This is a genomic window from Mycobacterium sp. DL440 (assembly GCF_011745145.1).
Taxonomy (GTDB): domain Bacteria; phylum Actinomycetota; class Actinomycetes; order Mycobacteriales; family Mycobacteriaceae; genus Mycobacterium.
In genome coordinates, this window is the sequence record NZ_CP050191.1 from 3558494 (window position 1) to 3673836 (window position 115343).

Here is a 115343-nt window from a genome sequence, read left to right on the forward strand (position 1 = left end):
GGGTCACTGCTGTTGGAGGACGTCGGGGTCCCGCTGCCCGCACTGGCCGAACTGGTCAGCGGGGTGGCCGACATCGCCGCGCATCGGCGACTGCTGATCTCGGTGATCGCCCACGCCGGTGACGGCAACACCCACCCGCTGATCGTGTTCGACCCGTCGGACGCCGACGAGGCGCAGCGGGCCCAGCTGGCGTTCGGCGAGATCATGGATCTCGCCGTCGGCCTGGGCGGCACCATCACCGGCGAGCACGGCGTGGGACGGCTCAAGCAGCCGTGGCTCGCCGGTCAGATCGGCCCGGACGCCATGGAACTCAACCGACGGATCAAGAATGCGCTGGACCCGCAGAACATCCTCAATCCCGGCGCAGCGATCTGAGCTCGTCTCAGGCGACGCCGAGCAGAGCCAGTAGCTCGTTGGTGCGCCACCAGATCAGCGCGGCGAACAATACGGCGAACGCCACCGAGACACCGATCTGGATGGCAGTTCGACGCGCACGCGGGGCATACACGTAGGCCGCGGCGATCCCCGCTCCGGTGATCAGTCCGCCGATGTGGCCCTGCCAGCTGATCGCCCCGGTCCCGAGTGCGGGCCCGGCGAAGGTGAAGACCAGGTTGATGATGACGACGGCTGCGATCGAGCGGACGTCGAGGTTGAGCTTGCGGGCCACCACGAAGATCGCGCCGAACAGGCCGAAGATCGCACCCGAGGCTCCGGCGGTCGCGCTGTTCAGCGGGGACAGCAGGTACACCAGCACCGAACCGCCGAGCCCGCTGAGCGCGTACAGCGCGCCGAACCGTAACCGGCCCAACCACTGCTCCAGCGGCGGCCCCACCACATACAGCGCCCACATGTTGAACAGCAGATGCATGGCGCCGTAGTGCAGGAACATCGAGGTCACCAGCCGGTAGTACTGGTCGTGCACGGCGATGCCCGGTGGCCACAGCGTGAGTTCGGTCTTGAGTCCCCCAACCGCCAACTCGAGCACGAACATCACCACGTTGACCGCGATCAGCGAGTAGGTCAGGATCGGCGGCCCGGTGCGGGCCACCCCGCCGAACTGCGTGCGTGTTGCCTGCACCGACTTGGCACCCTCGTTGACGCAATCCACACACTGATGGCCCACGGCCGCTGAGCGCATGCACTCCGGACACACGGGGCGCTGGCAGCGGGCGCATCGCACATAGGTGGGGCGGTCCGGATGCCGGTAACACGTCGGCGTCTGGGCAGGTAGCTGCGGCGCGTCAGGGGTGCTCATCACGCCCGAGCCTAATGCGGGCCAGCGCAATCCCGAGAACGGCCCGACGGGCCCACCATTGACATCAATGCTGTCAGTGTCGTACCAATAAGACATGGCATCGACTTTGTCTCACAGCCCGGCTCGGTTCCAGCCCGCCGACGCCGACACCTGGCCCAACCCTTGGCCCATGTATGCCGCGCTGCGCGACCACGATCCGGTGCACCACGTGGTGCCCGAAGGGGCTCCGGAGCACGACTACTACGTGCTTTCCCGGCACGCCGACATCTGGGCGGCCGCCCGTGACCACGGCACCTTTTCCTCCGCACAGGGCCTGACGGTCACCTACGGCGAGCTGGACATGATCGGGCTCGCCGACAACCCGCCGTTTGTCATGCAAGACCCACCGGTGCACACCGAGTTCCGCAAGCTGGTCTCGCGCGGGTTCACCCCGCGCCAGGTGGAAGCGGTGGAGCCGAAGGTGCGGGAGTTCGTCATCGAGCGCCTCGAGGGGTTGCGCTCGAATGGCGGCGGGGACATCGCCGCCGAGTTGTTCAAGCCGCTGCCCTCGATGGTCGTCGCGCACTACCTCGGGGTACCCGAGTCGGACCGCGACCAGTTCGACGGCTGGACCGACGCCATCGTCGCGGCCAACAGTTCGGCAGGCGGCATCACCGCGGCGATGGGTACCGCCGGCGCCGCGGTGGCCTCGATGATGGGCTACTTCTCCGAGCTCATCGAGCGGCGTCGTCGCGAGCCCGGGGACGACACGATCTCGCACCTGGTCGCGGCGGGCCAAGAAGAAGGAGCGGCGGACGTCGTTGATCTGCTGTCGATCCTCGCGTTCACATTCACCATGGTCACCGGCGGCAACGACACCACGACCGGAATGCTCGGCGGCACAGTGCAACTCCTACAGCAGCGGCCGGATCAGCGCCGGCTCCTGATCGACGATCCCGAGCTGATCCCGGAGGCAATCGACGAGTTCCTGCGGCTCACCTCCCCGGTGCAGGGCCTGGCCCGCACCACCACCCGCGACGTCATCATCGGCGACACCACCATCCCGGCCGGGCGCAAGACGCTGCTGCTGTACGGCTCGGGCAACCGCGACGAGCGTGAATTCGGCGACAGCGCAGCAGAACTCGATGTCCGACGTGCGCCGCGCAACATCCTGACCTTCAGCCACGGCGCACACTTCTGCCTCGGCGCGGCCGCCGCCCGGATGCAGTCCCGGGTGGCACTGACCGAATTACTCTCGCACTACCCCGATTTCGAGGTCGATCTGGACGCGGTGACGTGGGCAGGCGGCAGCTACGTGCGGCGGCCGGTGTCGGTGCCGTTCCGAGCCGGGGCCTGATGCCCCGCGACTGGTTGTCGGCCCGGCGGTCCGAAGTGGCCGCCGACCACATCCTCGACGCCGCCGACGTGCTGTTTACCCAGCAGAACGCGGCGACCGTCGGCATGCACGAGATCGCGGCGGCCGCAGGCTGTTCCCGCGCCACGCTGTACCGCTACTTCGAGAATCGCGATGCGCTCTACACCGCCTATGTGCACCGCGAGGCACGGCGGTTGTACGAAGAGGTCAGCGAGCAGGTGGCCGCGGTCACCGATCCGGCGCAACGTCTGATCGAGGGCGTGCTCACCGCGCTGAACGCGGTGCGCGACAGCCCGGCACTGTCCTCGTGGTTCGCCGCCGCGCAGCGGCCGATCGGTGGCGAGATGGCCGAACACTCCGAGGTGATCCGCGCGCTGGTGGAGGGCTTCGTACGTTCGCTCGCCAGCGCCGGCGGAGCCGGCAATTCAGCCGGAGCAGGCGCAGCCGACGACGAGGTGGGCCGGCGAGCCCGCTGGTTGGTGCGGGTCATGGTGTCGCTGCTGGTCTTCCCGGGCGGCGACGAGGCCGACGAGCGCACGATGCTGGCCGAGTTCGTCGCTCCGTTGGTCATCCCGGGACAAGTACCCGCCGAGTAGCCGATTGCCGCGCGGGACAGGCTCACCTGCCCCATACTTTCGAATATGGCCAGTCACCCGACGCCATTTTCGCCGGTACCGGCGGTCACCAGCATCGCCGAGGTGGTCTCGGCCATCGACACGATCACCGACTGGGCCGTGGAAAACTCAAGCCGGCTGGGCTATTTCGCCGCCCTGTACAAGCGGATCACCATCGCGGTCGGCACCGCCGTCGAGGACGGGGCATTCGAGGACGGGCCTCGGATGGACCGGCTGGACGCGGCGTTCGCGTCCCGGTACTTCGATGCACTGAACGGCTACTTCCACCCCGGCAGGTACCCGAAACCCACCCGGTCGTGGCGCGCCACCTTCGAGTGGGCCGACAAACCCGCGCCGATCATCGTGCAGCACATGCTCGCCGGGGTCACGGCCCACATCGTGCTCGACCTCGGCATCGCGGTACAGGGGCTCGTCGGCGCGGGCCGACTGCCCTCGCTGCACAAGGATTTCGATACCATCAACGCGGTCCTGGCGAGCCAGATAGCCGGGGTGGTCAACGACATCAACGAACTGTCACCGGCGCTGACCGACATCTATGCCGTGCTGCAGCAGCATCAGATCTTCGTCCTGAACGAGGCCATCCGATCGCTGCGTGACAGCGCATGGCGGTTCGCCACCGTGCTGGCGCTGGAACCTGGATTTGCGCGGGCACCGACGATCTGGGCACGAGACCTACAGGTGAGCCGGCAGGCGCAGGCGGTGTTCGATCCACCCAGCTTGGTCGGCGCCTTCGACCTGGCCATCAAGGAGATCGCGGCACGCGAGAGCCGCGATGTGGCCCGCAACGTCCAGGTGCTCGACGAGATCGCCGGGACGCCGGCCCCGATCCAGACGGCGTTGTGAGCCGGGTGGTCAGGCCACCCAGTAAGCCTGCGCCTTGATGGATTTGCGCGGGATCCCATACTCCTCACGGAAGACGCGCGCCACCGCCCGAGTGGTGCGGTTGTTGCAGGCGACCCAGCCGAAGTGGTCAGAGGCGTCGAACGCCGACGCGCTGACGGTCTCCAGCAGATCCTCTTCCACCCGGTCCACCCAGATGATCTCCGCGCCACCGGTGACCGGCAGTTCGCGGTCGTCGTCGTACCCGGCCTCCAGGAATACCCAGGCCGGGGTGTCCCCGATCGCCTCCAGCAGTGAGTTGATGGCCGGAAGCGACGCGGTGTCGCCGACGATGACGTATCCGGCCGGCATAGGTTCGGGCAGCGTGAAGTTGCTGCCGAGGACCGTCACGTCCAGAACGTCTCCGGGCTGGGCCGAGCGTGCCCAGCGAGTGGCGATGCCGTCGTGCATCGCGAAATCGATGTCGACGGTTCCGGCCTGCGGATCAGGGTTGACCAGCGTGTAGCCACGTTGATGAGCCTTGCCCGCGTCAGGGAACCACGCCCGCACCCACATCGTCGGGTGCACCCGCTGTTCGGCAAGCAACCGCTCGGCGCTGAAGTGCAGCCTGAGGTAGTTCGGTGTGAGCTCGGTACGGCCCGACACCGTCAGTTCGTAGTCGCCGCCACGCCAGAGTTTGACCAGGGCTCCTTCCAGCCCGCGCGACGCCTTCTGCTCACCCATGCGCACCTCTCCGTGATCCATGTTAGGTAAGCATACCCTAACTAGAAGGTCAGGAGCGGACGCGCGTGAACCGATGCAGCAGCCAGGCCGCCGGAACGGTGAACACCATCGTGAGCACAAACAGGTTGAACATCGACCCCGTGTAGACCGGATCCCGCATCACCTCGACCATGACCAGCTCCATGATCATCAGGTGGATCAGGAAGATCTCGTAGGAGATCTCACCGAGAAAGACCATCGGCCGCGAAGCGAGAAATCGGTTGTACCAACCGCGGTCGCCGAGCGCGGGCGGCGCCACCAGCAAGGCCGCGATCACCGCGTAGAAGAACGTCTTGACCAACGCCTCGCTCAACTTGGCGGGCGACGTGGTCGGCTCCCCCGCGAGCGGCGTCGACGCGATGAAGTAACAGACCACGGCCAACGGCACACACACCATGGCGTAGCCGCGAACCTTGATTTGCGCCAGCACCGTCAGGGCCATCCCTGCCACGAACCAGGCCATGTACGTGGGTAGCCACAACCGGGCGCCGTCGGGCAGGTTCGTCGAATCGTGCACGATCGTCAGCCACACGGGCGACACCGCGGCCAGCACCGCCAGGCCGAAGAACAGCAGCCCCGGCCGCCAGCGCCGGCGGCACAACACCACCAGCAGCAGATAGGCCACCAGCGGCAACGCAACGTAGAACGCCGCCTCCACCGCCAAGCTCCACATCTGGGTCAGCCCCTGATGCAGATAGGCGAACAGATAGTTGTCGGTGTAGATCTGGGACAGCGTCAGATTGCGGAACAGACCCATCCAGGTGTGACCGGGGTTCGGCCCGGCGGTGCGAAAGTGGTAGAGCAGATAGGCGATCAGCACCGTGACCACATAGGCCGGCATGATCCGTCGGACCCGGTGCCAGGCATAGCGGCGGACGGACGGCACGTCGCCACCCGTGGCCGCGGCCTTTACCCACGGACGGAACAACAGAAAACCGCTGAGCACGAAGAAGATCGGCACACCGATCTCGGCGCGCGAATACACCAGCCCGAGATAGCCCTGCCCGTACTTGCCGGTCGTGTAGGCCGCGTGTGTCAGCACCACCAGAATGGCGGCCACCGCGCGGATCCCGGTCAGTGACGCCACGCGTCGGGACCCAGAACCCCCGGGGGCCACCGCGTCTACCGACTCGAGGCCACCCTGATCCGACGGATCCGTCACGCTGCGGGAAACCGTCACTTGGTCTTCCGGTGCGGCTTCCCCGAGCGGTCGCGGTGATCAGAACGGTCTTTGTACTCACGGCGCGGCCCACGGTCGGCGCGTTCAACACGCTCCGGCTGCAGATTGATCAGCATCCCCGAGATCCGGGTGTTCTCCAGCGCTTTGAGCGTCTTGCCGGGCAACTTCTCGGGCAGCTCAACCAGCGAGTAGTCCCCGCGGATGGTGATGTGACCGAACTCGTTGCGGTGCAGACCACCCTCGTTGGCAATAGCGCCCACGATGTGGCCGGGACCCACCTTGTGCCGCTTGCCGACCGAGATCCGATACGTCGCCAGGCCTTCGGGTCGCGGACGCTCCTTGCGCGGGGGCCGATCGTCCCGGTCGCGATCCCGCTCCCGGCGCTTCTCCGGCGGCGGCTCGGTCATCAGGAACTCTTCGCCATTGCGCGATTGCAACGCGAGCGCCGCGGCGATATCGACCATCGGCACGTCGTTCTCGCGCTCGAAGTCCTCGATGATCCGGCGGAACAACTCCAGCCCGTCGCCGTTGAGCGAGTCCGTGATCGAGTCACGGAACTTTGCCACCCGCTGCGCGTTGACATCCTCGACGCTGGGCAGCTCGGCCTCGACGACCTTCGACCGGGTGTGCTTCTCGATCGACTTGAGCAGATGGCGTTCACGTGGGGTGACGAACAGCAGGGCATGCCCGGACCGACCGGCCCGGCCGGTGCGGCCGATGCGGTGCACATACGACTCGGTGTCGTTCGGGATGTCGTAGTTGACGACATGCGAGATGCGCTCGACGTCCAGACCGCGAGCGGCCACGTCGGTGGCGACCAGGATGTCGATCGTGCCGTCCTTCAGCGCGGCGATCGTGCGCTCACGCTGAGCCTGGTTGATGTCGCCGTTGATGGCCGCGGCCGCGAAACCGCGGGCCTTGAGCCGCTCGGCGACCTCCTCGGTGGCCTGCTTGGTACGGACGAACACGATCATCGCGTCGCCCTCCTCGACCTCGAGCACCCGCGTCAGCGCGTCCAGCTTGCGCGCACCGGCCACCTGGATGAACCGCTGCGTGATGTTCTCGGCGGTCGCGGTCTTGGCCTTGACCGTGACCTCGACCGGATTGTGCAGATATTTGGTGGTGATCTTGCGGATGGCCGGCGGCATGGTGGCCGAGAACAGCGCCACCTGCTTGTACTCCGGGGTATCGGCGAGGATCCGCTCGACCTCTTCGGCGAAGCCCATGGTGAGCATCTCGTCGGCCTCGTCGAGCACCAGGTAGTCCAGTTTCGACAGATCCAGGGTGCCGCGCTCGAGGTGATCGATCACCCGGCCCGGAGTGCCCACCACCACCTGCGCACCGCGCCGAAGCCCGGACAGCTGCACGGTGTAGGACGCTCCGCCGTAGATGGGCAACACATTGACCGCGGGCAGGTGCGCGCCATACCGGCCGAATGCCTCCGCGACCTGCAAGGCCAGCTCACGTGTCGGGGCCAGCACCAGCGCCTGGGTGGCCCTGCTTGAGGTGTCGATCTTGGACAGGATCGGGATGGCGAAGGCCGCGGTCTTGCCGGTGCCGGTCTGGGCCAGCCCGACGACATCGGAGCCGGCGAGCATGGCCGGAATGGTCGCGGCCTGGATCGCCGAAGGCGACTCGTAGCCGACATCAGTCACTGCCTTCAACACCGCAGGGTCAATCTGCAGGTCGGCAAACGTTGGGGCGGTATCCCCCGAATCCGGGTCTGGCGAGGTCATCGGTTCAGAAGTCTAGTGCCAATCGAACGAAATCCCGGCCGCGCGCCTGCACAACCCCGCAGCGGGGTCACGGTAGGTTGCCCAACTGTGAAACGGGTCGCAGTGTTCGCGACGGCCGCAAAGACGATCACCGTGGCCGTCTCTGCTTCCGTGTTCACGCTCGCGGGATGCGGATCGGGCGATTCCACGGTCTCAAAAACCCCCGAGGCCAGCGCCAATGCGGCGCCGGCCCCGGCATCGAAACCTGCTACCAAGGCCGCCCCGACGTCGGCAGCACCGGCGGCCGACCCGTGCGCGGTGAACCTGGCCGCCCCCGAGATCGCCAAGGCCGTCTCCGAATTGCCCCGCGACCCCCGCAGCAATCAGGCCTGGAGCTCCGAACCGCTGGCGGGCAACTACAACGAGTGCGCGCAACTGTCGGCGGTGATCGTGCGGGCCAACACCAACTCCGAACACCCCAACACCCGAGCTGTGCTGTTCCACCTCGGCAAGTTCATCCCCACAGGCGTGCCCGACACCTACGGCTTCAACGCCATCGACAAGACGGCCAGCACCGGTGACACCGTGGCGCTGCAGTACTCCGGCGGACTCCACGGACTGGCCAGCACGGTGAAGTTCCGCTGGAACGGCGGCGGCGTGGAGTTGATGGGCAACACGTAGCCTTCCCGGCCTCCGGCACCATGTCGGTGCCCTCCCATACAGTGACAGCGTGTTCGTCACCGGCGAAGGCGCTGCCGCGCCGACGGTCATCTACAGCGCGTCGGACCTGGCCGCGGCCGCCCGCTGTGAATATGCCCTGCTGCGCTCGTTCGACGCACGGCTGGGCCGGGGCCCGGCGGTGTCCTCCGATGACGAATTGCTCGCCCGCACAGCAGAACTCGGCGACGAGCACGAACAGCGCCACCTCGATGAACTGCGCGCCGACGCAGCACCGTCGGAGGTGACGGTGATCGACCGGCCCGCCTACACGGTGGCCGGCCTGACATCGGCGGCCGCAGCCACCCTGGACGCGGCGCAGCGTCGGGACCCGGTGATCTACCAGGCGGCGATGTTCGACGGGCGCTTCGCCGGATTCGCCGACTTCCTGATCTGGGACGGCGCCCGGTACCGCCTGCGGGATACCAAACTGTCCCGGTCGGTGAAGGTCGAGGCGCTGCTCCAGCTGGCCGCCTACGCCGACGTGCTGGCCCGCGCCGGAGTCCCGGTGGCCGACGAGGTCGATCTGGTCCTCGGCGACGGCGCGGTGTCCAGCTACCGCATCGACGAGCTCCTGGCGGTGTACCGGCCGCGGCGCCGCGCGCTGCAGGCACTGCTCGACGGGCATCTCGCCGCCGCCGGCGCGGTGTCCTGGTCCGACGAAAGTGTGCGGGCGTGCTTCGGCTGCCCGGAATGCGAGCACCAGATCCGCACCACCGATGACCTCTTCCTGGTGGCCGGAATGCGGGCGAACCAGCGCGCCCGCCTCATCGACGCCGGCATCACCACCACCCATCAGCTGGCCGTCCACACCGGCGCCGTACCCGGACTGGCCCAGCGCATGGTGACAGCGCTGACCGGTCAGGCCCGCTTGCAGGTGGCGCCGCGGGTGGAAGCCAAGCCGCCGTATGAAGTCGTGGATCAGCAACCGCTGATGCTGCTGCCGGATCCAGACAAGGGCGACCTGTTCTTCGACTACGAGGGTGACCCGTTGTGGACCGTCAACGGTCACGACTGGGGCCTGGAATACCTGTGGGGCGTCCTCGGTGCGGAGGGCAATTTCCAGCCGTTCTGGGCACATGACCGGGCCAGCGAACGTCAGGTGCTCATCGATTTCCTGGACCTGGTTCGCAAGCGCCGCAAGCGTTTTCCCAAGATGCACATCTACCACTACGCACCCTATGAGCGCAGCACCCTGCTGCGGCTGGCCGGCCGCTACGGGGTCGGCGAGAACGATGTGGACGACCTGCTGCGCAACGGCATCCTCGTCGACCTCCTTCCGTTGGTACGCAAGAGCATTCGCGTCGGCACCGAGAACTACAGCATCAAGTCGCTGGAGCCGTTGTACATGGGGACCGAACTGCGCGACGGTGAAGTCACCAAGGCCACCGATTCGATCACCGAGTACGCGCGGTACTGCGCCCTGCGCGAGGCCGATCAGCACGACGAGGCGGCCACCGTGCTCAAGGAGATCGAGGAGTACAACCGCTACGACTGCCGTTCCACACACCGGCTGCGGGACTGGCTGATCACCCGGGCGTTCGAAGCCGGCGTCCCACCGCGCGGTCCCCAACCCGTACGCGACGGCGCACCGATCGAGAAGGCCGACGCCACCGACCGCAAGCTGCTCAAATTCGCCGGCGACGGAGTCCAACCACGAACCGCCGAGCAGCAGGCAGTGGCGCTCGTCGCCGCGGCCCGCGGTTTCCACAAGCGTGAGGACAAGCCGTTCTGGTGGGGCCATTTCGACCGGCTCAACAATCCGGTCGACGAATGGGCGGACAGCACAGGCGTTTTCGTTGCCGAACAGGCGCAGGTCGTCACCGACTGGCACACCCCGCCACGCGCCCGTAAACCGCAACGGCAGGTCCTGCTGACCGGCGCCATCGACGCCGGAGAACTGAGTACCGAGGTGTACGCGTTGTACACCCCGCCGGCACCGGCAGGCCTGTCCGACGACCCGGACCGGCGCGGCTTCGGCAGCGCGACCGTCGTCGGCTGTGACAACCCGGAGGCACCCACCGAGGTGCTGATCACCGAACGCCAACCCAAGGACAGCGACACCTTCGCCCAGGTGCCGTTCGCACTGACCCCCGGGCCGCCGGTCAATACCCGGCCGCTGCAGGCGTCGATCGACAGCACCGCCACCACCGTCGCCACCGGTCTGCCGAACCTGCCCGCCGACGCGGTGACCGACATCCTGCTGCGCCGCCCGCCACGCACCGTCAGCGGCCGGGCACTGCCCCGCAGCGGCGACACCGCGGCCGACATCACCGCGGCGCTGTTGGATCTGGACTGCTCCTATATCGCGGTGCATGGACCGCCCGGCACCGGCAAGACCCACACGTCGGCACAGATCATCGCCCGGCTGGTCAACCAACACCATTGGCGCATCGGGATCGTCGCGCAGTCACATGCGGTGATCGAGCATCTGTTGGAGCAGGTGCTCGACGCCGGGGTGGACGCGGCGCAGGTGGCCAAGAAACGCAAGGGCGCCGACCCCCGGTGGACTGAGATAGCCGAAAACCACTACGCCGCGTTCATCGCCGACCATCCCGGCTGCGTGATCGGCGGTACCGCATGGGATTTCGCCAACGAGACGCGGGTGCCGCGGCAGTGCCTCGATCTGCTGGTGGTCGAGGAAGCCGGCCAGTTCAACCTCGCCAACACCATCGCGGTGGCCCCGGCCGCGCGCAATCTGCTGCTACTGGGCGACCCGCAGCAACTCCCCCAGGTCTGTCAGGGCACCCACCCGGCACCGGTCGACGATTCTGCACTGGGCTGGCTGGTCGAGGGAGCGCACACACTGCCGGCCGAACGCGGCTACTTCCTGGAGAACTCGTTCCGGATGCATCCGGCGGTGTGCGGGCCGGTGTCGCGACTGTCCTACGACGGCCGGCTGCGCTCACACGAAAAGGTCAGCGCGGCACGCAAACTCGACGGTGTCGCACCCGGCGTACGCGTGCTCGAGGTGCCGCATCTGGGCAACTCGACCGACAGTCCGGAAGAGGCCGACGCGATCGTCACGGCCATCACCGGCGTGCTGGGCACCACCTGGACCGACGAGCACGGCAGCACGCCACTGGGGCAGGACCACATCCTGGTGGTCACCCCCTACAACGCCCAGGTGACAACAATGCGTCGGGCACTCGACGCAGCGGGTCTGACCGACGTGCAGGTCGGCACCGTGGACAAGTTCCAGGGCAGGCAGGCGCCCGTGGTGTTCGTGTCGATGACAGCGTCCTCGGCCGCCGACGTGCCCCGCGGAATCGGATTCCTGTTGAACCGCAACCGCCTCAACGTGGCGATCAGCCGGGCCAAGTACGTCGCCTTTATCGTGCGCTCACCACAGCTCACCGACTATCTGCCCGGCCAGCCGGACAGCCTCATCGCACTCGGCGCGTTCCTCGCCCTGACCGATCACGACGATCTGAGCCTGTGATACACCCAACCGGTGACTGAAACGCTTACCGAAACGCTTGCCGGGATCGTCGGTTCGGGGTATGTCACCACTGATCCCGACGTGCTGGACAGCCGCTGCGTCGACCACACCGGGCGTTACCGCGGAGCGGCCGCGGCTCTGGTCCGGCCCGGCACGGCCGATGAAGTGGCCTCAGTGCTGCGCGCCTGTCGCGCCGCGGGAGCATGTGTCACGGTGCAGGGCGGCCGGACCTCACTGGTGGCCGGGACGGTGCCGGAGAACGACGACATCCTGCTGTCCACCGAGCGACTCACCGAGATCGACGCAGTCGACACCGTCGAGCGACGGGTCAGCGTCGGCGCCGGGACACCGCTGGCCGCAGTGCAGCGAGCCGCTGCAGCAGCCGGACTCGTGTTCGGCGTGGACCTGGCCGCACGTGAATCGGCGACGGTCGGCGGGATGGCCTCCACCAATGCCGGCGGTCTGCGCACCGTCCGCTACGGCAACATGGGCGAGCAGGTGCTGGGCCTGGACATCGCGCTGCCCGACGGGTCGGTGATCCAACGGCACAGCCGGGTGCGCCGCGACAACACCGGATACGACCTGGCCGCACTGTTCGTCGGCGCCGAAGGCACCCTCGGGGTGATCACCGCGCTGGACCTGCGCCTGCACCCCACCCCCACCCACCGCGTCACCGCGATCTGCGGATTCGCCGACCTGGGCACACTGGTCGACGCCGGCCGCATCTTCCGCGATCTCGACGGCATCGCCGCCCTGGAACTGATCGACTCCCGGGCCAGCGAGCTGACCGGCGAGCACCTGGGGGTGGGCGCCCCGGTCGAGGGCGCCTGGCAGTTGCTGATCGAACTGGCCGGGGACAGCGACCAGACCGAACGCCTGGCCGACGCACTGGAGGGCGCCGACATCTGCGGTGAACCCGCCGTCGGCGTCGACGCCGGAGCCCAGCAGCGGTTGTGGCAGGTCCGCGAGTCGGTGGCCGAAGTGCTCGGATTGTTCGGCCCGCCACTGAAATTCGACGTATCCCTACCGTTGTCGGCGATCGGCGGCTTCGCCGACGCAGCCGCCGAATTGATCGCCGGCCATGCGCCGGAAGCCATCCCGGTGCTGTTCGGCCACATCGGTGAGGGCAACCTGCACCTGAACGTGCTGCGCTGCTCCACCGACGTCGAGCCGGCGCTGTACGCCGCGATGATGCCGCTGATCGCCGACTGCGGCGGCAACGTCAGCTCCGAACACGGCGTGGGTTCACGCAAGCGCGACTACGTGGCGATGTCCCGCACGGAGGCCGACATCGCCGCCATGCGCACCGTCAAGTCCGCATTCGATCCGGGCGGCTACCTCAATCGCGCTGTGCTGTTCACCGGTCGCGCTCGGCCATGAACTCGGCGTAGATGTTCTCCCACTTCTCGGGGTCCTCGGCCAGTGGCAGCGACCGGAACGAATCGGTCACCGCTTCGTCGCCGTCACCCGCGGCACGGTCATGATGGCTCACGGTGAACTCGACATAGTCATCGTCATCGTCGTCGCGGGGGTCGAGGTACGGCTCCTGGCTCGGCGCGATCGTGGGCTCGGCACCGAAACCGAGCAGGAACAACGCCGCCACCACACCGAACAGCGCGATGAACGCCGGCAGGAGCATCGACTGCGACATCGCTGCGGCGAACGGCGCGTGCAGGAACTCCGGCAACTCGGCGACTGCACCCTCACCACGGGGCGCGGCACTTGCCGGCCCCGGCAGTTCCGCGCCGATCCGCTGCGTCGTGTACGCCGCGATCCCGGCACTCCCGAGCACCGACCCGACCTGGCGCGTGGCGTTGTACACACCGGACCCCGCCCCCGCCAGATCCTGGGGCAGGTTGCGCGTCGCGGTGGCGGCCAACGGGGACCAGATGAACGCCATCCCGATGCCCATCACCAACTGCGGCAGCAGCAACCGCCAGATCGGCGTCGTCGGGGTCATCTCCAACGCCAGCCAGGTCAGCCCGATCGCCATCGCCGAGAAACCGAAACCGATCACCGGTGTGGGATGCGTCCGGTCGACGATGCGGCCCACGACCGGCGCCAACACACCGCTGGCGATCGCGGTCGGTGCGGTCAACAGCGCCGAACGGATCGGCGACAACCCGCACACGGTCTGGGCGTAGAACATCAACGGCAGGATCATCGCGGTCACCGCGAACCCGATCGTCGCGACGCCGACATTGGCGAGGCTGAAGTCGCGATCTTTGAAGATCCGTAACGGGATCAGCGGCTCGCTGGTGTTGACTGCCTGCCAGCACACGAACGCCACCATCGCCGCGATACCGACCGCTCCGGTGGCCCACACCCACGGTGCCCAGTCCCGCGACTGCCCCTCCTGCAGCGCGAACACGATCAGGAACATGCCGACCCCGGACAACACCACGCCCAGGACGTCGAACCGGTGGGGTTGGGTGGGCAGCACCGGCACCAGCCAGACCGCCAGGCCGAGGCCGACAATTCCGATCGGCACGTTGACGAAGAAGATCCACTGCCAGCCCAGTCCCCCGACCAGCAGGCCGCCGGCCAGCGGACCGACCAGGGTGGCCACCCCGGCGGTCGCACCCCACACGCTCATCGCCACCCCGCGCCGCCCGGGCGGGAAGATACGGGTGATCGTCGACAGGGTCTGCGGGGTCAGCAGGGCCGCGCCGATGCCCTGCACCACGCGGGCGGCGATCAGCATCTGGATGCTGCCGGCCAGGCCGCACCACAGCGAGGCCGCGGTGAACACGGCCAGGCCGGCCAGGTAGAGGTTCTTGGGCCCGTACACATCGCCCAACCGCCCCGCGACGAGTAGCGGCACGGCGTAGGCCAGCAGGTAGGCGCTGGTCACCCAGATCACGCCGTCGTAATCGGCGCCGAGCTCTTCCATGATGGTCGGATTGGCGACGGCGACGATCGTCGCGTCGACCAGGATCATGAAGAAGCCGACCATCATGGCCCACAGCGCGTTCCACGGGTTGTCCGCACGCGCGGGCGCCCTGCCCTGCGGGCTCGGGGTTCGGGCGTTCAGCGCTGGAGACATGGCGATTGCGGTGGGTTGGGCCTCGGGTCCGGCTTAGTTGGGTTGTTGGCGGGCCCAGCCGACGCTACCCGGGAGCGCCTCAGGCGGGCTCGACAACCGCCTCGGAAACGACGAGCGTGTCGCCCGGGTATTCGCTCGGCTCGTCATCGTCGTTACGCCGACCGACCAGCAGCAGAGCCGCCAAGGCGATCGCCATGCCGGCCGTCATCACCCACGACAACGCCAGCGCACCGTTGCCCAGGGCCCCGATCGCGGGTGCCACCGCGGCACCGAGGCCGAACTGCGCCGCGCCCAGCAACGCGGCCGCCGTTCCGGCAGCGTCGGGGTGGCGCGACAGTGCGAGCGCCGGGGCGTTGGGAAGCACCAGACCCATCCCGGCCAGGATCGCCAGCACGGGAACCACGAACGCGGACAGCCCGCCCACGTGCGCGACGGTCAGCACGACGAACGCCACCCCGGCAAGGGTCGACCAGCTCAGCGCCGCCACCGTGATGGCCTGCGGCGAGAACCGGCGCAGCAGCACGACATTGAACTGGGTGGAGCCGATCAACGCGATCGCGCCCGCGGCGAACACCAGCGCGAATGCCTGCTGGTCGAGACCGTAGTCGCCCTGCAGGACGAACGGCGCCGCCGAAATGTAGGCGAACAGCCCGGACATGCCCAGCGCGGCGACCAGGACGAGGATCACGAATCGAGCGTCACGCAGCAGCTCGAGGTAGGTGCCGAGCATGCCGCTCACCGCGAGCGGGCGCCGGTGGGCGACCGGCAGCGTTTCGGGCAGGGCGAGCGCGGCCATCACCAACAGGCCCCCGGCCAACACCACCAGCGCGACGAAGACCCAGTGCCAGGACCCGTGCAACAGCACCGCCGCCCCCAACGACGGCGCCAGCACCGGGGCAACCCCGAGCACCAGCATCAACCGCGACATCACCGTGGCCGCCACCGTGCCGCTGAACAGGTCACCGACCACGGCGATGGCCACTACCGAGGCCGCCGCCGCACCCATGCCCTGCAGACCGCGCGCCACCCCGAGGGTCACGATGTCGGGCGCCAGTGCGCACAGCACCGAGGCCACGATGTGCAGCACGATGCCCGCCATCAACGGGCGCCTGCGTCCCAGCGAATCCGACAACGGGCCGACGATCAGCTGCCCCAGGGCCAGACCGGCCAGGGTCCCGGTGAGTGTCAACTGCGACACCGAGGAGGAGACCGAGAGTTCCTCGGCGATCCGAGGCAGCGCCGGCAGATACATGTCGATGGTCAGTGGACCCAACGCGACGAGGGCACCCAAGACGAGAATCATCCGGATGCGGCTCGGCGCGGCCGGCAATGTCGTCTGGTCCACGTCGGGCGATGATGCCATGAAGGTGAACAGCCCCGCATCTCAGTTTTTTGTTCCCGTGACGGCTGTCACCCTCGGGCACCGGCAACGGGTGGCCGTTCGTTCTCCCCGCATCAGGTCAGGCGTTAGCCTGGCAGTCAACGATGGGTTCACACCTGGGAGGCCCCGAAGTGCGTGCGCGGTCCAAAGCCCAACTGCCGGCGAAGGTCGAAGAGACCGAAGATCCCAGCACGGCTGCGAAGGTGCTCTCGGCCATCATCGAGCGCAGCTCCCGCGTCCAGGCTCCCGCCGTCACGGCGTATGTGGATCGGATGCGCAGCCACCAACCCGACGCCACCCCGGCGGAGATCGTCACCCGACTGGAGAAGCACTACCTGGCCGCGGTGATGGCCAGCGGTGCCGCCGTCGGTTCGGCCGCCGCGTTCCCGGGCATCGGAACGCTGGCCGCACTGTCGGCCGTGGCCGGCGAGACGGTGGTGTTCCTGGAGGCCACATCAGTGTTCGTGCTCGCGGTCGCCGAGGTGTACGGCATCCCCGCCGACCATCGCGAACGGCGCCGTGCACTGGTACTTTCGGTCCTTGTCGGCGAGGACAGCAAGCACGCCATCGCCGATCTGCTGGGCACCGGGCGGACCAGCGGTGCGTGGCTGTCCGACGGCGCAGCAACGCTGCCCTTGCCCGCGGTCTCACAGCTCAACTCCCGGCTGGTCAGGTACTTCGTCAAGCGGTATACGCTCAAGCGCGGCGCGATGGCTTTCGGCAAAATGCTGCCGGTGGGCATCGGCGCTGTCATCGGCGGTGTCGGCAACCGGCTGATGGGTAAGAAAATCGTTGCCAACGCCCGCCAGGCGTTCGGCGCGCCCCCGCCGCGGTGGCCCGCAACGTTGCATGCGCTGCCGTCCGCTAACCCCTAGGCCCATGGTGACCTCAGGTGGTGTTGAAAGGCGATAGCCTTTATGCGGCGGTCCAGTGGGTGGACCGGCTACAGAAGAACACAAGCGGCAAGCCTCCTTGTGACGGCGAGCCGGACACAAGAATCGAGGCGAGTGTCTGCCGTGAGCAGTTCACCTTCACCATTCGGGCAGAACGAGTGGTTGGTCGAGGAGATGTATCGCAAGTTCCGCGAGGATCCCTCTTCGGTGGATCCGAGTTGGCACGAATTTCTGGTCGACTACTCCCCTGAGCCCACCACCGACAACACCGTCGCCAACGGTCAGACGACCGCGCCGGCAGCGCCTGCGGCCGCGCCGCCAGCAACGCCCGCCGCGCCTGCGGCGCCTGCCGCTGCCGCTCCGGCAGCGGCGCCCGCCAAGGCGGCGCCCGCCAAACCGACGAAGTCGGGCCCCACTCCCGCCGAGGGCGACGAGTCGCAGGTGCTGCGCGGCGCCGCGGCAGCCGTCGTCAAGAACATGAACGCCTCGCTGGAGGTGCCGACTGCCACGAGCGTGCGGGCCATCCCGGCCAGGGCGATGATCGACAACCGCGTCGTCATCAACAACCACCTCAAGCGCACCCGCGGCGGCAAGATCAGCTTCACCCACCTGCTCGGCTACGCGATCGTGCAGGCGGTCAAGAAGTTCCCGAACATGAACCGGCATTTCGCCGAGGTCAACGGCAAGCCCAACGCGGTCACGCCGGCCCACACCAACCTGGGTCTGGCCATCGACCTGCCCGGCAAGGACGGCAGCCGTTCACTGGTCGTGGCCGCCATCAAGCGTTGCGAAACAATGCATTTCGGCCAGTTCATCGCTGCCTACGAGGACATCGTGCGGCGGGCCCGCGACGGCAAGCTGACCGCCGAGGACTTCGCCGGGGTCACGATCTCGCTGACCAACCCGGGCACCATCGGCACCGTGCACTCGGTGCCGCGGCTCATGCAGGGCCAGGGCGCCATCATCGGCGCCGGCGCAATGGAATTCCCGGCCGAGTTCCAGGGCGCCAGTGAGGAACGCATCGCCGAACTGGGCATCGGCAAGCTGATCACCCTGACCTCGACCTACGACCACCGGATCATCCAGGGTGCGGAGTCCGGCGACTTCCTGCGCACCATCCACACCCTGCTGCTCGACGACGAGTTCTTCGACGAGATCTTCCGCGAACTCGGCATCCCGTATGAGCCGGTGCGCTGGCGCGTCGACAACCCGGATTCCATCGAGCACAAGAACGCTCGCGTCATCGAGCTGATCGCGGCCTACCGCAACCGTGGCCACCTGATGGCCGACATCGACCCGTTGCGGCTGGACAACACCCGTTTCCGCAGCCACCCCGATCTCGACGTCAACACCCACGGGCTGACCCTGTGGGACCTGGACCGAGAGTTCAAGGTCGACGGGTTCTCCGGCAAGCAGTACAAGAAGCTGCGCGACGTCCTGTCGGTGCTGCGCGATGCCTACTGCCGTCACATCGGTGTCGAGTACACCCACATCCTCGAACCCGAGCAGCAGCGCTGGATCCAGGAACGCGTCGAGGTCAAGCACGACAAGCCGACCGTCGCGGAGCAGAAGTACATCCTGAGCAAGCTCAACGCCGCTGAGGCGTTCGAGACGTTCCTGCAGACCAAATACGTTGGGCAGAAGCGTTTCTCACTGGAAGGCGCGGAGACGGTCATCCCGATGATGGACGCCGTGATCGACCAGTGTGCCGAGCACGCGCTCAACGAGGTGGTCATCGGCATGCCGCACCGCGGCCGGCTCAACGTGCTGGCCAACATCGTCGGCAAGCCTTACAGCCAGATCTTCACCGAGTTCGAGGGCAACCTCAACCCGAGCCAAGCCCACGGCTCCGGCGATGTGAAGTACCACCTCGGCGCATCCGGCAACTACATCCAGATGTTCGGCGAGAACGACATTCAGGTGTCGCTGACCGCCAACCCCTCGCATCTGGAAGCCGTCGACCCGGTGCTCGAAGGCCTGGTCCGGGCGAAGCAGGATCTGCTGGACCCCGGCAGGGATGCCGACGGCTCCGGCGAGTACCCCGTGGTCCCGCTGATGCTGCACGGCGATGCGGCGTTCGCCGGACAGGGCGTCGTCGCCGAAACCCTGAACCTGGCACTGCTCAACGGTTACCGCACCGGCGGCACGATCCACATCGTGGTCAACAACCAGATCGGGTTCACCACGGCGCCAACGGATTCGCGTTCCAGCGAGTACTGCACCGACGTCGCCAAGATGATCGGCGCACCCATCTTCCACGTCAACGGCGACGACCCGGAGGCCTGCGCCTGGGTGGCGCGGCTGGCAGTGGACTTCCGCCAGGCGTTCAAGAAGGACGTCATCATCGACATGCTGTGCTACCGCCGCCGCGGACACAACGAGGGCGACGATCCGTCGATGACCCAGCCGTACATGTACGACGTCATCGACACCAAGCGCGGCTCCCGCAAGGCCTACACCGAATCTCTGATCGGCCGCGGCGACATCTCCATGAAAGAGGCCGAGGACGCCCTGCGCGACTACCAGGGCCAGCTGGAGCGGGTGTTCAACGAGGTCCGCGAGTTGGAGAAGCACGCGGCCGAGCCCAGCGAATCGGTCGAGGCCGACCAGCAGATCCCGCAGCGCCTCGCGACTGCGGTGGACAAGTCGCTGCTCGCCCGCATCGGCGACGCGCATCTGGCCCTCCCGGAGGGATTCACGGTGCATCCGCGCGTCAAGCCGGTGCTGGAGAAGCGCCGTGAGATGGCCTACGAGGGCAAGGTCGACTGGGCATTCGCCGAGTTGCTCGCGCTCGGTTCGCTGATCGCCGACGGCAAGCTGGTCCGGCTGTCGGGCCAGGACACCCAGCGCGGTACCTTCACCCAGCGGCATTCGGTGATCGTCGACCGCAAGACCGGCGAGGAGTTCACCCCGCTGCAGCTGCTGGCCACCAGCACCGACGGCACGCCGACCGGTGGCAAGTTCCTGGTCTACAACTCGGCGCTGTCCGAATACGCCGCTGTCGGCTTCGAGTACGGCTACTCGGTGGGCAATCCCGACGCAATGGTGTTGTGGGAGGCGCAGTTCGGCGACTTCGTCAACGGCGCACAGTCGATCATCGACGAGTTCATCTCCTCCGGCGAGGCCAAGTGGGGCCAGCTTTCCGACGTCGTGCTGCTGCTGCCGCACGGCCATGAAGGACAGGGTCCCGACCACACGTCGGGCCGCATCGAGCGCTTCCTGCAGCTGTGGGCCGAGGGTTCGATGACCATCGCGGTGCCGTCGACCCCGGCGAACTACTTCCACCTCTTGCGCCGGCACGGCATGGACGGCATCCAGCGTCCGCTGATCGTCTTCACCCCGAAGTCGATGCTGCGCAACAAGGCCGCGGTCAGCGATGTCCGCGACTTCACCGAGAACAAGTTCCGCTCAGTACTGGAAGAGCCGGCCTACACCGACGGTGAAGGCGACCGCGAGAAGGTCCGTCGCATCGTGCTCTGCAGCGGCAAGATCTACTACGACCTTGCCGCACGCAAGGCCAAGGACAACCGCGACGACGTGGCGATCGTGCGGCTCGAGCAGCTCGCCCCGCTGCCGCGGCGCCGGCTGGCCGAGACGCTGGACCGCTACCCGAATGTCACCGAGAAGTTCTGGGTGCAGGAGGAGCCGGCCAACCAGGGCGCCTGGCCGTCACTCGGCCTGACCCTGCCCGAGGTGCTGCCGGACTACTTCACCCCGATCAAGCGGATCTCGCGCCGGGCGATGTCGGCTCCGTCTTCGGGGTCGTCGAAGGTGCATGCTGTCGAACAGCAGGAGATCATCGACGAGGCATTCGGGTAACCCGCTCGGTCTGATCACCGAAATCAACGAAATGGTCGCTGCCGCACGACGGTAGCGACCATTTCGTTGTTCTGGGGCTCCGGGCGCGCGCATTCCAATCACCGCGCGTACAACCCTGGGCCGCACCAGGGTCGGCGGCTACTCATCTAGGGTGACTATCGAAGCTGACCCGTTCGTCGATGAGGCGCCGGCGCCCACTGCTCCCAACACGGTGCGCACCGCGGTCCTGGCCAGCGTGCTCGGGACGACGATCGAGTGGTACGACTTCTTCCTGTACGCCACGGCCGCCAGCCTGGTGTTCAACCACACCTTCTTCCCGGACCAGAGTTCCTTCGTCGGCACGATGCTGGCATTCGCCACGTTCGCGGTCGGGTTCGTCGTCCGGCCCATCGGCGGCTTCGTGTTCGGCCACATCGGCGACCGGATCGGTCGCAAACGCACGCTGGCCTTCACCATGCTGTTGATGGGCGCGGCCACCGCACTGATGGGAGTCCTGCCCACCGCGGCACAGATCGGCGTGCTCGCCCCGATCCTGCTGCTGGTGCTGCGCGTGGTGCAGGGATTCGCCCTCGGCGGCGAGTGGGCCGGCGCGGTGCTGTTGGCCGTAGAGCACAGCCCCCGGCATCGCCGCGGGCTGTTCGGCAGCATCCCGCAGGTCGGGCTGGCGCTGGGCCTGGCCCTGGGCACCGGGGTGTTCGTGTTGCTGCAGCTGTGGTTGACGCCCGAGGAGTTCCAGACCTACGGGTGGCGGATCGCATTCCTGTTCAGCGTCGTGCTGGTGATCTTCGGTGTCGTGGTGCGGTTCCGAGTGGCCGAGACGCCGGCGTTCGAGAAGTTGCGCGACGACGACAATCGCTCGGCGGTCCCGCTGAAGGAGATCTTCCGGCCCCGGCGCTGCGGTCGACCGTGCTGGGCCTGCTGTCGCGCTGGGGTGAGGGCGCCGCGTTCAACACCTGGGACGTGTTCACCATCGCGTACGCCACCACCACGCTGCATCTGGGCAAGGTGCCGGTGCTGATCGTGGTGACCGCGGCGGCGCTGCTGATGGCCGTGCTGCTGCCGGTGTCGGGCCTACTCGCCGACCGGTTCAGCCCGAAGGCGGTCTATGCGTCGGGTATCGCGGCCTACGCAGTCGTGGTCTTTCCCGCGTTCGCATTGTTCGGCACCGGCAGCATCACGGCGTACGCGGTGGGAATGTTGTTGGCGTTCGGCGTCATTCACGCCTGGTTCTATGGTGCACAGGGCACGCTGTACGCCTCCCTGTTCCCGACCCGCACCCGCTACACGGGGTTGTCGACGGTGTATCAGCTCTCCGGCGTCTACTCCTCGGGGCTGACCCCGCTGATCCTCACGGCGTTGATCGCCGCGGGCGGCGGTACACCCTGGCTGGCGTGCGGGTACCTGGTGGCCACCGCGGTGGTCAGCGTCATCGCCACGCTGCTGCTGCGTCCCGAGTACTAAGAGGCCCGTCAGCGGAGCTCAGCAGGTTAATACCGACGGGCCTGCCTCGGTGATGGCCACGGTGTTCTCGGTGTGAGCGGTGCGGGCGCCGTCGGCCGATCGGATGGTCCAGCCGTCGCGGTCGTAGACGATGCGGCTGGTGCCCGCGGCGAGCCACGGCTCGAGCGCCAGCGTCATCCCCGCCCGCAACTTCATGCCGCGGCCGGGATTGCCCCGGTTGGGCACATGCGGGTCCTCGTGCATGGTCCGGCCCAGTCCGTGCCCACCGAATTCGAGGTTGACCGGATAGCCGTAGTCGGCCGCGACGGCGCCGATGGCGGCGGAGATGTCGCCGAGCCGGTTACCCGGTCGCGCCGCGGCGGTTCCGGCGGCCAACGCCTCCTCAGTGGCCCGGACCAGGCGCATGTCGGCGGACGCGGGGGTCCCGACGATCACGGTGCGAGCCGCATCGGCGACCCAGCCGTCGATCGACACGGCGAAGTCCAGGCTCAGCACATCCCCGTCGCGCAGCCGATAGTCGTGTGGAAGACCGTGCAGCACAGCGTCGTTGACCGACAGGCAGATGACGTTGCGGAACGGTCCCCTACCGAACGACGGGTCATAGTCCCAGTAGCAGGACTCTGCCCCGCGGTGTTCGACCATGCCCCGGGCGTGTTGTTCGAGGTCGAGCAGGTTGACGCCGACGTCCGCGAGCCCGCTCAGCTCGCTGAGCACCTGGGCCACGAACCGCCCGGTGACCCGCATTTTCTCGATCTCGTCGGCGGTCTTCAGTTCGATCACGTTACGTTCTCCTAGCGCGGTATTTAAATACCAACCCTAGCGGTATACAAATACCGGCGCTACCGTGGTGTGGTGGTCCGCACCCCGCTGAGTCCCGAGCAAGTTGCCGCAGGCCGCCGACTCGGCGCCGCGTTGCGCGCCGCGCGCGGCGCCCGCACCCTCGAAGATGTTGCCCGGCCCGCAGGCATCTCTCCCGAGACCCTGCGCAAGATCGAGACCGGCCGTCTGCCCTCCCCGGCGTTCGGCACCATCATCGGACTGAGCGACGCCCTCGGAGTCCCGCTGGAGACGCTGGCCGAGGTATGGCGGCCGCTGGCCGCGGCGGCGTCGTAGCCAACCTGCTCCCAGCCGAACTGGCTACCGTGGGAGAAATGGACTCCCCGGATTACGGATTCGACGGCGATTACAACAAAGTGTCCGCGCCTGCCCAGGCCACGATCGCCGGTGGTGCAGTCACCGCCCTGCTGATCGCCACGGTCGTCAACACCGCCCGCGGCCGACGTGGAATCGCCGTTCTCACAGGCGCTTCCGCTGCCCTGCTGGCGACAACCGTTTCATCGTTCATCCACACCACCCGGCGCGGCAAGTTCGCGGTGTGGCGCGACATCCTCGATGGCCTGGCCCTGCGCGGCGATGAGACGCTGCTCGATCTCGGCTGCGGCCGCGGCGCGGTGCTACATGCCGCGGCCAAACGACTGCCACGCGGACGCGCCCTCGGTGTCGATCTGTGGCGCGCCGATCAGACCGGCAACTCGCCGGAGCAGACGCTGGCCAACGCCGCGGCCGAGGGCGTCGCCGACCGGGTCGAGGTGCACACCGGCGACATGACGGCCCTGCCCTTCGACGATGCCAGCGTCGACGTGATCGTCAGCAGCCTGGCCATCCACAACATCCCCGATCGCGCAGGGCGATCCCGTGCACTCGATGAGGCCGCCAGGGTGCTGCGCCCGGGCGGCCGGTTGGCCATCGCCGATATCTGGGAAACCCGGCGCCACACCGAACGGTTGCGCACCAACGGATGGCAACATGTGCAGCGACGGAATCTCGGCTGGCGGATGTGGTGGGGCGGGCCCTACGTCGGAACCCACCTGGTGACTGCCACCAAGCCAGCCGGCACAGACGGGACCGCGGGTACCGGGTAATCTCGACACAACTCGAACGACACAAGGGAGTGTTCTATGGAAGGCTTCGCCGGAAAGGTCGCCGTCGTGACCGGCGCCGGATCAGGCATCGGACAGGCGTTGGCCATCGAACTCGGTCGTTCCGGGGCCAAACTGGCGATCAGCGACGTCGATACCGAGGGCCTCGCAGTCACTGAGGAGCGCCTCAAGGCGATCGGCGCCGAGGTGAAGACCGACCGGATCGACGTCACCGAGCGCGAGGCCTTCCTGCTCTACGCCGACGCCGTCAAGGAGCACTTCGGCAAGGTCAACCAGATCTACAACAACGCCGGCATCGCGTTCACCGGCGATGTCGAGATCAGCCAGTTCAAGGACATCGAGCGGGTGATGGACGTGGACTTCTGGGGCGTCGTCAACGGCACCAAGGCCTTCCTGCCGCACCTGATCGAATCCGGCGACGGTCACGTGGTCAACGTCTCGAGCCTGTTCGGCATCTTCTCGGTCCCGGGCCAGGCCGCCTACAACTCGGCCAAGTTCGCGGTGCGCGGCTTCACCGAGGCGCTCCGTCAGGAGATGTCCGTGGCCAAGCACCCGGTCAAGGTGACGTGCGTGCATCCGGGCGGCATCAAGACCGCCATCGCGCGCAACTCCACCGCCGCCGAGGGACTGGACCAGAAGGCACTTGCCGAGACCTTCGACCGGCAGCTGGCCAACACCACCCCACAGCGCGCGGCCAAGATCATCCTCGAAGCCGTGCGCAAGGACAAGGCACGGGTGCTGGTCGGGGCCGACGCCAAGATCCTCGACGTCATCGTGCGGATCACCGGGTCGGGTTACCAGAAACTGTTCTCGTCCGCGATGGGCCGGATGCTCCCGCGCTGACGCCGGCCGGCCGAGGGCTAGTGGCCGAGCGGGTTGGCCTGAAGGAACGCATCGGCCACCGCACCGGGATCCTTGCCCTCGGCCACCTGCCTGCGCATATCGGCCAGTGACCCGGTGTCGAGGACACCGGCTATCTCGTTGAGCGCCAGGATCTGGCGTTCGTTGAGCGTGTTGCGGCGATACAGCGGCACCACATTCTCGCCACGGATCAGAGACGTCTTGTCGGCCAGCGCGGTCAGGTCCGACGGGATGGCCGGATCGGCCGTCGTCGACCAGGCCGCATTGATCTTGCCCGCGCGCAGGGCCTCGAACAGACCCTGTTCGTCGGGGAATCTGCCGGGATCAGGCAGGCTGCAGGAACCCACCGCTTTGGGCACCTTGGCACCGACCACCGCACCTGTCCGGGCCTGCGCGCAGTTGCGGCGCAGCGCGCTCAGGTCACTCCCGCCCCACGCCGTGGTGGTGGCCTCGGTGACCACCAGCGCGGGCTTGTCCTGGGCCGACATGGTGTAGTCACCTGCCGCGACGCCTTCGGGCAGCGCCGACACCAGGTCCCGGTAGACCTGCTCATCCGCGCGCGCCGTCGCGTTCGGGTTCAGCTCGGTCAGGAAGCGGCCGGTGAACCCCGGCTGCACCGTCACCGATCCGGAATCCAGCACGCTGGGGACACCGTCGGTCTCGGTGACCGCGGCAGGCGTGCCGTAGTAGCGCAGCGCCGCCGCATACAGATGGCCGAGCAGCGCCGACTCGGGCGCCGGCCCCGCCCCGACCGCGAGGGCGGCCGGGGTAGAACGGCCACCGCAACCGGCTGCCACCAGCGCGAACAGCACCACCAGCGCCAACGCCAGAGTGCGGCGCATTCGTGAACTCAGGACTCTGTGTGGTCAACCGCCGCCGCGACAGCGGCCGCAACCGCAGGGCCGACCCGCGGATCCAGCGCGCTGGGCACGATGTGGTCGACCGCCAGATCGTCGCCGACGACCGAGAAGATCGCCTCGGCAGCCGCCACCTTCATCTTCTCGGTGATGCGGCGGGCACCGGCGTCGAGCGCTCCGCGGAACACCCCGGGGAAGGCCAGCACGTTGTTGATCTGGTTCGGGAAGTCGCTGCGCCCGGTCGCCACGACCGCCGCGTACTTGCGGGCGGCGTCCGGGTGAATCTCCGGGTCCGGGTTGGACAGCGCGAAGACGATGGAGTTGGTGGCCATCGTCGCGATGAGCTCCTCGGGCACGACGCCGGCCGACACCCCGAGAAAGACATCGGCGCCCTCGAGCGCCTCGGCCACCCCACCGGTGAGCTTGCGCGGGTTGGTACGCCCGGCCAGCTCCGCCTTGAAGGTGTTGAGGTTGTCGCGGCCGGAGTGCACGATGCCCTGCGAATCGAGCACGACGACATCGTCGATGCCCTTGTTCAGCAGGATGTTGGCACAGGCCACACCCGCGGCGCCGGCACCCGAGATGACCACGCGCAGCGCATGGATGTCACGGTCGAGCGCCTTGGTGGCGCCCAGCAGCGCGGCCAGCACCACGATCGCCGTGCCGTGCTGGTCGTCGTGCATCACCGGGCAGTCCAGCGCCTCGATCACCCGGCGCTCGATCTCGAAGCAGCGCGGGGCAGAGATGTCCTCCAGGTTCACCGCGCCGAACGTCGGCCGCAGCCGGATCAGGGTTTCGACGATCTCGTCGGGATCCTTGGTGGCGAGCACGATCGGGATCGAGTTCAGCCCGCCGAAAGACTTGAACAGCGCGCTCTTGCCCTCCATCACCGGCAGCGACGCCGCGGGGCCGATATCGCCGAGACCCAGCACCGCGGTACCGTCGCTGACCACCGCGACCAGGCGGTTGGCCCAGGTGTACTTGGCGGCCAGCGTGTGATCGGTGGCGATGGCCCGGCTGACCTGGGCGACGCCAGGGGTGTAGGCAATCGACAGCGCACGCTGGGTGTCCAGCGGCTCCTTCAACTCGACCGAGAGCTTTCCGCCTTCATGGTGATCGAAGATCTCGGCGTCTTCGATGACAACTTGCGGGGTGCGCTCCGCTGAAGGGCGCTCTGGCGAGGAGGCGACTGTACTTTCCGACACGGCGCAAGGGTACTTCAATGCCAAATCTCACATGGCCGGGTTCCCCGCTGGTGAGCGTTACTTAACAGTAACTGCGCGTAGCATTCGGTGTGCTGAACAGGTTGCTGCACACCGCGCAGGAAGGTCGCAGATCATGCCCTCATTCCGCGCCTTGCCACCGGCCCTGCGCTCGACCGCAAGGCCCCGGCCCGCCGACCCCGACGCCAAGACTATCCACGTTCCGGTCGCCCGGGCGATGGTCGATTGCGGTATCTACTGCGGCGGTGACCGATTACCCGGCAAGTACACCCACGCCGCAGCACTGAACAAGGTCCGCGAATTGCAGGAGACGGGCCAGAAGGCGTTCGTCTGGATCGGGCTGCACGAACCCGACCAATTCCAGATGCAGTCGGTGGCAGACGTTTTCGGATTGCACGAGCTGGCCGTCGAGGACGCGGTGCACGCCCACCAGCGCCCCAAGCTCGAGCGCTACGACACGACCTTGTTCCTGGTGCTCAAGACAATCAACTATGTCGAGCACGAGTCGGTGGCGCTGGCCCGCGAGATCGTCGAGACCGGCGAGATCATGATCTTCGTCGGGCCGGACTTCGTCGTCACCGTCCGTCACGGCGAACACGGCGGACTGGCCGGTGTGCGGAAGCGGCTCGAATCCTCGCCTGCCATCCTCAAACTCGGACCGTTCGCGGTCATGCACGCGATCGCCGACCACGTGGTGGACAGCTACCTCGACGTGACCGATCTGATGGAGACCGACATCGACGCCATGGAGGAGGACATCTTCTCCCCCGGCACGCACACCAACATCGAATGTATCTACCTGCTCAAGCGGGAGGTCGTCGAAATGCGCCGGGCGGTGGCGCCGTTGACCCTCGCGCTGGCGCGGTTGCTGACCGACCACAACGACCTGATCTCGGTCGAGGTACGCAGGTACATGCGCGACGTGCACGACCACAATGTGCAGGCCTCCGATCGCGTCACGAGCTACGACGAGATGCTCAGCTCGTTGGTGCAGGCCGCACTCGGCAAGGTCGCCATGCAGCAGAACGTCGACATGCGCAAGATCTCGGCGTGGGTGGCCATCGCCGCCGTGCCGACCGCGATGGCCGGCATCTACGGGATGAACTTCGAGCACATGCCCGAATTACAATGGACCTGGGGCTATCCCGCCGTCTTACTGGCGATGGCCACCATCTGCTTCGTGCTGTATCGCACGTTCCGCCACAACGATTGGCTCTAGCTGGGGCTTGCGGCCCGCCGGGCCGGATCCAGCACGTCCACCCCGTCGGCCTGCCACGCCTCCCGCATCGCGTCCGCACCTTTGAGCCGGACCCAGGCCGCCTCGGTGGCGGTGATCGGCGTGGCCGTGAACATGGTCACGGCGGACAATGGATCGGGCAGGGCCACCTCGCCGATATCGCCGGCGCCCAACAGGAATGCGCTGAACGGTCCGGACTCGAACAACGGTGTCTCCAGATCGACGAGCGCGTCGGCTTCCAGGACCAGCCCCTCCACCGCGGGCGCGGCGGCAAGGACGGCCAGTGATCGAGCCAGCCCGCCCGGCGTCGGCCCCCGTAGCGACAGCACCACCTCGGCCCGGGGACCGTGGATCGGATCGGAGACCAGCTCGGTCGGATCGAACATCGGGTGACGCGAACAACCCAGCGTCACATAGTGATACAGATCCTGCCCGCTACCACCGGCGCGCAGGTCCGGGCCGAACCGCAGGACGTCGATGCGCTCGGTACCCAGGAAGGTGACGCTGGCGCTGACAGGTTCTGCGGTAATGCCTGCCGCACCGAAGTATTCACCCACCCGGGCGCGAACGGCAGCCAGGACGTCGATCACTCTGCTGTCGGTTCTGCGGCCGCCTCGGCCGACTCGGGTTCCTGGGCTTCCTCGGGTTCCTGGGCCTCCTCGGGTTCCGCGGCTGGCTCGACGCGGGTCAGATTCAGCCCGGTCTCAGCATCGAAGATCGCCAACTTCGAGGTGTCGAAAGCCAATTGGATCTGCTGACCGCCCGCCACCGTGGACTCGGCGGACACCCGGGCCACGAACTCATTGGCACCGGCGCCCGAATCGGCAGCCAACTCGGCGAGCTGCGCCGCCTCGGCGCCGGCACCCTCGATGGCGAAGTGAACGTACTTGTCGGCACCCAGCGACTCCACGATGTCAGCGCGCACCGGGAAGCTCAGTGCCCGGATCCGCGCGTACCCGTCGAGCAGCGAGGCGTCTTCGAGGTGCTCGGGACGGATCCCGACGATGATGTTGTCCGGCTTGGGCTGACGCTCCAACAGGTCATGCACCTGTTGGGTAAGGGTGACGTCGCCGAACGGCAGCCGCACCCCGACGTCGGTGAAGGTGGCCGAGAAGAAATTCATCGCCGGTGATCCGATGAAGCCGGCGACGAACAGGTTCGCCGGGTTGTTGTACAGCTCGTCGGGCGTGCCGATCTGCTGGATCTCCCCGGCCAGCAACACCACAACCCGATCGCCCAGGGTCATCGCCTCGGTCTGATCGTGGGTGACGTAGACCGTGGTGGTGCCCAGTCGGCTCTGCAGCCGTGAGATCTCGGCGCGCATCTGCACGCGCAGTTTGGCGTCCAGGTTGCTCAGCGGCTCATCCATCAGGAATGCCTTGGGGCGGCGCACGATTGCCCGGCCCATCGCCACCCGCTGACGCTGCCCGCCCGACAACTGTGCCGGCTTGCGGTCGAGTAATTCGGTCAGGTCGAGGATCTTGGCAGTCTCTGCGACCTTGGCCTCGATCTCGTCCTTCTTGAGCTTGGCCAGGGTCAGCGGAAAGGCGATGTTCTGTCGCACGGTCATGTGCGGGTAGAGCGCATAGGACTGGAACACCATGGCGATGTCGCGGTCCTTGGGCGCCTTCTCGTTGACCCGCTCACCGCCGATATGCAGCTCGCCCGACGAGATATCCTCAAGCCCGGCAATCATGTTCAGGGTGGTCGACTTACCGCACCCTGACGGCCCCACCAGGATGATGAACTCACCGTCGGCGATGGTCATCGAGAACTCTTTGACGGCCTCTCTCGTGCCGCCCGCACCGTCGGGGTAACTCTTGGTGACCCGGTCCAACACAATTTCGGCCATCCAATTACCCCTTTACCGCACCGGATGTCAGGCCAGCGACGATGCGCCGCTGGAAGATGAGAACAAAGATAATGATCGGGATGGTGATGACCATCGCGCCGGCCGCGATCGACCCGGTCGGCTCCTCGAACTGGGAACTGCCGGTGAAGTTCGCGATCGCCACCGGCGCGGTGATCGCCCGCTCGGTCGCGGTCAACGACAGCGCCAACAGCAGGTCGTTCCACGCGAAGATGAACACCAGGATGGCTGCTGTAACGATGCCCGGGGCCGCCAACGGTGCGATCACCCTGCGGAAGGCCTGCGCCGGGGTGGCCCCATCCATCTTCGCGGCCTTCTCCAGATCCCATGGGATCTCCCGGAAGAACGCCGAGAGCGTGTAAATCGCCAGCGGCAGCGCGAAGGTGATGTAAGGAATGATCAGCCCGGGCCAGGTGTCGAACAGGCCGATACTGCGCCACAGATTGAAAATCGGTGTCACCAACGAGATCTGCGGGAACATCGCGATCAGCAGGGCCACGCCCACCAACAACTTCTTGCCGGGGAAGTCCAGCCGTGCCACCGCATAGGCGGCCATGCCGCCGATGGCCACGGCGATCACCGTGGTGATCAACCCGATACCGATCGAGTTGATCAACGCCGAGCTGAAGATGTTCCCGGTGAAGATGCCCTTGTAGTTCTCGAAGGTGATCTGCGACGGAATCAGCTTGCCGTCCTTCACACTCGACGTCGGCTTCAACGAAAGCGACAGGATCCACAACACCGGCACCAGCGCGTAGAGCACCACCAAGATGTTCACGACCGTCCAACCGGTCGCGCGTCGCGCACCCACTCGCTCAGTCATCGACCCTCCGCCTCTGCACCGGGCGCCGACGCACCGAACAACTTGATGAAGACGAACGCGATGATCGCCACCGACAAGAAGATCAACACACTGATGGCAGAACCCAACCCGAGATTGAACGCCTTGAACAGGTTGTCATACCCCAGGATCGACACCGACCCGGTGCTGTTGGCTCCCCCGGTCAACACGTAGATGTTGTCGAAGATGCGGAACGCATCCAAGGTGCGGAACAGGAGTGCGACCAGGATGGCCGGTTTGATCAGCGGCAGAATTACTTTCACCAGCCGCGTCCACGCTCCGGCCCCGTCGACCTCGGCGGCGTTGAGCAGATCCTGCGGTACCAGCGCCAGACCGGCCAGCAGCAGCAGCGCCATGAACGGCGTGGTCTTCCACACTTCGGCCAGCACGATAATGGCCAGCGAGGGCAACTGTTCGGTCAGCGGAGCGCTGCCGTCGGGCAGCAGGTTGGCCAGGTATCCGGTGCCCGGGGTCCAGGCGTAGTACCAGCTGTAGGAGGCCGCCACCGTGACGATCCCGTAGGGAGTCAGCACCGCGGTGCGGACCACGCCCTTTCCGAAGATGGTGCGGTGCATGACCAGTGCCAGCGCCATGCCGAGCACGAACTCGATCGTCACCGAGACAACGGTGATCGCCAGTGTCACCGCGAACGCCGTCCACCAGTACCGGTCGGTGAGGATGGTCTCGTAGTTGGCGAACCCGACAAAGGCGGTGTCGTCGGGGGCAGCCAGGTTGTAGCGCTGCAGGCTCAGCCACACCGCGTAGCCGATTGGGTACGCGGTCACCGCGATCATCAGGATCACCGCGGGCGCGATCAGGGCGAAGGCCAGTTTGCGCTCGGAGCTCCGGTTGTCAGTCGTGGTGGCGCTCACGGGATCAGCCCCTTGCCGTCGATGGCCTTCTGCACCTGTTCGGTCAGCTCATCGGCGGTGTGCTCCGGGTCGATGTCGGTGATCGGGGCCAGAGTGGCCGAAATGCGGGTGGACACAGACTGATACACCGGGGTCGCGGGGCGTACCGCGGCATTGGTCAGCTGCTCTCGGATGATCGCGTGCTGCGGATACTTGGCCTGGAATGCCGGGTCGTCGTACAGCGACTCACGTACCGCGGGCAGGCCGCCCTCGACCGAGGTGTAACGCTGGTTCTCGACGTTGCGCAGGCAGCGGATCGCCTCGAACGCCTCGGCCTTGTGCTGGGTCGTCTTGGCTACCGCGAGGTTCAGCCCGCCGATGGTCACCTTCGCCGGCTCGCCCTCGGAGACCCCCGGGTAGTTCGCGAAGCCGAACACATCCTTGCTGGCCTCGTAGGCCGACTCGAACTGCTCGTCGGTCGGCGAGAAGGTGCCCAGATCGTTGATGGCATCGGCGAGATCGGCTCGATCGTCGAGCGGTAGGAAGTTCACCCCGCCCTTGACGGCATTCTCCAGCAGCGATGGCAGCACGAACGGCCAGTTGACCTCGAGCGCGGCCTTACCCTGCTCGAGCGCAAGCCGGGCGGTGGCCTCATCGGTCTGGGTCACCGACGGATCGGCGCCGGGCGCGGTGGCGACCGACTTGATGATCTGCAGCGCCTTGACGGTGGCCGCGCGATGCTCCGGGGTGTCGGTCAGCGTGACGGTCTTGCCGTCCTCGGAGAGCACCTGACCGCCCGCACTGGTCAGCAGGGTGTTGAACCACACCACCAGGCCCTCGTACTGCTTGGCCTGCACCGCAATCCAACTGGGTTTGCCCGCCGCGTGCAGGCGGGTCGCCTCGGCGACGATGCCGTCCCAGGTGGACGGTGGCTCATCCATCAAATCAGCGCGATACCACAATAATTGGGTATTGGTGGTGATCGGAGATGCGTACAACTTGCCTTGCCACCGGGCCGTCTCCAACGGTCCGGGCAGGGTGTTGGATTCTGCGTCCGACTCGGCTTCGCCGGCCGGGTCCTCGGACAGCGGCACGGCCCAGCCGGCCTCGGCGAACTCGGCGGTCCAGACCACGTCGAGCGCCATGACGTCGAGCGTCTTGTCGTTGCCGGTCAGCCGCCGGGCCAGCTGCAACCGTTGGTCGTCAGCGCCTTTCGGCAAACTCACCTGCTTGATGGTGAACCGGTCGCCGAGTTCGGCATTGCAGCGTTTGGCGACGGCGGTGAAAGTCGCCATCTCGTTGGCCGGGGTGTAGTAGTTGATGACGATCCCGTCGTCGCCCTTACCACAAGCCGACACCACCGAAGCCGTCGTCAACGCGGCCACTGCCGCAGCACATAGCCGCCGAGCACGCACCGCTTTGTCTCCCGTCCGAGTCATCTCTCGCCGCCGGAGCGGCCCCCACGACGCCGGAGCGGCTCCCGCGCGCAAACCGTAGAGCCCTGCGGAGCGGATGTCCAACAGTTTGGGCGCGCCGCGTCACAATCGTGACCTGCGGACATTTGCCACCGCGATGGGTGCGGGCCAGCGCGTCGAGTCAGATCGTCAAGCGCGCCAGCAGATTTCGACCCTGCTCGGCACCCTGCGGGTCGCACAGGACGTCGTAGCGGCCGGCGACCAGCTGCATCGTCGAACTGAAATCTCTTGTGCCCCGAGCCATCGCATACGGGATCGCCGAGGTGATCAAGCCGAAGAAGACACCCGCGATCAGGCCGGTGAGCAGCGCACTCCACGGGTTGGGGCTGAAGAAACCGAGGATCAACCCGATGAAGAGGCCGAGCCAGGCGCCGGACAGCACACCACCACCGAGCACCTTGGGCCAGCTCAGCCGGCCGGTGACCCGCTCGACCTGCATGAGATCCACCCCGACGATCGTCACCTGCTGCACCGGAAATTGTTGGTCGGACAGGTAGTCGACCGCACGCTGGGCCTCCGCGTACGTCGGGTAGGACCCGATCGGCCAGCCTTTGGGCGGTGTCGGCAACGCACCACGCGCAGTAGGCGCGGCGCCCGGTGTCTGACCGGACTGAAATGGGCTCGTCATCGAACTTCACTCTCCTCCGCACCGCCTGCCCGGCGGCGGCTCTCGTTACAGCAACGCCCTCACACCGGAATTGGTGCCGGCGTCACGCCCCCGTGGCGTCATTTTGCGTGCGCTAGGTTGATCAGCATGACAAACGCGGACGGCAACGCGGGCGAAACGCCGCCATCCGACCCCGGTTCCCAGCCGGCCGAACCGTTGTCCAGCGGCTACGAAGCACCTTCGATCGAGCACTCCCAGGATCGGCCGGATACCGGCGAGGCGCAACCGTCATACGGCGCACCCTATCCGCCGGCGATCGACTACCCCGCCGACATTCCGTACGACTATCCGCCGCCGCAAGGTCTGCCGCCGGCGTTCCCGGGTGCCTCCAGCTATCCCCCGCCGCCGCCCGGATACCCGCCGCCACCGGGTTACGGCATGTCCGGGTACCCGGGATATCCCGGTGGTTACGGGATGCCACCGTCGAACCCCACCAACAGCTTGGCGATCGGATCGCTCGTCGCCTCGATCCTGTCGCTGCCGCTGTTCGCCATGTGCGCGATCGGAATGCTTTCCGCGTTCATCGGCATCGGCCTCGGGATCGGCGCGCTCAACCAGATCAAGCGGAACCCACAGCCGGGTCACGGCCTCGCTGTCGCCGGCATCATCGTCGGCGCGGTCGGGGTCATCCTCAACGGACTGGTGATTCTGTTCTTCCTGATCGGCGTGTTCTCCACGTAAGCGACCGCACCGAATTGCCGTGCGGCACCACACGACCCGAGTCAGCTCGGCGGGCGGAACCGTTCGGCCTGCCGCGTCATTCCCGCCGCGCGGCCCTTGCCCGCGATCACCAGTGCCATCTTGCGGCTGGCCTCGTCGATCATCTCGTCCCCCAGCATCACCGCTCCCCTGGACCCACCGGCGTGCGAGGTGTGCCACTCGTAGGCGTCCAGGATCAACTCTGCGTGATCGTAATCGGCTTGGCGCGGGCTGAAGATCTCGTTGCCCGCCTCGATCTGGTCGGGATGCAGCACCCATTTGCCGTCGTAGCCCAGTGCGGCCGAGCGTCCGGCCACCCGGCGGAACCCGTCCACATCGCGCACCTTGACGTACGGCCCGTCGATCGCGTTGATGCCGCGACTGCGCGCGGCGATCAGGATGCGCATCAGTACGTGGTGATGGGCGTCGCCGATGTCATACCCGTCGGGCTGCCCGCCGACCTCCAGGGTGCGCATGTTGAGGCTGGCCGCCATGTCCCCGGGCCCGAGCACCAGCGCCTGCACCCGTGGTCCGGCTGCGATCGCGTCGACATTGGTCAGTCCCTGCGCGTTCTCGATCTGTGCCTCGATGCCGATCCGACCGGGTTCCAGGCCGTGGGTGCTCTCCAGTTGCGACAACAGCAGATCGAGTGCCTGGACATGTGCCACCTCGGTCACCTTGGGCAACACGATGAGGTCGATGGACGCCCCGGCTGAAGCCACAGTGGACACCACCTCGATCACGTCGGCGTAGGTCCACGGTGTGGTCCAGTCATTGACCCGCACCCCACGCAGCTGCCCTGCCCAGCCGTCGTCGGCCAACGCCGCCGCGACCTGTGTGCGGGCCGATGCCTTGGCCTCGGGGGCAACCGCGTCCTCAAGGTCGAGGAACACCTCGTCAGCAGGCAGACTTCTGGCCTTCTCGATCATCTTCGGGCTGCTACCCGGAACCGAGAGGCACGTTCTGCGGGGTCGATACGTGTTCTCCACGACCACAGTCTCTACCCTTTGACTCATGGCGGCGGTGAACAGGGTCTACGCGGCGCGGCTTGCAGGGATGGTGGTGCTGGGCCCCGACGGGGAGTCCATCGGCCGTGTCCGCGATGTGGTGATCAGCATCAGCATCGTCCGCCAGCAACCGCGAGTTCTCGGCCTGGTGGTCGAATTGCTCACCCGACGAAGGATTTTCGTTCCGATCCTGCGGGTCACCGCGATCGAGCCCGGCTCGGTGACGCTGGCCACCGGCAGCGTGTCGCTGCGCCGCTTCGCCCAACGACCCGGCGAGGTGCTGGTTCTGGGCCAGGTGCTGGAAACCCGGGTGCGTGTCGACGATCCCGATCTGGAGCAGCTCGCCGGAATCGACGTCGTGGTAGTCGATCTGGGTATCGAGCAGACCCGGACCCGCGACTGGGTGGTGACCCGGGTGGCGGTGCGCCCTCAACGACGCCTGGGGCGGCGCACCAACATCCACGTCGTGGAGTGGCAGAACGTGCACGGACTCACCCCGTCCGGTCTGGCGATGCCCGACCAGGGCGTGGCCTCGCTACTCGAGCAGTTCGAGGGACAACGACCGATCGAGGTGGCCGAGGCCCTGCGCGAGCTGCCGGTCAAGCGGCGCTACGAGTTGTACCGGGCGTTCGACGACGAGCGACTGGCCGACGTGTTGCAGGAGCTGCCCGAGGACGAGCAGGCCGCGGTGCTGCGCCAGCTGAACACCGAGCGCGCTGCCGACGTCCTGGAGGCAATGGACCCCGACGACGCCGCCGACGTGCTGGGGTCGATGACGCCGGCCGACGCCGAGACCTTGCTGCGCAAGATGGACCCCGAGGATTCCGAGGATGTGCGACGGCTCCTGGCCCACTCGCCGGACACCGCGGGCGGGCTGATGACCAGTGAGCCGGTGGTACTGGCGCCGGATACCACCGTCGCGGAGGCGCTGGCACGGATCCGCGACCCCGACCTCACCCCGGCGCTGGCGTCGATGGTCTTCGTCACGCGGCCCCCCAGCGCCACCCCGACCGGGCAGTACCTGGGTTGCGTCCACCTGCAGCGGTTGCTGCGCGAACCGCCCGCGGCACTGGTCAGCGGCATCGCCGACACCGATCTGCCAAGCCTGAGCCCGGCCGACTCCCTGGCCTCGGTGACCCGCTATTTCGCCGCGTACAACCTGGTGTGCGGCCCGGTGGTCGATGAGGAGAACCACCTGCTGGGCGCGGTGTCGGTCGACGACGTGCTCGACCACATGCTGCCCGACGACTGGCGTGAACGCGACGAGCCCGAGCTCCCGGCGGCGAGCTCATGAGCGAATCGACGGCGCGCCAGCGGCTGGACACTCCCCGCGGCACGCGCGGTTTCGGGCTGCACGTCGACGTGGAGGCAGTCGGCCGGGTCGGAGAGACGGTCGCCCGGTTCCTGGGCACCGGCCGGTATCTGGCGATCCAGACGATCATCGTGCTGGTTTGGATCGCCCTCAACATCGGCGTCTTTGCATTCCAGTGGGATCCGTACCCGTTCATCCTGCTCAACCTGGCCTTTTCCACCCAGGCCGCGTATGCCGCCCCCCTGATCCTGCTGGCCCAGAACCGGCAGGAGAACCGGGACCGGGTCTCGCTCGAGGAGGACCGGCGCCGGGCGGAGCAGACCAAGGCCGATACCGAGTACCTGGCCCGCGAGCTGGCATCGCTGCGGCTGGCGGTGGGCGAGGTCGTCACCCGCGATTACCTGCGCCGCGAGTTGGAAGAACTGCGTGACCTGCTCACCGAACTCACCTTGCCGGCCGATACCGACCGGGCGAACGCGAGCAAAGCCGACGGGGCTGAGCGCCGGTACAAACGCGGTGGTTGATCTCGCTGTCAACCATTGTCGTAACAACGGAAACCGCGACTATGTATGGTGACTTGGTTCACAACATGGTATTTGGCCAAAGCTGACCGAAGGACGGGTAAGTGCGCGTAGGGGGAGGAGCGGTGATCGCAACCGCTCGGCGCCGTATGAGCCAGCTCGTGCGCTCGCCCGCGCTCGGCGTGGCCGTCCTGGCTCCCATCGTGCTGGTCGCCGGTGCCGGGTCTTCCGCCTCGGGCGTCGACGTGTCCAACACCGCGATCACGCCGCTGGCAGCCGTGGAACCCCAGATCGACCGCTCGGGACCGGCAGTGGTCGCCGCGGCCAGGCCCCCGACGAACTTCCGGATCAAGTCGATGAACACCATCTCGGCTCCCCCGCCGGCTTTTGTCGTCAATAGCCCTGGCGCCCTTGGCATTCCGGGAACGTCGCTGAAGGCGTACCGCAATGCCGAACGGATGATGGCCGCTGCCTACCCCGGCTGCGGTATCAGCTGGAATCTGCTGGCCGGTATCGGACGGATCGAGTCGGGGCACGCCAACGGCGGCGCCACCGACGCCCGCGGCACCGCGGTGCGCCCGATCTACGGCCCTGCTCTCGACGGCACCCTGCCGGGCAACGAGGTCATCATCCAGAGCGCCCAGGCCGGACGGGTCTCCTATGTCCGGGCCATGGGCCCGATGCAGTTCCTGCCCGGAACCTGGGCCAGGTACGCCTCCGATGGTGATGGCGACGGCAAGGCCGATGTGCAGAACGTGTTCGATTCAGCGCTCGCGGCCGCCCGCTACCTGTGTAGTGGCGGGCTCAACCTGCGGGACCAGTCCCAGGTCATGACGGCCATCCTCCGGTACAACAACTCCGTGGCCTACGCCCAAAACGTGCTGGGCTGGGCCGCGGCATACGCCACGGGTGTGGTGCCGGTAGACCTGCCTGAGATCACCGGGTCCATTCCCCCGATCGGCGATTCCCATCTGGACCATGCCGAAGGCCTCGGCCCCGGCCTGCCGGCTGATGCCACCGGGCTGCCCGCGGGCGATCCACTGGCCCTGATCCCGCTGCTCAACCGCAACGAGACCGGCACCCAGAACGTCCCCGGCTTCGCGCCGGGCCAGGTGCTCGGCCCGCTGCCGGGTCCGGCGCAGGCCATCCCGTCGGAGACGCCGGCCGCCCCGCCGCCGTGGGTCCCGCCGTGGGAGCAACCGCGCCAGCCTGCGTGCGTGGTGTTCTGCCTGGGTGAGCAGAGCCCCCCGCCGGCTCCGGCTCCGCCGCTGGGACCGCCCCCTGCCCCTGGACCTGGACCTGGACCTGGACCTGGACCGCAGCAGGCTCCGCCGCCGGGACCCGTGCCCGCCGCCCCGGTTGGCCCGCCGATCGAGGCCGCGCCTGCGGCTCCGGCGCTTGGGCCGATGCCCGGCCCCGCCCCGGGACCAGCCCCAGGTCCGGCCTGACGCTGGCCTGAATCCAGCTCGCGGCGCCTTCGCCGTAGACTCGGCGGTGATGTCCGAATCTGCCACTGAGCTGCAATCCGCGGTTCGCGCCGCGCTGGCCAAGGTGATCGACCCCGAATTGCGGCGGCCGATCACCGAACTCGGCATGGTCAAGAACATCTCGATCGAGGCCGACCACGGCGTACATGTCGAGATCTACCTGACCACCGCGGCCTGCCCGAAGAAGACCGAGATCGCCGACCTCGTCACGGCCGCGGCCACCGACGTGCCCGGCACGGGCGCCGTCAAGGTGAGCCTGGATGTGATGAGCGACGAGCAGCGCGCCGAACTGCGCAAGCTGCTGCGTGGCGATTCCCGTGAACCGGTGATCCCGTTCGCCCAACCCAACTCGCTCACCCGGGTCTACGCCGTGGCCTCCGGCAAGGGCGGCGTGGGCAAATCCAGTGTGACCGTCAACCTGGCTGCCGCGATGGCCGCCCGCGGCCTGTCCGTCGGCCTGTTGGACGCCGATATCTACGGCCATTCGGTGCCGCGCATGATGGGCACCAGCGACCGGCCCACACAGGTCGACTCAATGATCCTGCCGCCCATCGCCCACGACGTGAAGGTCATCTCGATCGCCATGTTCACGCAGGGCAACACGCCTGTCGTGTGGCGCGGGCCGATGCTGCACCGTGCGTTGCAACAGTTCCTGGCCGACGTGTACTGGGGCGATCTGGACGTGCTGCTGCTCGACCTGCCACCAGGCACCGGCGATATCGCCATCTCGGTGGCCCAGTTGATCCCAGGTGCCGAAATCCTGGTGGTGACCACTCCGCAGATGGCTGCCGCCGAGGTGGCCGAGCGTGCCGGCGCGATCGCCCTGCAGACCCGTCAGCGCATCGCGGGTGTGGTGGAGAACATGTCCGGCCTGCAGATGCCCGACGGCTCGGTCATGCAGCTGTTCGGTGAGGGCGGGGGCCGTCAGGTCGCCGACTCGCTGACCCGCTCGGTTGGCGCCGAGGTGCCGCTGCTGGGCCAGGTCCCGTTGGACCCGGCCCTGGTGGCGGCCGGTGACACCGGCGTACCGCTGGTGTTGTCGGCGCCCGAATCAGCGGCAGGCGCCGAGCTGCGCAAGATCGCCGAGGGATTGTCGGCCCGCAAGCGCGGCCTGGCCGGGATGTCGCTGGGGCTGGATACGGCGCGGCGCTAGGACCCTAGGTGGCGTCAGGGTCGAACGTCGGGCCGGCCGACTTGTCTGCCGGCGTGGCCTCGATCTCGCTGGCGGGCTTGTCGCCCGGCACGGAGGGCTGCTGATTCTTGCGGTCGTCGAAGGCGCCGGTCAAAAACGAATCGTCGCCGTCGAGCAGATGCTTGGTGATCGCTGCCCGCGGGGTCATGCCGCGGAGCTTCTGCAGCTCGGCGAGAGGTTGCCGGAGATCGTCGAATTCCGGGCCCAGGTCCTCACGCAACTGGCTGGTGGCACCGCTGACGTAATCGCGTGCCTGCTTCAGGGCGCCGGAGGTCCACCGGATGGCACCGGGCAGGCGCTCCGGCCCCAGGATCACCAAACCGGCGATCACCAGGACCAGCATCTCCCCCCACCCGATGTTCGCGAACATCGCTACTGCGCTTTTTGATCGTCGCCGATCGGCGTGACCATGAACGTCATCGGCCGACCATCGCGGAGCACCTCGATCGGCGATTCCTGCCCGATCTTGAGCTGACGCACCGCGACGACCATCTCATCGGCGTCGGCGACCTTGCGGTCCCCGACCTTGACCACCACGTCGTTCTCCAGGATGCCGGCCTTGTCGGCGGGGCCTCCGGCGTTGACGTTGCGGACCTGCGCGCCCGAGGCCACACTGTTGCTCACTGTCACGGCGCTGAGCAGCAAAGTCGGATGCGCGACCTTGCCCTCCTTGATCAAGGCTTCCACCGTCGCCTTGACCTCGTTCACCGGGATTGCGAAGCCGAGCCCACTGGCGCTGTCCGACAAGGACTTTCCGGCCGTATTGATGCCGATCACCTCAGCGGACATGTTGATCAGCGGGCCACCGGAGTTGCCGTGGTTGATCGAGGCATCGGTCTGTACCCCGTCGATCACGGTGTCGGTGTCAGAGCCCTCGCCCGAGAGCGGAACCGGCCTGTGCAACGCGCTGATGATGCCGTGGGTGACGGTACTGCGCAGGCCGAGTGGGGCACCGGCGGCGATGACTTCCTCGCCGACGCGCAACTTCTCGGAGTCGCCCAACCGCGCCACCACGAGGTTGTCGACGTTGTCGACCTTGAGCACGGCCAGATCGGTCTTGGGGTCGCGGCCGACCAGGTTGGCCGGCACTTCCTTGCCGTCGTTGAACACCACGGTGATCTGGTAGTCGGCGGGCTTGCTGGCGGCATCGGAAATCACGTGGTTGTTGGTGACGACGTAGCCCTTGCCGTCGACCACGACGCCGGAGCCCTGCGAGCCCTCGGTCTTGCTCTTGGCCTCGATGGTGACAACCGAATCCTCGACCGCCGAGGCGACTGTGGCGAACCGGCCTGCGTCCGGGGATGGCAGGCCGCCCGTCTCGAGCGTCACCTTCGAGGTGGTGAAGGCCTGCACGGTGCCTGCGGTCTTCTGTCCGACCCAGCCGCCGATCGCGCCGACCACGAGCGTGATGAGGAGCAACACGACGAGCGCGATCCACGACACCCGGCCACCGAACAGCACCTCGCGGGCGCCCAGCTTGCCGATCGGGGCCGGTACGACCACCGGCGCGGCCGGCGCCTGTGCGGGTGTGCCCAGTGCCGGGATGGCGCCCGGGTTGCGCCAGGGATCGTCGATGTCGTCGTCACCTGCGGTCCGCTCGGCCTCCAGTGCGCCGGCATCGGTGGGATGACGCTGCAGTGAGTCACCGTTGTCGGTGGGACGGCTGAACGCCTCGGCCAGCACGGGATCCGGCGGTAGGTCCTTGGGGGCGTACTCGCCCTGGTCCTCGTACTTCTCCGCACCGAGGAACGAGCCGTCGACACCGGCGGGCCGGCCGAACGTGCGCTGCGACAACTGGTCAACGGGTGGCCGCTCGACAGGGCGCGGTTCCAGACGGCCGCTCTCGTCGGACTGGTCCTGATTGGTCACCGGTGTATCACTCTCTATCGGAGCGCCTGCCCCAGCCAGATAGGCCGGCGCCGGTCACTGATCGCCTTGTGGTCCAGCCTACCGGCGCTTACGCCGACTCCGCGTCGGGTCATCAGCAAATTGAGGCTGTTCACCGACGTCAGCCGAGGGCTGCGGACTGTGGTGCGGTATCTGCGACAACAGTCCCAACAGGGAATTCGGAATGGCTATCGGGCAGGAGTCCCGCAATGCGGCCCGGGCCTGACCCTGGGCATCGACCTCGGCGGCGCAGTCCGGGCAAAGGGACAGGTGGTGCGCGGCGCGCAGGTGCGCGCTCATTCGCAGCTCGCCGTCGACGAAGGCCGCGATGGCCTCGGTCGACAGGTGCTCGGTCGAGCCGAACTGCCGAGGTGCGCCGACCGGCGCATCACTCTGCGAGGCGAACTGGGCAGGCAACCAGGAGAATGCCCGACGGAACACATGTCCCGGGTCGACCATCGCCCAGCTCCTCTCGCCACGACTAAACGTCCTGACCCGAATGTAGCGCGACCTGACGCGCTGAACACCAACCACCGCTAGGCGGATTTGGCGGTTTCCGGCGAGTGCTTCGCCAGGTACTCGCGCAAGGCTTGCCGACCCCGGTGAATGCGGCTGCGCACGGTGCCGAGCTTCACGCCCAGCGTGGCGCCGATTTCTTCGTAGGACAGACCCTCGATGTCGCACAGGACCACCGCGGCGCGGAACTCCGGCGCCAGCGAATCCAGGGCGGCCTGGAGATCGGCCCCCAACCGCGAGTCGTGGTAGATCTGCTCGGGGTTCGGGTCGTCGGCGGGCACCCGGTCGTAATCCTCGGGCAGCGCTTCCATGCGGATGCGGCCGCGGCGACGGACCATGTCCAGGAACAAGTTGGTGGTGATGCGGTGCAACCACCCCTCGAAGGTTCCCGGCTGGTAGTTCTGCACGGAGCGGAACACCCGGATGAAGGTTTCCTGGGTCAGGTCCTCAGCATCGTGCTGGTTGCCCGAAAGGCGGTAGGCCAGCCGATACACCCGGTCCGCGTGTTGGCGCACCAGCTCGTCCCACGACGGCATGGCGGCCTGGTCGCCGGTGGCGTCGAAAACGGCGGTGCCGGTCAGCTCATCGGACGGCTCTACCCATTCGCCGGCGGTGAATTGCTCCAGATGGGCCATGGTCACCGGGGCGGCCTGGGCGGCGGGGTTCGAGGTAACAGCGTTCGCGCTCGTCGGATCCTCCTGATCACAGTTTTCACTCAACTCAACACGACTGATGACTTCGCTATTCCGATTGCTGTCCTGGTTGTGCTGGGCAGTGCGCCAGCGGGCGCCGTGTTCCATGCGGCTACCGTTCCTGATCCCGGTGTGGCAGGCATATGAGCAATCTGAACTTTCCCTGAGAAAGCCGACGATACGTCCGGTTACCTGCGCGCACCAGCGAATTTCCGCGGGTGATACCCACCACCCCCGGGCGTGTCGCGACGACGCCCCCGGCCTCTGGCCTACGCTGCGGGCATGGTCAGCTCCAACCCCGGTCGCGCCGAGGCGATCGTCACGCATGCCGAACGATCGATCTCCGAAGACGAGATCGTCGCGGCTGCGCGTGAGCGGGCCGAAGAACTCGGCGCGGGCGCGGTGACCCCTGCGGTAGGAGCATTGCTGAGCGTGCTCGCGCGGCTCACCGGGGGCAAGGCGGTGGTCGAGGTCGGCACCGGCGCCGGCGTCAGCGGGCTGTGGTTGTTGTCCGGCATGAGCGACGACGGTGTGCTGACCACGATCGACGTCGAACCCGAGCATCAGCGCATCGCCAAGCAGGGGTTCGGTGAGGCCGGAGTCGGCCCGGGGCGCACGCGGCTGATCAGCGGACGCGCCCAGGAGGTGCTGACCCGCCTGGCCGACGGGTCTTACGACCTGGTGTTCATCGACGCCGAACCCATCGACCAGCCGCAATTCGTGGCCGAAGGGGTGCGTCTCCTGCGTTCAGGCGGCGCGATCGTGCTGCACCGGGCCGCGCTGGGCGGCCGGGCCGGCGACGCCTCGGCGAACGATGCCGAGGTGAGCGCCGTGCGTGAAGCCGCGCGGCTGATCGCCGAGGACGAGCGGCTCACTCCGGTGTTGATCCCGTTGGGCGACGGCCTGCTGGCCGCCGCTCGCGACTGACTTTCCTCTGCCGAGCAGACACAAACCTGCCCAATTTCGCGTGAAAAAGGGCAGGTTTGTGTCTGCTCGCGGTCATTTCGCGATCTTTACGGATTCCTGATGGGCCACCCCCCTTGACGGAGCACTGAACGCGCGTTTAGCGTACTAAACATGCGTTCAGTCGATGATCGAACCGCAATGGCCCGGATCCGCGACGCCGCGATCGAGCAGTACGGGCAGGACGGATTCAGCGTGGGGCTTCGGACGATCGCCGAGGCCGCGGGCGTCAGCGCCGCATTGGTGATCCACCACTTCGGCTCCAAGGAAGGGCTCCGCAAGGCGTGCGATGCCCATGTGGCCGAGGTGGTGCGCGAGGCCAAGTCCGAGTCACTGCAGAACGGTGACCCCGCAAGCTGGATGGCCCAGATGTCCGAGATCGAATCCTATGCGCCGCTGATGGCTTACCTGGTCCGCAGCATGCAATCCGGCAGCGATCTGGCGAAGACGTTCTGGCGGACCATGGTCGACAACGCCGAACAGTACCTCGAGGAGGGCGTGCGGACCGGGGTGCTCAAACCCAGCCGCGACCCGAAAGCACGGGCGCGGTTCATGGCGATATGCAGTGGTGGCGGGTTTCTGCTGTACCTGCAGATGCACGACGACCCAACGGATCTGCGCCGGGTGCTGCGCGATTACGGCGAGGACATGATGCTGCCTGCCCTCGAGCTCTACACCGAGGGCCTGATGAACGACTCCACCATGTACGACGCGTTCCTGCGCCAGCGCGCACAAGGCATCCCGTCCAGTTCCACGTCCGACGCCAAGGAGCCAGCGTGAAGAACTCCGTCGAAATCCGCGGACTGTCAAAATCTTTCGGCCGCACCAAGGCGTTGGATGGCCTGAATCTGACCGTGTCCCCCGGCGACGTCGCGGGCTTCCTGGGGCCCAACGGAGCTGGTAAGTCCACCACCATCCGGGTGCTGCTGGGCCTGCTGCGCGCCGACGGGGGCACCGTGCGCCTCCTGGGCGGGGACCCGTGGCGCGACGCGGTCGCCCTGCACCGCCGCATCGCCTACGTCCCCGGCGATGTGACATTGTGGCCCAACCTGACCGGCATGCAGGCCATCGACTTCCTGTGCCGGCTGCGCGGCAACGGCGTCGACACCCGGCGACGTGACGAACTGATCGAACGGTTCGAACTCGACCCGCACAAAAAGGCCCGCACCTACTCCAAGGGCAACCGGCAGAAGGTCGCCATCGTCGCGGCGTTCAGCTGCCATTCCGAGCTCTACATTCTCGATGAACCCACCTCGGGCCTGGACCCGTTGATGGAACGCGCTTTTCAACAGTGTGTGGGCGAGGTGGCCGGCAGCGGAGCCGCAGTCCTGTTGTCCAGCCACATTCTGGCCGAGGTCGAAAAGCTCTGCGACAAAGTGACGATCATCCGGTCCGGACGCACGGTGCGTTCCGGCACCCTGGCCGAGTTGCGGCACCTGATGCGCACCAAGGTCACCGCACGCACCCGCTCGGACGGTCGGGCACTGCAGAACACCCCGTACGTACACGACTTCGCGAGCAACGACGGCACGGTGAGCTTCTCGGTGGACCGGGCCGACCTGGAGTTCACCTTGGAGCATCTGACCGACCTCGGCATCGACGATCTGACCGTCACACCGGCTTCTCTGGAGGACATGTTCCTGCGCGAGTACCAGGGGGCGACCCGGTGAACTCCACGATCGCCCTGGCCCGTCCCGCTGGTCCGGCCCGCACGACCGCGTCACCGTTGACCGGCATCGGCACCCTGCTGCGACTGGCGCTGCGCCGCGACCGGCTGCGGCTGAGCGTGTGGGTCGCCACGATCACCTTGATGATGGTGTACGCCCCCAACGCAATTCGCCTGGCGTACCCCGGCGAGGAACAACGCCTGGCCCGGGTCAATCTGCTCAAGACACCCGCCGGGATGATGCTTGGCGGCCCGATGTTCGGCGTCAACGAGACCGACCTCGGCGTGATGATGGCCAACGAACTGACCCTCACGCTGACCATCGCCACCTCGATCCTGGCCATTCTCACCGTGATTCGTCATACCCGCGCCGAGGAGGAGAACGGCAGCGCCGAGCTGGTGCTGTCCTCGGTGGTGGGCCGCTACGCACGGACCGCCGCAGCTCTGGCCCTGGTCGGCGGAGTCAACGCAGTGCTGGCGATCACGATGACACTGGCGATGGCCTCCACCGGCTTCACGATCGTCGACACCGCCGCCATGTCTCTGGGCATCACCGGGGTCGCGATGGTGTTCGGCGCGGTCGCCGCCGTCACCGCCCAACTCTGGCGTCAGTCCCGCACCGCGTCGGGCGCGGCGATGGCGACGCTGGCGGTCGCCGCGCTGGTCCGTGGGGCCGGTGACGTCATCGACAACTCCGGCAGCACCCTGAGCTGGTTCTCCCCCATCGCCTGGGCACAGCAGATGCGTCCGTTCGTCGATCTGCGCTGGTGGCCGTTCGGGTTGTTGGTCATTGTGGCGCTCGGATTGATGGCAGCGGCCGCCGTTCTGGAGAGCCGTCGCCAGTACGACGCAGGCACCATCGCATCCACGGGCGAGAAACCCGACGCCCCAGTCATCACCGGCCCGCTGCGGCTGCACCTGACGCTGCAGCGCGGCCAGACGATCGGCTGGGCGGTGGGACTGTTCGTGGCCGGGCTGGTGTTCGGCTCGATGACGAAAGCGCTGTTGGACGCGGCCAAGACCAACGAGTTGATCGCCAGGTTGCTGTCCACAACGGGTAATGACGGCATCTACACCACGATGACCCAGTTCCTCGCCGCGGCAGCCAGCGCGTACGTCGCATCGGTGGTGCTGCGGGTGTACACCGACGAGCAGAACGGGCTGGGCGAGCCGGTGCTGGCCGGTGCGGTGTCACGCTGGCGCTGGCTGCTCGGCGCGGTCGGCTGCGCGCTTACCGGGGCCGCGGCACTGATGTTCTGCGCCGGGCTCGGCAACGGCCTCGGTGCCGGGCTGACGCTCGGCGAGCCGGGTACGGTCATCCGCCTCACCCTGGCCGCACTGGCATATCTACCCGCACTGGCGGTGGTGGCCTCGATCGCGGCCCTTGCCGTGGCGCTGCGTTCGCCGTGGATCGCCTGGCTGGCAGTCACATTCGTGATCACCGCGTTGTACCTCGGGGCGCTGCTACGGCTCCCGCGCTGGCTGATCGAACTGTCCCCGGTGGGACAGACCACCGTGCCGAGCCAATTCCCCGCCACCGCACTGATGGTGATGCTCGTCGTCGCAACGGTTCTGGCGGCCGTCGCGGGCTGGATCTATCGCAACCGCGACGCGGTGTGAACCGAACAGGAGGCAGCTGATGAAACTCGCATTTCAGACCATCGCTTCGGGCGTGCTCGGCCTGGCGTTCTTCGCAGCCACGCTGTTCTGGCCGGCCGGCACGTTCCACTATTGGCAGGCCTGGGTTTTCATCGCCGTGTTCATGGCCACCACCATGATCCCGAGCATCTATCTCGCGGTCAGAGACCCCGCCGCCCTGCAACGACGCCTCCACGGTGGGCCGACCGCGGAAACGCGGATCGTGCAGAAGATCATCATCTGGGCGGTGGTGTTCGCGGCGTTCGGCTCGTTCGTTCTTAGCGCCCTCGACCACCGGTTCGGCTGGTCGAGCGTGCCGATTGCGGTGGTCGTGCTCGGCAACATCCTGGTGGCGGTCGGGCTCGTTCTCGCGCAAACGGTGGTCTTCCAGAACAGCTTCGCCGGCGCCAGCATCCGAGTGGAGGACGAACAACCACTCGTCTCGACAGGTCTGTACGGTCTGGTCCGTCACCCGATGTACTTCGGCGCGGTGCTGATGATGTTCGGCACTCCACTGGCGCTGGGTTCCTACTGGGCCCTGCTCGTATCCATCGCCTCGGTACCGATTTTCGGAGTCCGGATCGCCGACGAGGAGAAGATGCTGCGCACCGAACTCGACGGCTACGACGAGTACACCCGGAAGGTCCGCTACCGGCTGCTGCCCTACGTCTGGTGAGCCACGACCCGGGCGGCGGCTTCGACGGCGGCCGCCCGTCGTGAGGCCAGGACGACCGCGTCATCGGTGATCACGTCGGGATGCGGTAGGTGCGCCCAGGCCAGCCCGATGCCGAACAACAGCACGATCAGTTCGGCCGGGTCCCAGCCCGGGTCGACGTGGCCGCCGGCCTGCGCCGCCTCGATGGCCGCCACCGCCTGGGCCTGCGGAGGCGGGCCCTCGGTCCAGGGTTCGTCGAGAGTGAATCCCTCCAGTTGGGCCCAGCGGATCATGCGCAGATGCTCGGGCCGGCGATAGGCCAGGTCGTAGATGTCGCCGACGAATTCGGGGACGGCGTCCGGCCGGAGCGTGACCGATCGGAAGAACTCGGCCCCGTCGGCCGCGGACACCTCACGAAACAGGGTTTCCTTGTCCCCGAAGTGCGCGTAGAGCCGCTCCTTGCTGGCGTGTGCCGCCCGGGCGATCCGGTCGATCCGGGCCCCGGCCAGACCGTACTGGGCGAATTCGGCGCGCGCCGCCGCGAGAATCTCCCCGCGCAGTTCCGTCGTGCTTCTCACAGGTGAAGCATAACCAGACGAACTAGTTCGTTCGGTACGATGGTGGTCAACAGGTCCGAACATGTCGGGGACTCCGACCAGCCGGCGCCAGCCCAGCCCCCGCACGTACCCCAGAGGAGTCACGGCATGTCCGTCACGAAGATCGACGAGATCATGAATCCGCCCAGCCACGTCCACGCCCTGCGCCGCGCGGTGGAGACCGTCGCCGACGGGATCGATCCGCTCGTCAATCTCTACCGGCCCTACGTCGACGGTCTGGAGAATCTGCCCCGCGACGGACGATTTCTCCTGGTGGGCAATCACACCCAGTTCGGCACCGAGACCGTGTTGATCCCGTATGTGGTGCGCCGCGAGATCGGCATGCGGGTACGGCCCCTGACCGACCGCCGATTCGGTGACATGCCCGGGCCGATCTCCGCTGTGATGGCTGCCTGCGGGGCCGTCGTCGGATCACCCGAGGGCGCAACCGAACTGATGGAGCACGACGAGCCCGTCATGGTCTTTCCCGGCGGTGGCCGCGAGATCGGAAAGTTCAAGGGCGAGCAATACCAACTGCGATGGGAGGGCCGAGCGGGATTCGCCCGCGTCGCCATCGAACACGGCTACCCCATCGTGCCGGCCGCACTCGTCGGCGGCGACGACGTATACGTGGGCGTGACCACCCGTGACCACTGGCTGGGCCGGCTCAGTCAGACGGTCGGCGAGAAGCTCACCGGTCAGCGGGACATGGCCATCCCGCTGATCCGCGGTATCGGGCCCACCCTCATCCCGCGTCGGCAGCGCATGTACCTGCGCTTCGCCGAGCCGATCAGGACCACGAAACCGGCGCGGGCCTCGGACCCGAAATGGGTCGACACCGTCAAGCAACGTACCCAGGAATCGCTCGAACAGAGCCTCGACGAACTGCTGGCTGTCCGCCACGAGGACCCCTACCGCGAACTGAGCCCGCTGGCCTGGCGCAAGGCGGCCCAGAGCGGATAACGGCGAACTGCCGGGTACCCGGCCGAGTTCGCCGCATACTGCAGTAATGGAACTGTTGACCGGCTTCGGCCTGGCCACCGCGGCGGGGCTCAATGCCTACATCCCGTTGCTGGCTCTGGGCCTGCTGTCGCGCTTCACCCATCTGGTGTCATTGCCGGCGGGGTGGTCGTGGCTGGAGAACGGCTGGGTGATGGCGATCGTCGCGGTATTGCTGGTCGTCGAAGTGGTCGCCGACAAGATCCCTGCACTCGACTCCGTCAACGACACCATCCAGACCTTCGTCCGGCCCACCGCAGGCGGCATCGTCTTCGGGTCGGGCACCGCCTCGGCGACAGCCGCCGTCGCCGACCCGGGCGCATTCGCTCAGTCCGGCCAATGGATTCCGGTGGCGATCGGCGCGGTCACCGCACTCGTGGTGTCGCTGACCAAGTCAACGGTGCGTCCAGCCGCCAACGTCGCCACCGCCGGGGTCGCCGCCCCAGTGCTGTCCACTGTCGAGGACGTCACCAGCGTCGGCCTGGTCTTCGTGGCGATCCTGCTGCCGATACTGGTGCTCGTTGCACTACTGGCCCTGATCTGGGGCGCCTTCCGGCTCTGGCGGTGGCGCAGGCGACGGAGTGAGGCCAAGGTCGGCGTCAACGCACGCGGCAATGCCACGCGCCGACCCGCCGCGGTAGACCCCTGGGAGTGAACAGGGCCTGACGACGAGACCCGTCAGATCCACACACCCTTGCCGACGGCAACCACGCCGCCCGTACTGATCGCGAACCGCTCACGGTCCTTGTCGAGGTCCACGCCCACCATCTCGCCCGGGCCCACCACCACGTTCTTGTCCAGGATCGCGTGGCGCACCACGGCGCCGCGGCCGATCCGCACACCCGGCATCAGCACACTGCCCTCCACGATGGCGCCGTCATCGATCGCCACATTGGAGGACAACACCGAATTGCGTACGGACGCCGCGGAAACGATGCTTCCGGCGCCGACGACCGACTCTTGCGCCGAACCGCCGTTGACGAACTTGGCCGGAGCCAGCATCTCCATCTCCCCTCGGATCGGCCAGCGCTTGTTGTAGAGGTTGAACACCGGGTGCACCGACACCAGGTCCATGTGTGCGTCGTAGAAAGCGTCCAGGGTTCCGACGTCGCGCCAATAGCCGTGGTCGCGTTCGGTGGCCCCGGGTACCTCGTTGTTGTTGAAGTCGTAGACCGCCGCCATCCCGTCGGACACCAGTCGCGGAATGATGTCGCCGCCCATGTCGTGGTCGGAGTGGTCGTCGTCGGCATCCGCACGGATCGCGTCGATGAGCACCTTGGTGGTGAAGATGTAGTTGCCCATCGACACGAAGGTCTGCTCGGGATCGTCGGGCGTGCCCGGCGGGTCTGCGGGCTTCTCGACGAAATCCCTGATGCGCCCGGAGTCGTCGGCGTCGATGCAGCCGAACGCGGTGGCCTCCGCACGTGGCACCCGGATTCCGGCCACAGTGGCCCCGGCTCCGCTGTCGATGTGGAACCGCAGCATCTGCTCGGGATCCATGCGGTACACGTGGTCGGCACCGAAGATGATGATGTAGTCGGGATCTTCGTCGTAGATCAGGTTGAGCGACTGGTAGATCGCGTCCGCTGATCCGGTGTACCAACGCGGCCCGAGCCGCTGCTGGGCCGGCACCGGGGTGATGTACTCACCGGCCAGGCCCGACAGGCGCCAGTTCTGGCTGATGTGACGGTCCAGTGAATGCGACTTGTATTGCGTCAGAACGCAGATCCGTAGGTAGCGGGCGTTGACGAGGTTGGACAGCACGAAGTCGATCAGCCGATAGGCACCGCCGAAGGGAACTGCCGGCTTGGCGCGATCGACGGTCAACGGATACAGCCGTTTGCCCTCTCCCCCGGCCAGAACGATGCCCAGCACATGTGGCAACTCCCTCATGCGTCCAAACCTATCCGCCAACCAGCACCGCGGCCAGCCAATGGCAACAGAAGTCTGCGGCGCGTAGCTAGACCCGCCGAGACCAACTACCGTCTCGGATATGCGGGTGGCCATGATGACTCGGGAATATCCACCCGAGGTGTACGGCGGTGCCGGTGTGCATGTGACCGAACTCGTCGCACAGTTGCGTCAGCTTTGCGACGTCGACGTGCATTGCATGGGCGCCCCGCGGGACGGGGCGTTCGTCGCGCAGCCCGATCCCGCGCTGCGCGGTACCAACCCGGCCCTGTCGACGCTGTCCGCGGACCTCAACATGGTCAACTCGGCCGCGGCAGCCACGGTAGTGCACTCGCACACCTGGTATGCCGGGATGGCCGGGCACCTGACCGGGCTGCTCTACGGCATCCCCCACGTGCTGACCGCGCATTCCCTGGAGCCGCTGCGGCCGTGGAAGGCCGAGCAACTCGGCGGGGGCTATCGGGTGTCCTCATGGGTGGAGCGCACCGCGATCGAGGCCGCCGACGCGGTGATCGCCGTGAGTTCCGGCATGCGCGACGACGTGCTACGCACATATCGGGCACTCGACCCAAGCCGGGTCCACGTGGTGCGCAACGGAATCGACACCGACGTCTGGTACCCGACTCCGCCGGCCGACGCCGACTCTGTGCTCGCCGAACTCGGGGTCGACCTGAGTCGCCCGATCGTGGCGTTCGTCGGGCGCATCACCCGCCAGAAGGGCGTGGCCCACCTGGTGGCCGCGGCCCACCGGTTCAGCCCGGACGTGCAGCTGGTGTTGTGTGCCGGCGCCCCCGATACCCCCGAGATCGCCGCCGAGGTGTCCTCAGCGGTGGCCGAGCTGGCCCGGGCCCGCACCGGCGTGTTCTGGGTGCGCGAGATGCTGCCGATCAATAAGATCCGCGAAATACTCTCTGCTGCAACAGTTTTTGTATGTCCATCGGTGTACGAGCCGTTGGGCATCGTGAACCTGGAAGCGATGGCGTGTTCGACACCGGTGGTCGCTTCAGACGTCGGCGGTATCCCCGAGGTTGTCTCCGACCGCCAGACCGGGCTGCTCGTGCACTACGACGCCGGTGACCCGCGCTTCTTCGAGATGCGTCTGGCCGATGCGGTCAACTCACTCGTGGCCGAGCCGGAAACCGCCCGAAAGTACGGGGAGGCCGGACGTCAACGGTGCATCGCCGAATTCTCCTGGGCGCACATCGCTGAACAGACCCTGGAGATATACCGCAAGGTGTCCGCCTGAGCGGACACCTTGCGAGTCGATCAGCTGGTGACGGCCTTGAGCTCGTCGCCCAGCGCAGCGGCCTCGTCGGGAGTCAGTTCGACAACGAGGCGCCCACCGCCTTCCAGCGGTACTCGCATAACGATTCCTCGCCCCTCTTTGGTTGCTTCCAGTGGACCGTCACCAGTCCGGGGCTTCATCGCCGCCATCGAGTGCTCCCTCCAACAGTGCCGACCCGTTTCAGCGGGCCAGGTTGGGGCCGAAGCCGCCCACTCGTAGACGGCACCCGGCGTTGAACTGCTACTGAACTAGCCCTATTCTTCCTTATCCGCGGCGGCGGTTGTGCAAAGACCCGTCGGATACCGACCGAAGGCATGTTTTACCGGTCACACTTACTGCGCCGGGACCCAGCAGGCCGCGACATGGTCGTCGACCATCCCGGTGGCCTGCATCAACGCATATGCCGTGGTGGGGCCCACGAATTTGAAGCCTCGCCGCTTGAGTTCCTTGGCCATCGCGGTCGATTCCGGGGTCACCGCAGGCACTTGGGCCAGGTCAGCGGGTCGCGGCCGGGCCGGCGGGGCGAATGACCACAACAGCTCGCTCAAGTCGACGTCGAGCTCGGTGACGGCCCTGGCGTTGGCGATCGTTGCGACGATCTTGGCCCGGTTGCGCACGATGCCCGCGTCGGCCATCAACCGCTCGACGTCGTCGTCGGTGTACTTCGCGACCCTGGCCGCGTCGAACCCGTCGAACGCGGCCCGAAAATTCTCTCGCTTTCGCAGAATCGTCAGCCAGCTCAACCCGCTCTGGAAGGCCTCCAGGCTGATCCGCTCGAACAGCGCACCAGAATCCCGCAGCGGGTGGCCCCACTCGGTGTCGTGATAGTCGCGGTAGAGGGTGTCACCCGCGGCTGCGCTACTGGCTGAGACTGCCCAGCCGCAGCGGATGCGGCCATCGTCGGCGGTGCCGACAATCCGGTCATCGTCGGCGGTGCCGACAATCCCGCCATCGTCGGTCATGGCTCCTCCGAGGTGCGGACTTCGCCTGCGGTGGCCGACACTTCCTCATCGGCACCGTCGTCGAAGTCGTCGGGCACACCGTACGCAGCGCGCACCGCTGCCAGCTCCCCGCGCACCGCGTCGAGTTCGCGGCCCAGCCGATCCAGCACCCAGTCCACCTCACTGGTCTTGTATCCGCGGACGACCTGGGCGAACTTGAGCGCATCGACATCGGCACCGGTGACGCCCGAGGCCGGCAGGACAGTGGCGGTGGTGCCGCGAGGAAGCGGCGGCAACGTCTCACCGCGGCCGAAGATGACGCTGCCCAGCCCGAACAGCACCGTGGCCACCAGAACCAGCACCACTAGGTACAGCAGTATCAGTGTCACGCCCTCGATACTGCCTCACGCATGCGACACCTGGCGCAGTCGCACGTCGCCCTCCAGCGCCGAAACGGCATTCCGGCAGGCCTGTGCTCGAACTTTTCCTGCTGGAATGCCGTTTCGGCCGGAAAATCAGCGCGGGCGCAAGGTCACCATCGGCGGGCGGTCGGCCAGCGAGACCGACGACACCCGGGGGGTGAAGTCGTCACCGTCGGCGAAGAACTGCGTCAACCCGACGCCCGAATCGGCGATCCCGCAGCGCGACAACAGGGTCGCGATGACCTGTCGGCTCATCGAGGCCAGCTCGGTCAGCGGCCGGTTGCGGTGCGCCCGGACCCCCAGGTTCACCTGCGCGATGGCGTCCAGGCCAAGGCGGTCATAGGTGTCGACCAGCAGCCCGATCTCCACACCGTAGCCGGGGGCGAACGGCACCGAAGTCAGCAGTTCGCGGGTGCCCGCGTACTCACCACCCAGCGGCTGGAGCACGCAATTGAGCTCGGGGCGCAGCGAAGCCAGCAGCGGGCGCGCCACCAACTCGGTGACCCGGCCGCCACCGTTGGCGTCCTCGGCGCCACTGACCTTGAGCGGCCGCCGGTAGAAACCCTTGACCAGGTGCACGCCGTCGGCCGTGAGCAACGGCCCGAGCAACTTGGGCACGAACATCGGATCGGGGTCGATGAGGTCGGAGTCGACGAAGACGATGATGTCGCCGGTGGCGGCGGCCAGCGACCGCCACAGCACCTCTCCCTTGCCCGGTTGCGGTGCGATCTCGGGCAGCGCCACTTCACGGCTGACGACCCGGGCTCCGGCAGCGACCGCGCGGATTTCGGTGTCGTCGGTGGAGCCCGAATCGAGCACGATCAGCTCGTCGACCAGCCCGCCGAGCAGCGGGGTGATGGTCCCGACCACGGAGGCGACGGTTTCTTCCTCGTTGAGGGCAGGCAACACCACCGAGACGGTGCGGCCGGCCTTGGCGGCCTCAAGCTCGGCGATGGTCCAGCTCGGCCGGTTCCAGCTGTGGTCGGTCAGCCAGCGGTGGCCAACGACGCCTTCGACGAATGACAGATCAGGCAGAGCGGTCATGCCAGTCCCCTCACTGTTCGTGCGGGTGCCCGCACTCCCTGGATCGACGCGACCATCTCCAGCACGCGCCGTGTGGGTCCGACCTCGTGTACCCGGAACATGGCAGCTCCATCCGCGGCGGCCAGTGCCGTCGCGGCCAGGGTGCCCTCCAGGCGTTCGGTCAGATCCACACCCAGAGTCTCCCCGACAAAATCCTTGTTGCTCAGCGCCATCAGCACAGGCCATCCGGTCTTAACAAGATCTTTTACGTGACGCAACAAACTAAGACCGTGATGAGTGTTTTTACCGAAATCATGGGTCGGGTCGATCAAGATCCGGTCGCGCGGCACACCGGTTGCTACAGCTCGCTCGGCCGCGGCGGTCACCTCGGCGATGGCGTCGTCGACGACGCCGCGTTCGGTGATCCCGTAGTTCACCCGGAACGGCCGGGTACGCGGCACCGCGCCGCCGGTGTGCGAGCAGACCAGCCCGGCGCCGAACTCGGCGGCCACCTCCGGCAGACCCGGGTCGGCACCCGCCCAGGTGTCGTTGATCAAATCGGCCCCGGCCGCACAGGCTTGCTTGGCCACCGCCGCGCGCCAGGTGTCAACGCTGATCAACTGGTCGGGGTAGGTGCCGCGCAGCCATTCGATGAAGGGCACGACGCGGGCGATCTCCTCTTGCGAATCGACCGGCCCGCCTGGACCTGCTTTGACCCCGCCCACGTCAATGACGTCGGCGCCCGCCTCGATGGCGCCGCGCGCTGCTTCTTTGGCCGCGTCGTCGGTGAAGGTGGCGCCGCGATCGTAGAACGAGTCAGGCGTCCGGTTGACGATCGCCATGATCAGCGCACGGTCACCCGCGACCGGGCGCCCGCAGAACAGGCCATTGCACGTCGACAACACGCCTCCATAGTGCCTGGTGCGGCATCCGCGACAACATTCCGCGCCGTATCCGCGTCGTTTTCCACCGAGGGGTCGAAACCGCCACGCTGTCGGCAACCCCGGAGTAGAAATCGGTGCGGAGTTGTGGGCTCGCCTACTTGGGCCGCTTACCGGCCGTCACTTCGTCGGGGTATTCGGGGTAGAAGGGCACGTAACCCTCCTCGCGACCGGCCAGCACGTACAGCGGATCCTTGACGTCGGCGCCGTAGCCCTGTTTTCGCAAGTCGACCTTCTGACTCTTGAACGTCGAGGTGTGGGCCAGTTCGGAGACGACGCGGACGAACAGCGGCACGGCGTAGGCCGGCAAGTGCCGGGAGAACGCATCAGCGACCTCCTTGCCGTCGAACTCGTGGTCGGACTTGAGCTGCAATGCAGCCATGCCGGCGCGGCCACCCGCACCGGGCACCTCCACCCCGAACACCGTGCACTCGTCGACGCCCGCGTGCCCGGCGAGCGCGGCCTCGACCTCGGTGGTGGCCACGTTCTCACCCTTCCACCGGAACGTGTCACCGAGCCGGTCGGCGAATGCGGCGTGGCCCAGGCCCTGGGAGCGCATCAGGTCGCCGGTGTTGAACCAGACGTCGCCTTCCTTGAAGGCGTCGCGGACAAGCTTCTTCTCGCTGGCGGCCTTGTCGGTATAGCCGTCGAACGGCTGCAGCGCATTGATCTTGGACAACATCAGGCCAGGCTCGCCGCGCTTGACCTTGCGCAACCGGCCGTCGGCGCCGCGGGCGGGTTCGCCGCTGTCGGCGTCGTATTCGACGAAGGCGACCGGGCTCGGGCAGATGCCGGTGGACTTCGACACGTTGAAGACGTTGACGAAGGCGGTGTTGCCCTCGCTGGCCGCGTAGAACTCGCACACCCGCGGGATACCGAACCGCTCGGTGAACTCGTCCCAGATAGCCGGGCGCAATCCGTTGCCGACGATGACGCGAACCTTGTGCGCGCGGTCGGTCGGCTTGGGCGGCTGGTTGAGCAGATACCCGCAGATCTCGCCGATGTAGACGAAGGCGGTCGCGCCGTAGGAGATGACCTCGTCCCAGAAGCGGGATGCCGAGAACGACTTGCCGAGTGCCAGCGCCGCACCCGAGTTCAGCGCCGAACCGACCGAGACGGTCAGGGCGTTGTTGTGGTAGAGCGGCAGGCAGCAGTACAGGGTGTCATCGCTGTGCAGCCGCAGGCCCAGGCCGCCGAATCCGGCCAGGGCGCGCAGCCAGCGGTAGTGCGTCATGACGCTGGCCTTGGGCATGCCTGTGGTACCCGAGGTGAAGATGTAGAAAGCCTTGTCCTTGGCCAGGACGGCCGACGCGCTGGCCGGGTTGGTGGTGGGCGCGGTGGCCGCCAGCCGACGCAGCTCATCGACCGTGATCAGTCCGTTGGCCTCGGCGCCGCATTCGGTGACGTGCTCGATCAGATCGGACTCGGCCACCACGGCAGCGGCGTTGAGCAGCCCGATGCTGTGGGCCAGCACCTTGCCGCGCTGGTGGTAGTTGAGCATGCCTGCGACGGCGCCGCACTTGACCACCGCCAGCATCAGCAGGACGGCATCGGGCGAGTTGCGCAGCATCACCCCGACCACGTCGCCGTGGCCGACGCCTTTGGCGGCGAGGACGGCCGCATACCGGTTGACGGTCTCGTTGGCCTCGCGGTAGGTGATGCGCTCATCGCCGAACTTGAGGAATACCCGGTCGGCGTACTGGGCGGCCCGCTCCTGGAACACCTTGCCGATCGACGTCTTGGCCGTCGGACGGGCCATCATTCCGGTGACGACACCCCGCACGATGACCGGCGCATCCATCAGCAGACCGGGTACCTGGCTGGCGAGGTCGAGTAGGCCGACGCTGCTCCTGGTGCCCGATTTCTGGTCGGTCATGCGGTGTCCCCCTGCGCGTTGTTATGGGTCTCGAGATGGCTCTCGTGTGGCCAACACCATAGCCGCGCCTGGTAACCGCCGTTACCGCCGGTTCTAGGTAACCAGCTCGCACGCCTCGAGCGCGGCGGCGACCTCGTCGACCACGACCAACCGATCCAAGGCCGCCTCGCTCACGTAACCGGAGGCGACGAGCCCGCGCAACCACTTCAACAAGCCGTCGTAGTGGCCGAACGGGTCGAGCAGCACCACCGGCTTCTCATGCATCCCGAGATAGCCCGCCGTCCACGCCTCGAAGAACTCCTCCAGCGTGCCGATGCCACCGGGCAGCGCGATGAACGCGTCGGAGCGGTCCTCCATCTCCTTCTTGCGTTCCCGCATGGTGTCGGTGACCACGAGTTCAGCGGCGTCCACGTCGGCGAGTTCGCGGTGAACGAGCGCCTTGGGGATCACGCCGACCGTGTGGCCGTTGCTCGAGCGCGCCGCGCGGGCCACCGCACCCATGGCTGAGACGTTGCCACCGCCGGAGACCAATGTCCATCCGCGCTTGGCGATCGCCACTCCAACCTCACTGGCCAAGGCCAGCAGCTCGGGATGGGTCGGACCCGAGGCGCAATAGACACACACCGCAAACTCGCGGTCAGATTCACCGGACACGCACACAACCTAGAGGGTGCCCGTGAACCGCCGATGTCGGGTGGGCGATGTCCGTGGGGCGATGTCCGTGGGGTGATGGACTCAGCCCACCCGCGCGGGGAGACTGAACGGAACTCGGAGGACGATCCAGGTGACTGAAGACGGCAATGACTGACAACGATGATCAACCGGCACGGTTGAGCCGCGAGTTCATCCTGGACACCGCGATCGAGCTGATCGACCGCGAAGGCCTGACCAAGCTGACCATGCGACGGCTGGGCACGGCCTGCGGTGTCGAAGCCATGGCGCTGTACCGCTATGTGCACAGCCGAGGCGATCTGCTGACCGGCGTGGTCAGCCACATCGTGGACCGCCTCTACTCCGATCAGCTCGCCGCGCGCCGGCAGGAAGACGGCTGGCAGGACTTCCTGCTGCGGCTGGGTCATGGCGTGCGGCAGATCGCCCTTGATCATCCCCAGGTGTTCCCGCTGGTGGCGACCGAGGCGCCGGAGGCTCCATGGGTGCGCCCTCCGCTGCGCAGCCTGCGCTGGATGGAGACCTTCCTGGAGACGCTGATCTCCTACGGGTTCGACGATGAGGCGGCCGTCGCTGCCTACCGGACGTACACCACGTTCCTGGTGGGGCAGTTGCTGCTCGAGGTGTCGGCACGTGGGGTCAGGCTCAGCCCGGACGAGGCGGCTCTCAACGACGAGCCGCGGCCCGATACGTCGCTGGCCGACTACCCGAACCTGCGTCGGTTACAACCGAAGCTGGCCGAGGATCACAGCGCCGACGAGTTCGAGGAGGCGTTGGAGGCCCTGCTCGACCGCGTCGAAACCTGGCTGAACGGTAATTGAGCCGCGCTGTTTACAACGTAAACCAAGGCGGCTATCCTCGGCTGTACCGTGGAATCGAACCAGCACGATCACGAGCTGCACTGGATGGCTCGCACCGCACCCGAAGGCCTCATCGTTCAGGTCTTCGGACAGGTGGATGCCCACAACGAATCCACCTGGGAACGCATGCTCGGCGAGTCGGCGGCCGCCGCTTCCGATGGATCCTTGCTCATCATCGACGGCGGATCCCTGGATTTCATGGGCTGCGGGGCGCTGATCGCCCTGGCCAAGCAGGCCGTCGAGAGCCTCCAGCAAGGAGTCACCGTGCGGCTCGTCATCACCCAGTCGAGCATCCGGCGAATCATCGTTGAATGCGGTATGGACGACACGATCTCGGCGCACCCGGATGTCGATTCGGCGTTGAAAGGCGACTGCCCACCATAGGATTCGGTGGATGGCTGTCGACTGGGTGCTCGCACCGCGTGACCGCGCGCTCGACGGCTTGGAGGCGGGCCTGCACGAGCGTTGCGGCGCCGCACTACTGGGCCCCGCCGGGGTGGGCAAGACATCAGTGGCCCGGACCGCGGCCGAACACCTCGCGCCGGATTTCCGCCGCGTCCTGTGGATCACCGGTACGGAATCGGCTGCGGCAGTTCCCTTTGCGGCGGTCGCGCACCTGATCGACATCCCCTCGGCGGGCAAGACCGCCGACGTGATGAGCGCAGCACGTGAGACGCTCGGATCCGAGTTGTTGATGGTCGTCGATGACGCGCACCTGCTGGACCGGTTGTCGGCGGCGCTCGTCTACCAACTCGCCGTGAGCGGCGCGGCCAAACTCATCGTGACCGCATCCGCGGGGGCGCCCAACGACGTCGCGGCATTGTGGGGCGACCGGTTGGTGAACCGTGTCGAGATGTCACCGCCGGGCCACGATGACGCCCGGCTGGCTGATCAGGTGGACACGTTTCTCGCCGACCTGCCCGACGACGTAGCCGCGGTCTTGCGACAGCTAGCAGTGCACGATCCGCTGCCCCTTTCCGATCTGACGGCATTGACCAGCGCCGATGCCGTGCAGGCGGCACAACACGGCGGCGTGATTCGCATCGACGACGAAGCAGTGCACTGCGTGCATCCGCTGTTCCTGAGCGCCATGCGGGCCACCATCGGCGGGCCCGGTCTGCGCCGGTTGCGCAACACGGTGGTCCAGCGGTTGTCCACGGCGCCGCGGCCCGGCGTGGTGGACCGGCTGCGGGTGGCGGTGCTGGCCCTCGACAGCGATGTGTCCCTGGCCGCTGACGAACTCGTCCGCGCGGCCGGCGAGGCGCTGCGGTTGGGCGACCTGGAATTGAGCGAACGGCTGGGGCGGGCCGCGACAGCGTCCGATGGCGAATCCAGTGCCGCTTTCACGGGTCTGCTGACATTGGCATACGCGCTGGCCTGGCAGGGCCGCGGTCGCGAGGCCGATGCCGTATTGGGACGCATCGACCCGGCCGGCCTGTCGGAGGACCAACTGATGGCGTGGGCGCTGCCGCAGGCGGCCAATCAGTTCTGGATGCTGTCAGAACCCGAACGCGCTACAGCGTTCCTGAGCGCCACCCGCCGGCGGGTATCCACGCCGAGGGCGCAGACCACACTCGACGCCTTGGCAGCGACCTTTGCGATGAATGCCGGTGCGCCACAACGGGCTTTGGGCCTGGCACTGGAGGTGCTGGCCTCCCCCGCGGCCGATGACACCGCAGTCGGCTGGGCCGGGTCGACAGCGGCGCTGAGTTGCGCACGCCTCGGCGCGTTCGACCGGGTCGACGCGATGGCCGAGCGCGCACTGACAGCAGGACATCCGGGTCTGTTGCGGTTCACCAGCGGATTCGGCCAAACCACGGCGCTACTGATGACCGGACAGCTGGCTCGTGCCGAGGAGTTGGCCCAAACGATCACCGATTTCACGCAGATGCTGCAGCCCGGCCGCGCCGTCGGCGAGGTGTTGATGGCTGACGTGCTCCTGGTTCGCGGCCAGTTCGATGAGGCGATCACCTTGTTACGCAAGGCGACTGCCGCGTTGGCACCGACGGGGTATTCCTGGGGCCCGTTGGCCTGGATGCTGCTGGCCCACGCGCTCGGGCAACGGGGCATGCCTGTTGAAGCCGGAAAGGCATTGTCGCGTGCGGAATCCCGGCACGGACTGAAGTCGATGCTGTTCGCGCCGGAGTTGGCACTGGCCCGGGCCTGGACCTGCTTTGCTCGCAAAGATTCAGTGGGTGCGGTGACCGCAGCCCGCGACGCTGCCAAAGCAGCAGAGCGCGGCGAACAATCCGCCGTAATGCTTCGGGCCTTGCATGATGGCGTGCGATTGGGTGATACCCGCGCCGTCGACGGGCTGGCCCGCGTGGATCTGGATTGCGTATTCGGTGAGCTGACTTCGGACCACGCGCGCGCGTTGGCGGGCGGGGACGGCGCGGCGTTGGCCGATGTCGCTGAGCGGTATCGCGGCGTCGGGATGCTCGCGGCGGCCGGGGACGCAGACCGTCAGGCATCCGCGTAACACTGGCATCGATGGACCGGATGCAGGTCGCAGGACTATGGACTGACCAATCACCGCGCAGCACACACCGAGACCGTACGTAGAATGCGCAGTGAGACCGCACGATCTCCAGGGGGGCTCGATGAACCAGCTTGTCGCCAATACTGGCGCGATCACCGGCCTGCAAGGGGTCGTCGGCGGGGTCAGTGAAGACATGAACAACTTCAAGAATGCGTTCTCGGGCCCATCGGACCTCGCATCGAGCCATGGCCCTATCGGTTCTTTTGTGCAGGGCGCGGTCGGTGGAGCCAACTCATCGCGGGACGGTGCCCTCGGTGCCACCCAGCAAGCCGCCGGCAGGATGGCCGATCTGCTCGGCCAGGCGTCAAAGGCCTACGATCGCGGCGATCTGAACGCCGCCGAACGACTCAAGGCCCAAGCCGATGCGCTCAGCGGTTCTGGCTCTGCGGCATCCACGGGCGGCGGGGCAAGCGGCGCAGGGGCGGGTGGCGGCGCCGACGGCGCGGGCCAGATGATGGGCCAATTCAGCCAGATGGCCGGGCAGATGATGCAGTCGGTGACCCAGCCACTGCAGGGCCTGAGCCAGGCCATGACGCAGGTGCCGCAGCAGGTCATGCAAGGAGTTCAAGGCATTGTCGAAGCCGCCACTCAGGCAGCCGGTGGTGGCGGCGACGCTGCGGCCACGGCCGCCGATGTCGGCGGTATGGGAGCCGACGAGGCCATCAAGGCCAACGCCACCGGTCATCAGGGCCCCGGCGACGGGCCGGGCGAGGGCTCCGACGGCGGCCCGTCGGAGCCGCACGACGGCAAAGACGACAAGAAGGACGACGCCGAGCACCGCAAACACGACGGTGAATCCGACCGCCGGGCCGAGGCCGGCGCCAGCGCCCTTGGGCACAACGAACAACTGGGCGATCGAGCCTCGGTCGGTGTGCGTCCGGAGGACGGCTACGGCGCCGGCGCGGTACCGACCCAGGTCCACAACATCAGCCCACGCCGGCAGTAGCGCTCAGCTCGCCGCCTTCCAGCCGCAGCCAGCGGTCAATGCCGATCGCCTCCAGGAACCGTTCGTCGTGGCTGACCACCACGAAAGCCCCCTGGTAGGCGTTCAGCGCCGATTCCAGTTGCCTCACGCTGGCCAGGTCCAGGTTGTTGGTCGGCTCGTCCAACAGCAGTAGCTGAGGCGCGGGTTCGGCGTAGAGCACGCACGCCAGCGTCGCCCGCAGCCGCTCCCCGCCTGACAATGCCGCGACCGGCAGGTAGATACGGTCGCCGCGAAACAGGAACTGCGCCAACAGATGCATACGCCGGGTGTGTGACAGGCTCGGCGCGGCGGCCGCCAGACTCTCGGCCACCGTGCGGTCCTCGACAAGCAGATCCAGCCGCTGCGACAGCGAGGCAATGCGCCCGTCAGCCCGCTGCACCATGCCCGAGTCGGGTTCTAACGCGCCGTCGATGATCCGCAGCAGGGTTGATTTGCCCGCCCCGTTGGAACCGCTCAGGGCGATGCGCTCCGGACCGCGGATAGAGAAACCAATACCGTTGTCGGCGAACAGTTTCTGCCCGCCACGGCTGATCTGCAGTCCGTCTCCCGCGAAGACCGTACGCCCCGCAGGCACCACGGTGTCGGGCAGCTCCAGCGCAATCACTTTGTCATCGCGCAACATTCGTTCGGCTTCGTCGAGCCGGTTGCGCGCATCATCGACCCGCTTGGCGTGCACATCGTCGGCGCGGGCCGCTGATTCCTGTGCATCCCGCTTGAGCTTGCCGGCCACGATCTTCGGCAATCCGGCGTCCTTGACGTTGCGCGCCGCAGTCGACGAGCGTCGAGCGGCCCGCTCCCGCGCCTCCTGCATCTGCCGCTTCTCGCACTTAAGCTGTTGTTCGGCGTTGCGGATATTGCCCTCCGCCACTGACTGCGCAGCCTCAACGGTTTCCTGGTAGGCGGTGAAATGTCCTCCGTAGAAGATGATTTCGCCGCGGTACAGCTCGGCGATCTGCTCCATCCGGTCCAGAAGCACCCGGTCATGACTGACCACCAGAAGACAGCCCGCGTAGCCGTCCAGCGCGTCGTACAGCCGGTGCCGGGCATCGCTGTCCAGGTTGTTGGTGGGCTCGTCGAGCAGCAGGACACCCGGCCGCTTCAACAATTGGGCAGCCAGCCCCAACGACACCACCTCCCCGCCCGACAGGGTTCCCAATCGGCGGTCCAGAGCGATGCCGCCCAGCCCGAGCCGGTCCAACTGGGCACGGGAGCGTTCCTCGACGTCCCAGTCATCGCCGATGGTGGTGAACACCTCCTCGCTGGCATCACCGGCGGCCAAGGCTGCCAATGCATCGAGCACCGGGGAGATCCCCAGCACCGCTGCGACGGTGAGATCCGCTGTGAACGGCAGGCTTTGGGGTAGATAGCCGACGGCGCCGCCGGTCGTCACCGAACCCGATGAGGGTCGGTACTCCCTGGCGATCAGCTTGAGCAGCGTGCTCTTTCCGGCGCCGTTGGGGGCCACCAACCCGGTGCGGCCGGGGCCGACGGAAAACGATAGGTCGGAGAACAGCTCGACATCATCGGGCCAGGAAAACGACAGATGGGAACAGACAATAGACATGCGGGAACTCCAAGGTGATGCGGGCAGCAGGCACCGCATTGAGGGACAGGAACGCAGAACGAAGAGCCGGGATTACCCGGAGATGACCTCTTCGTTGTCCTTGGCTCCCAGCATGTTTTCGGCCCACCTCGGTTGACAGCAGATGCGTTACCCATAGTACGCACGCGTGCAACCGATTTAAGTTCAGAACGTTCCGCGCAGCTGATCCAATTGGCGCCGTTCACGTTTCGTCGGCCGGCCGGCACCTCGATCTCGAACCGGAACGGCCGCCACGATCTCCTTGGGCGGCGGCGGCGGGCTGCGGTCGATCAGGCACTCGGAGGCCACCGAGGGCCCGACGCGTTTGGCGATCGGGCGGATGACCTCCACGATCCGGTCACGTCCGTCCAGCCGGACGCGCACCTCGTCACCGGGGCTTACGTGCTGCGCCGGTTTGGCCGGCACATTGTTGACCCGGACGTGACCACCCCGGCAGGCGGCCGCCGCCGCGGACCGGGTCTTGGTGATGCGCACGGCCCAGATCCAGCTGTCGACACGGACGGTGCTCACGTCAGATATCGCCGCAACGTATCGGTGGTGGCGGTGATCGCGGCGACGTCGACCCGTTCATCGACCTTGTGCGCGAGGTTGGGATCACCCGGCCCGTAGTTGACGGCCGGGATCCCCAGCGCGGCGAACCGGGACACATCCGTCCAGCCGTATTTGGCGCGGACCTGTCCCCCGGCGGCGGCCACCAGCGCGGCCGCTGCCGGTTGGGCCAGCCCGGGCAGGGCGCCCGCGGCGGCGTCGGTCAAGTCGATGGCGACGTCGAGGCCGTCGAACACCTCGTGCACGTGGGCGACGGCCTGCTCGACGCTGCGGTCGGGGGCGAATCGGAAGTTGACGGTCACCGATGCGGTGTCCGGGATGACGTTGCCGGCGATACCGCCGTCGATACGGACCGCCGACAGCCCTTCCCGGTACACACAGCCATCGATGTCGACGTTGCGGGGCTGGTAGGCGGTGAGCCGGTCCAGCACAGCGCCGAGTTTATGAATCGCGTTGTCGCCCAACCACGATCGTGCCGAATGCGCGCGGGTGCCGGTAGCGCCGACGACGACACGGATGGTGCCCTGGCAGCCCGCCTCGATGAAGCCGCCGGAGGGTTCGCCGAGGATCGCAACGTCGGCCTGAAGCCAATCCGGCAGCTCGCGTTCGATGCGGCCGAGCCCGTTGGCGCTGGACTCGATCTCCTCGCAGTCGTACATCACCAGGGTGATGTCATGGCTGGGCTCGGCGATCGTGGCGGCCAGGTGCAGGAACACCGCGTCACCCGACTTCATGTCCGAGGTGCCGCAGCCCCACATCTCGCCGTTCTTGATGTGGCTGGGCAGGTTGTCGGCGGCGGGCACGGTGTCGATGTGCCCGGCCAGCATCACCCGCGACGGGCGGCCCAGGTTGGTGCGGGCCAGCACGGCATCGCCGTTGCGGACCACCTCGAACCACGGCGCCTGCGCGCGCAGCGCAGCTTCGATCTCGTCGGCGATGCGTTGCTCGTGACGTGACTCGCTGGGGATGTCCACCAAGGCAGCGGTCAGCGCGATCGGATCGGCACGCAGGTCTAGCCCCATGGTGTTCGAGGCTAGTCCAGTAACCTTGGCCAACGTGACTGCAGCATCTGGCGTCGGCCTGGCCACCATCACCGCCGACGGGACCGTCCTGGACACCTGGTTTCCCGCCCCCGAGCTGAGCGCCTCCGGCGACGCCGGCACGGTGAAGCTCACCGGCGATGACATCCCCACCGAGTTCGCGGGTCTGACCGCCCCCGATACCGACCGCGGTGTCGAGGTGGTGGCGGTACGCACCACGATCGCCTCGCTGGACGACAGCCCTGTCGATACCTACGACGTCTGGCTGCGGCTGCACCTGCTGTCGCACCGGCTGACCAAGCCACACGAGGCCAACCTCGACGGCATCTTCGGCCTGCTGGCCAACGTGGTGTGGACGAACTTCGGGCCGTGCGCGGTCGAGGGATTCGAGACGGTGCGCGCCAAGCTGCGTCGCCGCGGGGCCGTCGCGGTCTACGGCGTCGACAAGTTCCCCCGCATGGTCGACTACGTGTTGCCCTCCGGAGTGCGCATCGCCGACGCCGACCGTGTCCGCCTGGGTGCACACCTCGCCGCGGGTACGACAGTCATGCACGAAGGCTTCGTGAACTTCAACGCCGGCACGCTGGGCACCTCGATGGTGGAGGGCCGCATCTCGGCCGGTGTGGTGGTCGACGACGGCTCCGACATCGGTGGCGGCGCGTCGATCATGGGCACGCTCTCCGGTGGCGGCAAAGAGGTGATCTCGGTGGGCAAGCGCTGCCTGCTGGGCGCCAACGCCGGCCTGGGCATCTCACTCGGCGATGACTGCGTCATCGAGGCCGGGCTCTACGTCACCGGTGGCACCAAGGTGACCACATCTGACGGCCAGACCACGAAGGCCGTCGAGCTCTCCGGCGCCAACAACCTGCTGTTCCGCCGCAACTCGCTCTCGGGTGCGGTCGAAGTGGTCAAGCGTGACGGCACCGGCATCACGCTCAACGAGGCGCTGCACGCCAACTAGATTCCTGCCGCCGAACGTCGGCTTGTGTGTCAAACTTCGCGAAAAGCAGACACGCAAGCCAACATTCGAGGACTCACGCTATGCGGCGTTTCGCGCGTTGGTGGACCATCGGCATGGTCGCCACAGTTGCCGTCTGCACGATAGCCGGTGGCGTCATCGTCTACTTGGCCGGGCGAACGCCGAGCAAGAGCGTTCCGGTGTTTCATCGGGGCGCCTGGCAGCCGCCAGCACAGAAGGTGCTTGCGTCACCAATGCGACAACAGCCGGTACCGGGCTGGCGCACTCACGTCGAGGATCTCAACCTGCCCGAATCGAGCATCTTCGGGACATCCGACAACTCGGCTCAGTCAGATCCCTTCGTGGGCGCTGTAAACAGCAACAGCTATTTTCTCACCAGCAGTCCTCGTGTACCCGACCGGCAGTGGTGGCTGGTCGGATTAGATGTCCACACCGGCAAACAATTGTTTTCACCGGTATCGATCGACGCTGGTTCGAGATTTCCCCACTGCTTTGTGAATGGGCCCCAGTTCGTGCTGTGCCTCGCCGACGCCGTTCACGGAGAAACCACGGAGACCACCGCGTGGGTGATCGACGCGCATACCGGCGAGGTGGTGTTCGACGGCCCGAGTGAGCTACACACCACGCCTGGCAGCGGCGTGCAAGTCGATCAGGCAGGAATCTACGCGGTAGCTCAGATACGAGGCGAGGGCCTTTACGGCATCGGCCCCCATGCGGAAACGACCTGGCTCGTTCCGCACACCGCAATGGTCTCCTCCAGAATTTCAGTTTCGGCCATCGACACTGCTCCACCAACCTTGGCCGCGGCGCAAGACACCACTCCCGGCTCCGATGGCATGGTTGTCTTCTCCTTAGCCGACGGCAAGGTGATGAGACCCGACCTGGGCAACGGCAATATTCCCGGATCGGCTGTCGTCTATCCCGGGGGATTCGCAATGGAGATCATTGCCGACACAGAGTACTCAACACCTCGCAGTGTGGCGTTCTTCGATGACGGCGGTAATCGTGTTGCCGAAACCAAGGTTTCGGGCTCTCTATCGCCATTTTCGATGTCCCTTCCCATTGTGGAGGATGTGCCCGTATCGACTGTCTTCGGAGCAAACGGGGCGGGACTCGTCCAACTCCTCGATCGGGAACTCACCCAGAACGCCGTGTTTGTCGGCCCGCGTCTATACGCGCCTGAATCCAATTGGGAAGGCCCGGTCAAAGTGCGAAAGTGGAGGCAGTTCGACCTGACGACAGGCGCAGAAGGAAACACCTGCCAAACCAACATGAGCGGCTATCTAGCCAATGACGGCAGCGTCGGCCTATTCGAAACGGTCCGCTACGAGGTCACTGGAGCCACGACGTTCGCGATGGACCTCGCCACCTGCCAAAAACTGTGGTCCGTTCCTGTCAGTCCTGATTCGTACCACAGGCTTTGGCGGATCAACGACACACTCGCGGAGCTTTCTGACGACGGCAAGGAACTCCACTCACTGGTAGCTCCTGGATAGTTCACGCCGACGTAGAGCCGTTCAGGTGCAGGGTATTCCGTGTGGGCCGCCGATCCAGTGGCCTGGTGGGGAGTTCCCCGGGCACCATTTCTTGACCTGCCCAGGCGGAAGGTTGGGGCCTGGGTTCCAGTCCACCCATCCCGGGCCCGGAATCCATGGAATGTTCGGTCCCCAGCCAGGGTCAGCCTGTGCCGAACCTGCGCCCAATGCGAGCGAGCCAAGGCCAAGCGCACCGGCGATCACCGCCGTTCCAGCGGCTTTCTTGAGATTCATACATGCCTCCAAACCGAGGCACGACATCGACGTGCAGTCCGTGCCCCGTCGGCACCCAAGTTACTCCTACTCGGCGGCGAGCACGCAGAACTCATTGCCCTCCGGGTCGGCCAGCACCACCCACGTTTCCTCACCTTGGCCGACGTCGACGTGGCGGGCGCCCATGCCGATCAGCCGGTCCACCTCGGCCTGCTGATCGTCTGGCGTGAAGTCCAGATGCAGGCGGTTCTTGACCACCTTGCCTTCCGGCACGGCCAGGAACAGCCAGATGGGGCCGGCGCCCGGTGGCGGGGTGAGGATCACATCACCGTCGGCATCAGTGTGTGAAGGCCAGCCGAGCACCTCCGACCACCACGCGCCCAACACTTCGGGATCGTGCGCGTCGATGCAGATCTCAGTGAATCTCAGTCCCATTGCGCCAGTTCCTTTTTCATCACCTTGCCCATGGCGTTGCGCGGCAGCCTGTCGACCAACCGGACTTCGCGGGGGCGTTTGTGTGCTGAAAGTTGTTGGGCCACAAATTCGATCAATGCCTCGGGGGCGGCATTGCCGACGACGAAGGCGACGATACGTTGCCCGAGGTCGTCGTCGGGCACCCCGACCACAGCTACCTCGTCGACGCCGTCGTGACCCAGCAGCACCGTCTCGATCTCACCGGCGCCGATGCGGTAACCGCCGGATTTGATCAGGTCCACCGACTCGCGCCCGACGATGCGGTGCATCCCGTCGGCGTCGATCACCGCGACGTCGCCGGTGCGGTACCAGCCGTCAGGATCGAAGGCGTCGGCGGTGGCCTCGGGCCGGTTGAGGTAGCCGTCGAACACCATGGGGCCCTTGATCTGCAGCCGGCCGATGGTCTCGCCGTCGTGCGGCACCGGGGCGCCGTCGTCGTCGACCAGCCTCGTCTGCACCCCGGCCAGCGGCAACCCGACCCACCCGGGTCTGCGCTCGCCGTCGACCCGGGTGGAAAGGGTGATCAGCGATTCGGTGCTGCCGTAGCGCTCCACGGGGACATGTCCCGTCAGCCGCACCAACTCGTCGAACACCGGCACCGGAAGGGGCGCGCTGCCGGAGACCAGCAGCCGCGCAGTCGAAAGGGCCAGCGCCGAGTCGAGATCCTTGACCACCCGCGACCACACGGTCGGCACCCCGAAGTACAGCGTCCCCTGAGCCTGTGCGTACGCGGCCGGCGTCGGTTTCCCGGTGTGTACGAAGCGGTTTCCGATCCGCAACGAGCCGAGCAGGCCCAATACCAGGCCGTGCACATGGAACAAGGGCAGCCCGTGCACCACGGTGTCGGCGGCGGTCCATTGCCAGGCCGCGGCCAGGGCGTCGACGTCGTCGGCGATGGCCTGGCGGCTCATCGGCACGCCCTTGGGCGCTCCGGTGGTGCCGGAGGTGTACATGATGATCGCGGTCGAATTCGGGGCCGGCTCGGGATAGCGGTGCCAGGACCGGGCGTGCAGCCGCACCGGGATGTGCGGCAACCCCTCGGTATCCTCGGGGCGCTCCCCCAGCCAGGCCTGGGCGCCCGAGTCGGTGAGAATGTGTCGACGCTCAGCCGCGCCGACGTCGGCAGGTACCGGGACCACCGGCACGCCGGCGATCAGGCACCCGATGATCGCGAGGACCGTCGTCGGGGTCGGTGTCGCCAGGACGGCGACGCGCTGCGCAACAGCCACACGCTCAGCCACCGAGGTGGCGGCACCGACGAGATCGCTGCGGCTCAGCACTGCACCGTCGATGGAAACGGCATCGTCAAGTTCGGCGCCGGCGGCAACGGCCGCGGGGTTCAGGGAGGCCAGCAACACTCTTGTGAGGCTACCGGCGTGCCGTCAGGCGATCCCACGCACTCGACAGGACTCGAAGTTGACGACAGGCTGGTGCCCATGGGCACAGCTGCGCGAGACCGCGATGATTCCGGCCGGCCGCGCAGCACTCGCCCGCGTGATGCACTCGGCCAGCCGCTGCCCTATGGCAGTGCGGGCGTCGCACGCATTCCCGACGACCTGGAGCTCTCACCCGCCAAAACCCTCGTCTACGCCCAGGATCTGCTCGACCGAGGTCAAGCGTTCAGCGCGCACGAAGTACTCGAAGCGGCGTGGAAGAACGGCCCGGAGCACGAGCGCGCGCTCTGGCAGGGTTTGGCACAGCTGGCCGTGGGCATCACCCATGTGCAACGCGGCAACCGGACCGGGGCCGCGGCGCTGCTGAAACGTGCATCGGCGCGGCTTTCCCTCGTCGACCAACCGGCGCCCTACGGCGTCGACGTGGTGCGTCTGGTCGACTTCGCCGCCACCCTGGCCGACGACATCGAGAACGCCGGCGACATCGCGCCAACGCGGTTACACATCCGCCTGACGGCCACCATCCGACAGACCGCGACCCGCGAGGTGTACCGGAACAGCTGGTTGACGCTGAGGGAGGACACCGTCGTGCGACCCGACGGCAGCACCGGCGTCTACGCCGTGGTCGACAAACCGACCTATGCCCTGGTGATCCCGTACGACGACACGCACGACAGGTTTCACCTCGTCGAGCAGTTCCGGTACCCACTTGCGCTGCGGCGGTGGGAGTTTCCACAGGGCACCGCCCCCGAACAGCTCGATCTCGATCCGGAAGCACTGGCCCACTGCGAACTTCGCGAGGAGACCGGCTTGCGCGCGGAGAGTATGCACCGGCTCGGCCAGCTCGACGTGGCTGCGGGGATGAGCAGCCAGCGCGGGTGGGTGTTCCTGGCGACCGGTCTCACCGAGGGCGAGCACGAACGCGAGCACGAGGAGCAGGACATGCACAGCGCGTGGTTCTCCCGTGAGGAGCTGGACGGGATGATCCGGAACGGTGGGATCACCGACGCCCAGAGCCTGGCGGCGTTGACGCTGCTGTCACTGCACCAGCGGTAGGGCTCAGTGGCGCTCAGCCAGGGCTCGCAGGAAGAACATCAGGTTGGCCGGGCGCTCGGCCAACCGCCGCACGAAGTAGCCGTACCATTCGTTGCCGAACGGGACGTACACCCGCACCTGGTTGCCCGCCTCGGCGAGCCGGCGTTGTTCGGCGTCGCGGATGTTGTAGAGCATCTGGTATTCGAAACCGTCCACGCCGCGGCCGAACTCGTCGGCAAGGCCAGGTACCGCGTCGATGATCTCCGGGTCGTGTGAGGCCACCATCGGGTAGCCCGATCCGGCCATCAGCACGTGCAGGCATCGTAGGTAGGAGTCGGTGACCTGTACCGCGTCGCGGTAGGCCACCGAGGCGGGTTCGTCGTAGGCACCCTTGCACAGCCTGATCCGGGCTCCCGAGGCGGCGAAATCGCGGCAGTCGTCCTCGGTCCGGTGCAGGTAGGCCTGCAGAACCGTTCCCAGCCAGTCGAACTCGGTGCGCAGGTCACGCACGATCGACAGGGTCGAGTCGGTGGTGGTGTGGTCCTCGGCGTCCACGGTCACCCACGCCCCGACGTCGCGGGCCTTGGCGCAGATGGTGTGCGCGTTCTCGTAGGCGATCTTCTCGCCGTCGCGGGGCAGCGCCTGGCCGAGCGCCGACAGCTTGAGTGACACTTCGAGCGGTCGCACTGCCGCGTCAACGTCGCCGCGGCGTGCCAACCCCTCAAGCAGTGCCAGGTAGGCCTGCACGGTGCGTTCGGCGTCGTCGGTGCTCGTGGTGTCCTCGCCGAGGTAGTCGACGCTGACCAACCGGCCCGAATCTCGCAGCGCACCAACGGTGTCAAGCGCATCGGGCACGGTCTCCCCTGCCACAAAGCGGTCCACCACCTTGCGGGTGATCGGGAGGCGTTCGGCCGTATGACGTAGCCGCGGCGAGTGCGATGCGGCCAGGATCGCCGGACGGGCAACCCGCTGAAACACGCCCATCTCAAGCCTCCATGTGCGGGTAGCGGTGGTTGGTGGCCGGCACGAAGGTCTCCTTGATGGAGCGCGCCGACGTCCAGCGCATCAGGTTCAACGCGGAGCCGGCCTTGTCGTTGGTGCCCGAGGCCCGCGAACCGCCGAACGGCTGTTGGCCGACGACCGCACCGGTCGGCTTGTCGTTGACGTAGAAGTTGCCCGCCGCGTTCCGCAGCCGGTCGGCGGCGGTGAGCACCGCTGCGCGATCGTCGGCGATCACCGCGCCGGTCAGGGCGTAGCGGGCGCCGGTGTCGACGACGTCGAGGATCTTTTCGTACTCGCCATCGGGGTAGACGTGCACGGCCAGGATCGGTCCGAAGTACTCGGTGGAGAAGGCCTCGTCGGTCGGGTCGTCGGAGAGCAGGACTGTGGGCCGCACGAAATATCCTTCGCTGTCGTCATATTCGCCGCCGGCGGCGATGGTGACGCCTGCGGCCCCCTTGGCCCGTTCGATCGCCGCGACGTTCTTGGCGTAGGAGCGGTCGTCGATCACGGCGCCGCCGTAGTTGGTCAAGTCGGTGACATCGCCATATTTCAGTTCCGAAGTGGCCGAGAGAAAATCGTCGCCCATCTGGTGCCATACCGAGCGTGGGATGAAGGCTCGTGAGGCGGCCGAGCATTTCTGCCCCTGGTAGTCGAAGGCACCGCGAATCAGGGCGGTGCGCAGGACATCCGGTCGGGCCGAGGAGTGCGCGACGACGAAGTCCTTGCCGCCGGTCTCGCCCACCAGCCGTGGATAAGTGTGGTAGCGGTCGATATTCGCACCGACTTCACGCCACAGGTGCTGGAAGGTGGCGGTCGATCCGGTGAAGTGGATGCCGGCCAGTCGTGGATCTGCCAGTGCCACATCGGACACCGCGATCCCGTCGCCGGTCACGAGGTTGATCACCCCGGGCGGGAGCCCGGCGGCCTCGAGCAGCTGCATGGTCAGGTAGGCCGCGAAGGTCTGGGTGGGCGAGGGTTTCCACACCACGGTGTTGCCCATCAGCGCGGGCGCGGTGGGCAGGTTGCCGGCAATCGCGGTGAAGTTGAATGGCGTGATGGCGTAGACGAAGCCTTCGAGCGGCCGGTGGTCGGTGCGGTTCCAGACACCGGGGCTGCTGATGGGCTGCTGCGCCAGGATCTGGCGGGCGAACTCGACGTTGAAGCGCCAGAAGTCGATCAGCTCGCAGGGGGCGTCGATCTCGGCCTGGTAGGCGGTCTTGGACTGGCCGAGCATGGTGGCCGCGGCGATCGTCGCCCGCCACGGTCCGGACAGCAGGTCGGCCGCGCGCAGGAACACTGCGGCGCGTTCGTCGAACGGCATCCGGGCCCAGTCGGTCTTGGCGGCCAGTGCGGCGTCGATGGCCGCACTGGCATCGGCGTTTTCGGCGTTGGTCAGGGTGCCCAGCTTCGCGCTGTGGCGATGGGGTTGCACGACGTCGATGCGCGCGCCACCGCCCATCGTGTGCTTGCCGCCGATGACGTGCGGCAGGTCGATCGGGGCGCCGGCAAGCTCGCCGAGCGCGGTGGTGAGCCGGGCGCGTTCCTCTGAGCCCGGTGCGTAGTCGTGAACCGGCTCGTTGGCCGGCGAGGGCACGTCGGTGATGGCATCCATGAGTCAAGAATCCCCGACGTGACCCACGTAACACTTGTCTGATCGGATAAGTCTTACCCCACCTGTCAGTAGAATCAGACAACATGGGCACTACCGGTGTCAGCCTGGGCCAATTGCTGTTGGCGCTGGATGCCACGCTGGTCCGGCTGGTTCAGGCGCCCCGCGGCCTGGATCTGCCGGTGGCCTCGGCTGCGCTGATCGATTCCGATGACGTGCGCCTGGGCCTGGCCCCGTCCGCGGGCGCCGCCGACGTCTTCTTCCTCCTCGGAGTCTCCGAGGCCGACGCGTTGAGCTGGGTCGAACAGCAGGCTGCGCGCCGGGTGCCCGCGGCGATCTTCATCAAGGAGCCGTCGGACGCCGTCGTCGAACGTGCGGTGGCAGCGGGCACCGCGGTGGTGGCCGTCGATCCGCGGGCCCGGTGGGAGCGGCTGTACCGGTTGGTCAACCACGTCTTCGAGCACCACAGTGACGGCGCACTGCACGATTCGGGCACCGATCTGTTCGGCCTGGCCCAGTCGGTGGCCGAACGCACGCACGGCATGGTCAGCATCGAGGACGCCCAGTCACACGTTCTGGCGTATTCGGCCTCCAGCGACGAGGCCGATGAGCTGCGCCGGTTGTCGATTCTCGGCCGGGCCGGCCCGCCGGAGCACCTGGCCTGGATCGCCCAGTGGGGCATCTTCGACGCGCTGCGGTCGCGGCCGGAAGCGGTGCGGGTGGCCGAGCGGCCCGAGTTGGGGTTGCGCCCCCGGCTGGCGATCGGCATCTTCGCACCCGCGGTCGACGAGCGGCGGGCCCCGGCCTTCGTCGGCACCATCTGGGTGCAGCAGGGCAGCCGCCCGCTGGCCGAGGACGCCGAGGAGGTGCTGCGCGGCGCCGCCGTGCTGGCCGCGCGCATCATGGCTCGGCTGGCCGCGGCGCCGTCTACGCATGCCGTGCGGGTACAGGAACTGCTGGGGCTGGGCGAGGCCGGGGCTCCGGTCGAGGTGGAGTTGATCGCCCGGGAACTGGGAGTGGCCGCCGACGGCCGGGCCGCGGTGATCGGGTTCAGCGGAGGCCCCCAGGGCCCTCGGCTGGCTGATGTTCTGGCGTTGAGCGCCAGCGCTTTTCGCCATGACGCACAGATGGCCTCGATGGGGTCACGGGTGTATGTGTTGTTTCCCAGCACCGGCAAGGCGGTGACGTCGTGGGTGCGGGGCACCGTGGCATCGCTCCGCGCCGAGTTGGGGCTGGAGCTGCACGCGGTGGTCGCCAGCCCGGTGGCCGGGTTGTCCGCTGCGGCGGCGGCCCGCGCCGATGTTGACCGGGTGCTCGACACTGCCGAACGTCATCCCGGAACGCTGGGCGCCGTCACCTCACTGGCCGAGGCGCGCACCACCGTGTTGCTCGACGAGATCGTCACCGCCATCGCCGCCGACGAGCGGCTGATCGATCCACGGGTGCGGACGCTGCGGGCCGACGAGCCGGTGTTGGCCGAGACCCTGGGTGTGTACCTGGACTGCTTCGGTGACGTCGCCGCCGCCGCCCAGCACCTCCATGTGCATCCCAACACCGTGCGCTACCGGATCCGCCGGGTCGAACAGCTGTTGGCGGCTTCCCTCAACGACGCCGACGTGCGTCTGCTGCTCGCGCTGAGCCTGCGCGCCACCGCGTGAGCCCATGTCCACCGTTCGGTTGACAGACCAATCAGCCGGGAAGTCGTCGCGCGGACGCGCCCGGAGGGGCACCGTGGAGTTATGACTACCGAAGCGGTTCAGCAGGAGTCCGAGCATCCGTATCTGAGCGGGAACTTCGCGCCGGTCCATGACGAGGTCACGGTCACCGGCCTCACGGTCACCGGGACCATTCCGGACTACCTCGACGGGCGCTATCTGCGCACCGGGCCCAACCCCCTGCGCGCTCCCGATCCGCAGCACCACCACTGGTTCCTGGGTGACGGCATGGCGCACGGGATCCGGCTGCGCGACGGCGCGGCGACCTGGTACCGCAACCGCTGGGTGCGGTCGAGCTCGGTGGCCCGTCAACTCGGCGAGAAGTGGGCCGGCGGTGCGCACGCGGGCGGATTCGATTTCCCCGCGAACACCAACATCATCGGCCACGCGGGCAAGACCTTGGTGCTCACGGAGGCCGGCGTGCGGCCCTACGAACTCACCGATGAGCTCGACACCGTGGGCCCGTCCGACTTCTGCGGCACGCTGTTCGGCGGATTCACCGCACACCCCAAGCACGACCCGAAAACCGGTGAGCTACATGCGGTGTCATACAACCCATTGCGCGGCAACCTGGTGAGCTACACCGTCACCGGAGTAGATGGCAAGGTCCGGCGCGCAGTCGACATCGCCTTGCCCGCACACACGATGATGCATGATTTCACGCTGACCGAGAAGTACGTGGTGCTCTACGACCTTCCGGTGGTGCTGGATCTGACGAGCATGGTCAAGAGCGCTCCCGCGCGTACTGCGGCGCGTCTGCTGACCGGATTCGCGGCCCGGCACGCGGCCCCGGACTTCGTATTGCGTGCGGCGATGCGTGGATCCGAACGCGCCGCGCTGCCGACGGGGACGATGCCCTACCGGTGGGCTCCGGAGCACGGAGCCCGTGTCGGGGTGATGCCCCGTGAGGGCTCGGCCGCTGACATCCGCTGGTTCGACATCCCGCCGTGCTACGTGTTCCACGCGCTCAACGGTTATGACCAGGCCGGGCCGGATGGTGAGCAGGTCGTGCTCGATGTGGTCCGGCACCCGGCGGTGTTCACCACCGGGGACCGACTGTTCACCGACTCGATCACGTTGGACCGGTGGACCATTGACCTTCGCACCGGACACGTGCGTGAAGATCGACTCCATGACGACGCCCAGGAGTTCCCGCGCGTCGACGAGCGGCTGGTCGGCCGGCAGCACCGGTACGGCTATACCGTCAGCCTCCCATCGGAACCGGACGCGGCACCGGCGGCCATCCTGCGCCACGACCTACGGGACGGCACCACCGAGCGCATCGACTTCGGGGCCGGGCGGGAACCCGGTGAATTCGTTTTCGTCCCGGCCGGGCCGGACGCCGACGAGAACGACGGCGTGGTGATGGGATTCGTCTACGACCGCGCCGAGAACCGCAGCGATCTGGTGTTGCTGGATGGTCAGACTCTGGCACCCGTTGCCACCGTGCATATTCCGGTCCGGGTTCCGCACGGCTTCCACGGCAATTGGGTCGCTTCGGACCGTTAGCATCGGCAGATGACCGAAACCGGTCGATCCACACCACCTGCCGTGCGGGAGCCGTCGGACTGGCACTGGATGTGGGAGACCTACGTCTGTGGGCTGTGTGTCGCGGCGATCGTCGCGGTGGTTCTGCTGCAACACACTTTCGGTGGCAACGTGCCGGTCGCCTGTACCGGGCTCGCAGCCATGGTGTTGATTGTTCTGATTTTCGGCCGCAACATCATTCGCGATGCAGATCCGATCGCCGGCCCGGTGCGGGCACGGACGGCAACGTTCGTGGCAGTGATGATCGGGCTCTGGCTCGTCGCGCTCGTGGCGGCGCCCCCTGCCGTCGCGGCGATTCCGGCGCTCTATCCACTGATCTTCGCGACGCTGCCGCTGACGGCGGCATTGACGCTGACCTTCCTGGTAACCCTGGCACCGCTGGGCCTTGTCGTGGCAAGCCATGGTTCGGGTTGGCCGAGCCTACCTGCGGTGGCGGCGGTGACACTCGTCGGCGCGGTGGCCGCCCCGATCATCGGTACCACCATCATGACTACCATGCGCCAGCGCCAGCAGTTGACCGAGACAGTCGCCGACCTGGCAGCCAGTCGGGCCCAGACCGCCCGGCTGTCGCGGGAGGCCGGGGTGGCCGCCGAACGGGAGCGGTTGGCCCGCGAGATCCACGACACCCTGGCACAGGGGTTCACCAGCATCGTGGCGCTCGCCCAGGCGGTGCAGGCCGAAAGCGACACCGACCCGGCCGCCGCCGCCCGGCATGTGGAGTTGATCCGCAACACCGCACGCGACAACCTGGCCGAGGCCCGCACCATGGTCACCCGACTGACCCCGGCCGCGTTGGAGGAGGGCTCCCTGTCTGCCGCACTGCGCCGCCAGTGCGACCGCCTGGCGGCCGAAACGGGCATCGCCGTCGACGTACGAATCGACGACGATCTGCCGGAGCTCGGCATGGCCACCGACGTGGTGTTGCTGCGTAGCGCACAGGAGGCGATGACGAACGTGCGCCGGCATTCCCGGGCCAGTGAACTGCAGGTCCGGCTGCAACCTGCGCCGGATGGGGTACGACTTTCCTTGTCCGACAACGGTATCGGTCTGCAATCCGATCACGTCGACGGATTCGGCCTGCGCGGTATGCAGGCCCGGCTGGATCAGGTCGGCGGCACCCTGACGCTGTCGGTGCCCGACGGCGGCGGTGTGCGGGTCGTCGTGGCGGTGCCGGCATGACGACCGTCCTGCTGGTCGATGACCATCCGGTGGTCCGTGAGGGGCTGCGCGGGATGATCGACGCCGAAGACGATCTGACCGTGATCGGTGAGGCCGGCTCCGGGGCCGAGGCGATCGGACTCGCCGGAAAACTGTGTCCCGATGTCATCTTGATGGACCTGCGGATGCCCGGGATCGACGGTGTCACCGCCACTGCGCAGATTCTGGCCGACAATCCTTCGGTCCACATCGTCGTGGTCACCACCTACGAAAGCGACAGCGACATCCTTCGCGCCGTCGAGGCCGGGGCGACGGGTTACCTGCTCAAGGACGCGTCCCGCGCCGAGCTGGCCCGCGCGGTGCGCGACGCGGCGCGGGGCAAGACGGTGCTGGCCCCCGGGGTTGCCGACCGATTGGTGAACGCGGTGCGCGCGCCGGCGGTGACGTTGTCGGTACGGGAGGCCGAGGCGCTGGCCCTGGTGGCCACGGGCGCCACCAACGCCGATATCGGCCGCGCCCTGCACATCAGCGAGGCCACGGTGAAGACGCATCTGCTGCGGGCATTCCACAAACTGGGAGTATCGGACCGCACGGCGGCCGTGACGAAGGCGATGGCGCTGGGATTGCTCGGCTGACCATTTCTCTCGCGAGCAGACGCGGAGGTACCCCAAAAAGGGCATTTCCGGGTACCGGAGCGTCTGCTCGCCGGGTTAGGTGAGCCGCCGGACCGCGGTGGCGATGCGCTCGTCGGTCGCCGTCAGCGCGACGCGCACAAACTGCGCTCCGGCCGGACCGTAGAACTCACCCGGCGCGACGAGGATCCCGCGCTCCGCCAACCATTTGACGGTGTCGCGGCAGGGCTCGCCGCGGGTGGCCCACAGGTACAGGCCCGCCTCGGAATGTTCCACCGTGAATCCGGCCGCTTTCATCGCGGGCAGCAGCAGCGCGCGTCGCCGCGCGTACCGCTCACGCTGCACGGCCTCATGCTCGTCGTCGTCGAGAGCGGCGACCATCGCGGCCTGCACCGCCGTCGGCACCATCATCCCGGCATGTTTGCGGACCGCCAGCAGTTCGGCGACCACGGCCGGGTCACCGGCGACGAACCCCGCGCGGTAGCCGGCCAGCGAGGAGGTCTTGGACAACGAGTGCACGGCCAGCAGCCCGGTGTGGTCACCGTCGCATACCGACGGGTGCAGGACGCTGAGCGGTTCGGCTTCCCAGCTCAGGCCCAAGTAGCACTCATCGGAGGCGATGAGCACGCCCCGGTCGCGGGCCCAGGACACCACCTTGCGCAGGTGGTCGAGCGGGAGCACCTTCCCGGTGGGGTTGCTGGGCGAGTTGAGATAGATCAGCGCGGGACGCTGTGGACCCAGCTGGGTCAGTGAATCGGCGCGCAGCACCTGCGCCCCGGCCAGCAGGGCGCCGACCTCGTAGGTCGGGTAGGCCAGCTCGGGAACGACGACGGCATCGCCGGGGCCGATCGCCAGCAGCGTCGGCAGCCAGGCGATCAGCTCCTTGGTGCCGATCACCGGCAGCACCGCATCCGGCGCCAGGTCGGTGATGCCGTACCGGCGCCGCAGCGCCGCTCCGGCTGAAGCGCGCAGGGCCGGGGTACCGGCCGTCGTCGGATAGCCGGGGGCGGAGCTCGCGGCGGCCAACGCGTCCCGGATCACCGGCGCCACCGGGTCTACCGGGGTACCTACCGAGAGGTCGACGATTCCGTCGGGGTGTGATCGGGCCAGCGCTGTGACGTCGGCCAGGGTGTCCCACGGGAACTCTGGCAGTGCCGCCGAACGACGCTGTCGCACCACGTCAGTCTCGAAGCCGGATTCGACTGTGCTCAGTCCTCGGCCTTGGCCGGCAGGTCTTTGATCGTCTGCGGATCGTTGTCGGTCTGGCCGACTTTGGAGGCGCCGCCGGGCGAACCCAGCTCGGAAAAGAAGTCAGCGTTGACCTGTGTGTAGCTGCTCCACTGGTCCGGCACATCGTCTTCGTAGTAGATGGCCTCGACCGGGCAGACCGGTTCGCACGCGCCGCAGTCCACACACTCGTCGGGGTGGATGTACAGCATGCGGGCACCCTCGTAGATGCAATCGACCGGGCATTCTTCGATACATGCCTTGTCTTTGACGTCGACGCAGGGTTCGGCAATGACGTACGTCACTGATGTCTCTCCTGTCCAGTGGGCTGCTGGGCTCGGTGGTCGGGACTCTGATGAGTTCGACGTCACAGTATGCGTTGCCCATACTTGGACGCTCGTCTCAGTGTGCCCTAACTTCACGCGCCATCCAGTTACGGGCGGCGCGCAGTAAGTGATACTAGCCGTCGCAGATACACCTCGCCTAGTCGCCCGACCGATTCATTCGACTCCGCCGACATCAGTCAATTAGTTGCATAGGACCGTCGGTCCCACCTACTCTGCGGACATGGGGTTGACCTATCCGCACCTTTTGTCGCCGTTGGACCTCGGCTTCACCACGCTGCGCAATCGGGTGGTGATGGGCTCGATGCACACCGGCCTCGAGGACCGGGCCGGTGACACCGCGAAGCTCGCCGAATACTTCGCCGAGCGGGCCCGCGGCGGCGTCGGGCTGATCATCACCGGCGGCTACGCCCCCAACAAGACCGGCTGGCTACTGCCGTTCGCCTCACAACTGGTGTCCTCCACCGAAGCAAGGCGCCACCGCCGGATCACCGGCGCCGTGCACGAGGCCGACGGCAAGATCCTGCTGCAGATCCTGCACGCCGGACGCTATGCGTACCACCCGCTCTCGGTGAGTGCATCGTCAATCAAGGCCCCGATCAACCCGTTCCGACCTCGCGCCTTGCGGGACGTCGAGGGCACCATCGACGATTTCGTCCGCTGCGCACTGCTGGCCCGCGAGGCGGGGTATGACGGCGTCGAGATCATGGGCAGCGAGGGTTATCTGCTCAACCAGTTCCTGGCACCGCGCACCAACAAGCGCACCGATGCGTGGGGCGGCACCCCGGAGAAACGCCGCCGCTTCCCGGTCGAGATCGTGCGGCGGGTGCGTGAGGCGGTGGGCTCCGACTTCATCATCTGCTACCGACTTTCGATGGCCGACTACGTCGAGGACGGTCAGGCCTGGGAGGAAATCGTCGCCCTGGCAACGGAAGTCGAGGCCGCCGGAGCGACGATCCTGAACTCGGGCTTCGGCTGGCACGAAGCCCGGGTACCCACGATCGTCACCTCGGTGCCCAACAGCGCCTTCGCCGACATCAGTAGCGCTGTGGCCGAGCACGTTTCCATCCCGGTGGTGGCATCCAACCGGATCAACATGCCGCAAACCGCCGAACAGATCCTGGCCGACACCCACGTCCAGTTGATCTCGATGGCGCGGCCCCTGCTCAGTGATCCGGACTGGGTACTCAAGGCCGCCGAGGAGCGTGCCGACGAGATCAACACCTGCATTGCATGCAATCAGGCCTGCCTCGACCATGCCTTTGTGCACAAGAAGGTGTCGTGCCTGCTCAACCCCAGGGCCGGGCGCGAGACGACACTGGTGCTCAGCCCGACACGTCGGGCCCGGTCCGTGGCCGTCGTGGGGGCCGGCCCGGCCGGGCTCTCCGCCGCGGTCAGTGCCGCCCAGCGTGGTCACCGGGTGACGCTGTTCGAGGCGGGATCGGCAATCGGCGGCCAATTCGACCTGGCCAGAAGGATTCCCGGCAAGGAAGAGTTCAACGAGACCATCCGGTACTACACGACGATGCTCGACAAGCTCGGCGTCGACGTGCGACTGGGAGTGCGGGCCGGGTCCGACGACCTGGCCGGCTTCGACGACGTGGTGCTCGCCAGCGGGGTGACGCCGCGGCTGCCCGCAATTCCCGGGATCGATCATCCGAAGGTGCTCACCTACGCCCAGGCCATCACCGGCGCGCCCGTGGGCAAGTCGGTGGCGGTGATCGGCGCCGGCGGAATCGGCTTCGACGTCAGCGAATTCCTCACCACCCATCACTCTCCGACACTGAACCTCAAGGAGTGGAAGGCAGAGTGGGGTGTGGCCGATCCCCAGGAAGCCCGTGGCGCGCTAGCCACTCCCCTGCCCGCGCCTGCCGTTCGCGAGGTGTATCTGCTGCAGCGCACCAAGGGTGCGCAGGGCCGCAGCCTCGGCAAGACCAGCGGCTGGGTACATCGAGCCTCGCTGAGAGCCAAAGGGGTGCATCAGCTTTCCGGGGTGAACTACGAGCGCATCGACGACGAGGGCCTGCACATCAGCTTCGGCTCTGACCATCGCGACCGGCGCGTACTCCCGGTCGACAACGTGGTGATCTGCGCCGGGCAGGAATCGGTGCGTGACCTCGAAGAGAACCTGCGACGCAACGGTATCGAGCCCCACATCATCGGAGGGGCTGCTGTAGCAGCCGAACTCGATGCGAAACGAGCAATCAAACAGGGCACCGAGTTGGCCGCCAAGCTGTAGCGCGCCCGTCGGTTTTCCGGCGAATTTCGCGATACCCCCGACTCCCCCACCGGACATCGGTATTTTGACGGCATCGGCTATTCCGCGTGTGCGGGTCCAGTCCGCCCGCATGCAGGTTGTGGGGGGAGTCCACGCATGGCAATCGATCCAGGACAGGCTTTTCCGAATCGGCAATCCGATCAGCCCTCAAGCCAACCGTTGATCGGACGAGGATGGTTCCAGGGCGTCGCCCTGGTGATGATCTTCGGATTCTTCGTCATGGGGCTACTGGCCTATCGCACCTACACCGCCTCGATGCCGATGCCGCAAAAGGTCGTCACGCAATCCGGTGATGTGCTGTTCACCGGCGACGACATCACTCGCGGTCAGGAAATCTTCCAGGCTCGTGGACTGCAGGAATACGGGTCGATCGTCGGCCACGGTGCATATCTGGGGCCCGATTACACAGCCGACTACCTTCGCCGGGCCACCGATGACGTGGCCGCACAATTACGGGCCGGGGGTATGGGTGATACGCACGACGCCGTCGTCGCAGAATTCCGCACCAACCGCTACGACGCGGCGAACGGCACGCTGGTGTTCACGGACCACCAGGCCAAGGCCTTCGACCGGATCTCGGATCACTACGCCGAGTTCTTCGGTGAGAGCACCACCAAGAACGGCCTACTCGCCAATCTCATCACCGACCGGGCCGAGATCCACGACCTCACGGCGTTCTTCGCCTGGACCGCATGGGCTTCGGCCGCGGAGCGCCCAGGACACAACTACAGCTACACCAACAACTGGCCAGCCGAGTCGCGGGTCGACAACGGTCCCACCGCTCAGCTCATCGTCTGGTCCACACTCTCGCTGATCATGTTGCTCGGCGGAACCGGCATCATGTTCGCGGTCTACGGACGCTGGAGCCAGAAGATCGGTTGGCACAGCGCCGAGGCGCCGGCCCTGTCGTTCCGTCAGCCGGGCGAGGTGGCGCTGACCCCGGCCCAACGTTCGGCGATCTGGTTCTTCGCCATCGTCTCGGTCCTGTTCTTGGCACAGGCATTACTGGGCGGTGCCGTGCAGCACTACCGCGCCGAACTGTCCAACTTCTTCGGCTTTGACCTGGCCGCGATCCTGCCGTACAACCTCGCCCGCACCTGGCACCTGCAACTGGCGCTGCTCTGGCCGGCGGCCGCCTTTCTGGCCGGCGGCATCTTCCTGGCACCGTTCATCTCACGGCGCGAGCCCAGACGCCAGCAGTGGCTCTCCTACGGCCTGCTCGGCGCTGTCGTCATCGTGGTGGTGGGATCGCTGGTCACCGAGGCATTGTCGATCTACGGAGTCGTCCCGTCCGGTTCGCTGTTGTCGCAGCAATGGGAGTACCTGGACCTGCCGCGCCTGTGGCAGATCTTCCTGGTCGTCGGCCTGTTCCTCTGGATCGTCCTGATCTGGCGCGCCATGAGGTCGCGCCTGGCGGGCGAGTCCAAGATGAACATGCCGTGGGTGTTCTTTTTCTCCGGCCTGGCGATTCCGATGTTCTACGCGGTCGGCCTGCTCGCCGGCAGCGACACCCACCTGACGGTCGCGGACTTCTGGCGATTCTGGGTGGTGCACCTGTGGGTCGAGGATTTCCTCGAGCTGTTCACCACGGTGATGGTGGCCTACATCTTCGTGATGCTGGGCGTGGTCAGCCAGCGGATCGCACTCGGTGTCATCTTCCTCGACATCATCTTGTACTCGGCCGGCGGCGTCATCGGCACCATGCATCACCTGTACTTCTCCGGCACCCCGGTCGAACACATGGCTCTCGGCGCGTTCTTCTCCGCGGCCGAGGTCATCCCATTGACCTTCCTCACCGTCGAGGCGTGGGCCTTCCTGCAGTTGGGTTCCCGACAATCGTCGGGCGATTCCAAGCCGTTCCCCCATCGGTGGGCGGTGATGTTCCTGGTTGCCGTGGGGTTCTGGAACTTCGTGGGGGCCGGCATCTTCGGCTTCCTGATCAATCTGCCGATCGTGTCGTACTACCAGATCGGAACGGCACTGACCGCCAACCATGCGCATGCCGCCATGATGGGTGTGTACGGCATGTTGGCTGTCGGCCTGGCGATGTTCGCCTACCGCTACGTGATCCCGGCCGACAAGTGGCCCGAGAAGTGGGCGCGAGTTTCCTTCTGGTGCCTCAATATCGGCCTGGCGTGGATGGTGTTCGCCAGCTTGCTCCCGCTGGGCGTCATGCAGCTCTACCACTCGGTCAACGACGGCTACTTCGAGGCCCGCTCGCTGGGCTATCTCACCGAACCCGGCAACGCGGTGATGGAGTGGCTGCGCATGCCCGGTGACGTCATCTTCATCGCCGGCGGGATCCTGCCCTTCGTCTGGATTTCCTGGCAGGCGTTGCGGCACTTCCGGTCCGGGCCGACCACGCTCGAACTGCCCGAGCAACCGCTCTACATCGAGCTGTCGGCAGAGCCCGCCGTGGAGTCGCTATGACCCCGCCCACCACCTCGGCTTGGCTGATGGCCTGCTACGCGTTGGCCTTGGTGGCTGTGGCGTGGGGATTCGACCTGATGGCGCGGCGGACGTCGATGCGTGCCGCCCGTTGGCGCACCGGGAATTTCACTTATCACGTCGATCACGATGCGTGGCAGTGCCCCGAAGACCATTGGTTGTGGCCGACCTCGTTCGATCCTGACAACCGGGTGATGCGCTACCGCGCCAAACCGGCGGTCTGCAACGCATGCCCGGTCAAGGCCACCTGCACGACATCGGCGCACGGCCGCGAGATCAGTCGGGAGATCGACCCGTGGCCGTATTCCGAAGCCGGGCAGTTCCATCGTGGAATCGCTTGTACAGTGGCCTGTTTGGCGCTGATCATGGCGTCGGCCATGATGATCGGTCAGCACGGCAGCGGCGATCTGGTGGTGCTGGGTGTGACAGCGCTGATAATCCTCGCCGCGACAATCCCATTGGCACGTCACCTGTGGGCGAGCCCGGCCAACTCGCCCGATCACCTGCCCCACCGATCCTCCGAGCAGGAACTGACCGCGACGACGGTCGATCGCTTCGCCACCAAGTGGGGTGGCGGATATGCCGAGCGGAAGGAAGGCCCGTGACTGCACTGTGGTGGTTCATCGGTGTAGTGGGCGCGATCCTGCTGATCGCGCTCATTGTGCTGTCGTTGAAGGTGCTGCGCGAGTACGAGCGCGGCGTGGTGTTCCGGATGGGTCGGGCCCGCCCGCTGTACGGGCCCGGGCTGGTGGTGCTGCTGCCGCTGGCCGATCGGATGGTGCGGGTCGATCAACGTGTCATGACGCTGACCATCCCGCCGCAGGAAGTCATCACCCGCGACAACGTGCCGGCGCGGGTGAACGCCGTGGTGATGTTCCAGGTCACCGATCCGCTGAAAGCGATTATGGCGGTGGAGAACTACGCGGTGGCCACGTCGCAGATCGCCCAGACCACCCTGCGGTCGCTGCTGGGTCGGGCCGATCTGGACACGCTGCTGGCGCACCGTGAGGATCTCAACATCGACCTGCGCGGCATCATCGAAACCCAGAGTGCTCGCTGGGGTGTCGAGGTGCGCGTAGTGGAGATCAAGGATGTGGAGATCCCCGAGTCCATGCAGCGGGCGATGGCCCGTGAGGCCGAGGCCGAACGCGAACGCCGCGCCAAGGTGATCAATGCCCGCGGTGAACTGCAGGCCTCAGATGAGCTGTCCCAGGCCGCCGAAACCCTGTCGAAGAATCCGGCCTCTCTTCAGCTCAGATACCTGCAGACATTGCTTGAGCTTGGCGCCGACCAGAATTCGACGGTGGTGTTCCCGCTGCCGGTCGACATCATCACGCCGTTCTTGAAGAACCCCGCCAGTCTGGGCGAGGCACTGGCCAATGGATTGGCGAAGCGCCGCGACTAGTCGCCGTTCAGCCACTCAGTTGCGCGACACACCGGTCGGATTCGACGAACGGGTGCAAGCCGTCAACGGTGACCGGCGCATCCCAGGCCGCCATGGCCCCTTGCATCAGGCCCAGGTGGATCGGGCAGATCACCTCCGGGCGCACCTTCGCGATTTCCAGAAACGGACAGTGGCGCAACGCGATTTCGGTGCCTGCGACGTCGGACTCAGGGGCGAAGCCGAGGTCGTCGAGCAGGTCCACCAACTTCTCCACCGGGTTTCGTTCGGCCGCGTCGGATCGGGCGGCCGCCAACCGCGCACCCAACCTGCGCCCGGCCGCACTGGTGCCCGCGCCCGGTCCCGCGCCGGCTGCGACCGATTCGGCCAATGCCTCGGCGAGCAGTCGGTAGTGCCGCGGACCGCCGGGGTCCATGCCGCCCACCGCCGCGAACAGCTGTGGTGGGCGCCCGGGCTTGTCGTGCGACCCGGCGACCCGGCGGATCTGGTGCTGCTCGAGGAGGGCGTCGAGGTGGAAGCGCACGGTGTTCGCGTGCACTTCGAGTCGTTCGGCGATGGCCGCGATGCTCATCGGCGCATCGGCGTCGCGCAACACCGTCAGGACGTCGCGGCGTCGCCCACGGGGCGCGTTCATGACTGTTGCGGTGGCAGGCTCGCCACCAGCGGTGCGTCCGCACTCACCGGCCCCAGCTTGGCCGCCCCGCCCGGCGAGCCCAACGGCCCGTCCTGTCCGGGCAGCGTCTCGGAGAAGAACGCCGCGTTGTCATCCTTGTAGGCGTCGAACTCGTCAGGCAGGTCATCCTCGTAGTAGATGGCCTCGACCGGGCAGACGGGTTCGCAGGCGCCGCAGTCCACGCATTCGTCGGGATGGATGTAGAGCGCGCGCGCACCCTCGTAGATGCAGTCGACCGGACATTCCTCGACGCACGCGCGATCCATCACATCCACGCATGGCTTGCCGATCACGTATGTCATGGCCCATAGTTTATACAAGGTTAGTTTGTAAAAACTGGAAGTGACGCGATGACGGCACACACAACCTCATCAATCAGCACCGACCTCACCAGTACGCGGCCATTCCCGCCACGTCTGGGGCCACGCGGAAATCTGGTCTACAAGCTCATCACGACCACCGATCACAAGCTGATCGGAATCATGTACATGGTCGCCTGCTACATCTTCTTCTTCACCGGCGGATTGATGGCGTTGTTCATCCGCACCGAACTCGCCGAGCCGGGGCTGCAGTTTCTGTCCACCGAGCAGTACAACCAGTTGTTCACCATGCACGGCACTGTGATGCTGTTGTTCTACGCCACCCCGATCGTGTTCGGATTCGCCAACCTCGTACTGCCCCTGCAGATCGGCGCGCCCGACGTAGCGTTCCCGAGGCTCAACGCGCTGTCATTCTGGTTGTTCGTGTTCGGCGCACTCATCGCCCTCGCCGGCTTCATCACCCCCGGTGGCGCCGCAGACTTCGGCTGGACCGGCTACGCCCCCCTCAGCAACGCCATCCACTCCCCCGGCGCCGGCGGCGACCTGTGGATCTTGGGACTTGCCGTGGCCGGTCTGGGCACCATCCTCGGCGCCGTCAACATGATCACCACCGTGGTGTGTATGCGCGCACCCGGCATGGTGATGTTCCGGATGCCGATCTTCACCTGGAACATCCTCGTCACCAGCATTCTGGTGCTGATGGTGTTCCCGCTGCTGACCGCCGCATTGTTCGGCCTGGCCGCCGACCGGCACCTCGGTGCGCACATCTACGACCCTGCCAATGGCGGAGCCATCCTGTGGCAGCACCTGTTCTGGTTCTTCGGCCATCCCGAGGTCTATGTGGTGGCGTTGCCGTTCTTCGGCATCGTCACCGAGATCATCCCGGTGTTCTCCCGCAAGCCGCTGTTCGGCTACACCACACTGGTCTACGCGACGATCAGCATCGGCGCCCTGTCGATGGCGGTCTGGGCCCACCACATGTTCGCAACGGGAGCCGTTCTGCTGCCGTTCTTTTCGCTGATGTCGTACTTCATCGCGGTGCCGACCGGTATCAAGTTCTTCAACTGGATCGGCACGATGTGGAAGGGACAGTTGACCTTTGAAACGCCCATGTTGTTCTCGGTGGGCTTCATGGTCACGTTCCTGCTCGGTGGGCTCTCCGGCGTCATGCTGGCCAGCCCGCCGATCGACTTCCACGTCACCGACACCTACTTCTTGATCGCACACTTCCACTACGTGCTGTTCGGTACCATCGTGTTCGCCTCGTTCGGAGGGGTGTACTTCTGGTTCCCGAAGATGACCGGCCGGCTGCTCGACGAACGCCTGGGCAAGATCCATTTCTGGTTGACGTTCATCGGTTTTCACACCACATTCCTGGTGCAGCACTGGCTGGGTAACGAGGGCATGCCGCGGCGTTATGCCGACTACCTGCCGTCGGACGGTTTCACCACGCTCAATGTGGTTTCCAGTATCGGCGCCTTCATCCTGGGTGTTTCGATGCTGCCGTTCGTCTGGAATGTCTTCAAGAGCTGGCGCTATGGCGAGCCCGTCGTTGTCGACGACCCGTGGGGCTACGGCAATTCACTGGAGTGGGCCACCAGTTGCCCGCCGCCGCGGCACAACTTCACCGAGATACCCAGAATCCGTTCCGAGCGGCCGGCTTTCGAGTTGCACTACCCACACATGGTCGAGCGGATGCGGGCCGAGTCGCACGCGGGCCGGCACTGAGTCGGGCAGCAGATCAGGCCTGTTTCAGCGCCTCGATCTCGAGGGTGATGGTGACCTTGTCGCCGACGACGGTGCCGCCGGTCTCCAGCGGCATGTCGATGTCGATGCCGAAGTCCTTGCGGTTCAACACCACCGAGGCCTCGAAACCGGCGACCGCACCCTGGCCCATGCCGGGGTTCACGCCGTTGTACTCGAGCTTGAGGGAAACCGGCTTGGTCACGCCCTTGAGGGTGAAGTCGCCGTCGACGATGTAGTCGTCCCCATCAGGCCGCACGCCGGTCGAGACGAAGGTGGCGGTCGGGTGGTTGTCGGCGTCGAAGAAGTCTGCGGACCGCACGTGCGCGTCGCGCTGCTCGTTGCTGGTGTCGATGGAGTTGACGTCGATGGTGGCGCTGACCGACGGCGTGCCGTCCTCGCCGACGGTGATCGCGCCACTGAACGTCTCAAAGCTGCCGCGGACCTTGCTCACCATCAGGTGGCGGACCGAGAAGTTGATCGACGAGTGCACGGGGTCGATTGCCCAGGTGCCTGCGGTCAGATCGGTGGCTACTGCTGCGGTCATGGTGTCTCCTTGGGTTGTGCGGCCGGTCGATCCGGCACCTTCACTCGACACAACCGGACTGCAGTCCGAATCCATTCCCGAATTCGCGGATTTCTCCTCAATCTTGAATCCCGCAGTGCATCATGCGCTGGCCAGCAACTCTCGCCACTGTTACTTTCGAGATCGGATGCACTGGTAGGCGGCTAGTTTCTTTCACCAAGGCCTAGGCCATAGCAACAAGCCTTCTCGTCACCAGCAAGAAGCCGTAGTCCGCGAGCGACCGCAGGATGCCGCCGAGCGTCAGGCAGCGAGCGGCGAGTAATCCGTGCTGCGTTGACGGGCGGGGCGGCCGATACCCTCGGCGATCGCGACGAGTTCGGCCACGGTCTTGGCGGACCCGTTCTCGGAGCCGGCCATCCGGGAGATGGTCTCCTCCATCAGCGTGCCGCCCAGGTCATTGGCACCGCCGCGCAGCATCACCTGGGTGCGTTCGACACCGAGCTTGACCCAACTGGTCTGAATCGACGGGATCCGGCCGTGCAACATGATCCGGGCCAGTGCGTGCACCGCGCGGTTGTCGCGGTGCGTCGGCCCGGGACGGGAACCGCCCGCCAGGTAGAGCGGCGAGGACTGGTGCACGAACGGCAGCGGCACGAATTCGGTGAAGCCGCCGGTCTGGTCCTGGATACCGCGGAGCACGTTGAGGTGGCCCACCCAGTGCTTGGGCGTGTCGACGTGGCCGTACATCATCGTCGACGACGAGCGCAGGCCCACCTGGTGCGCGGTCGTCACCACGTTGATCCACTCCGAGGCCGGCAGCTTGCCCTTGGTCAGCACCCAGCGCACCTCGTCGTCGAGGATCTCGGCGGCCGTGCCGGGGATCGAGCCCAGTCCCGCCTCCCGCAGCGAGGTCAGCCATTCCCGCACCGACAACCCGCTGCGGGTGACACCGTTGGCGATCTCCATGGGCGAGAACGCGTGCACGTGCATCGAGGGCACGCGCGCCTTGACGGCCCGCACCAGGTCGGCATAGCCGGTCACCGGCAGTTCTGGGTCGATGCCGCCCTGCATGCAGACTTCGGTGGCACCGGCGACGTGCGCCTCCCAGGCTCGGTCGGCCACCTCGTCGGTGGACAGCGAGTAGGCGTCGGCGTCGCCCTTGCGCTGCGCGAAGGCGCAGAACCGGCAGCCGGTGTAGCAGATATTGGTGAAGTTGATGTTGCGGTTGACGACGTAGGTGACGTCATCGCCGACGACATCGCGACGCAGCGAATCCGCGAGTGCGGCAACGGCTTCCAGCGCCGGACCGTCCGCGGTGGCCAATGCGAGGTACTCGTCGTCGCTGCAGCCGCCCGGATTGCGTTCGGCCGAACGCAACGCGGCCAGCACATCGGTGTCGACGCGTTCGGGGGCGCGGGCGGCCAGTTCGTGCACCTTGGCGCGGATCGACTCCCAGTCGCCGAACGCGCTGTCCAGGTCGCTGCGGGTCTCGGTGAGCCTGCCCTCGGAGTCGATCGCGGAGTGCAGATCGGTACGGCCCAACGATTCTGATGCCTCGTCAGGCTCCTGCCATGGGCGGCCAACGGGATTGACGTCAAGGGCGAACCCGGTATCCGGATCGGCCAGCGCGTCGACGTGCCCGCGCACCCGCGGATCGATCCAGGCCGCACCGGCCTGCACGTACTGCGGTTGCGCGGTGAGCCGTTGCACCAGGTCGTAGCCGGCCTCGGCGGTGATGCCGGCCAGATCGTCCAGGGCCGGCCAGGGCCGTTCGGGGTTGACGTGATCGGGGGTCAGCGGTGACACGCCGCCCCAGTCGTCGACGCCGGCGCCGATGAGCGCCAGGCATTCATCACGCGACACCAGGTTCGGCGGCGCCTGGATGCGCATCTTCGGGCCCAACACCAGGCGCGTGACCGCGATCGTCGCGATGAAGTCGTCGATTCCGGCATCGGGTGTGGATGCCATCGCGGTGTGGTCCTTGGCGCGGAAGTTCTGCACGATCACTTCCTGAACGTGCCCGAACTCTTTGTGGGACTTGCGGATTGCGTGCATGGTCTCGGCGCGCTCGGTCAGCGTCTCGCCGATACCGACCAGCAGGCCGGTGGTGAACGGGATCGACAGCCGGCCGGCGTCGTCCAGCGTCCGCAACCGCACCGCCGGATCTTTGTCGGGGCTGCCATAGTGAGCCTCGCCCTTGTTCTCGAACAGGCGCCGGGAGGTGGTCTCCAGCATCATGCCCATCGACGGCGCGACGGGCTTCAGGCGAGACAACTCGGACCAGCTCATCACCCCGGGATTCAGGTGCGGCAGCAGGCCGGTCTCCTCGAGCACGCGAATGGCCATGGCCCGCACATAGTCGAGCGTGGAGTCGTAGCCGCGCTCGTCGAGCCATTGCCGAGCCTCGTCCCAGCGATCCTCGGGGCGGTCACCCAGGGTGAACAACGCCTCCTTGCAGCCCAACTCTGCACCGCGGCGAGCCACGTCGAGAATCTCGTCGGGCTCCATGTACATGCCCATGCCCTGAGCGCGCAGCTTGCCGGGCACGGTCACGAAGGTGCAGTAGTGGCAGGTGTCGCGGCACAGATGCGTGACGGGGATGAAGACCTTGCGCGAATAGCTGACCGGAAGCCGGCCCGTGGGCCCGCGCCGGCCCGCCGATTCCAGACCTGCATCGCGCACCCGGGCGGCGCTGGCACACAGATCGGCCAGATCCTCGCCGCGGGCGGTCAGCGCGATCGCAGCCTCGTCGACGTTGAGGGCCACGCCGTCACGGGCCCGCCGCAGCACCCGCCGTAGGGCCCCCGAAGTGGTCGGCGCGGTGGGCGCGGCAGGGTTCGGTGGGACGGCCGGAGTAGGCAGATCGGCGCCGTGCTGGGGGTTCAGAGCCACTTCCGTGTAACCCCGCCGTTGTGCACGATCATCCACGCGTCTCACATTCTGAAACCAATGCGCCCGACATACCGGCCACAGTAGACCGTGCATGTCACCGCAATGCGAGGCCCATACTCGACACACAACTTAAAGGAGCGACGAACGGGCCGCCGACCACGTAAGTTATTTCCGTCGGGAAGGGGATACCGAAGGAGCCGTGATGTCCTCAAGCGTTCGTTCGTATCTCGTGGCGGGAGCCGCCGCAGCCACCGCCACGGCCATCGCTCTCGCCCCGGTACAAGCGGCCCCGGCTGACATCGCCGTCCCTGCGCACCCGACATCGACCCAGCCACAGCTGACGCAGGCGATGATCGATCTGCTTGCCGCGGCGAGCCGGATGACCGCCGCGGTGGCACCCAATCTTTCCGGCCAGCCCGGCGCTCCCGCACTGGGAGTGGCCCCGGCTGCGGCGACGACCGTCGATGTCGGTGTCCAGAACGCGGCCAGTGACTGGCTGACATCGGCCTATCAAGGCATCCAAAGCTGGGTCGACTGGGGCGTGAACTACGCACAGGAGATCGCCTACTGGCTGGGCGGGTGGGGCGTGCCGTTCGCATGGGCAGTCGGCGAGCAGATCGGCATCTTCTACGACAGCCTGATCAAGCCGATCGCCGACGGCTACTTCTACGACTGGCTTGTCCCGGTGGTCAACGATCCGCTGAACCTCGCTGTGTGGTGGAACGGTTTCGTCGATACGGTCGGGGCCGCGGTCAATGCCGGCGTTGACTTCGGTGTCCAGGAGTTCAACTTCTTCTTCGGCTGGATTCTCCCGCCGTTGCCCGGCCCACCGCCGGGCTGGCCGTTCAACACCCTGGCCACCACTCAGGCTCTGTCGGCCGGACTGGCCGCGCCCGGGGGGCTGTTTCCTGGCTTGCGCGGGCTCGTCGGCGATGTCGCGTTGCCACCCGCCGACTTCGTGACCGATGCCGCGGTCAACACCATCAACGGCGCCTACGGTGTCGTCCACAACGCGACCGACTTCGTGGTGGGCGGTGCCGACGATGTGCTCGATTCGCTGCGGCTGAACTTCCTCAGCCGCCAGCTCAACATCAACTACAACCTGGTCAGCGCGCTATCCGCCCAGGGTGTCGGCCTGACCACCGACTTGCTCCAGGTCCCGGACCGCTACCTCAACGACGTGCTGAAGGACGGCCAGGGGCTACTCGAGGCCGCCGGCACCGAAGCCCGTTTCGTCGGCAACAGCATCACCTCGCATGGCAGCAACGCACTCAACGCCGTCGGCAACTACGTCGACGACCAGATCAACTACTTCACCCCCGGAGTCGCGGCGACCGAAACGAGCACCGGAGAGGTGACGAACGTGCCGACGTCGGTGCGCGCGTCGTTGCAGGCCCCCGTTGACCAGCCGAAGGGCATGACACCGAAGCTGACGAGTCCTGTCACCAGCCGCAACCTCCCGACCAGGGCGGCCGACAAAGCGACGGAAGTGCAGACGCGGGTTCAGACCCGGGCCCAGGGGGCGGTCGATGCCGCGAAGAAGGTCGGCGACGACGCACGTGACGCGGTGAAGACGGCCGTCAAGAATGTCACGCCGAAGCCGAAGGCAAAGAAGGAAAAGGCGGCTTCGCCTAAGGACTCCAAGCCGTCCAAGGACTCCAACAGCAACGGCAAGTCGAACAAGGACAACAAGAAGTACTCAGCCGCGGTGGCGCCGTCGCAGCATCGCCACTGGTGGTAGCGCACCGGCGGCGATGAATATCAGTGAGCCGTAGGCCATCAGTCCTGGGCCGGCGAAGATGATGTCGCCGCCCGGTCCGCCGAAGGTCATCGCGACGACGGTGGCCAGCCAGGTCCACAGTGGCAGCGCTGCCATCCGCATGGAGTCGGTCCAATACATGGCCGCCCACACGAGCGCGGTGTTGACGGCTCCAGCCGCCAGCGCACTCACCGGGAACGGGATCGATCCGATATATGACGGCAGCAGCAATGCACCTACGACGGCTGAGATGACGCCGTCAACGGCGAGCAGTGCCAGGACGATACGGCCCAGCACAAGGTCCGAGGGCGGGGTCAGGTGGGAATGCTGTCGAGCAGCCCGACCATCGAACCCACCACCCACTGGTAGTTGTCAAAACGGTCCTGCCAGTGCTGCAGGTTCGGATCCAGATCGGGGTCCATGAATGTCCCTTCGACGCTTCTGAGTGGCGAGCTTACCTCGTCCGGTTCTGGCTATTGCAGATTCAGTCCGGCCAGCAGGTCGGTTTCCCACCCACGCTCGTCGCGCTCCCCCGCATTGCCCGACACCAGCACGTAGTGCTCCTCACCGAGGATCGGCAGGGCGAGGTTGTTGGACAGCGCGAATCCACCCCCGTCGGCACCGACGGTGACCTGCGTGGCGTGCGCGCGCATCGCGGCGACCTTGGCGGGCAACTGGGCGGTGGCGTCGACGACAGCATCGATCTGGTCGTCGGCGTACCCGAACGGAACGTCCCCGACATCGATCCGGATCCAGTCCGCCGGCACGTCCTGCAGGCCCTGGAGGCCGGCCCGCATCGCGCTGCTGGCCATGACCGTCCAATAGAACTTGGGCACAGCCCATCCGGCGGCCGCGACGGCCGCGGTGGTGACGCGGTGGGCTTGTTTGTGGTCGGGGTGTCCGTACCCGCCGTCGGGGTCGTAGGTGACGACGACGTGCGGTCGCAGATCCTCGATGATGCGCACGAGTTCGCGCACCGCTTCATCGAAATCGGCGTCGACGAAGCGCTGTTGCTTGCGCGCCGGTGAACCCTCCATGCCCGAGTCCCGCCATCGGCCGGGGCCGCCGAGGAATTGCGGTGGGCCGATACCGAGCGCGCTCAGGGCTTCGGTCAGCTCGCTGATCCGGTAACCGCCGAGTTGATCGGCGTGGTCGACGGCCAACCGGGCGTAGCGGTCGCCGATGACCTCCCCCTCCTCTCCGAGGGTGCACGTCACCACACGGACGTCGGCACCGCGCGCCGCGTAGTGCGCCATCGTGGCACCGGTGGTGAGGGTTTCGTCGTCCGGATGGGCGTGAACGAACAACAGGCGGGGCGTTTCGCTGGGCATCGTGACCGACGATAGCGATGCCCCGATGGGCGTGCAGAAAGACGATGGCGACGACGGTCCGGACCATGGCCATGGCGCGGCCCGCCGCTGGCCGATCGGCGCCGCGACGCAATGGTCGACTAACTAGACCGGGCAAACTCCCGCAACGAAATCCGTCGTTTTTGGAACTGGCCGAGGCTGCCACTTAGTTGCCGGCGCAAGCAGTTCGTCGACTACCCGCTCCGGCGGCCACACGAGTGTCCGGCGTCGCACCCGAGTGCCGACGTTTTACAGATCACACTGGTATGTCCAATGTGTGTGCGCTAACTTCCCGACCCGGCCCGCGCCCACATTACCGCTGGGTAACCTCACCGGACTTGTCGGCCGAGCCTTCGCTGGCAACTTAGTGGCATAGCTGGCCACATCTTTGCTGTGGCGACCGAAAACCATGGGTTATATCGCTACGTGCAGTATCGCAATGATGCGACGTGACCGCTGGAAATCGGCACTACCAGCAACATCACAGATACCCGGCGTTCATTTGCGGAGCGGCGCAACGTCCCCAATGACCTGAAAATTACTTAAGAGGATTTGCAGACAACTCAACTTACTTTGGGGTAACTTCTGCGCCGACGTTAGTTTCGCTCCCGTAAGGAGATTCAATGCAACTCGCTTCCCGGTCATACCTGGCTGCGGGCGTGGCACTCGTGGGTGCCAGTGCCATCGCCGTCAGCCCGATGGCTCCGTCCGTGCCGGCCACCTCGCCGGTACACCTGCCGGTCGCCCTGACCGCCGCCGTGGACAACCCGCTGACAGTCTTCGAACCGGTGGCGACCGCGACGCAGACGTTGATCAGCAACATCATCGAACGCCAGACCACCAACCCGGCCCCGGTTCCGCGGCAGCTCATCGAGAACGCCGTCGCCGGCTACCAGGCGTTCATGAGCACCCCCCCGGCTTACCAAATCGCCAAGGTCCTCGCCGACGGAGTCATCGCGGCCCAAAATTTCGGCCCCAACCTCGCGGCTCTCGGTGAAACCACGTCTGCAGCCGGGACCGCTCTCAGTGAAGCCTTGAGCGACTTGGGCGCCGGCCTGCCCGCCGGGCTTGAGGCCGCGGCTGCAAAGATCGCCGCCGGTGACGCCGGTGGCGCCCTCGACGGACTGGTGCAGGACGGGATGCAGCCCGTCATCAACATCTTGATCTTCGCGGTGTCCCCCGAGATCAACGCCGTCGGGCAGGTACTCAACATTCCGCAGCCGCTCATCGACGCTGCGACGGAGACTGCACTCGGAGTCGTGATCGGACTGGCCGCCGCCACGGTCGGCGTCGGGTACGACCTGGACGGTGAGCCGCGAGCCATTCTGAAGCAGGCTCTCGTCGGAGCTCAGGATGTGGCGAATGCCTTCTCTTCCGGTGATCCGGTCAAGGTGGTCAATGCGATCCAGCACGGCATCGCCGACTTCGCCACGAGCGTGGTCTACCAAACCGATGCGACGATCTCCATGGGCAACTACATCGAGGACTCCTTCGCCAACGCCCTCAAGCAGATCAAGCCCAAGCCGTTCACTCCCCCCGACATCACCCTCCCGACCGCCAAGGCTCTGACCGCCCCGGCACCCGTGGCGATCGAGGTCTCGACGCTGACCGCGGAAAAACCGGGATCGGCCCCAGTTACCAATGCGGACAACGCGTCTGACGCCGATGGTGCCGCGACACCGAAGTCCGGTGACTCGGACGCCGCTTCCACCGGCTCCACCACGCCCGACAGTGACGACACCACCAAGGCCGTCACCAAGCTGTCGACCAAGGCATCGCCGAAGGCCGCCCAGGGGAAGGCAAAGGCCAACTCCGCCAAGGCCGTCCGCACCCAGGTCAAGTCGGCCGTCAAGAAGCTGACCGACGGCCTGAATAAGGACAAGACCGGGCCCAAGAAGAGCGCGGAGAAGAAGGCTGCGTCCTCCAGCGACTCCGCCAAGGGCTCCGACAAGTAACCAACCAACTCCACCGGCAGGCCCTCTCCATCGACACGATGGAGAGGGCCTTTCGCTTCTGAGGAAGTTCTCAGCCTGTGCTCAGGTCTGACCCTCGTGGGCACGGAGGTGACCGGATGCTCGGCGGTCCTGCCGTCGTCGCAGATGCGTTCCTCAACGGCGACGCGCTCGGCGGCGGTGTCTTCGGTCCCAGCCTCGGTCTTCTGACCACCCTGCGGCAGGCCCGCGGCGAAGGTCGTGACACTGGATGCCAACCCGAAGGCTGCCGCCGTATCACCCACACCTGCCACCGCTCCGGTTGCGGCTGCGCCCGCCGTAACCGAAACTGCCGGAACCGAAACGGCCGCGGCCGATTCCGCCGCAGCCACGACTTCATCGGCCGATGTCAGCACCCCGGCGGTGAAGGACAGTCTCAAGGCAGAGCCCGGCAAGCCCCTATCGACCAAGCGGTCCGCATCGGCCCAACAGGTCCGCGAGGGCATTCAGGGATCCGTCAAGAACATCACCGACGGGCTCACGAAGGCCGCCGAGGGGCTCAGCGGCAAGAGCGCCAAGGCAGGCAAGCACACTGCGGGCAAGTCCGGCGGTACGTCGTCACGCTCGGGTGCAAGCTCAAGCGGCGCAGCCTGATTCACCACCGATCAGTGGGCCTCCTCGCTCGAGGGGCCCACTGTCCGTCTACCGGCCCTTCGTCCAGCCGCCGGCGTCGCCGACGATACCGACGGGCACGGCACCGGTCAGGCTGACGTTCTGCACACTCGGCCCGGCGGCGACGATCGTCGTGTCCTGCAGGATCGGAAGAACCGTCGACATGTTCCACAGCCGGGGCTCGACGGCCTGGATCACCTCGGCAACATTCTGCGAACCATCCAGTGCTGCATCGATTTTCGGCTGGATGGTGTGATCACAGATCCCGGTGATATTGCTGGGCGCCTGCACCAGCTCGCCCGACTCCGGAGCCGGAATGGGCTGAGTGGGTGTCGGCGTGGTGCCCGGCGCTGAGGGCGCGGCGGTAGTGGTGGACTTCGGTGACGGCGACGGCGCGATGCCGGGAACGGCAGTCGAAACGGAGGTCGCTTCCAACGCCCGGCAGCCGTAGCGCGAGGCGAGGCTGGTGGCGAGGTCTCCTCCGGCCTGATGCCATCCGATGACGGCGTCGATGCGGTTGTTGGTCAACGCATCGCCGTAGAGCGCAACCGGATCCAGGGCCAGCACCGAGGCGTCGATACCGACGTTGCGCAGTTGATCGGCCGCGGTGTTGGCTACGGCCACCGAAGTCGGATCGTTGGATGCCACACCGAGCACCAGCGCCAGCGCGGTGCCATCCTTGGTGATGCGCTGCCTGCCGTTGTCCGGTGCCGGGGGTGCGCCTGCCGCCGGCGGCTCGGCCACCGGCTCGATCTGATAGCCGGCTCCGCGCAATAGATCCAGCGCGGCCTCCCGCGACATCGCCGGCGGTGCGGTAGGGACGTAGCCGGGATCCGATGGAGAGCGCACCTGGGCCTGCGCCAGCGTCACGGTGTTGTCATCGCCCGCTCCCACCGAGGCCAGCAGGTCGACATCGATCAACCCCAAGATCGCCTTGCGCACTTGTGCTTCCGCCAGGTTGGGCTGCCCGCCGCGCAGGGTCATCTGCATCACCCGCGGGGTCACGATCCTGGCGGTTCGAACATCCGGAATGGCACTCAGCTGCGCGAAAGTGGCTGCGCCACCGTGTACCTGGGCCACCTGCGTGTCGCCGTTGCGGATCGAGTCGGCGAGCGCCGCCGGCGCCCCACCCCGGCGGAACAACACCAGGTCGGGCTTGGCCGGCACACTCCAGTACCGGTCATTGCGCGCCAGCAGGATCTCATCGCGTTGTGGGTCAATACTTTCCACCCGGAACTGGCCACCGGTTACCGGCATCGCCCGAGCCAGGCCGGCGCCGAAGCCACCGGGGACATCTTTGACGATGTGGGCCGGGAGGATATCGTTGAACAGTTCCCGCCACGCCGGATAGGGCTCGGAGAAAGTGACCACCGCCTGCTTGCCGCCCTCCACCGATTGCACACCGGTGATCAGGTCATAACCTGCCGGGTCGACGACGCCCGGCTGGCTGACCATCTGGCGCCACAGATACCAGTAGTCATCGGCGGCGATGGGCGCGTTGTCGGTCCATTGCGCTTCCGGACGGATCTTGTAGGTGACCGTGAATGGGTTCTGGTTGGTCACCTCGGCCGATTCGAGCAGAGTCGGATCGAGCTCCCAGTGCGAACCCGTCAGAGACTTCGGGTCGGGGACCGGCCGGAACGAACTCGGCAGCACCATCGAGGCGACCGCCGCGTTCACCGGAGACTGGTCCGACAGCAGGTGCGGGTTGAACCCCGGGCCGATGGAATCGATGGCCATGATGACCTGCGTCGCCTTCATCGGGGGCGGCGGCGTCGTCTCAGTCGTCTCGGTGCTCTGCGGAGCCGGCGGCGGGCTGACCGTGCAGCCGCTGAACAGGAGCGCCGGCACCGATATGAGCGCCCCGATCGTCAGGCGGGCGCGGCGGAGGGGTGTCGGCACGCCACTCAGCGTATCGACCGCCTCCGCGCCCTCGGACCGGCGCATCGGCAGTGCACGTCGGCACCTCGATCCGCCCGGCCGACCCGGCTACGCCGCGAACGTGAATCCGCTTTGAAATCTTTCATGAAATCCCGCCGACGCTCGGCGCCGGAAATGGGCCGATTACGACACCGCGCTCCAAGATCAAATCGAGTTGCTGTCCACTATTTCGAGTTGGTATCGGGGAGATTTCCGGCAAAACGCTGCAAATGTCGCGCAAGTGTGAGCGCGCCGCGCTGCCGGGCGGTGACGCTCACCGCCGGTGCCGCACCGGGGTCCAACACCGATTTTTGCAGGATGTTTGGCGGACCAGCACGACTTTCCAGGTCGAGCGGGCGCGTCGAGCCTGAAATATGTTTGAAACCGCAGCTATCCCCCAGCTAAGTCGATAGCGCCGGCCACCACGACATTCTGTTGCACGAGGCAACGCAAGCCCACTTTCCAGCAAATCTGACCGACCAGAAAGTAATTGCGTATGCAAAGACTAAAAGTTACCTGGCAAATTCCTGCGCAGTAGTTTTCTGCGATGACGTAAATTCTGGCCCACGGTACATAAACCAACAGAGGAGGGCTCCATGCACGTCGGTGTGAAGCAATCGATGACAGCAGCAACAGCGCTACTCGCGGCCACCGCGATCACCATCGGCCCGGTCACCGCGCAGGCCCCGGAAGCGCTGCGAGCCGCTCACGTTGCGGACGTCAGCCTCTTGGCGAGCCCGAATCCGATTGCGGCGCTCGAGGGCTTCGCCGAGTCCGGGTTGCGTCTCGTCCAAGGCGTCGCTGAGCTACCGCTGGCCGCCATCGCCGCTGCTCTCGCCATCGCCGACGGCGACCCCCAGGCCTTCTACAACGCGATCCGTCAAGTCATCGATGCTCCGCTATGGGTCATCGACCCCGCCCTGGGAATCAACCAAACGTCACTCACCGGCAAGGGCCTGGCGGCGCTGTTCCCCGACCAGGCCGGCGATATTCAGGACTTCCGCAACAACGTGCTGTGGGCAGCGACCCGCGATTTCCGATCATCGATCGCCGACCTCCTCGGGGTCGCCGACACCAGCACTCCCCTCGACGTGCTCACCCCGCTCGCCGGTTTCGCCGCTGGCGCGCTCGATTCCGGGTACCGACTGGTGGAAGGCCTCGCGCTGGCCCCGTTCGGACCGATCAAGGCCATCATGGACATCGCCGGCGGCATGGCGCCCAACGTCGCCGTCTACAACATGCTCGACAGCTACATCAGCGCTCCACTTTGGGTCGCCGACTCCTTCATGGGCACCGGCCCGACCCAGCAGGCCATCCCCATCGGACTGAAGGCGCTGTTGCCCAACCGAGCCGACGGCATTCAGGACTTCCGGAACGACGTGTTGTGGAAGGCGACGAACTCCGTCCGTGAAGTCGTCCGCGAAGCGCTCGGCGTGGACCCGAGCGCGAATCCGAACAATCCGCAAAACACGTCGGTCACCAGCAAGGTGAACGAACCTCCCGCTCCGAGGACGTTGGTGACCCTCAACGTCGAGAAGGCACCGTCGGCGCCGGAGACGGTCACGAAGGAGGCGGTGGAGGTCAAGAAGCCCGCGGTCGAGAAGACGACGCCCCTCGTGAAGACACGGAGTCAGCTTCGCGAGAGCCTCAACTTCAGCACGCACCAGACCGGAAGCAAGGTGTCCGGAGACTCGGACACACCGACACCGACCAAGCCCGACACCACCGATCTCCAAACCAGTGTCAAACAGCTCAAGGAGAAGTTCGGCTTCAAGGGTGGCAACGACAGCCCGACCCCGGGCAAAGCCGCCAGCGCCGCCGGCAACACCACCGGTGCCAACACCACGAACGACGGCGCCGGCAAGAAGTCCGACTCCAAGAGCGACGCGGCCTGAGAACTGGTGCGCCAGTAGCGATATCGCGGGGGATATCGCTACTGGCGCATCACAGCTCTGAGGCGTACCGCCGGCAATCGACGCGGACGCCCCGCAGAAGTTATCCGCGCGCCTTGGCCCGAGCCTTCGCCCGAGCCCGCAGCGACGCGGTGAGTTCGACCTTGCGCACGCGGACGACCTCTGGCGTCACCTCGACGCACTCGTCCTCAGCGCAGAACTCCATGGCCTGCTCCAGACCCAACTCGAGCGGACGCGCCAGCGTCTCCATGACATCGGCCGTCGACGACCGCATGTTTGTCAGCTTCTTCTCGCGGGTGACGTTGACGTCGAGGTCCTCGGCGCGCGGATTGATGCCGACCACCTGACCCTCGTAGGTGTCCTCGCCCGGCTCAACGAAGAACTGTCCACGGTCGGCCAGTTGGATCATCGCGAACGGGGTGATCGAGCCGGACCGGTCCGATACCAGCGAACCGGTGTGGCGGGCCCGGATCTCGCCGGCCCACGGTCGGTAGCCGTCGAACACGGCGTTGGCGATGCCGGTACCGCGCGTCAGGGTCAGGAAGTCGGTGCGGAAGCCGATCAGTCCGCGGCTGGGCACGATGAAGTCCATCCGCACCCACCCGGCAGCGTGGTTGGCCATCTCCTCCATGCGGCCCTTGCGGGCGGCCATCAGCTGGGTGATGGCGCCGACGAACTCTTCCGGGCAGTCGATGGTCATCGCCTCGAACGGCTCGTGCAGTTTGCCGTCGATGTTCCGGGTGACCACCTGCGGCTTGCCGACAGTCAGTTCGAACCCTTCGCGGCGCATCTGCTCGACCAGAACGGCCAGCGCCAGCTCGCCTCGGCCCTGGACCTCCCAGGCGTCGGGACGACCGATGTCGACGACCTTGATCGACACATTGCCGACCAGCTCTGCATCGAGACGGTTCTTCACCATCCGGGCGGTCAGCTTGTGGCCGGAGACCTTGCCGGCCAGCGGCGAGGTGTTCGTGCCGACAGTCACCGAGATAGCCGGCTCGTCGACGGTGATGCGGGGCAGCGCGTGGGCATGCTCGGTGTCGGCCAGGGTGTCGCCGATCATGATCTCGGGCATGCCTGCGACGGCCACGATGTCACCGGCGACGGCCTCGTCGGTGGGCGTGCGTTCAACGCCCTCGGTGACCAGCAGCTCGGTGATCTTGGCGTTGGTGATGACGGGATGGCCGTCGACCTCGCGCATCCAGGCGACCTGCTGCCCCTTGCGGATCCGGCCCTTGTAGATGCGGATCAGCGCGAGACGACCGAGGAAGGCCGAGGCGTCGAGGTTGGTCACGAGTGCCTGCAGCGGGGCCTCCGGATCACCCTGCGGCGGCGGGATGTGCTCGAGCAGCACATCGAAAAGCGGGTCGAGATTTTCACCGTCGGGGTTCTCGCCGTTGGCGGGCTGCGTCGTGGACGCGATGCCGGCACGCCCCGACGCGTACAGCGTGGGAAGGTCCAGCGCCTTCTCGGCGGCAGCCTGGGCCTCGTCGTCAAGATCGGAGGCGACATCGAGCAGCAGGTCGTGGCTTTCCTCGACCACCTCGGCGATGCGCGCGTCGGGCCGGTCGGTCTTGTTGACCACCAGGAGCACGGGCAGGTGTGCGGCCAGCGCCTTGCGCAGCACGAACCGGGTCTGAGGGAGCGGCCCCTCCGAGGCGTCCACCAGCAGCACCACGCCGTCGACCATGGACAGGCCACGTTCCACCTCGCCACCGAAATCGGCGTGACCAGGCGTGTCGATGACATTGATCACCGTCATCGATCCGTCCGCGTGGTGCCGGTGCACCGCGGTGTTCTTGGCCAGGATGGTGATGCCCTTTTCCTTCTCCAGGTCACCGGAGTCCATCAGGCGCTCGACTGCGTCGTCGCCGCGGTGCGTCAAGGCACCCGACTGCCGAAGCATCGCGTCGACTAGGGTCGTCTTGCCGTGGTCGACGTGGGCGACGATGGCGACATTGCGAAAGCTCGGGCGTGAATCCACACCGACATTCTCGCAGGCTGGCCGGTCGATCACGAAAACGAGAGAGCCCCGTCACGTTGAAGTCCGCAAAAATCGCCGGCCTGAAGCCCAAGAAAAAGTGCTGCAAGAGCAAGCCGCGCTGTAAGCGCTGCCCTCTGGTTCTGCACAAGGTGCGCAAGGCGGAGCACAACGGGCTGCGCGGTAAAGAACTGGACAAGGTCTTCAAACGGGCCAGGAAATCCTAAGGTTCGCGAGTACCGTTTCAGGTATCCGTCACGTTGCGATAGGCGAGCTTGGAGGTGCCAGGGATGACGGTTTATGAAGCGCTCACAGTCGCTTTGATCATGGTGCTCGCTCTGGGGACCACGGTGGCGATCTATGTGGGCATGGCCAACTGGATCGGCGCCTGCTACATGGTCCGGTGCAGCGAATGCCACCACCTCACCTTCGCGTCGGCGAACAGCCCGCAGGCCTCCTGCGCACACTGCCGCCACCCGATGCTGCTGCACCCGCTGTACGCGACGCAGCACCCGGACCACGCGGTGCGGGTCGTCGGCGACCGGCTGCGGTACTAACTCTCGCCCATACCCGTGTAGTGCGGCATCGCATGGTTCCGGAGCTGACGCCCGGTGACTTTCTCGGACCGTATCCGCACGAAATGATCGCGGCGCCCCTCAGCCCACGGCTGGACGAACGTCCCGGCGACCTCCACCTGTTCGTCCACGTCGGTGATGTGCTCGGCATGCCCGACGATGGTCACGCTCCAGCCGGTGCGTAGATCGGCGTCTAGTTCGTCGGCTTCGAACGCCACCACCTGGTGATCGGTCGCAGCGATCAGCTTGGGCCCACCGGCCACCCGGATCACCACATCGTCATGCCACACCCGGAAGTTCACGGGCTGCACGGCAGGCAATGCATCCTCGGTGAACACCAACCTGCCGACGCGTACCCCCTCCAACAGATCCAGGCACTGCCTGCGGGTGAGAACGCCGACTTCAGATCCCTTCATGACGATCAACCTCCCTGTACGAGTTGCAGAGTCCAGAGTTCCCAGGAACCCCGCGCCAAGTGCGGTCAACAGCTCCTTACCCCGATCGTCCGCCTGCTGCGCGGCCGCGGGCAGGGTCGAAAGTCCCTAGTTCGCGTGACCCAGCGTGGTCACCAACCGCGCCGGTGCGGCTGCGATCCCACCAGCTCGCCACGTTCGGCGACATCACGGCTGCGGTAGACGATGTAGGGCCGGAACAGGTAGCCGATCGGGGCACTGAACACGTGCACCAACCGGGTGAAGGGCCACAGGCAGAACAGCGCAAGAGCGATCATCACGTGGATGTGGAAGTACACCGGCGCCTGGACCATCAGGTCCCCGCGGGGCTGGAAGATCCAGATCGAGCGGAACCACGGCGACACCGTTTCGCGGTAGTCGTGCTCGGCACCCTCCGGGGTGGCGCCGATCGCCGTACAGGCGAAGCCGGCCACCATCGCGGCCACCAGGACCACGTACATCGTCTTGTCGTTGACGGTGGTGGCCATGAAGACCGGGCCGGTGACCCGGCGCCGGTAGATGAGCAGCGCGATGCCGACCAGGGCCGCGATGCCGGCGATGCCGCCGAGGATCACCGCCTGCAGGTGATAGACGTGGTCGCTCATCACCAGGTCCATCCACGATTCAGGGATGAACAGGCCGACGACGTGTCCGATGAACACCACAAGCATGCCGAAGTGGAACATCGGGCTGGCGATCCGCAGCAGCCGCGACTCGTAGAGCTGCGATGACCGTGTGGTCCAGCCGAATTTGTCGTAGCGGTAACGCCACCAGGTGCCGATGCCCACCGCCGCGAGCGTCACGTACGGCACCACGTCCCAGAAGATCTCCCAGCCCGACATCAGACTCCCTCCTGAACCCGACGCGGCGGCACGGTCAGTTGAAAAGGTTGCAGTCCAACGGATTCAGCCGGCGGCCCGGCCATCATGAGTTGTGCCACGTCGTCGACCGAGGCCAGGGCCGGAAGCGTTGCAGCTACCGCAGCGACGACCGGTGAGTATGGCGAGCCCCGGTCGGCTAGCGCTCGCGCAACCACACCGATCGGTACCCGGTACTTGGCGAGCAGCCGCCGGCCCGCATCGGGCGCGACCGTGGCGGCGAACTCCAGCACCACCGGAAGATGATCGGGCGCCTCACCTTTCGGCATTTCAACCCCCGCGGCCCGGTAGGCCTGGGTGAACTCGACCATGTCCGCGCCGCGGTTTCGGGTATCCCCGGACGTCCAGTACGTCAGGAGCATGGTGCAGCGCTTCTGCAGGTCGAAGGTCTCGACATACTCCTGCTGTAGCTCCATGGCCGGTCGAAGGCTCAGCCCGACAACGGTTTCGCCGAGCAGCGCCCTGGGCTCACCGGTGACGTGATCCAGCAGGCGGGCCGCGGCCTGCAGCCGGTCGGCATGGCCGTCGCCCGGGTAGGCGAGCATCAGAGACGCCGCCTGCCACACCAGGCGGTCCTGCATCGTGTTGTCACGGGTTCGGTTGCGACGCTTCATCACTGATCACCTCCCGGGAACATTCCCGACGGTACTCCCCTGCCGTCCCAGTTGAGTAGGTTGACCCGCGACGGCCGTTCAGCATTGGCGGCCATGCCCCCGCTGGTCTGCCGGTGTTGTAGCGCGTGGAACGTCTCCACCGCCACCGGGACCGGCCCACCGCTGGCCTCACCGAACGGGCCGGACTCGTACATCCCTGGCCCGCCCTCGAAGGACAGCGAGCAACCGGGCTCCTCCGCGCCGGGTATCGCCTCCGAGCTGTAAGCCGTCGGAATGACGTAGCGCTCCTCATATTTCGCGATGGCCAGCAGCCGGTACATCTCATAGATCTGCTCCTCGGTCATCCCGACCGCGGCCGGAATGTGCGGCTGGGTCTGACGACCGAGATTGACGTCGCGCATGTAGGACCGCATCGCCGCCAGCCGACGCAATACTCCTTCGACAACCGCGGTGTCCCCCGCCGTGAACAATCCGGCCAGATACTCGATCGGGATGCGCAATGCTTCCAGCGCCCCGAAGAGATTGCCGACGTCCTCGCCGTCGTGCCCGTCCCGGCTGACCGCGTCGACCACCGGCGACAGCGGCGGGATGTACCACACCATCGGCACCGTCCGGAACTCCGGATGCAACGGCAGTGCAACGCCGTAGGTGTGGATGAGCTTGTAGACCGGTGAACGCTGCGCGGCCTCGATCCACTCGTCGGAGATGCCCTCGGCCCGGGCCCCGGCGATCACCTCCGGGTCGGTTGGGTCGAGCAGGATCTGCCGCTGCGCCTCGTAGAGGTCTTTCTCGTCGGGCACCGACGCAACCTCCAGCACGCGGTCGACGTCGTAGAGCACCAGCCCGAGGTAGCGCAATCGGCCGACGCACGTTTCAGAGCACACCGTGGGCAGCCCGACCTCGAGGCGCGGATAGCACAGTGTGCACTTCTCGGCCTTGCCGGTCTTGTGGTTGAAATACACCTTCTTGTAAGGGCATCCGGATACGCACATGCGCCAACCGCGGCAGCGGTCCTGGTCGACCAGGACGATGCCGTCCTCGGACCGTTTGTACATGGCCCCGGACGGGCAGGACGCCACACAGGACGGGTTCAGGCAGTGCTCGCAGATCCGGGGCAGGTAGAACATGAAGGTCTGCTCGAGTTCGAGCTTGATCTTCTCGCTGACCTGCTTGAGGATCGGGTCCCCCGGGACGATCTCCGGTGAGCCCGCCAGATCGTCATCCCAGTTCGCCGACCATGACACCTTCATCGGTTTACCGGTGATCAGGCTGCGCGGCGGCGCGGTGGGAAAGTGCTCACCGAGCGGTGCCGACGTCAAGTTCTCGTAGTCGTAGGTCCACGGCTCGTAGTAGTCGTCGATGGACGGCAGTTTGGGGTTCGCGAAGATTCTGGCCAGCTTGGCCAGCCGGCCGCCGTCGCGTAGCCGCAGCCGGCCGCGCCGGTCCAGCTTCCACCCCCCGCGCCACTTCTCCTGATCCTCATATGTGCGCGGATAGCCTTGCCCCGGACGGGTCTCGACGTTGTTGAACCAGACATATTCGGTGCCGGCCCGGTTGGTCCAGGCTTGTTTGCAGGTCACCGAACAGGTCTGACACCCGATGCACTTGTCGAGGTTCATCACCATCGCCATCTGGGCCATGACCTTCACTGGTACTTCACCTCCTGCGAGCGGCGGCGAACCACCGTCACTTCATCACGCTGATTTCCGGTGGGGCCGAGATAATTCCAGGCAAACGAGTGTTGCGCATACCCGCCGGCCAGATGACTGGGCTTGACCAACAGCCGGGTCAGCGAATTGTGAATGCCGCCGCGGGTTCCGGTCGTTTCACTCAGAGGGACGTCGATGGTCCGCTCCTGAGCGTGGTAGACGTACACCACCCCTTCGGGCATGCGGTGACTGACGACGGCGCGGCACACCAGCACCCCGTTGCGGTTCACCGCCTCGATCCAATCGTTGTCTTTCACTTCGATCTTCGCCGCATCCAACGGACTCATCCACATGGTGGGGCCTCCGCGTGACAGCGAGAGCATGAACAGGTTGTCCTGGTACTCCGAGTGGATCGACCACTTGGAATGCGGGGTCAGGTAGCGCACCGTCAGGCCGATGCCGTCACGCTGCCCCACCTGGGATTCGCCGAACAACCGCGCCATGTCCAGCGGAGGCCGGTAGATCGGCAGCTGCTCCCCGAGTTCTTCCAGCCAGTCATGATCGACGTAGAAATGCATTCGCCCGGTGAGCGTGTGGAACGGCTTGAGCTCCTCGATGTTCACCGTGAACGGCGCATAGCGGCGCCCGCCGGTCTCGCTGCCCGACCACTCCGGGCTGGTGATCACCGGCACCGGTCTGGCCTGGGTGTCGGCGTAGGTGATCCGGCGTTCCTCACTGCCCTCGGCCAGGTGCACCAACCTGCGCCCGGTGCGCTTCTCCAACTCCTTGAAGCCCTCCACGGCCAGACGGCCGTTCGAGGTGCCCGACAGTGCGAGGATGACGTCGGACATCCGTTCCGCCGTGGTGATCGCGGGCCGGCCCTGTGCCGCACCGGAATCCATCACACCGAACTTGGCGGCGAGCTCGGACACCTCCTGCTCGGGATGGGTGGTGACGCCCTTGGTGGTCAGGCCCAGACTCTCGACCAGCGGGCCGAGCGCGGACCACTTTTCCGCGATCGCCGTGTAGTCACGCTCCACGACCGCCAGCGGGCCCATGGTCTTACCTGGCACCGGGGTCTCGCCGGTGGTCCGCCAATCATGCTCGGTGCCACCGGGATAGGCCATCGCACCAGGGGTGTCGTGCTGCAGCGTTCCCATCACCACATCGGTGCGGGTGCCCAGGTGCCGGGCGGCGAGAGCACTGAAGGCCCGCGCGATCGCGCCGAAAGCCTCGAAGTCGGAACGGGTTTCCCAAGGGGGGTCTACAGCCGGACTGAACGCGTGCACGTACGGATGCATGTCCGTGCTGGACAGATCGGCCTTCTCGTACCAGGTCGCCGCGGGAAGCACCACATCCGAGAGCAGTGTCGTCGACGTCATGCGGAAGTCGATGGACATCAGCAGGTCGAGCTTTCCCTCCGGGATGTCCTCGGTCCAGGCGACATCGTTGGGCCGCAAGTCCTCCCCGGTGGGCTCGGCCTGCACGTTCGAGGTCGTGCCAAGCAGGTGCCGCAGGAAGTACTCGTTGCCCTTGCTGGAGGAGCCCAGCAGGTTGGCCCGCCACACATTCAGAACGCGCGGCCAGTTGACCGGATTGTCCGGATCGGTGACCGCGAGTTTCAGCCCGCCACTTGCCAATTGCTCGGCCACGTAATCGGGCACTTCCTGCCCCGCGGCCTTGGCCTCGTCCACCACATCCAGGCTGGACCGGTCGAACTGCGGGAAGAACGGCGTCCACCCCATCGCCACTGCCGAGGTCAGCACGTCCATCGTGTGCTTGTCGCGGAACCGACCCCGCCCGACCGGGCTGGACAGGGCGTCGGCCCGGTAACCGTCGTACCGCCACTGGTCGGTGTGGGCATACCAGTATGACGTGCCCGCCATCTGCCGCGGCGGACGCGACCAGTCGGTGCCCATCGCCATCGCGGCCCATCCGGTCACCGGGCGGCACTTCTCCTGCCCCACGTAGTGCGCCCAGCCGCCGCCGTTGCGGCCCATCGAACCGGTCAGCAGCAGCAGCGCGAGCACCGCCCGGTAGGTGGCGTCGCCGTGGAACCACTGGCAGATACCGGCACCCATGATGATCATCGACCGGCCGCCGGATTCCTCGGCATTGCGGGCGAATTCGCGTGCCACCCGGATGGCCTGGCCCGCAGACACTCCGGTGATCTGCTCCTGCCACGCCGGAGTGTAGGGCCGGGTGGCGTCGTCGTAACCGGTGGGCCAGTCGCCGGGCAGGCCGGGACGGTGCACGCCGTACTGGGCCAGCATCAGGTCGAACACGGTGCACACCAGGTGCTCGCCGACCCGCCGCACCGGCACGCCCCGCTGCAGGGTCGCGCCGGCTCCGTCCACCGTGTCGAAACGCGGCAGCGTGATCTCGGCGGTCTCGAAGATGTCCCCCAGAACGGTCAGGGCCGGGGTCAGGTTTTCGAGGTCGAGGTTCCACTTGCCGACGCCATCTTTGCCGTAGCGGAATCCGAGCGAGCCCTGTGGCACCGCGACGCTGTTGCTGACACCATCGAGCAGCACCGGCTTGAACGCCGCATTCTCCTGCTCTGCTATTACCCCGCCGAGATCCGCTGCGGTGAGGTTCTTCCCGGGCACCAGCACACCATCGCGCTCTTCGAGCTTGACCAGGAACGGTAGATCCGTGAACTGACGCACGTAGTCGACGAAGAACGGAACACGGTTCTGCACAAAGCATTCGTCGAGGATGACGTGGCCCATCGCCATCGCCAGCGCACCGTCGGTGCCCGCCGCGCACGGCATCCACTCATCGGCGAACTTGGTGTTGTCGGCGTAATCCGGGCTGACCGTGACCACTTTCGTGCCCCGGTAACGGACCTCGGCCATCCAGTGCGCATCGGGTGTGCGCGTCACAGGGACATTGGATCCCCACATCATCAGATACGACGCGTCCCACCAGTCCCCCGACTCCGGCACATCGGTCTGATCGCCGAACACCTGTGGGGAGGCCACCGGCAGATCGGCATACCAGTCGTAGAACGACGTCATCACCCCACCGATGAGCTCCACGAACCGGGACCCGGCCGCGAACGACACCATCGACATCGCCGGGATCGGCGAGAACCCGGCCACCCGGTCCGGCCCGTAAGTCTTGATCGTGTGCACGTGGGCGGCAGCGATCATCTCGGTGGCCTCGGACCAGGTCACCCGGACCAGACCACCCTTGCCGCGGGCCTGGTGATATCGCTTGCGGCGCACGGGATCACCCTGGATGTCGGCCCAGGCCAACACGGGATCCTTCAGACGGTCCTTGGCTTCCCGGTACATGTCGACCAGCACGCCACGCGCGTACGGGTACCGCACCCGCGTCGGCGAATAGGTGTACCAGGAGAACGCCGCGCCGCGCGGGCAACCACGAGGCTCGTACTCGGGCCGGTCGGGCCCGACCGATGGGTAGTCGGTCTCCTGGGTTTCCCAGGTGATGATCCCGTCCTTGACATATATCTTCCAGGAACACGATCCGGTGCAGTTCACCCCGTGCGTGGAGCGCACCACCTTGTCGTGGCTCCACCGGTCGCGGTAGAACACGTCGCCCTCACGGCCGCCCTTGCGGGTGACTGTACGCAGGTCGCCGGAGAACTCGCCGGGGGTGAAGAAGCGGCCACTGCGCTCGAGCAGTTCCTCGATTGATCCGCCGACGTGGGGCTTGCTCATCAATGGGCCTCCTTGGCCGACTCGGGCTCGTGGGCATGTAGTCGCAGTGCGGTGTAGCCGAACGCCACCAATGCCGTCGCCACCAACAGCACAAGCCCGACCGAGTAGTCGTGATCCACAGCGTCGTACGTCGCGCCCATCACCAACGGCGGGAAGTAACCACCCAAACCGCCTGCGGCAGCGACGATCCCGGTGACCGAGCCCACTTCCTTGGCGGGTGCCCGCCTGGCCACCCAGGCGAACACGCCACCGGTGCCGATGCCCAGGAAGATCGCCAAGGCGATGAAGGTCGACGCCGACCACACATCCGGGGGCGGCTGGAACATCGCGATGAAGGCGAGTACTGCGGTTCCGGCGAAGGAGGTGAGCACCACGAACTTGGGGGGTATCCGGTCCGAGAGCGCACCGCCGATCGGCCGGGCCAGCACTGCGGCCAACGCAAATCCCGCGGTGCGACTGCCGGCTTCGACGGCGGAGAATTCGTAGACGTTCTTGATGTAGGTCGGCAGGTAGTTGCTGAATGCCACGAATCCGCCGAAGACCACCGCGTACAGGAACGACATCTCCCATGTCACCGGAAGTTTGAGCGCGGACTTGAGTTTCGGCAGCACCGGGTCGGTATTCGGCTGGAATGCCGGCGAATTGCGCATCGCCACCATGCACAACACCGCGGTCAGCGCCAGGGCCGCCGCGATGATGAGGTGGGTGGGAAACAGTCCGAACCACCGCACAAATCTCGGCGTGAAGAACGCCGACAGCGCCGTACCGACCATTCCCATGCCGAACACACCGGTCGCGAAGCCGCGCCGCGATGCGTCGTACCAGTTGTTGGCGAACGGGATTCCGACGGCGAAGATGGTGCCGGCAATGCCCAGGAAGAATCCGCACACCAACAACATGGGGTAAGACCTGGCCTCGCCGGCCGCCCCGACCGCCAATACCGGCACGATCGAGGCCAGCGTCACCGCGAGGAACATGGTGCGACCGCCGTACCGATCGGTCAGCGCCCCGACCGCGATGCGGCCGAGCGATCCGACCAATATCGGCGTGGCGACGAGCATCGAGGCTTGCGTGGCGCTGAGTCTCATGTCGCCGGCGTAGGTGGTGGACAGCGGGCCGATCATGTTCCAGGCCCAGAAATTGATGGCCGAGACCCAGGTGGCCAGCAACAGATTCATGCTCTGCCCTTGGCCCAGGTACGGCGTGCTTGCCGTGGTCACCCGTCTAGCGAAACATCCGCCTACAACGCGCGCGTTGGTTTCACTGAAACGTTATCTACAACATCGGTGTTGTCTAAGGGCGTTTCGGACGGAGCGCGGCCGCCAGATCCGCAAGCCAGGCCCGGTCGGCGGGCACCCATGGCAGATCGTCGAGTTCGTCGACGGTGACCCAGCGCAGCGCCCGGTGATCATGCGGTTGCGGGCTGCCTGCGGTCAGTGTTGCCCGGTAGGCGCGCAGCGTCATACCGGATTTCAGTGCCACGTCCGCACCCAGACGCGCACCGACGCTGACCTCGACACCCAACTCTTCCCGCAACTCGCGCGCCAGGGCGTCGGCATCACTCTCGCCGGAGGCGACCTTGCCGCCGGGCAGCTCCCACAGCCCGGCAAGCTCCGGGGGCCGTTGCCGCTGGGCGACCAACAGCCCGGCTTCCGAGAACAGGGCACCGGCTACGACGATCTGCTCATCCATCCCGCCCGACGGTATACCGTCGGGCATATGGCCGTGTTATCGAACGATCAGGTCGACGCCGCACTGCCCGATCTGCCGGGCTGGGAACGTGCGGCGGGCGCCCTGCGCAGATCCACCAAATTCCCCTCGTTCCTCGACGGCATCGACGCGGTGCGCCGCGTGGCTGAGTTCGCCGAGGAGAAGGACCATCATCCGGATATTGACATCCGCTGGCGCACAGTCACTTTCGCCTTGGTGACGCATTCCGCCGGCGGGATCACCGAGAAGGACGTCCAGATGGCCAAGGAGATCAACCGGATTCTGGCCGACCAGCCGGGCTAGCTGCGCTC

The 115343-nt window shown here is 66.7% G+C and carries 103 protein-coding genes and 2 pseudogenes (2 of these 105 running past the window's edge); 51 read left to right on the plus strand and 54 right to left on the minus strand.

The genetic code is table 11. The features are described from left to right. Nucleotides 1-375, plus strand: partial view of an FAD-binding oxidoreductase gene (locus HBE63_RS17135; protein WP_166909908.1) — the final stretch only. Its footprint begins 972 nt before the window's first position; the window shows 375 of its 1347 coding nt (coding positions 973-1347); its start codon lies off the left edge, out of view; the stop codon is at nt 373-375. Between the two features lie 7 nt (nt 376-382). Here the strand turns inward: HBE63_RS17135 and HBE63_RS17140 are convergent, their stop codons facing one another. Then, a complete protein-coding gene (locus HBE63_RS17140) occupies nt 383-1255 on the minus strand; it encodes a rhomboid family intramembrane serine protease (protein WP_166905804.1) in 873 nt (290 codons plus the stop codon). A 94-nt stretch (nt 1256-1349) separates the two neighbouring features. On the opposite strand from HBE63_RS17140, the gene HBE63_RS17145 reads away from it, so the two are divergent. The 3 genes from HBE63_RS17145 to HBE63_RS17155 are packed head-to-tail and all read left to right on the plus strand — an operon-like array spanning nt 1350 to nt 4087. Continuing rightward, the gene (locus HBE63_RS17145; protein WP_166905805.1) at nt 1350-2591 is read left to right on the plus strand and encodes a cytochrome P450; all 1242 of its coding nucleotides are present in this window, start codon (nt 1350-1352) and stop codon (nt 2589-2591) included. After that, entirely contained in the window at nt 2591-3205 is a 615-nt protein-coding gene (locus HBE63_RS17150) for a TetR/AcrR family transcriptional regulator (protein WP_166905806.1), read from the plus strand. The genes HBE63_RS17145 and HBE63_RS17150 overlap by 1 nt, the downstream gene beginning before the upstream one ends. A 45-nt stretch (nt 3206-3250) precedes the next feature. Next, nucleotides 3251-4087 carry a DUF5995 family protein gene (locus HBE63_RS17155; RefSeq protein WP_166905807.1) on the plus strand — a complete coding sequence of 279 codons (837 nt, stop codon included), beginning with the start codon at nt 3251-3253 and terminating at the stop codon, nt 4085-4087. 9 nt (nt 4088-4096) lie between these two features. On the opposite strand, the gene HBE63_RS17160 is transcribed toward HBE63_RS17155, so the two are convergent. The 3 genes from HBE63_RS17160 to HBE63_RS17170 are packed head-to-tail and all read right to left on the minus strand — an operon-like array spanning nt 4097 to nt 7762. After that, on the minus strand, nt 4097-4807 hold the full coding sequence (locus HBE63_RS17160) for a siderophore-interacting protein (protein WP_166909910.1): 711 nt from the start codon (nt 4805-4807) through the stop codon (nt 4097-4099). Between the two features lie 49 nt (nt 4808-4856). Continuing rightward, a complete protein-coding gene (locus HBE63_RS17165) occupies nt 4857-6026 on the minus strand; it encodes an acyltransferase (RefSeq protein ID WP_166905808.1) in 1170 nt (389 codons plus the stop codon). Continuing rightward, complete coding sequence (locus tag HBE63_RS17170; protein ID WP_166905809.1) at nt 6023-7762, minus strand: DEAD/DEAH box helicase; 1740 nt, start codon at nt 7760-7762, stop codon at nt 6023-6025. Before HBE63_RS17170 ends, HBE63_RS17165 begins: the two co-directional genes overlap by 4 nt. A gap of 87 nt (nt 7763-7849) precedes the next feature. Between HBE63_RS17170 and HBE63_RS17175 the strand changes: the two genes are divergently transcribed. From HBE63_RS17175 to HBE63_RS17185, 3 genes are read left to right on the plus strand one after another with little or no spacing between them, the layout of a single operon-like run. Continuing rightward, nucleotides 7850-8422: an LppP/LprE family lipoprotein gene (locus HBE63_RS17175; RefSeq protein ID WP_371814770.1), complete on the plus strand. Its 573-nt coding sequence runs from the start codon at nt 7850-7852 to the stop codon at nt 8420-8422. Between the two features lie 49 nt (nt 8423-8471). Further along, nucleotides 8472-11900, plus strand: a complete 3429-nt coding sequence (locus HBE63_RS17180; protein ID WP_166905810.1) for a TM0106 family RecB-like putative nuclease — start codon at nt 8472-8474, stop codon at nt 11898-11900. 12 nt (nt 11901-11912) lie between these two features. Then, a complete protein-coding gene (locus HBE63_RS17185; protein ID WP_166905811.1) occupies nt 11913-13280 on the plus strand; it encodes an FAD-binding oxidoreductase in 1368 nt (455 codons plus the stop codon). Here HBE63_RS17185 and HBE63_RS17190 read toward each other — a convergent pair. Together HBE63_RS17190 and HBE63_RS17195 are read right to left on the minus strand one after the other, a co-directional pair. Next, on the minus strand, nt 13258-14946 hold the full coding sequence (locus tag HBE63_RS17190; RefSeq protein WP_166905812.1) for a DHA2 family efflux MFS transporter permease subunit: 1689 nt from the start codon (nt 14944-14946) through the stop codon (nt 13258-13260). The genes HBE63_RS17185 and HBE63_RS17190 overlap by 23 nt on opposite strands. 79 nt (nt 14947-15025) lie before the next feature. Then, a complete protein-coding gene (locus HBE63_RS17195) occupies nt 15026-16309 on the minus strand; it encodes a multidrug effflux MFS transporter (RefSeq protein WP_166905813.1) in 1284 nt (427 codons plus the stop codon). A gap of 122 nt (nt 16310-16431) precedes the next feature. Between HBE63_RS17195 and HBE63_RS17200 the strand changes: the two genes are divergently transcribed. From HBE63_RS17200 to HBE63_RS17210, 3 genes and pseudogenes are all read left to right on the plus strand, one after another. Continuing rightward, the gene (locus tag HBE63_RS17200; protein ID WP_166905814.1) at nt 16432-17202 is read left to right on the plus strand and encodes a hypothetical protein; all 771 of its coding nucleotides are present in this window, start codon (nt 16432-16434) and stop codon (nt 17200-17202) included. Between the two features lie 192 nt (nt 17203-17394). Further along, entirely contained in the window at nt 17395-21039 is a 3645-nt protein-coding gene (locus HBE63_RS17205) for a multifunctional oxoglutarate decarboxylase/oxoglutarate dehydrogenase thiamine pyrophosphate-binding subunit/dihydrolipoyllysine-residue succinyltransferase subunit (protein WP_371815039.1), read from the plus strand. Between the two features lie 151 nt (nt 21040-21190). After that, nucleotides 21191-22500 (plus strand): annotated as a pseudogene (locus tag HBE63_RS17210) (MFS transporter). An 18-nt stretch (nt 22501-22518) separates the two neighbouring features. Here the strand turns inward: HBE63_RS17210 and map are convergent. Next, the gene (map, locus tag HBE63_RS17215; protein WP_166905816.1) at nt 22519-23280 is read right to left on the minus strand and encodes a type I methionyl aminopeptidase; all 762 of its coding nucleotides are present in this window, start codon (nt 23278-23280) and stop codon (nt 22519-22521) included. A 72-nt stretch (nt 23281-23352) separates the two neighbouring features. Between map and HBE63_RS17220 the strand changes: the two genes are divergently transcribed. From HBE63_RS17220 to HBE63_RS17230, 3 genes are read left to right on the plus strand one after another with little or no spacing between them, the layout of a single operon-like run. Beyond that, nucleotides 23353-23613, plus strand: coding sequence for a helix-turn-helix domain-containing protein (locus tag HBE63_RS17220; protein WP_166905817.1), 261 nt, complete (start codon nt 23353-23355; stop codon nt 23611-23613). Between the two features lie 38 nt (nt 23614-23651). After that, nucleotides 23652-24422, plus strand: a complete 771-nt coding sequence (locus HBE63_RS17225) for a class I SAM-dependent methyltransferase (RefSeq protein ID WP_166905818.1) — start codon at nt 23652-23654, stop codon at nt 24420-24422. A 36-nt stretch (nt 24423-24458) separates the two neighbouring features. After that, nucleotides 24459-25283: an SDR family oxidoreductase gene (locus tag HBE63_RS17230; protein WP_166905819.1), complete on the plus strand. Its 825-nt coding sequence runs from the start codon at nt 24459-24461 to the stop codon at nt 25281-25283. A gap of 17 nt (nt 25284-25300) precedes the next feature. On the opposite strand, the gene HBE63_RS17235 is transcribed toward HBE63_RS17230, so the two are convergent. Together HBE63_RS17235 and HBE63_RS17240 are read right to left on the minus strand one after the other, a co-directional pair. Beyond that, nucleotides 25301-26143 (minus strand): glycine betaine ABC transporter substrate-binding protein, encoded by an 843-nt coding sequence (locus HBE63_RS17235; protein ID WP_166905820.1) that lies wholly within the window; start codon nt 26141-26143, stop codon nt 25301-25303. Between the two features lie 8 nt (nt 26144-26151). After that, nucleotides 26152-27363, minus strand: a complete 1212-nt coding sequence (locus HBE63_RS17240; RefSeq protein ID WP_166905821.1) for an NADP-dependent malic enzyme — start codon at nt 27361-27363, stop codon at nt 26152-26154. 133 nt (nt 27364-27496) lie between these two features. Here HBE63_RS17240 and corA point away from each other — a divergent pair, with 133 nt between their 5' ends. After that, a complete protein-coding gene (gene corA / locus HBE63_RS17245) occupies nt 27497-28600 on the plus strand; it encodes a magnesium/cobalt transporter CorA (RefSeq protein WP_166905822.1) in 1104 nt (367 codons plus the stop codon). Here corA and HBE63_RS17250 read toward each other — a convergent pair. From HBE63_RS17250 to HBE63_RS17275, 6 genes are all read right to left on the minus strand, one after another. Further along, entirely contained in the window at nt 28597-29208 is a 612-nt protein-coding gene (locus HBE63_RS17250) for a suppressor of fused domain protein (protein ID WP_166905823.1), read from the minus strand. The two genes, corA and HBE63_RS17250, sit on opposite strands and share 4 nt — an antisense overlap. Continuing rightward, entirely contained in the window at nt 29205-30470 is a 1266-nt protein-coding gene (locus HBE63_RS17255) for an ABC transporter ATP-binding protein (protein ID WP_166905824.1), read from the minus strand. Before HBE63_RS17255 ends, HBE63_RS17250 begins: the two co-directional genes overlap by 4 nt. A 4-nt stretch (nt 30471-30474) precedes the next feature. Next, nucleotides 30475-31299 (minus strand): carbohydrate ABC transporter permease, encoded by an 825-nt coding sequence (locus HBE63_RS17260; RefSeq protein WP_208301473.1) that lies wholly within the window; start codon nt 31297-31299, stop codon nt 30475-30477. A gap of 8 nt (nt 31300-31307) precedes the next feature. Next, complete coding sequence (locus tag HBE63_RS17265) at nt 31308-32201, minus strand: carbohydrate ABC transporter permease (RefSeq protein ID WP_166905826.1); 894 nt, start codon at nt 32199-32201, stop codon at nt 31308-31310. Beyond that, nucleotides 32198-33595, minus strand: a complete 1398-nt coding sequence (locus HBE63_RS17270; protein WP_166909914.1) for an ABC transporter substrate-binding protein — start codon at nt 33593-33595, stop codon at nt 32198-32200. Before HBE63_RS17270 ends, HBE63_RS17265 begins: the two co-directional genes overlap by 4 nt. A 181-nt stretch (nt 33596-33776) precedes the next feature. After that, nucleotides 33777-34283 carry a general stress protein gene (locus HBE63_RS17275; protein ID WP_166905827.1) on the minus strand — a complete coding sequence of 169 codons (507 nt, stop codon included), beginning with the start codon at nt 34281-34283 and terminating at the stop codon, nt 33777-33779. Nucleotides 34284-34409: 126 nt separating this feature from the next. On the opposite strand from HBE63_RS17275, the gene HBE63_RS17280 reads away from it, so the two are divergent. Further along, nucleotides 34410-35003 (plus strand): DUF4190 domain-containing protein, encoded by a 594-nt coding sequence (locus HBE63_RS17280; RefSeq protein ID WP_166905828.1) that lies wholly within the window; start codon nt 34410-34412, stop codon nt 35001-35003. A gap of 41 nt (nt 35004-35044) precedes the next feature. On the opposite strand, the gene HBE63_RS17285 is transcribed toward HBE63_RS17280, so the two are convergent. Next, nucleotides 35045-36010: a CoA ester lyase gene (locus HBE63_RS17285; protein WP_166905829.1), complete on the minus strand. Its 966-nt coding sequence runs from the start codon at nt 36008-36010 to the stop codon at nt 35045-35047. Nucleotides 36011-36035: 25 nt separating this feature from the next. Between HBE63_RS17285 and HBE63_RS17290 the strand changes: the two genes are divergently transcribed. The 4 genes from HBE63_RS17290 to HBE63_RS17305 all read left to right on the plus strand — a co-directional run bounded on the left by HBE63_RS17290 (nt 36036) and on the right by HBE63_RS17305 (nt 40501). Further along, entirely contained in the window at nt 36036-37322 is a 1287-nt protein-coding gene (locus HBE63_RS17290) for a magnesium transporter MgtE N-terminal domain-containing protein (RefSeq protein ID WP_166905830.1), read from the plus strand. After that, nucleotides 37319-37864 (plus strand): DUF1003 domain-containing protein, encoded by a 546-nt coding sequence (locus tag HBE63_RS17295; RefSeq protein WP_166905831.1) that lies wholly within the window; start codon nt 37319-37321, stop codon nt 37862-37864. The genes HBE63_RS17290 and HBE63_RS17295 overlap by 4 nt, the downstream gene beginning before the upstream one ends. Before the next feature lie 146 nt (nt 37865-38010). After that, nucleotides 38011-39309 (plus strand): lytic transglycosylase domain-containing protein, encoded by a 1299-nt coding sequence (locus tag HBE63_RS17300; protein ID WP_166909916.1) that lies wholly within the window; start codon nt 38011-38013, stop codon nt 39307-39309. A gap of 49 nt (nt 39310-39358) precedes the next feature. Beyond that, complete coding sequence (locus HBE63_RS17305; RefSeq protein WP_166905832.1) at nt 39359-40501, plus strand: Mrp/NBP35 family ATP-binding protein; 1143 nt, start codon at nt 39359-39361, stop codon at nt 40499-40501. A 4-nt stretch (nt 40502-40505) separates the two neighbouring features. Here the strand turns inward: HBE63_RS17305 and tatB are convergent, their stop codons facing one another. From tatB to sigE, 4 genes are all read right to left on the minus strand, one after another. Next, nucleotides 40506-40910 (minus strand): Sec-independent protein translocase protein TatB, encoded by a 405-nt coding sequence (tatB, locus tag HBE63_RS17310; RefSeq protein ID WP_166905833.1) that lies wholly within the window; start codon nt 40908-40910, stop codon nt 40506-40508. A gap of 2 nt (nt 40911-40912) precedes the next feature. Then, a complete protein-coding gene (locus HBE63_RS17315; protein ID WP_166905834.1) occupies nt 40913-42409 on the minus strand; it encodes a S1C family serine protease in 1497 nt (498 codons plus the stop codon). 78 nt (nt 42410-42487) lie between these two features. Beyond that, complete coding sequence (gene rseA, locus HBE63_RS17320) at nt 42488-42886, minus strand: anti-sigma E factor RseA (RefSeq protein ID WP_166905835.1); 399 nt, start codon at nt 42884-42886, stop codon at nt 42488-42490. A gap of 77 nt (nt 42887-42963) precedes the next feature. After that, entirely contained in the window at nt 42964-43743 is a 780-nt protein-coding gene (gene sigE / locus HBE63_RS17325) for an RNA polymerase sigma factor SigE (protein ID WP_166905836.1), read from the minus strand. 174 nt (nt 43744-43917) lie between these two features. Here sigE and HBE63_RS17330 point away from each other — a divergent pair, with 174 nt between their 5' ends. From HBE63_RS17330 to HBE63_RS17350, 5 genes are all read left to right on the plus strand, one after another. After that, complete coding sequence (locus HBE63_RS17330) at nt 43918-44562, plus strand: O-methyltransferase (RefSeq protein ID WP_166905837.1); 645 nt, start codon at nt 43918-43920, stop codon at nt 44560-44562. 150 nt (nt 44563-44712) lie between these two features. After that, entirely contained in the window at nt 44713-45378 is a 666-nt protein-coding gene (locus HBE63_RS17335) for a TetR/AcrR family transcriptional regulator (RefSeq protein WP_166905838.1), read from the plus strand. Next, nucleotides 45375-46268, plus strand: coding sequence for an ABC transporter ATP-binding protein (locus HBE63_RS17340; RefSeq protein WP_166905839.1), 894 nt, complete (start codon nt 45375-45377; stop codon nt 46266-46268). The genes HBE63_RS17335 and HBE63_RS17340 overlap by 4 nt, the downstream gene beginning before the upstream one ends. Before the next feature lie 14 nt (nt 46269-46282). Next, nucleotides 46283-47884, plus strand: a complete 1602-nt coding sequence (locus HBE63_RS17345; RefSeq protein WP_166909918.1) for an ABC transporter permease — start codon at nt 46283-46285, stop codon at nt 47882-47884. Between the two features lie 19 nt (nt 47885-47903). Beyond that, nucleotides 47904-48578, plus strand: coding sequence for an isoprenylcysteine carboxylmethyltransferase family protein (locus tag HBE63_RS17350; RefSeq protein ID WP_166905840.1), 675 nt, complete (start codon nt 47904-47906; stop codon nt 48576-48578). Here HBE63_RS17350 and HBE63_RS17355 read toward each other — a convergent pair. Further along, a complete protein-coding gene (locus tag HBE63_RS17355; protein WP_166905841.1) occupies nt 48566-49135 on the minus strand; it encodes a TetR/AcrR family transcriptional regulator in 570 nt (189 codons plus the stop codon). The genes HBE63_RS17350 and HBE63_RS17355 overlap by 13 nt on opposite strands. A gap of 126 nt (nt 49136-49261) precedes the next feature. Between HBE63_RS17355 and HBE63_RS17360 the strand changes: the two genes are divergently transcribed. After that, entirely contained in the window at nt 49262-50116 is an 855-nt protein-coding gene (locus HBE63_RS17360; protein ID WP_166905842.1) for a lysophospholipid acyltransferase family protein, read from the plus strand. 46 nt (nt 50117-50162) lie between these two features. Beyond that, complete coding sequence (locus tag HBE63_RS17365; RefSeq protein ID WP_166905843.1) at nt 50163-50807, plus strand: DUF4126 domain-containing protein; 645 nt, start codon at nt 50163-50165, stop codon at nt 50805-50807. 23 nt (nt 50808-50830) lie between these two features. Here HBE63_RS17365 and glgC read toward each other — a convergent pair whose 3' ends face one another. Further along, complete coding sequence (gene glgC, locus HBE63_RS17370) at nt 50831-52045, minus strand: glucose-1-phosphate adenylyltransferase (RefSeq protein WP_166905844.1); 1215 nt, start codon at nt 52043-52045, stop codon at nt 50831-50833. Between the two features lie 100 nt (nt 52046-52145). Between glgC and glgA the strand changes: the two genes are divergently transcribed. Continuing rightward, nucleotides 52146-53309, plus strand: coding sequence for a glycogen synthase (gene glgA, locus HBE63_RS17375; RefSeq protein WP_166905845.1), 1164 nt, complete (start codon nt 52146-52148; stop codon nt 53307-53309). Nucleotides 53310-53329: 20 nt separating this feature from the next. Here glgA and HBE63_RS17380 read toward each other — a convergent pair whose 3' ends face one another. The 7 genes from HBE63_RS17380 to HBE63_RS17410 all read right to left on the minus strand — a co-directional run bounded on the left by HBE63_RS17380 (nt 53330) and on the right by HBE63_RS17410 (nt 59205). Continuing rightward, nucleotides 53330-53497, minus strand: coding sequence for a DUF3117 domain-containing protein (locus HBE63_RS17380; protein WP_003885506.1), 168 nt, complete (start codon nt 53495-53497; stop codon nt 53330-53332). Nucleotides 53498-53680: 183 nt separating this feature from the next. Next, nucleotides 53681-54310, minus strand: a complete 630-nt coding sequence (locus HBE63_RS17385) for a DNA-3-methyladenine glycosylase I (RefSeq protein WP_166905846.1) — start codon at nt 54308-54310, stop codon at nt 53681-53683. Next, a complete protein-coding gene (locus tag HBE63_RS17390) occupies nt 54307-54678 on the minus strand; it encodes a DivIVA domain-containing protein (RefSeq protein ID WP_166905847.1) in 372 nt (123 codons plus the stop codon). Before HBE63_RS17390 ends, HBE63_RS17385 begins: the two co-directional genes overlap by 4 nt. Nucleotides 54679-54804: 126 nt before the next feature. Continuing rightward, nucleotides 54805-55755: a glucosyl-3-phosphoglycerate synthase gene (locus tag HBE63_RS17395; protein WP_166905848.1), complete on the minus strand. Its 951-nt coding sequence runs from the start codon at nt 55753-55755 to the stop codon at nt 54805-54807. Beyond that, nucleotides 55752-56576 carry a dihydropteroate synthase gene (gene folP / locus HBE63_RS17400; RefSeq protein ID WP_166909920.1) on the minus strand — a complete coding sequence of 275 codons (825 nt, stop codon included), beginning with the start codon at nt 56574-56576 and terminating at the stop codon, nt 55752-55754. The genes HBE63_RS17395 and folP overlap by 4 nt, the downstream gene beginning before the upstream one ends. A gap of 196 nt (nt 56577-56772) precedes the next feature. Next, nucleotides 56773-58551, minus strand: coding sequence for a long-chain-acyl-CoA synthetase FadD6 (gene fadD6, locus HBE63_RS17405; protein ID WP_166905849.1), 1779 nt, complete (start codon nt 58549-58551; stop codon nt 56773-56775). Between the two features lie 93 nt (nt 58552-58644). Beyond that, the gene (locus HBE63_RS17410; RefSeq protein WP_166905850.1) at nt 58645-59205 is read right to left on the minus strand and encodes a TIGR00730 family Rossman fold protein; all 561 of its coding nucleotides are present in this window, start codon (nt 59203-59205) and stop codon (nt 58645-58647) included. Nucleotides 59206-59351: 146 nt separating this feature from the next. Between HBE63_RS17410 and HBE63_RS17415 the strand changes: the two genes are divergently transcribed. The 4 genes from HBE63_RS17415 to HBE63_RS17430 all read left to right on the plus strand — a co-directional run bounded on the left by HBE63_RS17415 (nt 59352) and on the right by HBE63_RS17430 (nt 63565). After that, a complete protein-coding gene (locus tag HBE63_RS17415; RefSeq protein WP_166905851.1) occupies nt 59352-60041 on the plus strand; it encodes a TetR/AcrR family transcriptional regulator in 690 nt (229 codons plus the stop codon). 48 nt (nt 60042-60089) lie between these two features. After that, on the plus strand, nt 60090-60464 hold the full coding sequence (locus HBE63_RS17420) for an STAS domain-containing protein (RefSeq protein ID WP_166905852.1): 375 nt from the start codon (nt 60090-60092) through the stop codon (nt 60462-60464). A gap of 10 nt (nt 60465-60474) precedes the next feature. Continuing rightward, a complete protein-coding gene (locus HBE63_RS17425) occupies nt 60475-62559 on the plus strand; it encodes an AAA family ATPase (RefSeq protein WP_166905853.1) in 2085 nt (694 codons plus the stop codon). Nucleotides 62560-62680: 121 nt separating this feature from the next. Further along, complete coding sequence (locus tag HBE63_RS17430; RefSeq protein ID WP_166905854.1) at nt 62681-63565, plus strand: type VII secretion target; 885 nt, start codon at nt 62681-62683, stop codon at nt 63563-63565. On the opposite strand, the gene HBE63_RS17435 is transcribed toward HBE63_RS17430, so the two are convergent. From HBE63_RS17435 to dapE, 3 genes are all read right to left on the minus strand, one after another. Then, nucleotides 63546-65168, minus strand: a complete 1623-nt coding sequence (locus tag HBE63_RS17435; protein WP_166905855.1) for an ABC-F family ATP-binding cassette domain-containing protein — start codon at nt 65166-65168, stop codon at nt 63546-63548. The genes HBE63_RS17430 and HBE63_RS17435 overlap by 20 nt on opposite strands. Before the next feature lie 183 nt (nt 65169-65351). Next, nucleotides 65352-65717, minus strand: a complete 366-nt coding sequence (locus HBE63_RS17440) for an RNA-binding S4 domain-containing protein (protein ID WP_166905856.1) — start codon at nt 65715-65717, stop codon at nt 65352-65354. After that, a complete protein-coding gene (dapE, locus tag HBE63_RS17445) occupies nt 65714-66778 on the minus strand; it encodes a succinyl-diaminopimelate desuccinylase (protein WP_166905857.1) in 1065 nt (354 codons plus the stop codon). The genes HBE63_RS17440 and dapE overlap by 4 nt, the downstream gene beginning before the upstream one ends. A 34-nt stretch (nt 66779-66812) precedes the next feature. Between dapE and dapD the strand changes: the two genes are divergently transcribed. Beyond that, nucleotides 66813-67757, plus strand: coding sequence for a 2,3,4,5-tetrahydropyridine-2,6-dicarboxylate N-succinyltransferase (dapD, locus tag HBE63_RS17450; RefSeq protein WP_166905858.1), 945 nt, complete (start codon nt 66813-66815; stop codon nt 67755-67757). Between the two features lie 80 nt (nt 67758-67837). Next, complete coding sequence (locus tag HBE63_RS17455; protein WP_166905859.1) at nt 67838-69271, plus strand: hypothetical protein; 1434 nt, start codon at nt 67838-67840, stop codon at nt 69269-69271. Nucleotides 69272-69610: 339 nt separating this feature from the next. Here HBE63_RS17455 and HBE63_RS17465 read toward each other — a convergent pair whose 3' ends face one another. Then, a complete protein-coding gene (locus tag HBE63_RS17465) occupies nt 69611-69958 on the minus strand; it encodes a VOC family protein (RefSeq protein ID WP_166905861.1) in 348 nt (115 codons plus the stop codon). Continuing rightward, nucleotides 69949-71355, minus strand: a complete 1407-nt coding sequence (locus HBE63_RS17470) for an acyl-CoA synthetase (protein WP_166905862.1) — start codon at nt 71353-71355, stop codon at nt 69949-69951. Before HBE63_RS17470 ends, HBE63_RS17465 begins: the two co-directional genes overlap by 10 nt. A gap of 78 nt (nt 71356-71433) precedes the next feature. On the opposite strand from HBE63_RS17470, the pseudogene HBE63_RS17475 reads away from it, so the two are divergent. Then, nucleotides 71434-71907: pseudogene (locus tag HBE63_RS17475) on the plus strand (DUF309 domain-containing protein); the annotation flags it as partial. Further along, a complete protein-coding gene (locus tag HBE63_RS17480) occupies nt 71902-72447 on the plus strand; it encodes an NUDIX hydrolase (protein WP_166909922.1) in 546 nt (181 codons plus the stop codon). The pseudogene HBE63_RS17475 and the gene HBE63_RS17480, both read left to right, overlap by 6 nt. 3 nt (nt 72448-72450) lie before the next feature. Here the strand turns inward: HBE63_RS17480 and HBE63_RS17485 are convergent, their stop codons facing one another. Further along, nucleotides 72451-73410: a proline dehydrogenase family protein gene (locus HBE63_RS17485; protein ID WP_166905863.1), complete on the minus strand. Its 960-nt coding sequence runs from the start codon at nt 73408-73410 to the stop codon at nt 72451-72453. 1 nt (nt 73411) lies between these two features. After that, on the minus strand, nt 73412-75040 hold the full coding sequence (gene pruA / locus HBE63_RS17490) for an L-glutamate gamma-semialdehyde dehydrogenase (protein ID WP_166905864.1): 1629 nt from the start codon (nt 75038-75040) through the stop codon (nt 73412-73414). A gap of 83 nt (nt 75041-75123) precedes the next feature. Here pruA and HBE63_RS17495 point away from each other — a divergent pair, with 83 nt between their 5' ends. The 4 genes from HBE63_RS17495 (at nt 75124) to HBE63_RS17510 (ending at nt 80093) form a co-directional block, all read left to right on the plus strand. Further along, nucleotides 75124-76695 carry a CdaR family transcriptional regulator gene (locus HBE63_RS17495; RefSeq protein WP_166905865.1) on the plus strand — a complete coding sequence of 524 codons (1572 nt, stop codon included), beginning with the start codon at nt 75124-75126 and terminating at the stop codon, nt 76693-76695. Between the two features lie 81 nt (nt 76696-76776). Beyond that, the gene (locus tag HBE63_RS17500; RefSeq protein WP_166905866.1) at nt 76777-78261 is read left to right on the plus strand and encodes a carotenoid oxygenase family protein; all 1485 of its coding nucleotides are present in this window, start codon (nt 76777-76779) and stop codon (nt 78259-78261) included. A 9-nt stretch (nt 78262-78270) separates the two neighbouring features. Then, on the plus strand, nt 78271-79479 hold the full coding sequence (locus HBE63_RS17505; RefSeq protein WP_243858108.1) for a sensor histidine kinase: 1209 nt from the start codon (nt 78271-78273) through the stop codon (nt 79477-79479). Continuing rightward, on the plus strand, nt 79476-80093 hold the full coding sequence (locus HBE63_RS17510; RefSeq protein WP_166905867.1) for a response regulator transcription factor: 618 nt from the start codon (nt 79476-79478) through the stop codon (nt 80091-80093). The genes HBE63_RS17505 and HBE63_RS17510 overlap by 4 nt, the downstream gene beginning before the upstream one ends. Nucleotides 80094-80168: 75 nt before the next feature. On the opposite strand, the gene dapC is transcribed toward HBE63_RS17510, so the two are convergent. Together dapC and fdxA (HBE63_RS17520) are read right to left on the minus strand one after the other, a co-directional pair. Further along, on the minus strand, nt 80169-81269 hold the full coding sequence (gene dapC / locus HBE63_RS17515; RefSeq protein WP_166905868.1) for a succinyldiaminopimelate transaminase: 1101 nt from the start codon (nt 81267-81269) through the stop codon (nt 80169-80171). A 29-nt stretch (nt 81270-81298) separates the two neighbouring features. Beyond that, nucleotides 81299-81622, minus strand: a complete 324-nt coding sequence (gene fdxA / locus HBE63_RS17520; RefSeq protein ID WP_166905869.1) for a ferredoxin — start codon at nt 81620-81622, stop codon at nt 81299-81301. A gap of 262 nt (nt 81623-81884) precedes the next feature. On the opposite strand from fdxA (HBE63_RS17520), the gene HBE63_RS17525 reads away from it, so the two are divergent. The 4 genes from HBE63_RS17525 (at nt 81885) to HBE63_RS17540 (ending at nt 87792) form a co-directional block, all read left to right on the plus strand. Further along, complete coding sequence (locus HBE63_RS17525) at nt 81885-83900, plus strand: NADPH-dependent 2,4-dienoyl-CoA reductase (protein ID WP_166905870.1); 2016 nt, start codon at nt 81885-81887, stop codon at nt 83898-83900. 135 nt (nt 83901-84035) lie between these two features. Continuing rightward, nucleotides 84036-86369 (plus strand): nitric-oxide reductase large subunit, encoded by a 2334-nt coding sequence (locus HBE63_RS17530; RefSeq protein ID WP_166905871.1) that lies wholly within the window; start codon nt 84036-84038, stop codon nt 86367-86369. Next, the gene (locus HBE63_RS17535) at nt 86366-86992 is read left to right on the plus strand and encodes a hypothetical protein (RefSeq protein WP_166905872.1); all 627 of its coding nucleotides are present in this window, start codon (nt 86366-86368) and stop codon (nt 86990-86992) included. The genes HBE63_RS17530 and HBE63_RS17535 overlap by 4 nt, the downstream gene beginning before the upstream one ends. Further along, entirely contained in the window at nt 86989-87792 is an 804-nt protein-coding gene (locus tag HBE63_RS17540) for an SPFH domain-containing protein (protein ID WP_166905873.1), read from the plus strand. Before HBE63_RS17535 ends, HBE63_RS17540 begins: the two co-directional genes overlap by 4 nt. A gap of 7 nt (nt 87793-87799) precedes the next feature. Here the strand turns inward: HBE63_RS17540 and HBE63_RS17545 are convergent, their stop codons facing one another. Both HBE63_RS17545 and fdxA (HBE63_RS17550) read right to left on the minus strand, forming a co-directional pair. Next, nucleotides 87800-88423, minus strand: coding sequence for a metalloregulator ArsR/SmtB family transcription factor (locus HBE63_RS17545; RefSeq protein WP_166905874.1), 624 nt, complete (start codon nt 88421-88423; stop codon nt 87800-87802). After that, entirely contained in the window at nt 88420-88764 is a 345-nt protein-coding gene (gene fdxA, locus HBE63_RS17550; RefSeq protein WP_166905875.1) for a ferredoxin, read from the minus strand. Before fdxA (HBE63_RS17550) ends, HBE63_RS17545 begins: the two co-directional genes overlap by 4 nt. Before the next feature lie 48 nt (nt 88765-88812). Here fdxA (HBE63_RS17550) and ctaD point away from each other — a divergent pair, with 48 nt between their 5' ends. Next, nucleotides 88813-90510, plus strand: coding sequence for a cytochrome c oxidase subunit I (gene ctaD / locus HBE63_RS17555; protein WP_166905876.1), 1698 nt, complete (start codon nt 88813-88815; stop codon nt 90508-90510). Nucleotides 90511-90523: 13 nt separating this feature from the next. On the opposite strand, the gene HBE63_RS17560 is transcribed toward ctaD, so the two are convergent. Together HBE63_RS17560 and HBE63_RS17565 are read right to left on the minus strand one after the other, a co-directional pair. Beyond that, on the minus strand, nt 90524-91072 hold the full coding sequence (locus tag HBE63_RS17560) for a YceI family protein (RefSeq protein ID WP_166905877.1): 549 nt from the start codon (nt 91070-91072) through the stop codon (nt 90524-90526). Between the two features lie 279 nt (nt 91073-91351). Beyond that, a complete protein-coding gene (locus tag HBE63_RS17565) occupies nt 91352-93943 on the minus strand; it encodes a bifunctional FO biosynthesis protein CofGH (RefSeq protein WP_166905878.1) in 2592 nt (863 codons plus the stop codon). 202 nt (nt 93944-94145) lie between these two features. Between HBE63_RS17565 and HBE63_RS17570 the strand changes: the two genes are divergently transcribed. Further along, a complete protein-coding gene (locus HBE63_RS17570) occupies nt 94146-95684 on the plus strand; it encodes a hypothetical protein (RefSeq protein WP_166905879.1) in 1539 nt (512 codons plus the stop codon). On the opposite strand, the gene HBE63_RS17575 is transcribed toward HBE63_RS17570, so the two are convergent. Next, on the minus strand, nt 95643-95999 hold the full coding sequence (locus HBE63_RS17575) for a hypothetical protein (RefSeq protein WP_243858109.1): 357 nt from the start codon (nt 95997-95999) through the stop codon (nt 95643-95645). The two genes, HBE63_RS17570 and HBE63_RS17575, sit on opposite strands and share 42 nt — an antisense overlap. 176 nt (nt 96000-96175) lie before the next feature. After that, on the minus strand, nt 96176-97033 hold the full coding sequence (gene mshB / locus HBE63_RS17580) for an N-acetyl-1-D-myo-inositol-2-amino-2-deoxy-alpha-D-glucopyranoside deacetylase (protein WP_166905881.1): 858 nt from the start codon (nt 97031-97033) through the stop codon (nt 96176-96178). 1 nt (nt 97034) lies between these two features. On the opposite strand from mshB, the gene HBE63_RS31725 reads away from it, so the two are divergent. From HBE63_RS31725 to HBE63_RS17590, 3 genes are all read left to right on the plus strand, one after another. Next, nucleotides 97035-97160: a hypothetical protein gene (locus HBE63_RS31725; protein WP_256367877.1), complete on the plus strand. Its 126-nt coding sequence runs from the start codon at nt 97035-97037 to the stop codon at nt 97158-97160. A gap of 514 nt (nt 97161-97674) precedes the next feature. Then, the gene (locus HBE63_RS17585) at nt 97675-99006 is read left to right on the plus strand and encodes a hypothetical protein (RefSeq protein WP_166905882.1); all 1332 of its coding nucleotides are present in this window, start codon (nt 97675-97677) and stop codon (nt 99004-99006) included. Nucleotides 99007-99243: 237 nt separating this feature from the next. After that, a complete protein-coding gene (locus HBE63_RS17590; protein ID WP_166905883.1) occupies nt 99244-99636 on the plus strand; it encodes a hypothetical protein in 393 nt (130 codons plus the stop codon). A 48-nt stretch (nt 99637-99684) separates the two neighbouring features. On the opposite strand, the gene HBE63_RS17595 is transcribed toward HBE63_RS17590, so the two are convergent. Then, the gene (locus HBE63_RS17595) at nt 99685-101601 is read right to left on the minus strand and encodes an ABC transporter family substrate-binding protein (protein WP_208301150.1); all 1917 of its coding nucleotides are present in this window, start codon (nt 101599-101601) and stop codon (nt 99685-99687) included. Between the two features lie 593 nt (nt 101602-102194). On the opposite strand from HBE63_RS17595, the gene HBE63_RS17600 reads away from it, so the two are divergent. Continuing rightward, nucleotides 102195-103469 (plus strand): hypothetical protein, encoded by a 1275-nt coding sequence (locus HBE63_RS17600; protein WP_166905885.1) that lies wholly within the window; start codon nt 102195-102197, stop codon nt 103467-103469. 100 nt (nt 103470-103569) lie between these two features. Here the strand turns inward: HBE63_RS17600 and typA are convergent, their stop codons facing one another. Continuing rightward, entirely contained in the window at nt 103570-105471 is a 1902-nt protein-coding gene (gene typA / locus HBE63_RS17605; RefSeq protein WP_166905886.1) for a translational GTPase TypA, read from the minus strand. A 287-nt stretch (nt 105472-105758) separates the two neighbouring features. Here typA and HBE63_RS17610 point away from each other — a divergent pair, with 287 nt between their 5' ends. Further along, entirely contained in the window at nt 105759-106025 is a 267-nt protein-coding gene (locus HBE63_RS17610) for a hypothetical protein (RefSeq protein WP_166905887.1), read from the plus strand. Here HBE63_RS17610 and HBE63_RS17615 read toward each other — a convergent pair. The 7 genes from HBE63_RS17615 to HBE63_RS17645 form a co-directional block, all read right to left on the minus strand. Continuing rightward, a complete protein-coding gene (locus HBE63_RS17615) occupies nt 106022-106459 on the minus strand; it encodes a pyridoxamine 5'-phosphate oxidase family protein (protein ID WP_166905888.1) in 438 nt (145 codons plus the stop codon). The two genes, HBE63_RS17610 and HBE63_RS17615, sit on opposite strands and share 4 nt — an antisense overlap. A 149-nt stretch (nt 106460-106608) precedes the next feature. Next, the gene (narI, locus tag HBE63_RS17620; RefSeq protein WP_166905889.1) at nt 106609-107337 is read right to left on the minus strand and encodes a respiratory nitrate reductase subunit gamma; all 729 of its coding nucleotides are present in this window, start codon (nt 107335-107337) and stop codon (nt 106609-106611) included. Next, complete coding sequence (gene narJ, locus HBE63_RS17625; RefSeq protein ID WP_166905890.1) at nt 107337-107987, minus strand: nitrate reductase molybdenum cofactor assembly chaperone; 651 nt, start codon at nt 107985-107987, stop codon at nt 107337-107339. The genes narI and narJ overlap by 1 nt, the downstream gene beginning before the upstream one ends. Continuing rightward, nucleotides 107987-109636: a nitrate reductase subunit beta gene (narH, locus tag HBE63_RS17630; RefSeq protein ID WP_166905891.1), complete on the minus strand. Its 1650-nt coding sequence runs from the start codon at nt 109634-109636 to the stop codon at nt 107987-107989. Before narH ends, narJ begins: the two co-directional genes overlap by 1 nt. Then, a complete protein-coding gene (locus HBE63_RS17635) occupies nt 109633-113322 on the minus strand; it encodes a nitrate reductase subunit alpha (RefSeq protein ID WP_166905892.1) in 3690 nt (1229 codons plus the stop codon). Before HBE63_RS17635 ends, narH begins: the two co-directional genes overlap by 4 nt. Then, nucleotides 113322-114500, minus strand: coding sequence for a NarK/NasA family nitrate transporter (locus tag HBE63_RS17640; RefSeq protein WP_166909926.1), 1179 nt, complete (start codon nt 114498-114500; stop codon nt 113322-113324). Before HBE63_RS17640 ends, HBE63_RS17635 begins: the two co-directional genes overlap by 1 nt. A gap of 115 nt (nt 114501-114615) precedes the next feature. After that, nucleotides 114616-115014, minus strand: a complete 399-nt coding sequence (locus tag HBE63_RS17645) for a (deoxy)nucleoside triphosphate pyrophosphohydrolase (RefSeq protein ID WP_166905893.1) — start codon at nt 115012-115014, stop codon at nt 114616-114618. A 27-nt stretch (nt 115015-115041) separates the two neighbouring features. On the opposite strand from HBE63_RS17645, the gene HBE63_RS17650 reads away from it, so the two are divergent. Next, nucleotides 115042-115335, plus strand: a complete 294-nt coding sequence (locus HBE63_RS17650) for a 4a-hydroxytetrahydrobiopterin dehydratase (protein WP_166905894.1) — start codon at nt 115042-115044, stop codon at nt 115333-115335. Here the strand turns inward: HBE63_RS17650 and HBE63_RS17655 are convergent. Then, nucleotides 115304-115343, minus strand: partial view of a mannosyltransferase gene (locus HBE63_RS17655; protein WP_166905895.1) — the end only. It continues 1208 nt past the right edge of the window; the window shows 40 of its 1248 coding nt (coding positions 1209-1248); its start codon lies off the right edge, out of view; its stop codon occupies nt 115304-115306. The two genes, HBE63_RS17650 and HBE63_RS17655, sit on opposite strands and share 32 nt — an antisense overlap.

Excerpts from the sequence above, each read along its gene's own strand:
- fdxA (WP_166905875.1), bottom strand. The coding sequence starts at position 88,764 with ATGACATACGTGATCGGCAAGCCATGCGTGGATGTGATGGATCGCGCG.
- HBE63_RS17510 (WP_166905867.1), top strand. The coding sequence starts at position 79,476 with ATGACGACCGTCCTGCTGGTCGATGACCATCCGGTGGTCCGTGAGGGG.
- HBE63_RS17425 (WP_166905853.1), top strand. The coding sequence starts at position 60,475 with ATGGCTGTCGACTGGGTGCTCGCACCGCGTGACCGCGCGCTCGACGGC.
- HBE63_RS17615 (WP_166905888.1), bottom strand. The coding sequence starts at position 106,459 with ATGAAGGGATCTGAAGTCGGCGTTCTCACCCGCAGGCAGTGCCTGGAT.
- glgC (WP_166905844.1), bottom strand. The coding sequence starts at position 52,045 with ATGAGGGAGTTGCCACATGTGCTGGGCATCGTTCTGGCCGGGGGAGAG.
- HBE63_RS17505 (WP_243858108.1), top strand. The coding sequence starts at position 78,271 with ATGACCGAAACCGGTCGATCCACACCACCTGCCGTGCGGGAGCCGTCG.
- dapE (WP_166905857.1), bottom strand. The coding sequence starts at position 66,778 with ATGGGGCTAGACCTGCGTGCCGATCCGATCGCGCTGACCGCTGCCTTG.
- HBE63_RS17585 (WP_166905882.1), top strand. The coding sequence starts at position 97,675 with ATGCAACTCGCTTCCCGGTCATACCTGGCTGCGGGCGTGGCACTCGTG.
- HBE63_RS17530 (WP_166905871.1), top strand. The coding sequence starts at position 84,036 with ATGGCAATCGATCCAGGACAGGCTTTTCCGAATCGGCAATCCGATCAG.
- HBE63_RS17570 (WP_166905879.1), top strand. The coding sequence starts at position 94,146 with ATGTCCTCAAGCGTTCGTTCGTATCTCGTGGCGGGAGCCGCCGCAGCC.
- HBE63_RS17190 (WP_166905812.1), bottom strand. The coding sequence starts at position 14,946 with ATGTCTCCAGCGCTGAACGCCCGAACCCCGAGCCCGCAGGGCAGGGCG.
- HBE63_RS17435 (WP_166905855.1), bottom strand. The coding sequence starts at position 65,168 with ATGTCTATTGTCTGTTCCCATCTGTCGTTTTCCTGGCCCGATGATGTC.
- HBE63_RS17535 (WP_166905872.1), top strand. The coding sequence starts at position 86,366 with ATGACCCCGCCCACCACCTCGGCTTGGCTGATGGCCTGCTACGCGTTG.
- HBE63_RS17500 (WP_166905866.1), top strand. The coding sequence starts at position 76,777 with ATGACTACCGAAGCGGTTCAGCAGGAGTCCGAGCATCCGTATCTGAGC.
- HBE63_RS17465 (WP_166905861.1), bottom strand. The coding sequence starts at position 69,958 with ATGGGACTGAGATTCACTGAGATCTGCATCGACGCGCACGATCCCGAA.
- HBE63_RS17600 (WP_166905885.1), top strand. The coding sequence starts at position 102,195 with ATGACAGCAGCAACAGCGCTACTCGCGGCCACCGCGATCACCATCGGC.
- HBE63_RS17485 (WP_166905863.1), bottom strand. The coding sequence starts at position 73,410 with ATGGGCGTGTTTCAGCGGGTTGCCCGTCCGGCGATCCTGGCCGCATCG.
- corA (WP_166905822.1), top strand. The coding sequence starts at position 27,497 with ATGCCCTCATTCCGCGCCTTGCCACCGGCCCTGCGCTCGACCGCAAGG.
- HBE63_RS17385 (WP_166905846.1), bottom strand. The coding sequence starts at position 54,310 with ATGACCGACGATGGCGGGATTGTCGGCACCGCCGACGATGACCGGATT.
- HBE63_RS17360 (WP_166905842.1), top strand. The coding sequence starts at position 49,262 with ATGTCCGTCACGAAGATCGACGAGATCATGAATCCGCCCAGCCACGTC.
- glgA (WP_166905845.1), top strand. The coding sequence starts at position 52,146 with ATGCGGGTGGCCATGATGACTCGGGAATATCCACCCGAGGTGTACGGC.
- HBE63_RS17635 (WP_166905892.1), bottom strand. The coding sequence starts at position 113,322 with ATGAGCAAGCCCCACGTCGGCGGATCAATCGAGGAACTGCTCGAGCGC.
- HBE63_RS17335 (WP_166905838.1), top strand. The coding sequence starts at position 44,713 with ATGCGTTCAGTCGATGATCGAACCGCAATGGCCCGGATCCGCGACGCC.
- HBE63_RS17205 (WP_371815039.1), top strand. The coding sequence starts at position 17,395 with ATGTATCGCAAGTTCCGCGAGGATCCCTCTTCGGTGGATCCGAGTTGG.
- HBE63_RS17275 (WP_166905827.1), bottom strand. The coding sequence starts at position 34,283 with ATGACGAGCCCATTTCAGTCCGGTCAGACACCGGGCGCCGCGCCTACT.
- narI (WP_166905889.1), bottom strand. The coding sequence starts at position 107,337 with ATGTCGGGCTGGGAGATCTTCTGGGACGTGGTGCCGTACGTGACGCTC.
- mshB (WP_166905881.1), bottom strand. The coding sequence starts at position 97,033 with ATGCCCAGCGAAACGCCCCGCCTGTTGTTCGTTCACGCCCATCCGGAC.
- HBE63_RS17330 (WP_166905837.1), top strand. The coding sequence starts at position 43,918 with ATGGTCAGCTCCAACCCCGGTCGCGCCGAGGCGATCGTCACGCATGCC.
- HBE63_RS17640 (WP_166909926.1), bottom strand. The coding sequence starts at position 114,500 with ATGAATCTGTTGCTGGCCACCTGGGTCTCGGCCATCAATTTCTGGGCC.
- pruA (WP_166905864.1), bottom strand. The coding sequence starts at position 75,040 with ATGGATGCCATCACCGACGTGCCCTCGCCGGCCAACGAGCCGGTTCAC.
- HBE63_RS17610 (WP_166905887.1), top strand. The coding sequence starts at position 105,759 with ATGACGGTTTATGAAGCGCTCACAGTCGCTTTGATCATGGTGCTCGCT.
- HBE63_RS17140 (WP_166905804.1), bottom strand. The coding sequence starts at position 1,255 with ATGAGCACCCCTGACGCGCCGCAGCTACCTGCCCAGACGCCGACGTGT.
- HBE63_RS17645 (WP_166905893.1), bottom strand. The coding sequence starts at position 115,014 with ATGGATGAGCAGATCGTCGTAGCCGGTGCCCTGTTCTCGGAAGCCGGG.
- HBE63_RS17455 (WP_166905859.1), top strand. The coding sequence starts at position 67,838 with ATGCGGCGTTTCGCGCGTTGGTGGACCATCGGCATGGTCGCCACAGTT.
- HBE63_RS17200 (WP_166905814.1), top strand. The coding sequence starts at position 16,432 with ATGGGTTCACACCTGGGAGGCCCCGAAGTGCGTGCGCGGTCCAAAGCC.
- HBE63_RS17650 (WP_166905894.1), top strand. The coding sequence starts at position 115,042 with ATGGCCGTGTTATCGAACGATCAGGTCGACGCCGCACTGCCCGATCTG.
- tatB (WP_166905833.1), bottom strand. The coding sequence starts at position 40,910 with ATGTTCGCGAACATCGGGTGGGGGGAGATGCTGGTCCTGGTGATCGCC.
- HBE63_RS17560 (WP_166905877.1), bottom strand. The coding sequence starts at position 91,072 with ATGACCGCAGCAGTAGCCACCGATCTGACCGCAGGCACCTGGGCAATC.
- HBE63_RS17365 (WP_166905843.1), top strand. The coding sequence starts at position 50,163 with ATGGAACTGTTGACCGGCTTCGGCCTGGCCACCGCGGCGGGGCTCAAT.
- rseA (WP_166905835.1), bottom strand. The coding sequence starts at position 42,886 with ATGGTCGACCCGGGACATGTGTTCCGTCGGGCATTCTCCTGGTTGCCT.
- sigE (WP_166905836.1), bottom strand. The coding sequence starts at position 43,743 with ATGGAACACGGCGCCCGCTGGCGCACTGCCCAGCACAACCAGGACAGC.
- HBE63_RS17225 (WP_166905818.1), top strand. The coding sequence starts at position 23,652 with ATGGACTCCCCGGATTACGGATTCGACGGCGATTACAACAAAGTGTCC.
- HBE63_RS17595 (WP_208301150.1), bottom strand. The coding sequence starts at position 101,601 with ATGCGCCGGTCCGAGGGCGCGGAGGCGGTCGATACGCTGAGTGGCGTG.
- HBE63_RS17170 (WP_166905809.1), bottom strand. The coding sequence starts at position 7,762 with ATGACCTCGCCAGACCCGGATTCGGGGGATACCGCCCCAACGTTTGCC.
- HBE63_RS17155 (WP_166905807.1), top strand. The coding sequence starts at position 3,251 with ATGGCCAGTCACCCGACGCCATTTTCGCCGGTACCGGCGGTCACCAGC.
- HBE63_RS17290 (WP_166905830.1), top strand. The coding sequence starts at position 36,036 with ATGGCGGCGGTGAACAGGGTCTACGCGGCGCGGCTTGCAGGGATGGTG.
- HBE63_RS17160 (WP_166909910.1), bottom strand. The coding sequence starts at position 4,807 with ATGGGTGAGCAGAAGGCGTCGCGCGGGCTGGAAGGAGCCCTGGTCAAA.
- HBE63_RS17545 (WP_166905874.1), bottom strand. The coding sequence starts at position 88,423 with ATGAACGCGCCCCGTGGGCGACGCCGCGACGTCCTGACGGTGTTGCGC.
- HBE63_RS17305 (WP_166905832.1), top strand. The coding sequence starts at position 39,359 with ATGTCCGAATCTGCCACTGAGCTGCAATCCGCGGTTCGCGCCGCGCTG.
- HBE63_RS17145 (WP_166905805.1), top strand. The coding sequence starts at position 1,350 with ATGGCATCGACTTTGTCTCACAGCCCGGCTCGGTTCCAGCCCGCCGAC.
- HBE63_RS17195 (WP_166905813.1), bottom strand. The coding sequence starts at position 16,309 with ATGGCATCATCGCCCGACGTGGACCAGACGACATTGCCGGCCGCGCCG.
- HBE63_RS17495 (WP_166905865.1), top strand. The coding sequence starts at position 75,124 with ATGGGCACTACCGGTGTCAGCCTGGGCCAATTGCTGTTGGCGCTGGAT.
- HBE63_RS17395 (WP_166905848.1), bottom strand. The coding sequence starts at position 55,755 with ATGACCGCTCTGCCTGATCTGTCATTCGTCGAAGGCGTCGTTGGCCAC.
- HBE63_RS17235 (WP_166905820.1), bottom strand. The coding sequence starts at position 26,143 with ATGCGCCGCACTCTGGCGTTGGCGCTGGTGGTGCTGTTCGCGCTGGTG.
- HBE63_RS17150 (WP_166905806.1), top strand. The coding sequence starts at position 2,591 with ATGCCCCGCGACTGGTTGTCGGCCCGGCGGTCCGAAGTGGCCGCCGAC.
- HBE63_RS17415 (WP_166905851.1), top strand. The coding sequence starts at position 59,352 with ATGACTGACAACGATGATCAACCGGCACGGTTGAGCCGCGAGTTCATC.
- HBE63_RS17350 (WP_166905840.1), top strand. The coding sequence starts at position 47,904 with ATGAAACTCGCATTTCAGACCATCGCTTCGGGCGTGCTCGGCCTGGCG.
- narJ (WP_166905890.1), bottom strand. The coding sequence starts at position 107,987 with ATGAAGCGTCGCAACCGAACCCGTGACAACACGATGCAGGACCGCCTG.
- HBE63_RS17430 (WP_166905854.1), top strand. The coding sequence starts at position 62,681 with ATGAACCAGCTTGTCGCCAATACTGGCGCGATCACCGGCCTGCAAGGG.
- HBE63_RS17255 (WP_166905824.1), bottom strand. The coding sequence starts at position 30,470 with ATGGCCGAAATTGTGTTGGACCGGGTCACCAAGAGTTACCCCGACGGT.
- HBE63_RS17280 (WP_166905828.1), top strand. The coding sequence starts at position 34,410 with ATGACAAACGCGGACGGCAACGCGGGCGAAACGCCGCCATCCGACCCC.
- ctaD (WP_166905876.1), top strand. The coding sequence starts at position 88,813 with ATGACGGCACACACAACCTCATCAATCAGCACCGACCTCACCAGTACG.
- folP (WP_166909920.1), bottom strand. The coding sequence starts at position 56,576 with ATGGCGATCGTCAACCGGACGCCTGACTCGTTCTACGATCGCGGCGCC.
- fadD6 (WP_166905849.1), bottom strand. The coding sequence starts at position 58,551 with ATGACCGACCAGAAATCGGGCACCAGGAGCAGCGTCGGCCTACTCGAC.
- HBE63_RS17525 (WP_166905870.1), top strand. The coding sequence starts at position 81,885 with ATGGGGTTGACCTATCCGCACCTTTTGTCGCCGTTGGACCTCGGCTTC.
- HBE63_RS17300 (WP_166909916.1), top strand. The coding sequence starts at position 38,011 with ATGAGCCAGCTCGTGCGCTCGCCCGCGCTCGGCGTGGCCGTCCTGGCT.
- HBE63_RS17295 (WP_166905831.1), top strand. The coding sequence starts at position 37,319 with ATGAGCGAATCGACGGCGCGCCAGCGGCTGGACACTCCCCGCGGCACG.
- HBE63_RS17230 (WP_166905819.1), top strand. The coding sequence starts at position 24,459 with ATGGAAGGCTTCGCCGGAAAGGTCGCCGTCGTGACCGGCGCCGGATCA.
- HBE63_RS17380 (WP_003885506.1), bottom strand. The coding sequence starts at position 53,497 with ATGGCGGCGATGAAGCCCCGGACTGGTGACGGTCCACTGGAAGCAACC.